At 43.2% G+C, this 81,650-nt stretch carries 76 protein-coding genes, 1 tRNA gene and 1 other RNA gene (1 of these 78 cut by a window edge); 46 read left to right on the forward strand and 32 right to left on the reverse strand.

The window, feature by feature from the left end; all coding sequences use genetic code 11:
* The 4 genes in view from D6V41_RS12245 to D6V41_RS12260 are tightly spaced (at most 2 nt apart) and all read right to left on the reverse strand, a layout consistent with a single transcriptional unit that may run on beyond the window.
* Positions 1-67: the beginning of a UbiH/UbiF/VisC/COQ6 family ubiquinone biosynthesis hydroxylase gene (locus D6V41_RS12245; RefSeq protein WP_136251809.1), read on the reverse strand. Its footprint begins 1,259 nt before the window's first position; the window shows 67 of its 1,326 coding nt (coding positions 1-67); it begins with the start codon at positions 65-67; the stop codon falls past the left edge of the window.
* Complete coding sequence (ubiH, locus tag D6V41_RS12250; RefSeq protein WP_136251810.1) at positions 64-1,287, reverse strand: 2-octaprenyl-6-methoxyphenyl hydroxylase; 1,224 nt, start codon at positions 1,285-1,287, stop codon at positions 64-66. Before ubiH ends, D6V41_RS12245 begins: the two co-directional genes overlap by 4 nt.
* A 2-nt stretch (positions 1,288-1,289) precedes the next feature.
* Positions 1,290-2,675 (reverse strand): Xaa-Pro aminopeptidase, encoded by a 1,386-nt coding sequence (gene pepP, locus D6V41_RS12255; RefSeq protein WP_136251811.1) that lies wholly within the window; start codon positions 2,673-2,675, stop codon positions 1,290-1,292.
* Complete coding sequence (locus D6V41_RS12260) at positions 2,672-3,241, reverse strand: UPF0149 family protein (protein ID WP_136251898.1); 570 nt, start codon at positions 3,239-3,241, stop codon at positions 2,672-2,674. Before D6V41_RS12260 ends, pepP begins: the two co-directional genes overlap by 4 nt.
* A gap of 182 nt (positions 3,242-3,423) precedes the next feature.
* On the opposite strand from D6V41_RS12260, the gene ssrS reads away from it, so the two are divergent.
* From ssrS to serA, 6 genes are all read left to right on the forward strand, one after another.
* Positions 3,424-3,607: non-coding RNA, 6S RNA (ssrS, locus tag D6V41_RS12265), on the forward strand.
* A gap of 69 nt (positions 3,608-3,676) precedes the next feature.
* Positions 3,677-4,627: a ribokinase gene (locus D6V41_RS12270; protein ID WP_136251812.1), complete on the forward strand. Its 951-nt coding sequence runs from the start codon at positions 3,677-3,679 to the stop codon at positions 4,625-4,627.
* A 66-nt stretch (positions 4,628-4,693) separates the two neighbouring features.
* Complete coding sequence (locus D6V41_RS12275; RefSeq protein WP_136251813.1) at positions 4,694-5,650, forward strand: nucleoside hydrolase; 957 nt, start codon at positions 4,694-4,696, stop codon at positions 5,648-5,650.
* A 144-nt stretch (positions 5,651-5,794) separates the two neighbouring features.
* Complete coding sequence (locus tag D6V41_RS12280; protein ID WP_136251814.1) at positions 5,795-6,388, forward strand: 5-formyltetrahydrofolate cyclo-ligase; 594 nt, start codon at positions 5,795-5,797, stop codon at positions 6,386-6,388.
* An 83-nt stretch (positions 6,389-6,471) separates the two neighbouring features.
* Positions 6,472-7,125, forward strand: a complete 654-nt coding sequence (gene rpiA, locus D6V41_RS12285) for a ribose-5-phosphate isomerase RpiA (protein WP_136251815.1) — start codon at positions 6,472-6,474, stop codon at positions 7,123-7,125.
* Positions 7,126-7,351: 226 nt separating this feature from the next.
* A complete protein-coding gene (serA, locus tag D6V41_RS12290; RefSeq protein WP_136251816.1) occupies positions 7,352-8,584 on the forward strand; it encodes a phosphoglycerate dehydrogenase in 1,233 nt (410 codons plus the stop codon).
* A gap of 82 nt (positions 8,585-8,666) precedes the next feature.
* Here serA and D6V41_RS12295 read toward each other — a convergent pair whose 3' ends face one another.
* The 4 genes from D6V41_RS12295 to D6V41_RS12310 form a co-directional block, all read right to left on the reverse strand.
* A complete protein-coding gene (locus D6V41_RS12295; RefSeq protein ID WP_241664532.1) occupies positions 8,667-9,428 on the reverse strand; it encodes a DUF481 domain-containing protein in 762 nt (253 codons plus the stop codon).
* 103 nt (positions 9,429-9,531) lie between these two features.
* The gene (locus D6V41_RS12300) at positions 9,532-10,350 is read right to left on the reverse strand and encodes a DUF481 domain-containing protein (protein WP_168711023.1); all 819 of its coding nucleotides are present in this window, start codon (positions 10,348-10,350) and stop codon (positions 9,532-9,534) included.
* Between the two features lie 130 nt (positions 10,351-10,480).
* Positions 10,481-11,302: an HDOD domain-containing protein gene (locus tag D6V41_RS12305; protein ID WP_136251818.1), complete on the reverse strand. Its 822-nt coding sequence runs from the start codon at positions 11,300-11,302 to the stop codon at positions 10,481-10,483.
* Positions 11,303-11,470: 168 nt separating this feature from the next.
* Positions 11,471-11,713, reverse strand: a complete 243-nt coding sequence (locus D6V41_RS12310; protein ID WP_136251819.1) for a DUF1289 domain-containing protein — start codon at positions 11,711-11,713, stop codon at positions 11,471-11,473.
* Positions 11,714-11,892: 179 nt separating this feature from the next.
* On the opposite strand from D6V41_RS12310, the gene D6V41_RS12315 reads away from it, so the two are divergent.
* Positions 11,893-12,228, forward strand: coding sequence for a hypothetical protein (locus D6V41_RS12315; RefSeq protein WP_206663261.1), 336 nt, complete (start codon positions 11,893-11,895; stop codon positions 12,226-12,228).
* 70 nt (positions 12,229-12,298) lie between these two features.
* Here the strand turns inward: D6V41_RS12315 and D6V41_RS12320 are convergent, their stop codons facing one another.
* The gene (locus D6V41_RS12320; RefSeq protein ID WP_136251820.1) at positions 12,299-13,702 is read right to left on the reverse strand and encodes an MBL fold metallo-hydrolase RNA specificity domain-containing protein; all 1,404 of its coding nucleotides are present in this window, start codon (positions 13,700-13,702) and stop codon (positions 12,299-12,301) included.
* A 229-nt stretch (positions 13,703-13,931) separates the two neighbouring features.
* On the opposite strand from D6V41_RS12320, the gene D6V41_RS12325 reads away from it, so the two are divergent.
* Positions 13,932-14,279, forward strand: a complete 348-nt coding sequence (locus D6V41_RS12325; RefSeq protein WP_136251821.1) for a rhodanese-like domain-containing protein — start codon at positions 13,932-13,934, stop codon at positions 14,277-14,279.
* Positions 14,280-14,314: 35 nt separating this feature from the next.
* Here the strand turns inward: D6V41_RS12325 and D6V41_RS12330 are convergent, their stop codons facing one another.
* Positions 14,315-15,031 carry a YebC/PmpR family DNA-binding transcriptional regulator gene (locus D6V41_RS12330; RefSeq protein ID WP_136251822.1) on the reverse strand — a complete coding sequence of 239 codons (717 nt, stop codon included), beginning with the start codon at positions 15,029-15,031 and terminating at the stop codon, positions 14,315-14,317.
* A 116-nt stretch (positions 15,032-15,147) separates the two neighbouring features.
* A complete protein-coding gene (gene zapE / locus D6V41_RS12335) occupies positions 15,148-16,245 on the reverse strand; it encodes a cell division protein ZapE (RefSeq protein WP_136251823.1) in 1,098 nt (365 codons plus the stop codon).
* Between the two features lie 189 nt (positions 16,246-16,434).
* Here zapE and D6V41_RS12340 point away from each other — a divergent pair, with 189 nt between their 5' ends.
* Both D6V41_RS12340 and D6V41_RS12345 read left to right on the forward strand, forming a co-directional pair.
* Positions 16,435-16,878, forward strand: a complete 444-nt coding sequence (locus D6V41_RS12340) for a ZapG family protein (protein WP_136251824.1) — start codon at positions 16,435-16,437, stop codon at positions 16,876-16,878.
* 71 nt (positions 16,879-16,949) lie between these two features.
* The gene (locus D6V41_RS12345; RefSeq protein WP_136251825.1) at positions 16,950-18,308 is read left to right on the forward strand and encodes a DegQ family serine endoprotease; all 1,359 of its coding nucleotides are present in this window, start codon (positions 16,950-16,952) and stop codon (positions 18,306-18,308) included.
* 195 nt (positions 18,309-18,503) lie between these two features.
* Here the strand turns inward: D6V41_RS12345 and D6V41_RS12350 are convergent, their stop codons facing one another.
* Positions 18,504-19,886, reverse strand: a complete 1,383-nt coding sequence (locus D6V41_RS12350; protein ID WP_136251826.1) for an MATE family efflux transporter — start codon at positions 19,884-19,886, stop codon at positions 18,504-18,506.
* A 141-nt stretch (positions 19,887-20,027) separates the two neighbouring features.
* Positions 20,028-20,579, reverse strand: a complete 552-nt coding sequence (locus D6V41_RS12355; RefSeq protein ID WP_136251827.1) for a hypothetical protein — start codon at positions 20,577-20,579, stop codon at positions 20,028-20,030.
* A gap of 267 nt (positions 20,580-20,846) precedes the next feature.
* Between D6V41_RS12355 and D6V41_RS12360 the strand changes: the two genes are divergently transcribed.
* Positions 20,847-21,935 (forward strand): trypsin-like peptidase domain-containing protein, encoded by a 1,089-nt coding sequence (locus D6V41_RS12360; RefSeq protein WP_136251828.1) that lies wholly within the window; start codon positions 20,847-20,849, stop codon positions 21,933-21,935.
* A gap of 41 nt (positions 21,936-21,976) precedes the next feature.
* Here the strand turns inward: D6V41_RS12360 and murA are convergent, their stop codons facing one another.
* The 7 genes from murA to D6V41_RS12395 all read right to left on the reverse strand — a co-directional run bounded on the left by murA (position 21,977) and on the right by D6V41_RS12395 (position 26,832).
* The gene (murA, locus tag D6V41_RS12365; protein WP_136251829.1) at positions 21,977-23,239 is read right to left on the reverse strand and encodes a UDP-N-acetylglucosamine 1-carboxyvinyltransferase; all 1,263 of its coding nucleotides are present in this window, start codon (positions 23,237-23,239) and stop codon (positions 21,977-21,979) included.
* A gap of 54 nt (positions 23,240-23,293) precedes the next feature.
* Complete coding sequence (locus D6V41_RS12370) at positions 23,294-23,545, reverse strand: BolA family protein (RefSeq protein ID WP_136251830.1); 252 nt, start codon at positions 23,543-23,545, stop codon at positions 23,294-23,296.
* Between the two features lie 26 nt (positions 23,546-23,571).
* Entirely contained in the window at positions 23,572-23,886 is a 315-nt protein-coding gene (locus tag D6V41_RS12375; RefSeq protein ID WP_168711024.1) for an STAS domain-containing protein, read from the reverse strand.
* Positions 23,886-24,611, reverse strand: a complete 726-nt coding sequence (locus tag D6V41_RS12380; RefSeq protein ID WP_136251832.1) for an MlaC/ttg2D family ABC transporter substrate-binding protein — start codon at positions 24,609-24,611, stop codon at positions 23,886-23,888. Before D6V41_RS12380 ends, D6V41_RS12375 begins: the two co-directional genes overlap by 1 nt.
* A 94-nt stretch (positions 24,612-24,705) precedes the next feature.
* A complete protein-coding gene (gene mlaD / locus D6V41_RS12385; protein WP_136251833.1) occupies positions 24,706-25,230 on the reverse strand; it encodes an outer membrane lipid asymmetry maintenance protein MlaD in 525 nt (174 codons plus the stop codon).
* 25 nt (positions 25,231-25,255) lie between these two features.
* Positions 25,256-26,032, reverse strand: coding sequence for a lipid asymmetry maintenance ABC transporter permease subunit MlaE (mlaE, locus tag D6V41_RS12390; RefSeq protein WP_136251834.1), 777 nt, complete (start codon positions 26,030-26,032; stop codon positions 25,256-25,258).
* Entirely contained in the window at positions 26,029-26,832 is an 804-nt protein-coding gene (locus D6V41_RS12395; RefSeq protein ID WP_136251835.1) for an ATP-binding cassette domain-containing protein, read from the reverse strand. The genes mlaE and D6V41_RS12395 overlap by 4 nt, the downstream gene beginning before the upstream one ends.
* Positions 26,833-27,450: 618 nt before the next feature.
* On the opposite strand from D6V41_RS12395, the gene D6V41_RS12400 reads away from it, so the two are divergent.
* Genes D6V41_RS12400 through mgtE form a run of 12 tightly spaced genes read left to right on the forward strand, consistent with a single transcriptional unit; the run spans position 27,451 to position 36,725 of the window.
* A complete protein-coding gene (locus D6V41_RS12400; RefSeq protein ID WP_136251836.1) occupies positions 27,451-28,407 on the forward strand; it encodes a calcium/sodium antiporter in 957 nt (318 codons plus the stop codon).
* The gene (locus tag D6V41_RS12405) at positions 28,408-29,367 is read left to right on the forward strand and encodes a KpsF/GutQ family sugar-phosphate isomerase (RefSeq protein ID WP_136251837.1); all 960 of its coding nucleotides are present in this window, start codon (positions 28,408-28,410) and stop codon (positions 29,365-29,367) included.
* Positions 29,367-29,921: a 3-deoxy-manno-octulosonate-8-phosphatase KdsC gene (gene kdsC / locus D6V41_RS12410; protein WP_136251838.1), complete on the forward strand. Its 555-nt coding sequence runs from the start codon at positions 29,367-29,369 to the stop codon at positions 29,919-29,921. The genes D6V41_RS12405 and kdsC overlap by 1 nt, the downstream gene beginning before the upstream one ends.
* On the forward strand, positions 29,918-30,478 hold the full coding sequence (gene lptC, locus D6V41_RS12415; RefSeq protein ID WP_136251839.1) for an LPS export ABC transporter periplasmic protein LptC: 561 nt from the start codon (positions 29,918-29,920) through the stop codon (positions 30,476-30,478). The genes kdsC and lptC overlap by 4 nt, the downstream gene beginning before the upstream one ends.
* Positions 30,447-31,088 (forward strand): lipopolysaccharide transport periplasmic protein LptA, encoded by a 642-nt coding sequence (gene lptA / locus D6V41_RS12420; RefSeq protein ID WP_136251840.1) that lies wholly within the window; start codon positions 30,447-30,449, stop codon positions 31,086-31,088. The genes lptC and lptA overlap by 32 nt, the downstream gene beginning before the upstream one ends.
* Before the next feature lie 2 nt (positions 31,089-31,090).
* On the forward strand, positions 31,091-31,822 hold the full coding sequence (gene lptB, locus D6V41_RS12425) for an LPS export ABC transporter ATP-binding protein (RefSeq protein ID WP_136251841.1): 732 nt from the start codon (positions 31,091-31,093) through the stop codon (positions 31,820-31,822).
* A gap of 47 nt (positions 31,823-31,869) precedes the next feature.
* On the forward strand, positions 31,870-33,393 hold the full coding sequence (locus D6V41_RS12430) for an RNA polymerase factor sigma-54 (protein WP_136251842.1): 1,524 nt from the start codon (positions 31,870-31,872) through the stop codon (positions 33,391-33,393).
* A gap of 23 nt (positions 33,394-33,416) precedes the next feature.
* Entirely contained in the window at positions 33,417-33,704 is a 288-nt protein-coding gene (gene hpf, locus D6V41_RS12435) for a ribosome hibernation promoting factor (RefSeq protein ID WP_136251843.1), read from the forward strand.
* A gap of 18 nt (positions 33,705-33,722) precedes the next feature.
* Positions 33,723-34,166 (forward strand): PTS IIA-like nitrogen regulatory protein PtsN, encoded by a 444-nt coding sequence (ptsN, locus tag D6V41_RS12440; RefSeq protein WP_136251844.1) that lies wholly within the window; start codon positions 33,723-33,725, stop codon positions 34,164-34,166.
* A gap of 53 nt (positions 34,167-34,219) precedes the next feature.
* Complete coding sequence (gene rapZ / locus D6V41_RS12445) at positions 34,220-35,086, forward strand: RNase adapter RapZ (protein WP_136251845.1); 867 nt, start codon at positions 34,220-34,222, stop codon at positions 35,084-35,086.
* The gene (locus D6V41_RS12450) at positions 35,083-35,361 is read left to right on the forward strand and encodes an HPr family phosphocarrier protein (RefSeq protein WP_136251846.1); all 279 of its coding nucleotides are present in this window, start codon (positions 35,083-35,085) and stop codon (positions 35,359-35,361) included. Before rapZ ends, D6V41_RS12450 begins: the two co-directional genes overlap by 4 nt.
* Positions 35,362-35,366: 5 nt before the next feature.
* Complete coding sequence (gene mgtE / locus D6V41_RS12455) at positions 35,367-36,725, forward strand: magnesium transporter (protein ID WP_136251847.1); 1,359 nt, start codon at positions 35,367-35,369, stop codon at positions 36,723-36,725.
* 23 nt (positions 36,726-36,748) lie between these two features.
* On the opposite strand, the gene arcB is transcribed toward mgtE, so the two are convergent.
* Positions 36,749-39,121, reverse strand: coding sequence for an aerobic respiration two-component sensor histidine kinase ArcB (arcB, locus tag D6V41_RS12460; RefSeq protein WP_136251848.1), 2,373 nt, complete (start codon positions 39,119-39,121; stop codon positions 36,749-36,751).
* A gap of 617 nt (positions 39,122-39,738) precedes the next feature.
* Here arcB and gltB point away from each other — a divergent pair.
* The 9 genes from gltB (at position 39,739) to D6V41_RS12505 (ending at position 51,840) form a co-directional block, all read left to right on the forward strand.
* Complete coding sequence (gene gltB / locus D6V41_RS12465) at positions 39,739-44,205, forward strand: glutamate synthase large subunit (RefSeq protein WP_136251849.1); 4,467 nt, start codon at positions 39,739-39,741, stop codon at positions 44,203-44,205.
* Between the two features lie 18 nt (positions 44,206-44,223).
* Complete coding sequence (locus tag D6V41_RS12470) at positions 44,224-45,639, forward strand: FAD-dependent oxidoreductase (protein ID WP_136251850.1); 1,416 nt, start codon at positions 44,224-44,226, stop codon at positions 45,637-45,639.
* A gap of 253 nt (positions 45,640-45,892) precedes the next feature.
* On the forward strand, positions 45,893-47,125 hold the full coding sequence (locus tag D6V41_RS12475) for a hypothetical protein (protein WP_136251851.1): 1,233 nt from the start codon (positions 45,893-45,895) through the stop codon (positions 47,123-47,125).
* A gap of 164 nt (positions 47,126-47,289) precedes the next feature.
* Complete coding sequence (locus tag D6V41_RS12480; RefSeq protein ID WP_136251852.1) at positions 47,290-47,892, forward strand: DUF2726 domain-containing protein; 603 nt, start codon at positions 47,290-47,292, stop codon at positions 47,890-47,892.
* Between the two features lie 144 nt (positions 47,893-48,036).
* Entirely contained in the window at positions 48,037-48,729 is a 693-nt protein-coding gene (gene mtnN, locus D6V41_RS12485; protein ID WP_136251853.1) for a 5'-methylthioadenosine/S-adenosylhomocysteine nucleosidase, read from the forward strand.
* Positions 48,730-48,750: 21 nt separating this feature from the next.
* Entirely contained in the window at positions 48,751-49,788 is a 1,038-nt protein-coding gene (locus tag D6V41_RS12490) for a cobalamin biosynthesis protein CobD/CbiB (RefSeq protein WP_168711025.1), read from the forward strand.
* A complete protein-coding gene (locus tag D6V41_RS12495; protein ID WP_168711026.1) occupies positions 49,781-50,650 on the forward strand; it encodes a cobalamin-binding protein in 870 nt (289 codons plus the stop codon). Before D6V41_RS12490 ends, D6V41_RS12495 begins: the two co-directional genes overlap by 8 nt.
* A 321-nt stretch (positions 50,651-50,971) precedes the next feature.
* Positions 50,972-51,412, forward strand: a complete 441-nt coding sequence (locus tag D6V41_RS12500; RefSeq protein ID WP_136251856.1) for a rhodanese-like domain-containing protein — start codon at positions 50,972-50,974, stop codon at positions 51,410-51,412.
* Between the two features lie 5 nt (positions 51,413-51,417).
* Complete coding sequence (locus D6V41_RS12505) at positions 51,418-51,840, forward strand: DUF2721 domain-containing protein (RefSeq protein ID WP_136251901.1); 423 nt, start codon at positions 51,418-51,420, stop codon at positions 51,838-51,840.
* Positions 51,841-51,973: 133 nt separating this feature from the next.
* On the opposite strand, the gene tyrS is transcribed toward D6V41_RS12505, so the two are convergent.
* Positions 51,974-53,173 (reverse strand): tyrosine--tRNA ligase, encoded by a 1,200-nt coding sequence (gene tyrS, locus D6V41_RS12510; RefSeq protein WP_136251857.1) that lies wholly within the window; start codon positions 53,171-53,173, stop codon positions 51,974-51,976.
* A gap of 220 nt (positions 53,174-53,393) precedes the next feature.
* On the opposite strand from tyrS, the gene D6V41_RS12515 reads away from it, so the two are divergent.
* The gene (locus tag D6V41_RS12515) at positions 53,394-54,698 is read left to right on the forward strand and encodes a peptidoglycan DD-metalloendopeptidase family protein (protein WP_136251858.1); all 1,305 of its coding nucleotides are present in this window, start codon (positions 53,394-53,396) and stop codon (positions 54,696-54,698) included.
* Positions 54,699-54,722: 24 nt separating this feature from the next.
* Here D6V41_RS12515 and D6V41_RS12520 read toward each other — a convergent pair whose 3' ends face one another.
* A complete protein-coding gene (locus tag D6V41_RS12520) occupies positions 54,723-55,211 on the reverse strand; it encodes an SRPBCC family protein (protein WP_136251859.1) in 489 nt (162 codons plus the stop codon).
* Between the two features lie 162 nt (positions 55,212-55,373).
* Here D6V41_RS12520 and D6V41_RS12525 point away from each other — a divergent pair, with 162 nt between their 5' ends.
* Complete coding sequence (locus D6V41_RS12525) at positions 55,374-56,345, forward strand: D-2-hydroxyacid dehydrogenase (protein WP_136251860.1); 972 nt, start codon at positions 55,374-55,376, stop codon at positions 56,343-56,345.
* 23 nt (positions 56,346-56,368) lie between these two features.
* On the opposite strand, the gene D6V41_RS12530 is transcribed toward D6V41_RS12525, so the two are convergent.
* Positions 56,369-57,478, reverse strand: a complete 1,110-nt coding sequence (locus D6V41_RS12530; RefSeq protein WP_136251861.1) for an HD domain-containing phosphohydrolase — start codon at positions 57,476-57,478, stop codon at positions 56,369-56,371.
* A gap of 136 nt (positions 57,479-57,614) precedes the next feature.
* Here D6V41_RS12530 and D6V41_RS12535 point away from each other — a divergent pair, with 136 nt between their 5' ends.
* The gene (locus D6V41_RS12535; protein WP_136251862.1) at positions 57,615-58,349 is read left to right on the forward strand and encodes a 1-acylglycerol-3-phosphate O-acyltransferase; all 735 of its coding nucleotides are present in this window, start codon (positions 57,615-57,617) and stop codon (positions 58,347-58,349) included.
* Positions 58,346-58,723 carry a ribonuclease E inhibitor RraB gene (rraB, locus tag D6V41_RS12540; protein ID WP_136251863.1) on the forward strand — a complete coding sequence of 126 codons (378 nt, stop codon included), beginning with the start codon at positions 58,346-58,348 and terminating at the stop codon, positions 58,721-58,723. Before D6V41_RS12535 ends, rraB begins: the two co-directional genes overlap by 4 nt.
* On the opposite strand, the gene D6V41_RS12545 is transcribed toward rraB, so the two are convergent.
* The gene (locus D6V41_RS12545; RefSeq protein ID WP_136251864.1) at positions 58,720-61,206 is read right to left on the reverse strand and encodes a hypothetical protein; all 2,487 of its coding nucleotides are present in this window, start codon (positions 61,204-61,206) and stop codon (positions 58,720-58,722) included. The genes rraB and D6V41_RS12545 overlap by 4 nt on opposite strands.
* A 429-nt stretch (positions 61,207-61,635) precedes the next feature.
* On the opposite strand from D6V41_RS12545, the gene D6V41_RS12550 reads away from it, so the two are divergent.
* Together D6V41_RS12550 and D6V41_RS12555 are read left to right on the forward strand one after the other, a co-directional pair.
* Entirely contained in the window at positions 61,636-62,556 is a 921-nt protein-coding gene (locus D6V41_RS12550; RefSeq protein WP_136251865.1) for a PKD domain-containing protein, read from the forward strand.
* Positions 62,557-62,559: 3 nt separating this feature from the next.
* A complete protein-coding gene (locus D6V41_RS12555) occupies positions 62,560-62,799 on the forward strand; it encodes a hypothetical protein (RefSeq protein ID WP_136251866.1) in 240 nt (79 codons plus the stop codon).
* 38 nt (positions 62,800-62,837) lie between these two features.
* On the opposite strand, the gene D6V41_RS12560 is transcribed toward D6V41_RS12555, so the two are convergent.
* From D6V41_RS12560 to pepA, 3 genes are all read right to left on the reverse strand, one after another.
* Entirely contained in the window at positions 62,838-65,609 is a 2,772-nt protein-coding gene (locus D6V41_RS12560) for a valine--tRNA ligase (RefSeq protein ID WP_136251867.1), read from the reverse strand.
* 113 nt (positions 65,610-65,722) lie between these two features.
* The gene (locus tag D6V41_RS12565) at positions 65,723-66,172 is read right to left on the reverse strand and encodes a DNA polymerase III subunit chi (RefSeq protein ID WP_136251868.1); all 450 of its coding nucleotides are present in this window, start codon (positions 66,170-66,172) and stop codon (positions 65,723-65,725) included.
* Positions 66,173-66,202: 30 nt separating this feature from the next.
* The gene (pepA, locus tag D6V41_RS12570) at positions 66,203-67,708 is read right to left on the reverse strand and encodes a leucyl aminopeptidase (protein WP_136251869.1); all 1,506 of its coding nucleotides are present in this window, start codon (positions 67,706-67,708) and stop codon (positions 66,203-66,205) included.
* Positions 67,709-67,949: 241 nt separating this feature from the next.
* On the opposite strand from pepA, the gene lptF reads away from it, so the two are divergent.
* Positions 67,950-69,074, forward strand: a complete 1,125-nt coding sequence (lptF, locus tag D6V41_RS12575; RefSeq protein ID WP_136251870.1) for an LPS export ABC transporter permease LptF — start codon at positions 67,950-67,952, stop codon at positions 69,072-69,074.
* Complete coding sequence (lptG, locus tag D6V41_RS12580) at positions 69,058-70,122, forward strand: LPS export ABC transporter permease LptG (RefSeq protein ID WP_136251871.1); 1,065 nt, start codon at positions 69,058-69,060, stop codon at positions 70,120-70,122. The genes lptF and lptG overlap by 17 nt, the downstream gene beginning before the upstream one ends.
* Before the next feature lie 16 nt (positions 70,123-70,138).
* Here lptG and D6V41_RS12585 read toward each other — a convergent pair whose 3' ends face one another.
* The gene (locus D6V41_RS12585) at positions 70,139-70,636 is read right to left on the reverse strand and encodes an RDD family protein (protein ID WP_136251872.1); all 498 of its coding nucleotides are present in this window, start codon (positions 70,634-70,636) and stop codon (positions 70,139-70,141) included.
* A 244-nt stretch (positions 70,637-70,880) separates the two neighbouring features.
* Here D6V41_RS12585 and D6V41_RS12590 point away from each other — a divergent pair.
* A tRNA-Leu gene (locus tag D6V41_RS12590) sits at positions 70,881-70,967 on the forward strand.
* Positions 70,968-71,002: 35 nt separating this feature from the next.
* Here the strand turns inward: D6V41_RS12590 and D6V41_RS12595 are convergent.
* The gene (locus tag D6V41_RS12595) at positions 71,003-71,809 is read right to left on the reverse strand and encodes a DUF2797 domain-containing protein (RefSeq protein WP_136251873.1); all 807 of its coding nucleotides are present in this window, start codon (positions 71,807-71,809) and stop codon (positions 71,003-71,005) included.
* A 303-nt stretch (positions 71,810-72,112) separates the two neighbouring features.
* Between D6V41_RS12595 and D6V41_RS12600 the strand changes: the two genes are divergently transcribed.
* The 5 genes from D6V41_RS12600 to D6V41_RS12620 all read left to right on the forward strand — a co-directional run bounded on the left by D6V41_RS12600 (position 72,113) and on the right by D6V41_RS12620 (position 78,587).
* Positions 72,113-72,316 carry a hypothetical protein gene (locus D6V41_RS12600; RefSeq protein WP_136251874.1) on the forward strand — a complete coding sequence of 68 codons (204 nt, stop codon included), beginning with the start codon at positions 72,113-72,115 and terminating at the stop codon, positions 72,314-72,316.
* A gap of 148 nt (positions 72,317-72,464) precedes the next feature.
* Positions 72,465-73,520, forward strand: a complete 1,056-nt coding sequence (locus D6V41_RS12605; RefSeq protein WP_136251875.1) for a LacI family DNA-binding transcriptional regulator — start codon at positions 72,465-72,467, stop codon at positions 73,518-73,520.
* Between the two features lie 101 nt (positions 73,521-73,621).
* Positions 73,622-75,229 (forward strand): alpha-glucosidase family protein, encoded by a 1,608-nt coding sequence (locus tag D6V41_RS12610; protein ID WP_136251876.1) that lies wholly within the window; start codon positions 73,622-73,624, stop codon positions 75,227-75,229.
* 153 nt (positions 75,230-75,382) lie between these two features.
* Positions 75,383-76,948 carry a sodium:solute symporter gene (locus D6V41_RS12615; RefSeq protein ID WP_136251877.1) on the forward strand — a complete coding sequence of 522 codons (1,566 nt, stop codon included), beginning with the start codon at positions 75,383-75,385 and terminating at the stop codon, positions 76,946-76,948.
* A 19-nt stretch (positions 76,949-76,967) separates the two neighbouring features.
* Positions 76,968-78,587 (forward strand): glycerol-3-phosphate dehydrogenase/oxidase, encoded by a 1,620-nt coding sequence (locus tag D6V41_RS12620; protein WP_136251878.1) that lies wholly within the window; start codon positions 76,968-76,970, stop codon positions 78,585-78,587.
* Between the two features lie 18 nt (positions 78,588-78,605).
* Here the strand turns inward: D6V41_RS12620 and D6V41_RS12625 are convergent, their stop codons facing one another.
* Both D6V41_RS12625 and D6V41_RS12630 read right to left on the reverse strand, forming a co-directional pair.
* Entirely contained in the window at positions 78,606-80,387 is a 1,782-nt protein-coding gene (locus tag D6V41_RS12625; RefSeq protein WP_136251879.1) for a GGDEF domain-containing protein, read from the reverse strand.
* Positions 80,388-80,498: 111 nt separating this feature from the next.
* Positions 80,499-81,515, reverse strand: coding sequence for a DNA topoisomerase IB (locus D6V41_RS12630; protein ID WP_136251880.1), 1,017 nt, complete (start codon positions 81,513-81,515; stop codon positions 80,499-80,501).
* Between the last annotated feature and the right edge of the window lie 135 nt (positions 81,516-81,650).

An 81,650-nucleotide genomic window follows, 5' to 3' on the forward strand; every position in this document is an offset into this window, starting at 1 on the left:
TATCGACCTGTCTGATTAGGCCGCGTTTTTTGCTTGTTCCTGCCCGTTTATTTACTTGTGTTGTCATCTTAGCCCCATGGCCCTTTGCGCAAATTTTGTTTTTATTGGTCCTAGCGTATTCATTAGCGCCAGTGCTTTATTTCGTCCCAGTACCAAAGGTAAATAGTGATTGGAAAATCCGCGTACCAGCGCATCGGTCGCATTGATCACTTCCCGTTTGTCTGCTTGGCGCATTTTGCGATAGTTTGCCAAGCGTTCATAGGCACCGGCGTCATCGTCTCGATGGGCCTTCGAGAGCAACATCGCTAAATCATGAATATCGCGTAAACCCAGATTAAACCCTTGCCCTGCGATAGGGTGCAGGCTTTGCGCCGCATTGCCCACACACACTACTCGATGACTCACAAAATCTTCCGCTCTTTTAAGAATTAATGGATAGGAATAGCGGGTTGTGCACGCGGTAAATTTCCCGAGTCGCGTACCAAATAAATTTCCCAGCTCGCCTAAAAACTGTCTATCGTCTAACGCTAAGATATGCTCTGCTTTATCTGCTGACGTTGTCCAGACAAGCGACATCAGCTTGCCACGCTCTGAGGCGCTTAAGCCATCATCACTCATTGGCAATAGCGCGATGGGACCATATTTGCTAAATCTTTCAAATGCACGATCTTGATGAGGCAATTGTACACTGACATTGCTAATCACCGCGCTTTGTCCGTAATCATCACCAAGCATGGGTATACCGAGCATTTCACGTGTGCTAGACGATGCGCCTTCGGCAACGACCAACAATTTTGCCTGGAGTCTGCGTTTGTCGGTGACTATGCTAACAGCATGTTGCGTTCGCGATATAGACTCAATTTTCTCTGGGGTGAAGTAGGGTATTTTCTGCGCTTGTAATTGCGCATAAAGTGATAAGCCCAAAGACTCTAAACGAATCACTTTGCCAAGCGCGTCTACCTTTTCGTCCTCTGCATTTAAGCTTACCTGGGCGAGGTGCTTTCTGTCTGACACATGAATATGCTTGATATCACCTGAGGCCAGAGCATCGATGTCAAAGTGCCAGGCTCGCAAAATCTGGATGGAGCGCTGCGCAAGGGCAATGACGCGCGCATCAAAACTTGGATGTAAGTCAGATTCACTGGGTGGATGACGCTCAATAACGGCTACCGAATAAGGCGTGAGACGACTGATCGCAAGCGCGGCAGCACAACCGGAAACGCCGCCACCGGCAATTAAAATGTCATAGCTTTCAGGCGCTTGAGTATCTGTCTCAGCTTTAGCCATTCCTATATCCTATCTTTAGGTCCCCTAACCTGCATTTTTTGCAATTGTGCGGACTTATCGTCAAGCGCGCTTCCCACGAGCGCCTCAATTTCGTCAATGGTTTTAGGTACCCCATTTGTCATAATTTCTATGCCATTTTCAGTAATGATAACGTCGTCTTCAATCCGAATGCCGATGCCGCGAAACTGCTTTGGCGCATCACTGTCTGCACTAATATACAAGCCAGGTTCTACCGTTATCACCACCCCTGGCTCAAGGGGAATATCCATATTTTTGTGTTTATAGCGGCCAACGTCGTGCACATCAAGACCTAAATAATGCCCTAATCCGTGCATGAAATAAGGTCGCCATGCTTCCTGCTCAATGAGTTCGTTGACCTTGCCATTTAAAATTTTTAAATCAACTAGCCCCGTCACGATGATTTTAACAGCAGCTTGCATCGCCTCGCCAATAGTGGCGCCAGGTTTAAGTACAGCTAAAGCAGCTAGCTGAGCATCTAATACAAGCTGATAAAGACTGCGCTGAGGCGGCGTAAATTGCCCATTTGCAGGAAAGGTTCGCGTAATATCACCTGCGTAAGATTGAAATTCAGCGCCTGCGTCAATTAAAATCAAATCACCATCTTGAATTTGGCTCTCGTTTTGAGTGTAGTGCAATATACAGGCATTCTCACCACTACCAACAATGGTGCCATAAGCAGGTGAGCGTGCGCCCTGCATCAAAAATTCGTGGTGCAATTCTGCCTCTAGCTGATACTCATACATATCAGGACGGGTGACTGACATCGCGCGTTTGTGGGCATCTGCAGAAATTTGCGCCGCCTTTCGCATCAGCTCAAGTTCACTTTCCGATTTTATTCGACGCATGTCGTGAAGCATGGGCGCCACATCAATAATACTTCGCGGTGCCACCATCGACTGTTTTGGAGCATTTTTGCATCGGGCAAGCGCTTTTTGTACAGCGGAATCAACATGAGGATATTTATCTAGCGTATAATAAAGGTGTTCGTGTCCGTTAATCAGTTCGGGCAAAAGTTCATCAAGCGTATCAATGCTATGAGCTTGATCGATTCCCAACGCTTTTGGTGCTGCCTCAACACCTAATCGTCTTCCATGCCATACTTCAGCGTGCGGATCTTTCGGTAACACAAACATCAAAGTCGCTGATGCTTCGGTTTCGTTAAGTTCCAACTGATTCGACAGGATTAAAAGCGCATCTGGCTCATTAAAGCCGGTCAAATACCAAAAGTCGCTGTCTTGTCGAAAAGGATATTCAGTGTCATTACTGCGCGTTTGTAAGCTGGCAGCGGGCACGATAATAATACTTGATGCATCACACTGCGATAATAAAGACTTACGTCGTGCTTGAAATTCAGATTTTGTGATCAATGGATTACCGGAGACTGTTGTTTGCTATCGAGCAAAGATTTGCCCAATTCGTTAAAACATAACATGGCGCTGATGCGCACATATTCAACGACTTCAAATAAGGCTTGCTCAGATTCTTCGTCATCGTTCATTTGCTCGTCCATTCTGGCGATTTGCGCAAAATCTTCCAAGGCTTCTTTAACATCGTCAGAGCACTTGCTTAAATCTGCTTGATAAAGCCCAAAGCCCAGCATGAAACCCTGTACCCAATGCGTGAGCGCTTGTCCACGTTCATTAATAGGTGAAGCATCATCAGGCAATAAAAGGCGAAGTGAAAAATCAGCCTCTATAAATTGCTGACAAATCTGGTTGTAAACATCCGTAAGCGCTTGCACAACTTCTTGAGGCAAGGCTTCGCCCTGGTTTATGGTCTCACTAAGGGCTTCCAGCCAGCTTTGATCATCGATATTCATGCCACCAGCAAGCATACCGCAAAGAATGCCGTGAACCTCCGCGCCGTCTACAACGATTTTATGCTGATTTAATGTATTTGAGAATGCTTCATAAGAAACTTGTGGATTAGACACATCATCTACCTGTTGTTGAATCTGTTGTAATCGTAGCAAAGGGACTGCTTAAATGAAATGAAAACGGCGCTTTTAAGTCATTAAGCTTTGCGTTACCATGTGCTGCTCAGTTGCCGGTCAGGTAGATTACCTGACAAAAGCTGATGCGCTGATTAACCGTAGGTTAGTTGGCAATAAAACAACGCTTCCTGAGATGTTTGCCAGTATGCTTCATGTTCCTGGCCGATGCTATAAACCCAGGGGGTTGCCTCTGCTACTATTGTGTAAGCTCGGCTTGTACCGAGAAACCTACGGTAGCGATAATACCTCCACCGTGTCCATTTCGGCGCACGGACGAAAAGCATACAGCGGCATTTTGGGAGGCTCCCAATATTCAATCCAATTGCCAGTAATCAACATTGCGCGTAAATCGCACTGAATTAGCATGGAATAAGCATGGCTGTTTATAATTTTGGCTCTATAAATATCGACCACGTGTACAAAGTGCCCCATTTTGTCACGCCGGGCGAAACCCTCTCTTCAACTCATTATGAAAAAATTCTTGGCGGTAAGGGCGCAAACCAATCCGTAGCTTGTGCAAAAGCAGGACTTACGACCTTTCACGTAGGCAGCATTCACCAAAACGACGAAGCAATGCTTGAAGTCATGCAGCGTGCAAACGTTGATTTATCCCTGGTAAATAGACAATCGCAGACTGCATCCGGGCATGCCATTATTCAGGTAAATAAAGAAGGCGAAAACGCCATCTTCCTTTATGGCGGTGCGAACCATTTACTGAGCCAAGAACGGATCGAAAGCATACTGGATAAGGCGAAAAAAGATGATTGGGTCTTATTGCAGAACGAAACAAACTGCGTACAGGATATTATTGATATTGCCTACGATAAAGGTATCAACATAGCGTTTAACCCCGCGCCAATGACCGACAACATTGCCAATATAGATTTAAGTAAGCTTAGCTTGCTAATCGTCAACGAAGTCGAAGCTATGCAGCTGAGTCAAACAGACAACATAGAAGCGGCAAAAGACGTACTTAAAGACCTAAGCGAAAAAACACAGGTGGTGTTAACGCTTGGCAAGCAGGGCGCGATATTTTTAAGTTCAAGTGCAGCCTCTAATGCGCAGATACAGGTATCGGCATTTAAGGTCGAAGCCGTCGATACAACTGCAGCAGGCGATACGTTTATTGGCTTTTTCCTGGCGCAATATATCGCTTATTTATCGGCCACGGCCGATGATGCAAATAAAGACACTTTTGCAGTGAAACCAATAGAGAATGCCCTTAAGCACGCCTGTGCGGCCTCAGCAATTAGCGTAACGCGAAATGGCGCCGCACCCTCTGTTCCCAGTATGGAAGAAGTGCAAGATTTTCTAAGTAAAACTTAATCTTTCTCTTAATTTCTAGATTTTCTTATTTTTCTTAAAACCAATGACCAAGCGAATTCAACACACATGACGCAAACAACACACAAAATCATTTTGGACACTGATCCGGGTATCGACGATGCTATGGCAATATTTTTTGCCTTCCAGGCAAGTGAAATTGACGTTTTAGGCTTAACCACGGTTTTTGGAAATGTGCCAGCCGACATGGCGGCAAAAAATGGCTTGAGCTTGGTTGAACTTGCTAATTTGGATATTCCCGTTTGCAAAGGTGCAGCGATGCCCCACGTTGGGCCAGAGTCGAGCTACGCCCACTTTGTTCATGGCGATGACGGCTTTGGCAATATTAACCATCCTGCTCCCAAAGGCGAGCTAGACCCTCGCTCTAGCGCCCAATTTATTGTGGAAATGGCGCGCAAGCATCCCGGTGAAATCACCCTTGTGGCGGTTGGGCCCTTGAGCAACCTTGCCCTCGCCTTAAAACTAGAGCCCGAGTTACCTGCATTAATCAAAGCCGTCAATATCATGGGCGGCTCTGCGTTTGCACCAGGGAACGTCACCCCGGTCGCAGAAGCAAATATCTGGAACGACGCACATGCTGCAGATATTGTGTTTAGTGCCTCATGGCCAATCAATATGTTTGGACTCGACGTGACCTATGATCTGCCCTTCCCACCTGATTTTACCGCAAGTCTTGCTGCACGAAATCCTGTATTAGGCGGGTTTGTGCAAAAAGCCGCTGAATTTTACACGACTTTTTATTCTCAGGGGCGTGACGATAAGGTTTGCTATTTTCATGATGCCTTTCCGCTTGCATACATGATTGATCCTAGCTTGTTTGAAATGACGGAAGGACAATTGCGGGTCGGCACCGATCCGCTACATAAAGGACAAACGAGTTTTGCTCCGCTTGGTAGCACAAGCAGCGAGCTATGGTTGAATCAACCGATTATTAAAGTGGCAACAAAAGTGGATCATCCTCGTTTAACTAAACTGTTTATCGATACGTATGCTATTAAGCGCTGAAGGCTCACGTTATTGAACGCTGACAGCTTATGCTAAAACAAGCTGAAGGCTGAGAGCCAAAGTTTATAGATAAAAGCAATATATTTGAGAGTACTTACCGTGGAGCCAAGTGCCGCAAGATATAGAAATAAGCTAAGAAACACAATGAGGCAAACTTTTCGTGAGAGACGCAGAGCCTTGTCAACAGCGCAGCAAAAAGAAGCGGCGCTGACATTGGTTGAACAATTCAAACAACATGAATTGTTTGCAAATGCTCAGCATATTGCGATTTATTTAACGAATGATGGCGAACTGGACACGCAGGCGCTCATTCAGTATTTTTGGGAGCGTGAGATTGCAGTTTATCTTCCCGTGTTGCACCCCTTTAGTGACGGTCATCTTTTATTTTTGCGCTACACGCCCGACTCTGCCATGCGTCCAAATGCCTATGGCATTCTAGAGCCTCAGCTTGACTGTCGACAAATCTGCCCTTTACGTGACCTGGATGTATTGTTTACACCGCTTGTCGCTTTTGATGAAGGGGGAAATCGCTTGGGGATGGGCGGGGGTTTTTACGATAGAACACTCGCCTTTTCTGCTATTACAAAAAGCGAAAGTGGCGATGTAAAGCGCCCAATCATAGTGGGATTAGCGCACGATATTCAAAAATGTTTGAGCTTGCCTACGCAAGCCTGGGATATTCCACTACCCTATATACTAACGCCAACTAAACTTTATCAGTTTACTGATCACAAATAGACATGTCACAAGCTAAACAGGCAAATTACTTTTGATCAAGATATGACGTTTTTATCGCACAGCATAAATTTTAAGGAACAAAAATGAACCAAGATGATAAAAAAAAGGCGGTTGCGCAAGCTGCACTTAATTATGTTAAAGAAGGTGCGATTATTGGCGTAGGCAGCGGCTCAACTGTGAACTACTTTATTGATGCTCTAGCGTCAAAAAAGGATGACATCAAAGGTGCGGTTTCCAGCTCAGAAGCTTCTACCGAACGCTTAAAATCACACGGCATCGAGGTATTTGATTTAAATGATGTAGGCAGCTTTGATATTTATGTTGATGGGGCCGATGAAATCACTGAACACAAACACATGATCAAAGGCGGTGGCGCAGCGCTTACACGTGAAAAGATTGTTGCCGCTGTTGGCAAAACATTTGTGTGCATCATCGATGACAGTAAATTAGTGCCGATACTCGGTGAATTCCCTCTTCCCGTTGAAGTTATCCCGCTTGCTCGCTCCTATGTTGCAAGAGAGTTAGTAAAGCTAGGAGGCGATCCTGAGTATCGCCAGGGCGTGATCACTGATAACGGAAATGTGATATTGGACGTGCATAATTTAAAAATTATGAATCCTGTTGAACTAGAGCGTGATATTAATCAGATTGCAGGGGTAGTAACCAATGGTATTTTTGCCAGAAGAGGCGCTGATATTGTGCTAATCGCGAGCGATACGGGCGTAAGCACCTTATAAAATCCTGATGGCATGTACCAAGCAAGCTGACAGAAGCTTATTTAGTTGAAATAACAACTATTTATTCATTTAAAGCTCGTACATTTTCCGCATTTTGCGCTTTGCTCCGTGCAAAAAGTTTGCTATTGTCCACGTCTTAAATAGACGTCTAGATGTCTTTAAAACACTAAGCATTATTGTTTTAAATTTTTTAACCTTTTTCAGGATATGAGAGTAAGCGTGCATCATGAGTAAAAAGTCACTAGCTAAAGACAAAATTAAAATCCTTTTATTAGAAGGTTTGCACAACAGTGCGCTGGAAACTTTCGAAAATGCAGGCTACACCAACATTGAATCACTTAAAACCTCATTACCTGAGGAAGAATTAATCGAAAAAATTAAAGATGCCCATTTTGTTGGCATCCGTTCTCGTACTCAACTAAGCGAAGAAGTCATTGAGCAAGCAAGCAAACTCGTTGCAGTAGGATGCTTTTGTATCGGCACCAATCAGGTTGATTTGCGCGCTACGCTTGTGCGCGGCATTCCCGTTTTTAACGCGCCTTTTTCAAATACCCGCTCTGTTGCGGAATTAGTTCTTGGACAAATCATATTACTGCTTAGAGGGATCCCGCGTAAAAATGCGAAAGCTCACAGAGGCGAGTGGGAAAAAAGCGCATTGGATTCATACGAAGCCCGAGGAAAAACGCTGGGAATTATCGGTTACGGTCATATCGGGACGCAGCTTAGTATTTTGGCAGAGCATTTAGGGATGCGGGTACAGTTTTACGATATCGAAGACAAGCTTGTGCTAGGCAATTCCATGCAGGTGAAATCGCTCAAAACGTTGCTTAACACTTCTGATGTGGTCAGTTTACACGTTCCCGAAACCAGTCATACGCAGAATATGATTGGCAAAGAAGAACTTAGCCAAATGAAAGATGGTGCCATACTCATAAATGCAGCGAGAGGCACGGTAATTGATATCGACGCCCTCTGTCATGCGCTAGACTCCGGTAAACTAAATGGCGCAGCCATCGACGTATTTCCTATTGAGCCCAAATCGAACTCCGAAGAATTCAATTCACCGCTGAGAAAGTATGATAATGTCATTTTGACGCCTCATGTAGGCGGAAGTACGCAAGAAGCTCAGCAAAATATTGGGATTGAAGTTGCCGGTAAACTGATTAAATATTCTGACAACGGCTCTACCTTATCGGCAGTTAATTTCCCGGAGGTGTCCTTGCCGGAGCACGTGAATCGCTCTCGCCTATTGCATATTCATAAAAACCGCCCGGGCGTGCTCACGCAAATCAACCAAACCTTTGCAAACAAAGGGATTAACATTGCAGCGCAGTATCTGCAAACAAGTGAAGATATTGGCTACGTAGTGGTAGATGTTGAAGCAGAGGATGCCAGTGAAGCTTTTGAGCATTTGACGCAAATTGAAGGAACGATTAAAACGCGCGTTCTTCATTGGTAGTCGACTATCTGTGAAATTGAAAAAGGCGAGATTGCCTTAATCTCGCCTTTTTTGTGTCATTGGATGGAGCCGGAATTACACCTTAGAAGAAGCTATAAACTAAGGTAGCGGCTGTTTCTGTGTCCAATTTTTCAATCCCGGGACCAACATCGGTATTGTGGTCAAACTTCAAAGAAATCTTCAACGACAAGCCGCCAGCAATCTGAGCGATAAGCGCTGATTCTGCACGAGATTTCGTGTTGTCTGAGCCAACTTCAGTTGAAAAAGTTTGCGTAAAGCGAGAAGTGTCAGATATGTTCCACCGATAAGAGAATGCACCCCTTACAATGGCTCCGTTGAAACTTTCACCGTCTTGGGCTTCAGCAAATGAATAACCCGGACCGATACTGTATTCAAACGAAGTATCTTCGTTATCCCACATCACTTGGTTCCAACCGGCAGCAAGTGTGCCTTGATACTTAAAGTTACTGAATCGGTCATCTTCATAGGAAGCAAAACCGAATAGTCGGTGATTAGGATTTTCTAATTTGTAGTTACCCTGAGCAGAAGCAAACCATTTTTGAGCGGTGGTTCGATCTAACTCTTCACCGGTGTCAGTTTCAACCGTATCACTTTTATATAATCCTTCGATTAAATAGGCGTTGCTCCAGCGTTCCAACTCGTGTGTAGCTGATAGGCCAGCTGAAACAGAGGTAGTTTCTGTATTACCTGTGGTGACGATAAATCCAAATTCGCCATCCATAGTAAAGGGTTTTGTCTCTTCTTCTTGCGCAAAAGCGAAAGAAGTTGCCAGGCCCAATAAACTAGTGCCTAGTAGCATTTTAGAGAGGAGTTTTGTTTTCATAGCGCGTCCATATTTTTGTAAGATTTGAGATAGCTACCACAGAATTAGGCTGAACACCTGATAGCTCGGGGCGTATGGTATACAATTTAATCAAACAAACCAATTAAAAAAACTGGTAAACCATAGAAATACTGGTCTGTGTTGTGAGATTTTCGATGTTTTGTGCAACATTTTCATCAAAGGCGACTTCAAAACTTAACTTCATCGCCAATCGCTCGTAAATTTGAGCACTGATTGATGTGTTTGAACGAGCTCGGCTTGCTACTTCCCCCATCTCAGCGCTGATAGACTGACGAAAGCGTGATTCATTTTCAAATTCGTATGAAAAATTAGCCGTTGCTCGGATGATCATTTCCTCAATATTGAGATCCGTCGACTCTTGCTCTGACTTTGTGTAGCCCGGGCCAATACTGTATCGAAAATTAGTATGCTCTTCTTGCCACAGCACTTGACTCCAACCTACAACGCCCGTGATTTGGTCGCGAAGTTTAAGAAATTGATTATCGTCGTACTCAGCATAAATGAAGAGGCGTTTTTGCGGGTCGCGAAGTTTATAGTCAAGCTGTGAATATAAGTGGAATCGATTCGTTTCAAGATCTTCTATTTCGTCGTCATCTAATTTGGTAGTTCGGCTTAAGACTTGTAAAAAGTACGTGTTGCTCCAGTCCTCGAGTTCGTGGTTTGCCTCCAGAGCAAGCTTCACCATACTCGTTTCAGTGTTCCCGGTGGTTGCCAAAATGCCTACTTCACCATCCAGTTCAAAAGACGGAATATCTTCTTCCATTTCGTCCTCTGAATATTCAAGATCGGTATTTAATAAACGCAGCAAATTACGTTTTGCACTTGGATTACTAAAAAAATCAGACGCTTTTTGTTGGGAAATAGCATCAAAATCGGCATCAGCAAATGCAGATACCGACATGAACAGGCATGTAGCTAGGACACATTTTTTCATTTAGCGCAAACAAGTTTGATTGAAGTAAAGTTCGCGCGTTTTAAGTCGTTTTATTAGGGTTTGTTGATCCCATTATATAAGCAACGACCAATTATTGTTATTTTAAAACTGCTGCTATCTTTTGTGACTCTGCCAACGCGAACGCTAAAATAATATCATAATCATCTTCAGATAATCCAATTGCATCTGCAACCTTGGCTTCCACCATCTCATGTTCAAACATTTCGCTACCAAGTTCTAAAAAAGACATGGCTTGCGCGATATAAAGCACATTCGCCTCAAAGCTTTGACTTGTGACGTCTTCATAATCGAGTTGTTTTAAGGGCAAATACAAAGCTTCAGGTAAACGCCACGTTTCGAGAATCAAACCACTGCACTGTGAGAACGTAAAGCCGAAAACATCCTTTTGGGCAGCTAGCGGAAGCTTATGGCGTTTGATTTCGGTGTATATGGCGTATTTTTCGGGTAAACGCGTCGCACAAACAAGCTCACTTAAATTTTGCAAAATGCCTAAAACAAAATATCGCTCGCTGCCGCGAATTTGTTTTTGCTGCACAATAGATTTGGCAATGAGCCCATTAAGCACCGCTTTATTCCAGAAATGGTCAAAGTTGATTTGCGAACATTCAAAAGATTTAAAGGCCAAGTTAGCGGTTTCTGCGATTGAAATATTGTAGGCAGCTTCTCCTCCAATAATACTCAAAGCCTTTGGCACACTGGAAACCTGGGAAGGGAATCGAAATAGAGCACTGTTGGCCAGTTTCAGTACCTTCGCGCTAAGTGACGGATCTAGAGACATCACTTTTGCCATATCTTCTACATCAGATTTAGGGTCATCCAGAACACTTCTCAGGCGCACACAAGTATTGGGTAAGGTAAAAGATTTTGATGCAAACTTAACAATGGGCGCTAGCGACATTTTGGATTCTCAACATGGGTAAAACACGTGCGGATGATAGTTGATTTTGCGGTGCGCGAGGGTCGTAGAATCTATACCTTACGTATGATAGTTATACCTAACACCGCTAGACATAAGCAACAGAAAACGGAAGTAGTTGAAACTTAGAAACAATTGATGAAAGCAGGATCAGAATAAGTTGCCCTGGTTAAAATGCGTATTCTGCTTATCTTCTTTATTTTGTCGCGTTAGATAAGCGCGCTTTCGTCTTGTACAAGCTTGAACAATGATTCGTTTAGTCGCATCGTCTACAGAATGCCAGTGCATCCGTTCCTCTCGACTTCTAAAACAACCTATGCAATATCCACGAGGCCCCGCCTCGCATACGCCGATGCAAGGGCTGGGAATATCGAAAAACTCAAGCTGCTGCATATCGTTTTATTTGTCGCTGGTACATTGGAAAAGGGATGAAAGTATAACGGTAAGCACATCACTCCACACTATGGCAATTTGTACAGTATTTGTTCACTGAATTTCACTGCCTCTGGACAGTCTTTTTTGCCAAACGATTTCGTTAAGCTTGTGACTGCATACTTCAAGGAGGAAGCAAGTTGCAGATCACGCATTATTTTTTGAAAAAGCTCAACGAAGATGAAGATTATTCCAAACTCTCAATAGAATGGATAAACGAGGTCTATCGCTGCCCACAATTTAGAGTCAGGCAAAGTAACGGTCGAATTGCGCTATACGGTAAAATAAATCAGGGAAATGTCCCTTCAAAAATTGATCAGGAAACGACTTCTGACACAGTGATATACACAAACAAACAGTCTAAGTATTTACGGGTTGAGTTACTAAAAGATGGCAAAACCGTCAGAGATGCCTTTTTTGACTCTCGATTTCATCCCAGTCAACTAAAAGCGCTTGAATTCAAGCGCTTTAGCTAGCTTAAGTTGCGAGTTGCTAGATGCTATTTACATAAGCACGGCGCGCGTATTTTAGCAGCAAGCAAGCTTGTCAAAACGCAATTGATTGACCTAAGGTTGGAATGATGCTCGATATCTGTTTTTGTTCCCACAATACGTAGGACAAGCGGTCGAGTGCTTCCGGATCGCCATGAACTAAAAGTACCTGCGGCGTTGGCTTGAAATGACTAACCCACTCCACGAGTTCTCTTTGTCCGGCATGGGCAGAAAAGCCGCCTAAGGTCTCGATTTGCGCTTTTACCGCGAAGGTATCATTGAAAATCTTGATTGATTTTTTTCCATCTACCAACAATCTGCCAAGGGTGCCTTTGGCCTGGAAGCCACAAAAAATGACGGTGTTGCGACTGTCCCAAATACGATTTTTAAAATGATGCCGGATCCTTCCCCCAGTGCACATTCCGCTTCCAGCGATAATGAGCGCGCCTTTTTTTATATTGTTTACCGCCATGGAATTTTCCGGCGTGATTGATAAAAACAGACTGGGAATAAAATCTTTGATAATCGAACTTGCATCAGGCGTAGCATGTTCAATGTCTTTTTCATCGAGAGAAGAAAACCAGCGATCGTAAATCTTTGTGACTTCTATCGCCATTGGGCTATCTAGCACTACCTGCCAGTTTTTCAACACGCCCTCCCGATGCAGTTGTCCTAAATAGAACAGAATTTCTTGCGTTCGACCCACTGCAAACGCAGGGATCATTATGTTCCCACCTCGCGCTTCTGTTTCGGCAATAATCTCTCTTAACTGCTGAACGGTGTCCTCAATCGGTCGATGATTGCGGTCTCCATAGGTTCCCTCCATCAATAAAATGTCGGCCTTTTCCAGAAAACTCGGATCTTTCATGAGAACCGCATTTTTATTGCCTAAATCGCCTGTGAAGACGATTGTCTTTTGACGATTTTTTTCGGTAAATGTGATTTCTACAATTGCTGAGCCAAGGATGTGACCGGCATCGTGGAAAGTACAATAAGCATCTTCAGATAAATTAAATTGAGTGAGATAGTCTTTGCTTACGCAACGGGAAAGCGCTTCATGCACGTCATTTTCACTATATTCCGGCTCAAGTGGTTTTTTGCCTTTGCGCAGGCGCTTGCGGTTTTCGCGCTCTAAGTCACTTAAATAAATATTAACTGCATCAAGCAGCATAATTTCCAATAGATCAGCAGTGGCATCTGCGCAGAAAATCGGGCCACAAAACCCTGCTTTAACAAGCTTAGGTAGCAAACCACTATGGTCTAAATGAGCATGCGACAGCACAACGGCATCAATATCTCGAGGATTAAATGCGAAATGCTCTTTTCCAAGGCGTTTAATAGAACTTGAACCTTGATGCATGCCGCAGTCCAATAGCACCTTTCCCAAGGCGGGTGTTTCAATTAAGTGACAGGAACCTGTCACCTCCTGCGCTGCACCTAAACATCTGATTGTTGCCATATTCGCTTATCTCCTCATAATTCCCAATTGCATTATTTCAAGTTGCATCAATCCAAGTTGATACTGCGCTGATGAACCTTTCTCTTCAAGCGCTATTGCTTGCATTGTTTGATTCACGTCAAACTTCAAATGGTTTTTTGGTAGCATAGGGAACTGCTGAAATTCAAAGTGTTCAAATAACGCGTTTGCTTTATGTTAGACCACTTATAACAGACCAAAAGGAGTCATTATGTTAAGAGCTATTCCCGATTTAATAAGCGAAGTCAAAGCAAAGATAAGGTGCATAAGCGCTGAAGAAGCCGCAAAGGAACGAGAAAACAATAAAGGATTATTAATTGATGTGCGCGAGCCTGCTGAACATTCCGCCAAGCCAGCCAATGGTGCGATTAACATTCCCAGAGGGCTGTTGGAAATGAAACTAATGGAAATCGAAAAAGACCCAGATAAACCTATCTATTTGCATTGTGCGTCGTCTGCAAGAGCGGCATTATCAGCAGAGCAGCTCGCAAGGGTAGGCTATACCAACGTGAGTGTTATTACCTGTAGCGTTGAGGAAATACAAAAAGCGTGCAGCTGAGGTTGCGCGCTTTTTGTTTTAGCCTTACGTTTTATCTAGACATTGGCATTGTGATAAACGTTTTGCACATCGTCACAATCTTCAAGCATGTCCATAAACTTTTCAAACATGGGCATGTCGTCTTCGCTAATATCTTTTGTTTCTTGCGGAACCCAAGAGATTTCTTCTACCTCAAATTCGATGCCGTCAAAGGCTTCCTGAAGCGCAGTTTTTGCTTTAAAAAATTCCGTATGAGGCACATAAACGCTTACTTGCCCTTCATCGACTTCCACATCGTGAACATCAACATCCGCTTCCATTAACGCTTCAAGTACTGGTTCATCGTCATCCCCTGCAAATACAAAAATAGCCAGATGGTCAAACATAAATGCAGCTGAATTTTGTGTTCCAAGTTTACTGTCGGTTTTTGTAAAGCAATTGCGAACATCCGTAATCGTTCGGTTCACGTTGTCTGTTAAACAATCTACTATTACCATGCAGCCACCCGGACCAAAGCCTTCATAGCGTGCAGGTGAAAAATCCTCCCCTGCTCCACCGGCGGCCTTGTCGATGGCCTTATCAATGACATGGGCGGGTACTTGGTCTTTTTTGGCCTTATCAATTAATCGACGAAGCGAGAGATTTGCATCTGGGTCTGTGCCACCGTTTTTAGCGCAAACGTATATTTCTTTGCCGTATTTGGAATATACCTTCGTTTTTTGCGCCGCTGTTTTTGCCATGGCGACTTTACGTACTTCAAACTTTCTTCCCATAATGTGCTCTTATTATGTTGTGTGATATGTATATGTATTGCTTATATGCGCATTTTACGTGCAAATACAGGCGCGTAAAACCCTGTTTTCCGATTGTTTTAAAAAACGGATTATTCTTAGGCTAAATGTGCCTGAGCCAAATATTTGCGAGACTGCATTTCTTGCAAACGACTCAGGCAACGTTGAAATTCAAAATTCAAGCGGCCCTTGCCATAAAGTTTTTCAAGCGGCACTTCAGACGACATGATCAGTTTTACTTTGCGCTCATAAAATTCATCAACCATGGCAATAAAGCGCCGCGCAATGTCATCTACCCGTTCATCCATTTGCTCAACATTCGCAAGCAGCACTGAATTATATTCTTTACTGATTTCAATATAATCAGATTGGCTTCTGGGCCCGTCGCAAAGCGCTCTGAATTCAAACATGATAACACTTTCTGCCTTTCGCATAGCGGGAATATTGCGCCCTTCAATCTCAACAAAGGTATTGTCCTCGCCTTTTTCTGCCGCGAGTAAATCAAAGTACTTATTGAGATTACGCTGGGCATCATCATCAAGTGGATAGTGATAGATTTCAGCACGCTCGAGCGTTCTTAAGCGATAGTCATTCCCGCTATCCACATTAATTACACGCGTATTTTCGTTAATCAAATCAATGGCAGGAACAAAGCGAGCTCGCTGCAAACCGTTTTTATATAGCTCATCCGGTACAATATTAGAGGTCGCCACCAAAACAATGCCATGAGCAAACAATTCCTGTAGCAATGTGCCCAGTATCATGGCATCCGTGATATCCGAAACAAAAAACTCATCAAAACAAATAATGCGCGTCTCTTTTGCGATTTTTTTTGCGATGATTTTTAAAGGATCTGATTGTTTATCAAGTAATTTGAGCTCTTTGTGCACTCGTTGCATAAAGCGATGAAAATGCACGCGCATTTTATCTTCAAAGGGTAGGCAATCATAAAAGGTATCAACCAGATACGTTTTGCCACGACCAACACCGCCGTAAAAATAAATGCCCTGGATACCGGGCTTTTTCAGACCTTTACCAAAGGTTTGCGCCAGTTTTACGCGCCATGTCGTCTTTTTTTGCGTTTGCGTTAACTCATCATAGAGACGCTGCAACTCTTTCACCGCATTTTCTTGTGCAAGATCATACTGAAACTCAATTAAGGTCAGATCTTCCTGATACTTTTCCCAGGGGGTCATAACAATGAAACTACTCTATGGCTCGCAATTTAAATTAGGGCGGGATTATACAAGTTTCGACAAATAATGCGCAATTTGTTGATTAAAGACTTGCGAAAGTTCGACTAATGTTCAATGATCTCCTCATACACCTGCAAAGCTCAGCACGTAAACAACAAATTGAAATAAAGAGCAGAACCGGAGAGTAAAATGGACATTGTGAGCATTATCATTGGTCTGGTCATTGGCTTAGCCATTGGTTTTATTGTGGCGTGGCAATGGCAAAGTGCACAGGCCAAAAAGAAAAGTCTCAATCTTACTCGCTCAGAGAGAGAGCTCAAAACAATGCTAGCCCAGCAAGCTCAGCATCATATTGAAGCAAGCCGGGAATCTATTGAAGCCATGCAGCTTCGCCTTGAGCAACTTTCGGCAAATATCCAGCAATATGAGTCATCTTTACAGGTTGGAACCGAAGAAACAGATAAAGTCAGCTTTTTTGGTGAACATGCTGGCATGTTTCTACGTAATAGTACCAAAGACAAAGCATCAAACGATGCATCCAATGTAAGCGATGCACCGCCGCGTGACTTTGCCAATAACGGCTCAGGATTGTTCGTTGGAAGCGTAATTAAAAACGAATCGGCAAATAAATAACTTGTAATCTGAACTATTGCCCTTAGATCCGAGTCATTAACAGGTACTTGGATTTAGGAGTAAAAAGTTACATGAAGCAATTGATACGCCGCACTTTTGTCGGCATCACCGCCGCTCTCTTTGTCGTTACCGCAGTCAGTCAAGCACAAGCAGGAATCCCCTTTTTCTCGGACGATGAAATGCCGTCCCTTGCGCCGATGCTTGAAGAGACTACACCTGCCATTGTCAGTATTGCCGTTGAAGGTACGCAAACATCTCGTCAGCAAGTACCCGAAATGTTTAGATATTTCTTTGGTAACCCTGAGCAGACACCAAGAGAACGCCCTTTTAGAGGTTTAGGCTCAGGGGTAATTATCGACGCTGAAAAAGGTTATGTTGTGACCAACAATCATGTGGTTGATAACGCCGATAAAATTCTTGTGAAATTAACAGATGGCCGCGAATTTGAAGCAGAGAAGCTTGGTTCTGACGCGCAGAGCGATATTGCTTTGCTTAAAATTGATCCTGAAAACCTTACCGATGTGAAATTAGCCGATTCTGACAAACTTAGAGTCGGTGATTTTGTTGTTGCTATTGGTAATCCTTTTGGCTTAAGCCAAACCGTAACCTCTGGCATTGTCAGTGCTTTGGGTCGTTCTGGCCTAAACATTGGCGGCTACGAGGACTTTATTCAAACCGACGCGGCAATTAACCGAGGCAACTCAGGTGGCGCTCTGGTTAACTTGCGTGGTGAATTAGTCGGTATCAACACGGCTATTTTTGGTCCTAATGGTGGAAACGTCGGTATCGGCTTTGCAATCCCGAGCAATATGATGAAAAGCCTGGTCGACCAAATCGTTGAATTTGGCGAGGTCCGTCGAGGACTGTTAGGGATTTATGGAAACGATGTAGATGCTGGTTTAGCTGAGGCAATGAATTCACCCGCAAATAAAGGTGCCTTTGTTAACGAAGTAAACGAAGATTCTGCTGCTGATAAAGCGGGTATTCAATCAGGTGACATAATCACTGCTATCAACGGAAATTCTTTAAATAGCTTCAACGAATTGCGTGCCAAAGTGGCGAGTTTGGGCGCAGGTGCTAAAGTGACTCTGACCATTATCCGCAATGGTAAAAAACAGGATGTTGAAGTTACATTAGATGCCGCAGAAGCTATGCAGGCCCAAGCCGAAGAAATGCATCCAGCGCTTGAAGGTGCAACGTTTGTAACTGGAGAAGACAGAGCAGGCAATGCAGCAGTTGAGGTAACGGAAGTTATCGAAAATTCACCTGCGGCAAGGATCGGTTTGCGCACAGGAGACGTTGTGGTCGGCGTAAATCGTAAACGTATTTCAAGCGTGAGCTCTATGGCTGAAAGTATTGAAGAAGCAAATGGTGTCATTGCGCTAAACGTACAGCGTGGTAACAGCAACCTGTTTGTGATAATTCGTTAACGATAGGGATGTAGTCATTTCAATGCGTTGATTATATTAAAACGTCGAGAGCCGCCACTTTAATGGCGGCTTTTTTATAATGAGGAAATGGATTTATGCTGTGTTGCTTAAAACATGTGATGGTTAACGACAGCGCTTACATTGTTTATCACTGAAACAAAATTAAAGCCAATTTGTAGCAAAAGCATAGCAAAATTATACAATGTCTTCTGAAAAAAGCTGCGGAACACAGTCTTCTTTCTTTGCTTTGTTTAACCACCAAAGACAAAAGCTGGCAACAATGACGCCAGCAAGCAGATTTGACGCCGCAATTGCGTAATAAATCGCCTGGCTATCAAAATATAAACTGGCAAAAAAGCTCAAGGGAACGTAAAGCATGGCGGTACGAATAAGATAGTATGCAAGTCCAGTTACCGAATGCCCTAAAGAATTAAATGCGGCTGACGACACAATCACAATCCCGTAGCCAAACAAACTCAAGGTGACGACTGATAGGTAACGGTAGGCTTCTTCTCCCACCTTTTCTGATGAAGCAAGCGCATTTGCTATAGGCAAGGCTGCAAAATAAAAGATCACAGCAAGCAACAGCGCCCAGACAAAGCAAATCAAATAACATTTTTTAAGTGCTTCCAACACTCTCCCTCTGTTACCTGCCCCCCAATTCTGTCCGGCAATTGGGCCTATTGCAGCAGACAGCGCCAGCATGGGAATGCACGCAAAGGACTCGATACGTGTTGCCACGCCAAAAGCGGCTACAGTAGCGTCACCGTAAGAGGCTAAAATCGAAGTCACCACTGCAATGCCAATGGGATTAACAACGCTTCCCGCGCCTGCGGGCAAGGCAATCTTTAGCACCTCTTTTATAGATGCCATCAGCTCCTGAATAGGCGGCAGCGCGATTACAATAAGCTGCTCGCGAAAATACGCTAAATAAAGGGCGAAAATAAAGGTTAAAATTCGAGCCACTAAGGTTCCGTAAGCCGCCCCTTCAATACCCAGAGATGGAATAGGGCCATAACCGAAAATCAAAAGTGGTGTAGCGGCAACGTTAACCACCGCTGCTCCTATCATGATCAAACTTGGCCAAAAGGCATCTCCTACTGAGCGGATCACTGCGTTAGCAACCATCGGGATAACCAAAAATGGCATCGAAATGTACCAAATTTGCATGTAACGCGTGAGAAGTTGCAGTACTTCACCTTTTGCGCCTAATAAGCCGAATAAAGGCTCAATACTGAAAAAGCCTGCCAGAGATATTACTAAAACGATAAGCGTTGCCAGAATTAAACTGTCTGTTGAACGGCGTTTGGCTGTGCTTCTATCTTTTGCGCCAACGCTACGAGATACAACTGACGCCGCTCCTGCCCCCAGCCCGCTTGCTAAACTTGCGATTGCCATGGTGACCGGAAAGGTAAATGAAAGCGCTGCAAGCTCGTTTGTGCCTAATTTACCAACAAAATACGTATCGACAATTGAGACAGAAAATACAGCAACGATCCCCGCCACCATGGGCAGGGTTAGATTGGCGATTGATTGATAAATTGATCCTTGCGTTAAATCCCTATCGCTTTTTGCCATGTGAAAAGCATTCTCATATTTTTTATAGAACTAATGCATAGTCTGGCGAGCTTTTTTATGATCACAAAAACAAAATTCAATAAAACTAAAATCAAAAAAAGCGGGCAAATTGCCCGCTAGAAATTTAGTGGCTTATTAAGATTAGCCTTTGTGCTCTAAAGAAGAGGGGTGAAGGACAATGCGTACTACGCCTTCGTCATCTTTAACAAAGCCCCATGTTTTATCCACAGAAGTTACACCGTCTTTATTGGTGAAATGCACTTTACCAATGGTTGAAGCACTGTCACCCGCAATAAACACCGCGTTATTTTCAACTTCGCACTTGGTCCAGCCCATTAAAGCGAAACCTTTGTCGTTAGGGAAATTGTCATCACCGCCTACAAAATAAGATAAAGCACCTTCGCTGGTAGGACGGAATGTTTGAGGAACAACAGTTAAGGTAGGTTTAAACAGTACCGCACCCATTTGGTAACCATAAGCGGCGTCAATGATGTCTTTTGCCAATGCCTTGGCAGCATCGTGTCCCTTTTCTTGATTTGTGCTGCTGATTTCTAGCAAAGCGTTACACCAACCTTGCTGAGCATTCAAAACTTCTTGCTCGCTCAAACCTTGATTAACAACCTTGACATCGGCCACTGCGCTTAACGATAACGAAGCCGCGCCAAGTAATACTGCCAAACTTTTTAGTTTCATATTGTTTCCTTATAACATAACGAGAGTGATAAAATCGAAATGTTATACGGTAACGATTTAACTTAGGGACAAAAATAATTGCTCGATTTTATTTTATTAATAAATAAGAAAAAGCAGATGAAACATATTGCATGTAGAGCCTGTTTATCTGTGACCAATATTTGGATTAGGCCTACAATTGCCGAGAACACAATCTATAAACAAAAATAAACACCTGCTAATGAAATTTGCTATGATCAAAACTTAAGCTGTAAACGTTTGGAAAGCATGACCTTATTTAGTCGAATTTTAATTGCCGTTTTAAAACCCGTAATGCTTGGCATTGTGGTTGCTGCCATTTTGCTCGCCTTTTTTCCGGAATTCCGGCAAGGTGCGGGTTTGGATTTAAACATTTTCAAAAATAGCCAAACGATACCGCCTCGAATGAGCTATTACGACGCGCTTGAAAGAAGTGCGCCTGCCGTAGTCAATATTTACAGTATTAGTCTGGAAAACGACAATCGAATATTTCGAAGCCGTCGAACTTACGAACGCACATCGCTAGGTTCTGGCGTCATTATGAGTGACGATGGCTATCTGCTGACTTGTTATCATGTTATACAAAATGCCGACAGCATCTACGTAACCTTGCAAGACAGTCGTTTGCTGCAGGCCCAATTAGTGGGTTTTGATGAAATTACCGATTTGGCTGTATTGCGTGTTTTTGCTGAAGATCTCCATGTCATCCCGCAAATGGAAAACCCTGATTTGCGAGTGGGCGATGTTGTGATGGCAATAGGCAACCCTCTAGACCTTGGTCAAACCATTACATCAGGTATCGTTAGTCGTGCCGGCTTAAGCACGTTTTCTACATTCTTTGATTTTATTCAAACCGACGCTGTGCTTAATCAGGGAAATTCTGGCGGAGCTTTGGTTGACAGCAACGGTTATCTTGTAGGGATCACCAACGCTAACTTTAAAACTATTGACGAGCGACGCAGAGTCACAAGTGTTGATGGTGTTAATTTTGCTGTACCTTATGAATTAGCAAGACGGGTTATGGACGAAATTATACTTAACGGTAAAGTTACCCGAGGACAGTTGGGGTTTACCGGCGGTGAGCTAAGAGACAACCCCGGAATAGTAGTTGATTCAGTTAGCACGAATAGTCCTGCCGCGGCAGCGGGACTACAAGTCAACGACATTTTATTAGAAATCAATGGAACCGAAGTGAATAGCGCGGCAAAAACGCGAGACTTGATTGCTGAAACTAAGCCCGGCTCAGAAATGACCTTGGTCGTGAGCCGAGATGGTGAAATTATTGAAATGACAGTGGTCGTTGGTGAACTTTTGCCGCAAATGATCGCGCGCGGCTAACACCGCACGCCACTAGGTAGTTTCTTTTTTTAAATTGTTGCTTAACCGTGAACCCGTTCGATATTAGCGCCTAGCCCACCAAGCTTTTCTTCAATGCGCTCATATCCTCTATCTAAGTGATAAATACGGTTTACCGTTGTTGCCCCTTCTGCAACAAGTCCTGCGATTACTAAACTTGCGGATGCTCGCAAATCAGTCGCCATTACCTGAGCGCCTTTTAATTTAGAGCCGCCAGAGGTCACCGCATTATTCCCTTCTAAATCAATTTTTGCTCCCATGCGCTGGAGTTCAGGAACATGCATGAAGCGATTTTCAAAAATGGTTTCGGTTATCACACCAGCCCCTTCAGCTAAGGCATTTAAGGTAACAAACTGAGCCTGCATGTCAGTAGGAAAACCAGGATGTGGCATGGTTTTAAGTGATACGGCTTTTGGTTGCTTGCCTTGCATGTCAAGCTCTATCCAGTCATCCCCCGTTGTAATCGTCGCGCCTGCTTGTTCCAATTTACTTAGCACTGCATCAAGCGTATGTGGCGCAGCTTTCTCACAACGAATACTGCCTCTAGATATCGCCGCTGCGACCAAAAATGTGCCTGTCTCAATTCTGTCTGGCAAAATGCTGTATTCACAACCATGCAAGCTTTCAACACCTTCAATGGTAATATTATCTGAACCTGCTCCCGACACCTTTGCGCCCATCGCGTTTAAACAATTGGCTAAATCGACAATTTCAGGCTCCCTGGCGGCGTTTTCAATAACGGTGGTGCCGTCTGCAAGTGCCGCTGCCATCATAAGGTTTTCAGTGGCTCCAACGCTCACAATATCCATAAAGATACGCGCACCTTTCAAGCGACCATTTACCGATGCCCTGATATACCCTTCTTCAACATCAATCTTCGCGCCCATTTTTTCCAATCCGCTTAAATGCAGATTGACCGGACGCGCACCAATGGCACAACCACCCGGGAGAGAAACGTTTGCCCTGCCGTGTTTGGCTAAAAGAGGACCCAAAACCAGGATAGAGGCTCGCATGGTGCGAACAAGCTCATAAGATGCGGTGATGCTATTTAAGCGACTAGCGTCGATTTCTACGGTGTTTTGTGCCGTTTGATTCGTAGATGCGCCAAAGTCCTTAAGCAGTAACAAGGTCGTATTGATATCGCGTAAGTTGGGCACATTTGTATATGTGCAGGCAGAGTCTGCTAACAAACTAGATATTAAAACGGGAAGCGCCGCGTTTTTTGCACCTGATATGACAACCTTGCCCTTCAATGGCGGGCTTTTTTTGATGACCAATTTATCCACGATATTAATACCTAATCTTTGCTTTGCTTATACAACTTTCGCTGTCAGCTATTTTTATTGATTGAAAAGCTTTTCTCGCTGCCACTGTGCGTTTGAGAACGTTTTAACAGAAAGTGCGTGAATAGTGCCATCGGCAATCTGTTTGGACAAGGGGGAAGAAATCATTTGTTGGCGTTTGACGCGAGACATTGTCTCAAACTGATCGTCAACAGCAATAACTTGATAATGGGTGCCTTCGCTTTTAACGAATACTTGCTCTATACCGGTCGCTTGTTTTACTAAATCTGCGACTTCTTCATTTGTCATGTAGTGCCTCTTTTTGCTGGTTTGAGTTATTCACTGGTACTAAGCAAAGCCTCGGCGTTGCTTAACTTAGCTAAATCAGATAATTTTTGAGGGATGTGTAAAAAGCATACCCTAACATCGCGTTTATTGAAATCACGTACCGCGTTTATCAACCAAGCCAATCCTGCGGTATCGACACGCTCTACCTGATTCAGGCTGATATCCACTTTTTTCGCTTTGTCAATTGTTGTGCAGTCTTTATTGCTCAACATAGCAATCAGGTTCTGAGAAAGCGTATCAAGTGTTAACTCACCCTTCAGTTTTATCAGCGCCTGATCCTTATCAGAAAAACTCAACTGCACTATTCGTCTTCCTCGTCGTCTTCCTCATCACTAACCTCGGGAGCGGGTGCTTCACCATCGCTTAACTTAATAGGCTGATTGATGCTTTCTCTCATATTTGCAATGACTGCTTGTATTCCGTCTTTTCGAAGCATACCTTCAAATTCGCTTTGCTTGGAAGAAAGCAGAGAAATGCCCTCCGCAATCATGTCGTATGCCTGCCACTCGCCGCTCTTGCGATCTTTACGTACTTTAAAAGCAACTTTGATATCCGGTCGGTTTCCGTCTTTGATAGTGGCTCTCACAGTTACATCGGTGCGATCTTCGTAGTCAAAAGCGGGTTCAAACTCCACCACTTGGTCATCATAATACCCCATTGCTACGGCGTAACTTGTGATCAAATACTGTCTGAACACCGATACAAACTCCAGTAAATCCTTCTTCTCGGTTGTTCTTGCATACTTGCCAAGCACTTTGAATGCACTAAAGCGGTAATCGATATAAGGAAGTAACTCTTCTTCCATGATAGTGCGCAAAATCTCAGGGTCCTGCTTGATGTTTTCCTGCTCAGCTTTGATCCTGTCGAAGGTTTTAGAAGCCACTTCTTGTACCATCATATAAGGGTCAGTCATGTCTACACTATCTGACTTTTGCTGCGCCGTTGCGTTAGACAACCCGGTGGCAACGATGAGCAATGCAGCACACAGGCTGGTAAAGCCTTTATGTAATTTGGACCAATATGTCATATTTTGTACTCTGTTACCTAAACTTATCATTCTATATATTCTCTTAAACAAAATTAGTGGCTTTCAACACACAAGTGTTTTTTTGTCGCTACCTTTAGTCGCTACCTTGGTTAAACAAAAATTGACCAATCAAATCCTCTAATACAAGCGCGGATTTGGTATCGAATATTTCTTCGCCCTCAGTTAAATACGGGCAGTTTTCATATGGTGCTGATTGGCAAACACCATCTTCCTCAATCATTTCCAAATCTTCCGGAAAAATAAAACCCGGTTGCAAACCAATGAACTGTTCGCCTAACAAACCAGAAGTCAAAATTGAAAGACTGCTGGTATCAGGAAAAGTCTGCTCATATTCTGACGATATTTCCAATTCGACCATGGGAACCAGATCTTGTTCATTCAGATATATACGAGATACTCGCCCCACTACCACGCCGCCGACTTTTACTGAAGAACGGGGCTTTAATCCGCCGATGTTATCAAAGCGAGCCGTTAGCTTATAAGTCTCTCCACCACCTGCCATGCCCTGATTGGCCACTCTCAAAGCAAGCAGTAATGCAGCGCCAATTGCCAAGGCGACAAAAATTCCTACCCACAATTCTGTTCGTTTGCTAATCATTCATAATCCTAATAAATAAACGCACTTAGCTAATACCAAACATAAGCGCAGTTAACACAAAATCTAGTCCCAAAATAGATAAGGATGAGAAAACGACTGTTTGAGTCGTTGCCTTACTGATACCTTCGGAAGTTGGAATACAGGAATATCCCTTGTACAGCGCAATCCAGACGACGACTAGCGCAAATACTATACTCTTGATAACACCATTGACGACGTCTTTATTCCATTCAACAGTCGACTGCATGATTGACCAGTAACTTCCTGAATCAACGCCAAGCCAGTCCACGCCAACAACATGCCCGCCTAAAATACCGACCGCTGAAAATATCAAAGCTAGCATTGGCATACTGATCACGCCTGCCCAAAAACGAGGCGAAATTACGCGTCTTAAGGGATCAACCGCCATCATTTCGAGTGAACTTAGTTGCTCTGTAGCCTTCATTAGTCCAATCTCAGCAGTTAGCGCGCTTCCTGCACGACCGGCAAACAACAATGCCGTGACAACAGGACCTAACTCTCGCAGTATGGATAATGCGACCATTGGCCCTAAACTTCCCTCAGCGCCATAGTTTACCAAGATGGTATAACCTTGAAGTGCCATAACCATGCCGATAAAAAGTCCCGACACCATGATTATCAGCAGCGACTGAACGCCAACGACGTACATTTGCTCAATGGTTAATTTGATATTTTTCCATTTCGGGAACGCGAAAAGTGCTCCAAAAAGCATAATACTGGACGCGCCGACTGAGGACACTTTTTGAAGCGTTGAACGACCCAAGTCATGCAAAAAACTCATGCTTTTGCTCCAATCAGACTGTCGCTGATATTGTCTGCCGGAAAATGGAAAGGAACAGGGCCATCTGCATTGCCATTTAAAAACTGCTGGACGAGTTCAGATTCTGAGTCTTTAATTTGCTCAGGTGTGCCTTCCCCAATGATTTTTTTATTTGCCAGAATATAAACATAATCGGCAATAGTGAGTACCTCACTGACATCATGCGTGACTACAATTGAGGTGACGTTCAGCGCTTTACTTAAGGATTTAATCAGTTCGACTAAAACGCCCATCGAAATCGGATCCTGTCCGGCAAAAGGTTCGTCATACATTATTAAATCTGGATCTAATGCAATTGCGCGAGCCAGTGCAGCGCGCCGCGCCATACCACCAGATAATTCACTTGGCTGCAAATGCGCAGCACCGCGAAGCCCTACCGCTTCAAGCTTTAACATGACCACGGTGCGAATAATGTCTTCGTCAAGTTTGGTATGTTCGCGCAACGGAAACGCGACGTTGTCAAAAACAGACATGTTAGTAAATAAAGCCCCGCTTTGGAAAAGCATGCTCATTTTGCGTCTTAATTCGTAAAGTCTATTGCGAGAGACACCGTGCACGTCTTCTCCCTGAAAAATGACAGAGCCTTTGTCTGGTGTCAGTTGCCCGCCGATGAGCTTAAGAAGTGTCGTTTTTCCGATCCCGCTTGGCCCCATGATGGCAGTAATTTTACCGGTTTTTACTTCAAGAGAAATACCGTCATAAATCACCCGCTCAGCACGGCTAAAAGTCATGTTTTTTACGCTTACTATATGTTCAGACATCTTTTTGCTTACGATACAAACCAACCGGCCAGGCCTGGATAGTTTGAGCGCCTTATTTCCTTTTTATTTCTATCTCGTTCCAATACCCAAGAACATTACGTAGTGATCATTAAATTTTAGTCATTCACAGTGCGGGAGATATGACAATGATTCGGCGAGATAGTTAGAGCGTGTTTACCTTTGTTCATTAATTGTGTTGGGGTCTAAAATTGGCGAGAACAAGGCATTACTAATGAAGTTTGGTGATTCCAAACGAATTAGGAATAACGCAGTTATCGCCAATTTTAGGCCCAACCCGCAGGGCAGTGGCCATTTACTTGCTATACTGCCCAAAAATCCGCTTATTTGGAAGCACCAAACTGCGCAAATTTTTGATTGTCTAGCAAGTAAATGGCCTACTGCACAATTAATAAACAAAGGTAAACACGCTCTAATTAGCTTCCAGAAGTAATGATATTTTAGCCTTTTTCAAGTCAATCTGCCGTATAAAAATGCACTATTTTATCTAATTTGTTGTTATAGCTTATTTCTATGAACATAATTGTGGGTTATTACATCTAAAATGTTACAATTTGCGACACGTATTTGGTATGTCGCTCATATAATTAGAAGAAACCTGTGGTAATACATTTTATAATCTTTATTGTTGGTCTTGTAATTTTAAGCTGGAGTGCTGATCGTTTTGTCTACGGCGCATCAGCGCTGGCAAAAAACATCGGTGTTTCGCCCATGATGATTGGTCTCACAATCGTCGCAATGGGTTCATCTGCGCCTGAAATAGTGGTGGCTGCAACGGCATCGATAAACGGTAATGTGGATACCGCCGTAGGTAATGCAATTGGTTCGAATATTACCAATATCGCATTAGTGCTGGGTTTAACAGCATTATTCAAACCCCTGATGGTCTCTTCAATTACGCTTAAGCGCGAATTACCCGTCTTGCTGGTTATTTCTCTGTTAGCGGTTTATTTTATTGACGATAGCTATTTATCTCGGATTGAAGGGATTGTACTTATTACACTCTTTATTCTGGTTATTGCGGGAATGGCAGTGCTTTCATTCAAAGTTGAGAAAAACGACCCCTTAATCGCAGAGACAGAAACTGAAATACCAAAGGGTGTAACCACTTCCGTTGCCGTATTTTGGGTAGTTGTTGGCTTGATACTTTTACCCTTAAGTGCCAATTTTTTAGTAGACGCTGCGGTGGAAATAGCGCGCTATTTTGGAATAAGTGAACTGGTAATAGGCCTGACCATAATTGCAATAGGTACGTCGCTACCCGAACTGGCAGCAAGCATAGCAGGAGTAATGAAAGGAGAGGATGACCTTGCGCTTGGCAATATCATTGGCTCAAACATTTTTAACCTGTTAGCTGTGTTGGCCATGCCAGGACTTATTGCACCAGGATTGCTTGATGAAAACGCGGCCAGTCGGGATGCGATGGTGATGCTTGGCCTTACAGTGCTATTGTTTGTATTTTGTTTTAATATTAGAGGCGCAAGTAAGCTAACTCGCATAGAAGGCGGCGTTTTTGTGCTGGCCTTTATCGCTTATCAAATTTGGTTATTCAGTTAAATGACGTATTTAGAGTCCGCAAGGCGCACCTTCGAATTACAAATTAATTCACTTCGCCAATTAAGTGATAAACTTGACGTTAGCTTTTCTCGTGCTTGCGACTTGCTGCTTGGTTGCAAGGGTAAAGTTGTTGTATCTGGCATGGGAAAGTCTGGACACATCGGAAATAAAATAGCAGCCACTTTAGCCAGTACAGGCACACCCGCTTTTTTTATGCATCCCGGAGAAGCCAATCATGGTGATTTTGGCATGCTCAGTAAAGATGACGTACTTATTGCCATTTCAAACTCTGGTGAAACAAGTGAGCTGTTAAATTTGCTTCCTGCCGTTAAACGTCTTGGTTTACCGATTATCGCGATTACAAACAATCAGCAAAGCAGTCTGACTCGTTTCGCTAACGAAAGTCTCTTTTTACATGTGGAAAAAGAAGCGTGTTCACTTGGCCTTGCCCCCACTACCAGTACAACCGCTACCCTTGTTTTAGGGGATGCATTGGCAATATCGCTTTTAGAAGCGAAAGGCTTTACTGCAGAAGATTTTGCCTTCTCACATCCCGGTGGCGCCCTTGGTAAGCGACTGCTTTTGAAGGTCGAAGATGTGATGGTCACCGGCAATGATGTGCCTTTGATTGCCTCTTCTGCAACACTTGGAGAAACTTTACTGGAGATGTCATCTAAGGGCTTGGGTATTACCGCTGTTACCACAAATGACAAAGTTGTAGGAATATACACAGACGGGGATTTAAGGCGCACCTTTGACAAGCAAATTGATTTACACACCACTTGCGTTAAAGAAGTAATGACCAAAAATGGAATTACTATAGATGCTGACAGCCTTGCAATAGACGCACTGAATTTAATGCAAGAGAAACGAATAAATGCGCTGATAGTTACCGATGCCAACGAGCGGGCGATAGGGGCAATCAACATGCATATGTTGTTGCGCGCCGGGGTGATTTGATGGCAACAGTAAATACGCTTTATGGACCAATTGATGAAGACATCTTGGGCGCTTGTGCATCTTTGAAATTACTCGTACTGGATGTGGACGGCGTGCTTTCTGACGGTGCGATTTACATGGGCAACAATGGAGAAGAACTTAAAGCTTTTAACGTCAAAGATGGTTACGGAATTAAGGCCGTTGCCAAGTGCGGTGTAGACATTGCGGTGATTACCGGTCGGCGTTCAAAAATTGTAGAAGACCGCATGTCAGCATTAAACGCTAAATTTATTGTACAGGGCGAAGAAGATAAATATCATGCGCTCATCGACATTATGAAATCACTGAATATAAGCAGTGAACAGGTTGCCAGTATTGGTGATGATATGCCTGATATGGGCTTGTATAAATTAAGTCACTTGAAAGTTGCGGTAGCAGACGCCCACCCCTTTATTAAACAGCATGCTAACGTGCAGTTAACTCTTAATGGCGGACAAGGTGCTGTAAGAGAGTTTTGTGATTTGATTTTACAGGCAAAAGGCTTACTGGATATGACGCATGGGGCGAGCTTATGAACCGAATCGGTTACAGCGTCGCGTTTATTTTTACCGTGGTTTTTCTTCTATACTTGCCTATTTTGCTCGATGACGATGTCGATACCGAAATAAGCGAAGATGACAGTCCATTGATTCCGAACTATCAGGCAGTCAATTTAAATAGTAAACTCTTTGATAAGTCGGGCAAGCTCAGTCATCAGGTAGCCGCAGCAAAAATGGAGCACTACGATGAGCTCGGTTTTGCTGTTTTCGAAAAGCCTGTGTATACGCTATATATGGATGACGGAGAGCCCTGGCGAATAACGGCTGATGAAGGCACGCTTTATAACAACAATCGCATTCAGTTAGAGAAAAACGTAAAAATAGTGAATCTTCGCACAAGTGAATTTGTCAAAGAAATTACTACCGAATTCATTGAAATCAATTTGCAAGAAAAAACGCTAAAATCTGATCAAATTGTTAATATTAGCGGAATAGACTACCGAGTGCAGAGTATCGGTCTTTACGGCGATTTAGTCACACAACAATATGAGTTAAGAGAGCATGTTCAAACCAAGTTTTATCCAAATCGCTAGCAGCCTTATTCTCTCGTGCTGTATTGGTGCATCTGTGGCACAAAGTACCGATGAGCGCTCTCAGGAAACCGAGGCGCTGCCGATTGATGCGTCTAACAGCACAATCAGTACCGACTTTCAGTTGCCCGTATCTTTGGATTCACGCACACAAAATCTCGATGGGAAAAATAAAACATCAATCTTTATTGACAATGTCATTATTCGACAAGGAAGTTTAGAGCTTCTCGCTGACCGAGTGGAAGTCGATGCAGGAGGAGGCCCTGGAAAGGAAATTATAATGGCAAGCGGCCAGCCAGCAAGTTATAAACAGCGCAAAGACGATGGCACAATGGTTGAAGCCAGAGCGAACGAAATTACTTATTTAGTCGAACCACGAACGATCTCATTAAAAGGCAATGCACTGATTATGCAAAACGAGGTGCAGGTGACAGGTGACTCCATTGTGTTTGACATGACAAAGGAGCAAATTCTCGCTTCAACAGACGATAACAGCGAGCAATCAGTGCGAACTGTTATCAGCCCGGGGGCGTTTGAAAACAAAGATGAAGATAAGAGAGACGACGGCAGTCCTCAGGAAAACGATGATCAGCAAAATAATGATGAGAATTAGCCGTGACCAGTAGTAAGCTTATTGCCAAGCATTTAGCAAAATCCTATAAATCAAGGCAAGTTGTGCGTGATGTAAGCATAGAAGTCGCTACAGGACAGATAGTAGGATTATTAGGCCCTAACGGAGCCGGCAAAACGACCACTTTTTATATGATTGTGGGATTGGTAGCGCTTGATAAAGGCGAAATCTTAATTGACCAGCTCGATATCTCAATACAACCGATGCACGAACGAGCGCGTCAAGGGATTGGCTACTTACCTCAAGAAGCTTCAATATTTCGTAAATTAACGGTATACGAAAACCTGATTGCCATTTTGCAAACCCGAAAAGAACTGAGTAAAGCCCAGCAAGAGCAGCAGGCAGATGAATTGCTAGATGACTTTAATATTAATCATATAAGAAATAATTTGGGCATGAGTCTGTCCGGGGGAGAGCGTCGCAGAGTTGAGATAGCGAGGGCCTTAGCTGCAAATCCGAAATTTATTTTACTCGATGAACCCTTTGCAGGTGTTGACCCTATCTCTGTTAATGATATAAAGAAGATCATATACCAATTGAAAGAACGCGGTATAGGTGTATTAATCACCGATCATAATGTAAAAGAAACGCTTGATGTATGTGAGCTTGCCTATATTGTGAGCCACGGAGAGCTAATAGCATCAGGTAGTTCTGATGAAATTTTAGCCAATCAAACCGTTCGAGATGTTTATCTAGGTGAACAGTTTGCCCTCTAGGTTTATTATCGGCGTATAAAAGAGCGAATCGTAACCAAAGGAAGTGAATGAAACCCTCGTTACAACTGAAGTTTAGCCAACAGCTTACTATGACCCCGCAATTGCAGCAGGCGATCAAACTGTTGCAGCTTTCTACGCTCGATTTACAACAGGAAATTCAAGAAGCTTTAGAGTCTAATCCCTTGTTAGAGATGGCCGAACCCGATTATTCAGACGGCAAAGACAGCGATCAAAAGTCTGATTCTGACAAAAATGACAGAGATGACCAAAGCGCTCAGCTAAATGGAGCCGAATCTGGCTCAAATAATGACAATGAATTATCTGGCTCCGATAATATGGACAGCCATGACGCGCTTGAGAAAGGCGATCTGCCCGATGATTTACCTTTAGACAGTTCCTGGGAAGAATACTTAGGGTCAAGCTCTGCTCCAATACGTATGATTGGCACTAATCCCGATGATGATTATGTCTTTCAGGGCGAAACCTCAGAAACTATTCAAGATCATCTAATGTGGCAGGTTGAATTAACGCATTTTTCTGAATTAGACCGCTCCATTGCAATTGCGATAATTGATTCGATAGACGAATCAGGCTACCTGACTACCAGTTGTGAAGACATATTAGATAGCCTGGATGATGAAGAAGTTGAATTGGATGAAGTGGAGTGCGTGCTAAAACGCGTGCAAATGCTCGACCCCGTTGGGGCCGGCGCGCGCAGTGTTCAAGAGTGCTTACTCATTCAACTCAAACAATTTGATGCCAACACGACCTGGTTAGAAGAAGCGAAAGCGCTTATTCAGGAACATTCTGATCTGTTAAGTAGCAAAGATTATCGAACGCTCATGCGTAAGACCAAGCTCAAAGAAGAACAGCTCAGAGAAGTCATGCGCCTACTTCAAACCTTGAATCCGAGGCCGGGAAGCGCCATATCATCCAGAGAACCCGAATACGTAATTCCTGACGTCAACGTATACAAGAAAAATGGCGTTTGGACCGTCGAGCTGAATAATGATGCTCTGCCTGCGCTTTCTGTTAACGAGACCTACGCAAAAATAGGAAAAACCTCCAAGAATCCGAACGATTCACAATTTATAAAGTCTCATTTACAAGAAGCGAAATGGTTTATTAAAAGCCTGGAAAGTCGCAATGAGACCTTGCTTAAAGTGTCGCACTGTATTGTTTCAAAGCAGCGAGAGTTTTTCGAAAAAGGGCCTGAAAAAATGGTGCCTATGGTGCTCAATGACGTGGCCGAAATGGTGGATATGCACGAGTCTACTATTTCGCGGGTAACCACCCAGAAATATATGCACACTCCACGTGGGATCTTTGAACTTAAGTATTTCTTTTCAAGTCATGTGGCAACAGAGTCAGGTGAAAATTGCTCGTCTACCGCCATTAGAGCATTGATAAAGAAAATGGTGGCGGCTGAACCAGCAAACAAACCACTAAGTGATAGCAAGATTGCGCAATTGCTCGCTGAGCAAGGTATTCAGGTTGCAAGGCGAACGATTGCAAAATACAGGGAATCGTTAAACATTCCCCCTTCCAATCAAAGAAAGAGTCTAATTTAGACGCAACAAGAGGACCTAGCATTATGCAAATTAACCTAACCGGTCATCATGTGGATATTACTGATTCATTGCGTAATTATGTGGACACCAAGTTTGAAAAACTTGAGCGCCACTTTGATCATATCACCAATGTGCATGTAATCTTGAATGTTGAAAAATTGAACCAGAAAGCGGAGGCCACGGTCCATTTAAACGGTGGCGAAATATTCGCCAACGCTGAGCATACAGATATGTACGCGGCGATTGACTCACTTATTGATAAACTTGACCGACAGGTTATCAAGCATAAAGAAAAGCTTAGACGTCACTAATTTTAAATAACACTCTATATGATCATATCAGACATCATATCGCTCGACCGAACGCAATGTTCGGTCGATTGCCATAGTAAAAAGCGCATTTTCGAAATCATTAGCGAGATTGCGATCAAACAAAATCCTCAACTGGATCAAAACGAAGTGCTGAGCAGCCTGCTGAATCGCGAAAAAATGGGAAGTACAGGTATTGGTAACGGTATCGCCATTCCTCACGGCAGAATAGAAGGTTTGAGCCAAATTGCAGCCATTATTGTAACAAGCGACGAGCCCATCGAATTTGACGCGATTGACAACAAGCCTGTTGATATATTTTTCGCGATTTTAGTACCCAATGAAGAGGCAGAAACACATCTTAAAGCGCTAGCAGGGATCGCGAGGAAGTTAAGCGACAAAGAGATTGTAAAAGCAATACGAAACGCAGAAAATAAAAATCAAATCGTCGCAGCGCTTGCTTAAATCTTTAGCATCGCTAACATAAAACCTGATATCTATTCAGACAGGAGCTAGGGATGAAGTTGTTGATCATAAGTGGTCGATCTGGATCTGGTAAATCTATTGCTCTGCGCTCTTTGGAAGATCTTGGTTATTACTGTGTTGATAATATCCCGGTTAATCTGCTCCCTACCCTCACTCATACCTTGGCAGACGAGCACGAACTCGTCGCTGTCAGTATTGACGTGCGCAACATGCCCAAAGCAGAAAAGGAAGTGGCTGAAATACTCGATTACCTGCCGGAATTTTGGGATATCACCATCATCTATATTGATGCCAGTGACGATGTACTTATCAAGCGTTATAGCGAAACGCGGCGTTTACATCCCCTATTTAAAAAATCACATTCTCTGACCGACGCAATCAATGCCGAACGAGAAATTCTGATACCTGTTGCCGAAAAAGCTGATCTGACTATTAATACCGATAGTTTGTCAGTGCATGATTTAGCTGAACTTATCAGAGAACGGGTGTTAGGGAAAAAAAGCACAGACCTTGTCATACTGTTTGAATCCTTTGGCTTCAAATACGGCATACCCAAAGACGCAGATTATGTTTTCGACGTAAGGTTTTTACCCAACCCACATTGGGACCCGGACTTGCGTCCTCTGACAGGTTTAGATGGACCGGTCGAAGTCTTTTTATCCGGACAGCCCCTGGTAATGAAGTTTATTTGGCAAGTGCAGAATCTCATCACGACCTGGCTTCCTCACCTGGAGCGAAACAATCGAAGTTATGTAACTATCGCCATTGGCTGCACTGGCGGACAACACCGCAGCGTTTTTGTCGCCAATTCTCTTGCAGAAGCCTTTAAGGCAACGCATGGAGATGTTCAGGTAAAGCATCGTGAGCTTAAAAAAATTAAAGGTGAGACAAACGGATGACAAAACGTATAAAGCAATCACTCACCATTATTAATAAATTGGGCTTGCATGCGAGAGCCGCAACAAAACTGGTGCAGTTAGCAAACACATTCGAAGCCGATATTTTACTCACTCAGGGAGAAAACACCGCGCCTGCCAACAGCGTGCTAGCGCTTATGATGCTTGAAAGCGGACAGGGCAAAACTATCGAAGTTACCTGTGAAGGGAAAGACGCTGAATCTGCCATGAGCGCCGTAAAGGAACTCGTTCAAAACAAATTTGATGAAGAAGAATAAGCCGCATGTCGGAAACTGCTGATCTAAGTAATACTCAGGCCAGATTGGAATCAATCAGTCGCTCGTTAAATGCAGGCGCATTTGTTCGTGTGCGACGCCTTTTGCTGGATTTGCCTGCCTCTGATGTGGCCTTGCTGCTGGAATCGTCTCCTGTTAAAACCCGTGACGAGTTATGGCGTCTATTGGATGCCGATTTTCACGGTGATGTGCTGGAGGAGCTCTCTGAGGACGTTCGAAACGGGATCATCACTAAAATGGTACCGTCCAATGTCGTTGATGCGCTTGAGGATATGGATACCGACGACTTGGCAGAAACGCTAAGCTCGTTACCGGAAGACGTATTACAAAGCATCTTAAAGTCGATGGATGCGCAAGACAGGCTCAGGGCTGAAAAAGCGCTTTCTTACGGAGAAGAAACAGCCGGTTTTATCATGAATACCGACACCATTACGCTTCGTCCAGACGTAAGCATAGATGTCGTGTTGCGCTATCTGCGCTTAAAAACCGAATTGCCTGAAAACACCGATACTTTATACGTGGTCAACCGACAAGACATTTTGATTGGTACCGTTTCTTTATCAAGCTTGCTTACCTCAAATCCAGATGTATCGGTAGAAGAAATCATGGATGATGAACCTGAAACACTGACAGCCGATATGCCGGATGATGAAGTAGCAAGTATGTTTGAGCGTTATAACTGGCTTTCGGCTCCTGTAGTAGATGACGAACGAAAGCTGGTAGGTCGTATTACAATCGATGACGTAGTCGATATTATTCGTGAAGACGCTGAGCACAGTATGATGAGTATGGCGGGTCTTGATGATGAAGAGGATACCTTTGCACCGGTAGGCCAAAGTACAAAACGCCGTTCGGTATGGCTAGGCGTCAATCTAGTCACGGCGCTATTGGCCGCAGCCGTGAGTGATATGTTTGAAAACACCTTAAGTCAGTTAGCGGTGTTGGCTATTCTGAATACGATTGTGCCAAGCATGGGCGGCGTGGCGGGTAATCAAACCCTAACGCTGGTGATACGCGGGATGGCACTTGGCCACGTTACTGGCAGCAACTCGCTTTGGTTAGTTAGAAAAGAGCTAGCCATTGGCTTTTTAAATGGTCTGATATGGGCAGTTTTGATTGCGGGAGTGATCGCGCTTTGGAAACAAGACTATATGTTGGGCGCTGTCATTGCCTTTGCCATGATGATGAATATGCTAGCAGCGGGACTTGCCGGGGCTACCTTACCCATTATTATGAAGCGCCTGAAAATCGACCCCGCTTTAGCTGGAAGTGTTATCCTGACCACCATTACGGATGTTGTTGGTATTTTCGCGTTTTTAGGCACTGCCACTCTGTTTTTATTGTAAATCAGCGCTTGGTAATCTGCGTACTAGTCATCAATTTCGTTTTCTCGCAACCACTGCTCTAGGGCTGGAACATCTTGTTCTAGCGCCATGTCCAGTTGCTCCATCCAGTCATGCACGTTTTCCCACCACGCGGGATGATCGCCCTGTTGGATCTGGTTTGCAGTACTCTGTACTCGTGATAAACCAACGGAGCCTGCAGCACCTTTTATCTTATGCGCTTGCGAGCAGACCTCGTCCTTATCTTGGGCTGCTAATGCTACCTTCATCACTTCCATATACTCGGGAATTTTCTCCTGAAAAACGCCCAAACTGGCTCTTACCATATCATCGCCGATGGTTTCTATCAGAGTTTGAAGTAATTCAGCATCCAGCACTTTTGGCGCTTCTTTTTCAATTCGTACTTTTGATTCGCCGTCATCACTTTTCGATTGAGTAATTGTTACTGCTTCGCTGTCTTCATGAGCAAAAAGCTCGTTAAACACCTGTATCATGCGGCTTTTCTTGACAGGTTTAGCAATGATGTCGTCCATACCGTTTTGCAGGTATTCTTCCCGCTTTTTGATTACGTTTGCCGTTAAGGCAACAATGGGTGTTTGTAAAACCAAATCCTCTTCCAATAAGGTTCTTGCCACGTCAAAACCGGTCATATCGGGTAACTGAATATCGAGCAGAATAAGGTCGTAGGTATTTGCTCTTACCATGTCGATGGCATCTTTACCGTTCATGGCAACACTAACCTTTTGTCCAAGCTTTTCAAGCAGGGCTTTTGCAACCATGACGTTAAGCTCAATATCTTCAACCAAAAGGATATTCAAGCCAGTCACCTTCAGCTCTTCCATTACAGCACGCTCTTCGGAGACTGTTACCGGCAAGGTGATTTCAAAGCACGTTCCTTTATTTAATTCACTATTGACTTCGATTCGACCACCCATTTTGTCGACCATTTGCTTACAAATCGCCAGTCCAATACCAGTGCCTGTTGCAGATTGGAAATCCTCTCGCTGCACCTGATAGTACATGGCAAAAATCTTATTGAGTTCTTTTTTAGGAATGCCAATGCCTGTGTCTTGAATTGTAAAATGGATATCAGCTGTGGTTTTACTGGTGTTTGTTGCAGATATGGTAAGTGAAACTGAGCCTTTGGGGGTAAATTTCACCGCGTTAAATAACATGTTCCATAAAACCTGCCTTAGACGCGTGCCGTCTGCCTCAAACGCGACTGGTACCGGGTCAATAATTTTATGATGAAAATCGAGTTGTTTGTCTTCTGCCAGCAAGCGAATAATGCTGGCAATTTCATTAACAAAGGCCTTGGTCGATACCGTTTTTAACTGGATCTCGACTTTATCGCGATCTAACTTATCTAAATCAATAATGTCATTGAAAATGTTACCCAAGGTTATTGCACTGGCATAAATTGTACTAACCCATTCAAATTGTTCTTTCGATAGCTGCGTGTCTCGCAACATACGACTTAAGCCCACAATACCGTTTAAAGGCGTTCGTAATTCATGCGATATCGTAGCAATAAACTTCGTTTTATCTTTACTGGCTTGTTCGATTTGCATTTGCGCCTGACGGCGTTCGGTCATATCTCTTCCAAATGCGAGTAAGCCGAGCCTGTGGCCGTCGTTATCGTAAAAGGGCACTTTTTGCATTTCGTAATATCGTTTGCGACCATCTGCAAACCGAAGCCAAAGCTCTTCTGTAATAGACGCATTACGCTCTAATACTTCATGATCAGAGGCGGCGACTTGTCTGGCTAGCTCTTCATCGTAAACTTCATGAGGCGTAAGCCCCAAAAGCTCTTGCTCTGTTTTCCCCGTCAGTTCTTCAGCCACCTTATTACAGCCAGCGAACTTTCCCTCTTCATTACGATAATAAATCAAATCTGGCGAGGCATCGATAATCGAACGAGTCAGGGTAGAAAGTCTTCTGGCCTGCATCTCTTGCTCTGACTTTTCTTTTATTTGCCGCTCCAGTTCAGAAAACATTTTTTCACGCTCTAACTGGGCGTTTTTACGTTGCTCAATTTCATAATTAAGCTGACGGATGTTGTTTTGTAGCTCACGATTTAAGATGACATCATGACGGCGCAACCGCTCGAGCTGCGAAACCGCCTCTTCCAGGTTGATGCGTGAATGCTCCAACTGTTTCACAAGCTCACTGAAAAAATATAAGACCCAGGGCGCGCTGATTAACGTTAGTACAATTGCACTAATAAAATCGTCAATCTCTATATCACTGCCCATACTTGCTCTGATAATGTATGAACCAAGCAAGGTAAACAGTAAAGTGAATACAACAAACAAAATGCTTACTTTTAAGGTGCCGCATTTGTCGACAAATTGCGCGAACTTAATCGCCCAAGATTCAGGAGGAGTCTTTAATTGCATGAGAAGGGCAAACATCTTCGAAATAATTTACCTGCATGCTACCAAGATTTCTGCATTCAAGGTAGTGTCAATATTTTTGAGGCCTTGAATGCGATCCTGACCTGGTCCGAAAACGAGAAAGCTGTTTTAATATGAATATTTTTGCAGAAAAACAAGCATAATTATTCTTTATGCCTAATCAGCCTGTTATCAATATGACAAATGAGTAAAGTTGTAACTGCAACTAATATTTACAAATTTGTAACCTTGTATTGCTAAGTGTACAGCCCAAACCCGAATTTGGAATAAAAATAAAAATGTTTTAAATCATGACGTTAAATAATATTGATTTGATGAATGCTATTATTGTCGTCAGTGATAATTGATTTCTTCGGGTTAAATAGGTATTTTCTCTAGCCCGCTTAGTGGATTGCATAAAAATTCGATACGAATACGTATCCTCATACCGCAAACTAACGACAAAATAAAAAGAATAAAAAATAATAAGCAAGCGAGCAAGTTTGCATAACAAGATGTTTGCGCGTTAAATCGCACTGCGTTAATTCGCACAACGAGCCGCGCCGGTGAAGGTAGTTTGCTATTTGCAAAGCCTTTCAAAATGCGTGAAGGAGTGTTTTATGGGTTTGTATAACATAACCGATTCAAAAGATAACTGTGGATTTGGGCTAATTGCACATATCCAGGGAGAGGCGAGTCACAGCCTCGTAAGAACCGCGATCCATGGCCTGGATCGTATGCAGCACAGAGGCGGTGTTGCATCAGATGGAAAAACCGGTGACGGTTGCGGTCTGTTGTTACAAAAACCCGACGTCTTTTTCAAAAAAGTCGCGAAAACGCATAATTGGACACTTAATAATAATTATGCAGTTGGGATGGTCTTTTTAAATCAGGATCCTGTTTTGGCATCAACTGCACGAGATGTACTTAACGCCGAACTTGAAAAAGAAATGCTTACGGTTGTTGGCTGGCGCGAAGTCCCAGTCGACCACTCAGTGCTTGGCGACTTGGCCAAAACCGGGGTACCGCAAATCGAACAGATTTTTGTGAACGCCCCCAGCGGTTGGTCACCACCAGACCTTGAGCGTCGTTTATACGTCGCCAGACGCCGTGCTGAGAAGCAACTTATGCAAGACGAAGCATTCTATGTTGCCTGCTTGTCTACCTTTGTAACGATTTACAAAGGCTTAGTGATGCCTCGTGATTTGCCTGCGTTTTATCTGGATTTAGCAGATGAAGACCTGGCCTCTTCCATATGTGTATTCCACCAGCGATTTTCGACCAACACGCTGCCTAAATGGCCTTTGGCTCAACCCTTCCGCTTCTTGGCGCACAATGGCGAAATCAATACCATCAAAGGAAACCGCGACTGGGCAATTGCTCGCACAAGCAAGTTTGCCACGCCGCTCATACCGGATTTACGTGATGCCGCTCCTTTTGTGAACGTAAGCGGTTCAGATTCAAGTTCTTTAGATAACATGTTGGAGCTATTTTTAGCCGGCGGCATGGATTTATTTAGAGCCATGCGCTTGCTCGTTCCACCTGCTTATCAAAACAATAAAACCATGGATCCAAATTTGCGTGCATTTTATGAATTCAACTCAATGCACATGGAACCTTGGGATGGTCCTGCGGGTATCGTTATGACAAACGGGCGCCATGTTGCCTGTAACCTTGATAGAAATGGTCTTCGACCCGCCCGATATGTCATCACAAAAGACAAACTAATTACGTTGGCGTCTGAAATCGGTATTTGGGATTATCAGCAAGAAGATGTTGTTGAAAAAGGTCGCGTTGGGCCCGGCGAAATGCTGGCGGTAGACACCCACACCGGAAAAATCTGGCGCTCAAATGAAATTGATGAAGAGCTTAAAGCTCGTCATCCTTATGCACAGTGGCTGACTTCACACATTAAACGGCTGGCGCCTATTGAACATGTTGACGCATCTGAAATAGGTAAACGCGTTTTCACCAACGATGAAATGGCAACCTATCATAAGTTGTTTAATTACAGCTATGAAGAGATGCAGCAAGTTATAAAGGTACTTGCAAAAGATGGGCAAGAAGCAGTTGGCTCAATGGGTGATGATACGCCAATGGCCGTTATGTCTTCTAAGCAGCGTACCCTTTATGACTACTTCAGACAGCAATTTGCGCAGGTAACCAACCCACCCATTGATTCATTGCGCGAAAACCACGTCATGTCGCTGGCAACCTGTATTGGTCGTGAGCAAAACGTGTTTAACGAAACCAGCGGCTATGCACATCGCGTTTTGTTTGATTCGCCGATATTAGTGTATACCGATTTAAAACAGCTTAAAGAATACGATTCAAAGTTCTATCACAACGTAAAAATTGACATTAACTATGCGCTTGAGGAAGGTTTACAAGCTGCGATCACGCGAATATGCGATGAAGCGGTTCGGGTCGTAAGAGAAGAGAATGCCGCTTTTATAATATTAAGCGATAGAAAAATAAGCAAAGATAAACTGCCTATTCCGGCGGCAATGGCAGTGGGTGCAGTTCAGCGGCGTCTGATAGATGAGCAGTTACGTTGCGATGCGAATATAGTCGTTGAAACCGCTTCCGCTCGTGATCCGCATCATTTTGCCGTCTTAATCGGTTTGGGCGCAACGGCGATTTATCCATTTTTGGCCTACGAAACCATTGAGCAGATGGTACAGCAAAATGATTTGGATATTTCGCCGATGGATGCCATTTTGAATTATCGCAAAGGCATCAATAAAGGCCTCTACAAAATAATGTCTAAAATGGGCATCAGTACTGTTGCAAGCTATCGTAGCTCGAAGCTTTTTGAAGCAATCGGTATTAATGAAGATGTCATTGAACTATGCTTTAAGGGTGTGCCAAGTCGTATCAAAGGTGCTAGCTTTGAAGACTTCGAACAGGATTTGGTAAATTTATCTCGCATCGCGTGGTTAAAGCGCAAGACAATCAGTCATGGTGGATTGCTTAAGTTTGTCCATGGCGGCGAATATCATGCTTATAACCCCGATGTAGTAAGTAGCTTACAAAAAGCCGTAGTAAGCGGAAACTACAGTGACTATCAAGTGTTTGCGAAACTTGTCAATGAGCGAAACCCCAGTCATTTGCGAGATTTAATGCATTTGAATTCATCGCTTGAGCCAGTAGAGATTGAGCAGGTAGAAGCCGCTGAAAAGCTATTCCCGCGTTTTGATACAGCAGCCATGTCAATTGGTGCACTAAGCCCTGAAGCGCATGAAGCGCTTGCTATTGCCATGAATAGATTGGGTGGTCAATCTAACTCTGGTGAAGGTGGTGAAGATCCTAAACGCTTTAACACTGAAAAAAATTCGAAAATCAAGCAAGTTGCCTCAGGGCGCTTTGGTGTGACCCCACACTATCTGATTAACGCAAATGTTATACAGATCAAAGTAGCGCAAGGCGCAAAACCCGGTGAAGGTGGTCAACTTCCCGGTGACAAGGTAAATAAATATATTGCTGAGCTTCGTTTTTCAGTACCTGGCGTAACGCTTATCTCCCCGCCTCCACACCATGATATTTACTCAATTGAAGACTTGGCGCAGTTGATTTTTGATCTTAAACAAGTCAACCCTTCTGCGCTTATTTCAGTTAAGTTGGTTTCAGAACCCGGTGTTGGGACCATTGCAACCGGTGTTGCAAAGGCTTATGCAGATCTTATTACTATTTCAGGTTACGATGGCGGCACTGGCGCTAGCCCCTTAACCTCAGTTAAATATGCTGGCAGCCCCTTTGAATTAGGTCTTGCCGAAACGCAACAGGCCTTGGTGGAAAATGGACTGAGACACAAAGTTCGTGTTCAAACCGATGGTGGTCTGAAAACCGGTCTAGATGTCGTCAAAGCCGGCATTCTTGGCGCTGAAAGCTTTGGCTTTGGCACGGGTCCAATGGTTGCCTTAGGGTGCAAGTACTTACGTATTTGCCATTTGAATAATTGCGCGACCGGAGTTGCCACGCAAGATGCCAAGCTGCGTGAAAATTACTTCATTGGACTGCCAGAAATGGTAATGAACTACTTTAAATTTGTCGCACAGGAAGTGCGAGAAATTATGGCAAGTTTAGGGATCACGCAATTTCAGGATCTAGTAGGACGAACCGAATTGCTTACCTTGCTTGAAGGGCAAACTGCTAAGCAGTCTAAACTTGATTTATCCCCTTTGCTTGAAAAGCCAAAGGCCGGTACACACACCAAACTATTTTGCTCAGAAACAACAAACATTCCGATTGATCGGGGAGAACTGAACAAGCAGCTTTTTGCTGACGCTGAAGACGCCGTATTAAACCAGACGCCGATGCACTTAAAATATCATGTGCGTAATACTGATCGTTCAGTAGGCGCGACCTTATCTGGTTTTATCGCCAAGCACTATGGCAATTCAGGCGTGGACGATAGTCCAATCAAGGTAACGCTCACAGGCACGATAGGACAAAGTTTTGGTGTATGGAACGCAGGCGGCCTTGAAATGCGTCTTATCGGCGATGCTAATGATTACGTGGGTAAAGGTATGACGGGTGGTAAACTGGTCATCCATCCACCTGCAAGAGTAAGTTTTGATGTGCACAGCAGCGCGATTATGGGTAACACCTGTTTATATGGTGCAACCGGCGGTAAACTGTATGCAGCAGGACGTGCTGGCGAACGATTCGCCGTTCGAAATTCAGGCGCAATTGCCGTAGTTGAAGGCACTGGCGACAATGGCTGCGAGTATATGACAGGCGGTATTGTTGCGGTTTTAGGGAGCATTGGGGTTAACTTTGGCGCAGGTATGACAGGCGGATTTGCTTATCTTTATGATGAATTTGATGACATTGATCAGCGCGTGAATCATGAGTTAGTTGATATTCAGGGTATTGAAGACAAAGTTATATTGTCTGAACATCTTAGAGGCCTAATCAACGAACATTATGAAGAAACCGGTAGCGCCCATTCCCTGCATTTGCTAACGAACTTTGCAGATGAGATGAAGAAATTTAGACTGGTTAAGCCGAAAACCAGCGATGTGAAAAATTTACTTGGTCACATTAGCCGCTCAAGCGCTGAGCTGCGAATTCAGGCTCAATAAGCCAGGAGTTGTAAGTAAATGGCAAAAAATGTATATCAATTTGTAGACGTTGCGCGTATTGATCCGCCCAAAAAGCCAATCATTATGCGCACCGAAGAATTTGGCGAAATTTACCAGCCAATGACTAGTTCTCAGGCTGCCGGTCAGGCAGACCGTTGTTTGGACTGCGGTAATCCCTATTGCGAGTGGAAGTGCCCTGTGCACAACTACATTCCGCAGTGGCTTGCGCTTGCTAACGAGGGCAAAATTCTCGAGGCGGCTGAACTTTCGCACAAAACCAATAGTTTGCCTGAGGTCTGCGGTCGCGTTTGTCCGCAAGACAGGCTTTGTGAGGGCGCTTGTACTCTAAATGACGATTTTGGTGCGGTCACTATTGGCAGTATTGAAAAGTACATTACCGACACGGCATTTAAAATGGGTTGGCGGCCCGATATGTCAGGTGTGGAATGGACAGATAAAAAAGTGGCTGTTGTTGGCGCTGGCCCTGCCGGGCTGGCATGTGCAGATATTTTAGTAAGAAATGGCGTTAAGCCCATTGTGTTTGATAAGTACGAAGAAATAGGCGGCTTGCTAACCTTTGGTATTCCATCGTTTAAATTAGAAAAAGAAGTGATTCAGCTTCGTCGTCAAATTTTTACCGAGATGGGAGTGGAGTTTAAACTTAACGTAGAGATAGGTAAGGATATGCCTTTTCAACAACTGATGGATGACTATGACGCCGTGTTTTTGGGCATGGGAACCTACAAAGCTATGCAGGGCGGGTTCGCAAATGAAAAAGCCGAAGGGGTATACGAGGCGCTTCCGTTTTTAATTGCAAATACCAATCGCGTAATGGGCATCGAAAAGCGTCCTGAAGACTTTATTGATATGCGTGGCAAACGCGTTGTAGTGCTCGGTGGCGGAGACACAACCATGGACTGTGTGCGCACATCGATTCGCCAAGGCGCAGCTTCAGTAACCTGCGCCTATCGTCGAGATGAAGAAAGCATGCCTGGCTCTCGCAGAGAAGTAGTAAATGCCAGAGAAGAGGGCGTTGAGTTTCAGTTTAACATGCAGCCTATTGATATTGCCGTTGACGAAAATGGAAAAGCAGTTGGCGTGCGCATGGTTCGAACCGAAATGGGTGAGCCCGATGAGGCCGGCCGAAGACGTCCCGTTGAAGTGCCAGGCTCAGCTCATGTATTAGAAGCTGATGCAGTAATTATTGCCTTTGGATTTTCTCCAAGTCCTGCGCCGTGGTTTGGTGAATATGGCATCATGCTGGATGAAAGAGGTCGTGTTAGAGCACCGTCAGCTGGTACTTATCCTTTTCAAACGTCCAATCCTAAGATCTTCTCAGGGGGAGATATGGTGAGAGGTTCAGATCTTGTGGTCACAGCCATAGACGAGGGACGAAAGGCCGCTGAAGGGATCCTTGATTATCTGGAGATATAAACAAAACATTTATTTGATGCGTATTGCTAAAATGCGCATTCAATCCTTTTTACGTGTTCAAAAGCGCCCTACCTAATGGCGCTTTTTTTATGTTAATCAATACCTAAGAAGCATATCCTACACGCTAAAACGTCCGTTTTGCCTTGTCGCCTGAATTTCTACTGGTTAATCTATAAACGCTGCCGATAACAAGGCATAAAATTATGTTTTGCCATGTTGGGCACCTACAGAAAGTGCAGGAAGAGGTTTATCAATGAAATATTTATCTATGTTTGTCGAGGCTTGCAAACACCTTCTTATCATAGCGGTTTTGCTTTTTTTAGCCAAAGCACAAGCTTCGGACAATTCACGAAACTTACTTGCGGAAATTGATGAACAATTAGCCACCGTCCGCACCGCCCAATTATTTGCTGTGGATGCATCTACTACTGTAGAAGAATACCGTGAAAGCGTTTTGAACACCCTTCCAGCTGCACCTGATTATTCCGCGTCGGACTTACAAAGCATTGAAAGCGTTTACCAAGAAGAGGTTTACTATGATGAAGTAATTAGTTCAATCGCAAGCGATGATAGCTCCGCTATAGATGAGCTTAAGCCGGCAGTAGAAGAGGAGTTTGCTCTCTTTGAAGCGAAGCTGGACGCAGCATCGTCTGATGAAACAGAATTGAATCTTGCAACAACAGTAAACGAAAAAACAAGCGAAGAATCCACGCTACCTAGTGATGCAGAAGATTACGGTTTTGAAAACACCGTATTCCTACTGGCTCAAGTCGACATGAGTGAAGGCGCAAACGAGAGCTTGGAGATACTTGAAACTGATACCGCTGACAGCCTCTCCGAAGAAATCGTTGAAGCAGTGGAAGAAATAGAAGCACTTGAAGAAGTAGCAGCACTTGAAGAAGTAGCAACAGTTGAAGAAGTAGCAGCCGTTGAAGAAGTAGACGCAATTGAAGAAGTACAAGCAGTTGAAGAAGTAGCAGCAGTTGAAGAAGTAGCAGCAGTTGAAGAAGTAGCAGCAGTTGAAGAAATAGAAGCAGTTGAAGAAGTAGCAGCAGTTGAAGAAGTAGCAGCAGTTGAAGAAGTAGCAGCAGTTGAAGAAGTAGCAGCAGTTGAAGAAGTAGAAGCACTTGAAGAAGTAGCAGCAGTTGAAGAAGCCGCAGTTCCTGTAAACAACACAGTTGAAACCGCTCAAAGCATCACAGAAAAAGCAGAGAATTGTCCAGGTGATTTTTTCGGCGTCCAAATTCCGACGAACGGCAAACTCTGTCAGATTTTTGCCGCCGACTTACCGGCAAGTATGGTAATGCACGTACCAGAAGCCCCGATGAATGTTGTCAACTTTTATCAGGCTAGCGCAAAATATGGTCCATCAAAAGAAACGCATTCTCGCTATATGATTCAGAGCCCGAATAAAAACGTCACAATTATCGTATCGCCCGACGGCTCGGGTACTCAGGTTGATATTCTCGTAAAGCAAGCGCCTTAACAGGCGCTTATTTTATAAAGACAAATTCAACATAAAACACCATTTCAAGACGTGTCAAAGAATTTACGCCCGCGTGATTTTTCTGGCACAGCCTTTGCTAAATCCTCATTAGTTAACGACCATGTCGCAAGATTGGCGGCAGCGATTTTACTAATGGAGATATCATGGAAATTGCAATTATTTTATTAGCGGTATTGATTTGTGTTTCTGTGCTTGCAATGAAACTCAACGATACAAAGATGGTTTTCCCATTTGCGCTTAAAAAGCAACTGTTTACGGCGGCTGAGCGTCAATTTTTAACGCTGATTGAACAGGCGACCGGAAATGAGTTTCGTGTACTTTGTCGCGTCAAATTAATTGATTTGCTTGCTTTGCGCAGTAACACCGATAAAAAAATTGCAAATAGTGCTTTATTAAGAGCAGGCGCTAAGCAAGTCGATTTTGTACTATGCGAGCGAAAGGATATGACGCCCGTTATGGCAATTGATTTAGTTTACGGCTCTGGAAAAGATGGTCATAACACCCAAAGAGACTTTTTTGTAAGCGGTGCACTAGACACAGCATCCATCCCTCACGTGCGAATTAAAGCCAAAGCAGGATATAGTGTAAATGACATCCGAGAGTGTATTGAAGCAAAGCTTATTCCGCTTCGCAGACGTCAGGGCAAAATTCCCTTCACAGCAGCGGTACAAGAACAGCCCAGTATATTAAACAACAAAAAGCGCCCTACTCGACCTCTCAGCCCTTCTCGAAAAGTTGCAGCCTAATTGTTCCAGCCCAATTAACATTCACTGAATTAAGCGCAACGATTTTATCGGGAAATGACTTCTTGTATTCTTTAACTGAGCGATTATCATTCGCTCAGTTTTATTATATCTACTTGTTAAATACACGCTACATAAGGACACGCTATGAATATCGCCATCATTGGAGCGATGGAAGAAGAAATCACCTTACTTAAAAGTAAACTTGATGCACTGGAAACATTAAATGTCTCTCACCTGGAAGTATTTTCAGGCAGCCTGGATGGCCATCAAATTTATTTAGTGCAAAGCGGGATTGGAAAAGTTGCTTCTGCTATGGCAACGACCTTATTAATTCATCAGTTTTCGCCCGACTTGGTGATAAATACAGGCTCAGCGGGAGGTTTTGATCCTGAACTTAATATTGGTGACATTGTGATAGCCGATGCGCTTATGTATCACGATGTGGATGTTAGCCATTTTGGCTACGATAAAGGGCAAGTCCCTGCCATGCCAAAACAGTACGTAGCAGACAGTAAAGCAAGTAGTCTGGCTTTTGAGGCTGCACAATCTCTTGATGGCATTCAGGTAAAAACGGGCTTAATTTGCAGTGGCGACAGTTTTATTGGCAGTGACGAAGCTGCCAACCAAATTAAGCAAGATTTTCCAGATATGAAAGCGGTAGAGATGGAAGGTGCTTCAATTGCGCAAACCTGCCACATGATGAACACACCTTGTGTAGTCATTCGTTCCTTATCAGACATTGCTGGTAAAACGTCTACCGTTTCGTTTGAAACGTATTTGGAAACTGCCGCTAAGCACTCTGCCATGCTTGTGCTTGGTGTAATTGAAAAGCTCTAACCCTTGGATATAGGGAGTGCGGTGTTTAATTGGTCGCTTAACGCAGATAGCGGCCTGTATGCCTGGTCGCTTATTTTCAGCGCTTGGCTACTTGAGCGCTTGCTTCCCATTTCAAGTGCCATTGACCCTATCGCGTTTTTTCGTTTTGTATGCACACGAATGGCGATTAAAGTACTTCCTGCTGAAAAGCAAAGCCAACAACATTACATTTCAGGTGTTTTAGCAATCGTTGTGCTGGTGATACCCATTGGACTTATTGTTTACTTGATATCCCAGTTTGCCTCCTATCAATGGTTGTTTAATCTCATCGTGCTTTATCTGGCTTTACAATTGAGCGGACAACTTCATTTAGTTAAGAAAATCGCAGATGCTGTCAAACGAAACAAGAAACAACTCGCCAGAGATTTATTAAGTACCCAAGTACTGCGAGATACAAGTGCCCTTTCAATGGTCGGCATAAGTAAGGCAAGTATTGAAATGATCAGCTTGAGAATAAGCTTTCAACATGCCACCACATTGGCATTGGCGTTGTTACTTTCACCGCTTTTTGCGCTCTGTTATAGACTCTGTTACGAAGCAGCACAAACATGGAATGTTAAGCTTAATCGATATGCGCGCTTTGGTTATTTCAGCAGTCGACTTTGTTTTGTTTTGCAATGGCTACCTACTCGATTTTACGCATTATTGCTGGTTCTGATTAATTTCCCTGCCAATGGATTAAATGCCTTAAAAGCATGTTTTACCAGGCAAAGCCTATTAAGCTGTAACGCAAATATTATCTATGCTGCGGTGAGCGGAGTATTAAACACGCATGTGAGTGGCGCAATACGCTATGAACAATCATTAAATCAAGAGAAAAATCAGAATGTTAACCATCAAACAAAATCGAATCAGGATCAGATTTCAGAAACGATTACCGTAAGACGACATAAATACTTTGGACGCGATGAGCCAGCAGCTTCAGATATTTTTCGAATAGTAAACGCTCACAATAGAACTATGCTTGTATATCTTATGTTTTTGCTATTTATCAGCTTTGCGGTGAATGCAAATGTGTAAGCGATGGGTATTTTTTAGCATTTTAATTTGCTGCTTTGTAGCATCTGCGCTCGAAGCGCCAGAGGACCTGAAGCCGCAGAAAGAGCCGCAAAAAGAGCTGCACAAAGAAATAAAAAATCAACAAAAACGCATTGTTTCACTCTCTCCTCATTTAACTGAACTTACATTTTACTTAGGTTTTGATGCACAATTAGTCGGTGTCAGTGATTTTAGTGATTACCCTCTTTCTGCTAAGTCTTTACCGCGTGTCGCGAGCTATCAGGGCGCCAATATAGCCGAGATATTGAGGCTTGATGCGACTCATGTGCTAGCCTGGGATGGCGGCAATAAAGCGACTGACATCGCTAAATTGCAAAGCAATCAAATTCCCGTCTTCTTGTCGAAGGTGACATCTACTGATGATTTGTTGCAGGATATTGAGCGCCTTGGAGCGTTTTTGGGCGATACATCAGGAGTAAAGAGACAAGTAAAGCGGTTACAGGACAAGATTGAATCGATAAAAGCGCGATACATTTCTTCAAATAAGTCTGTATTTTATTATCTTAATCAGCAGCCTCTCGTCGCACTTGGAAATGACCCATGGTTAAATGATTTACTGAGGCTTTGCGGATTGAATAACGTGTTTGCCCATAGCCCGTCAGCCTACCCTCAAGTGTCTCTTGAACAGGTCATCAGGCACGCGCCAGAGCTGATTATTGTTGCCAACAAACAAGATCAGGAAGACTTTCGAGCCTTTTGGAGCGAACATCACAAGGTTTTAGATGCCCGTTTTATTCAAATCAATCCCGACAAAATGCATCGATTTACACCGCGTGCAATTGATGAACTTGATTCTCTATGTCAGCAAGCCTATACAGACTAGGGTCTGTTGATCTTTGCTGTTTGATTTTGCAGCAGTTTGTGCGTTATTTAGACGAAGAAGTGTAATTGAAGTGTAGTCATCTACATGAAACTGCGCTGATGAATTATAAATAGTGCACAGGCGCTGCCCGAAGGGTTCACTCTATGTGCTCCCTGCTCTTTGTTACATGCTCTTGATGCAGAATGACTGCACCTGCGAACATGTGCCGCGATCGGAAAGCACATAGAGTGAACAAAATTCATACAGCAAAGATCAATAGACCCTAGACATTTCAGCCTAAAGTGACGTATAAACTACTCTCATATTCAAGAGGAAAAACCAATGGCAAACTCAAAGACAAAAATTAAACATGCAAAACGATATTTTTACGCGCTTGTTTGCGCCTTCAGTTGCATTTTTAGCGCCGGTGCCTACAGTAAAGATTTTACTCAATTAAGCCAGGAAGCACTCATTGCGATGCCTGAATCTGTGATGATTGTTGACGTAAGAACGCCTGAAGAATATGCAGAAGGCCATGTTCCGGGCGCAGTGAATATTCCACTTGCCAGCGTAAGCGAAAATCTGGAAAAATTTGGCGCGAAAGAGCAAGAAATTGTCGTTTATTGTCGCTCCGGCCGACGCGCTGGCCAAGCACTGAATATGTTGGCCGACGCCGGCTTTGAAAATCTTTATCATTTAGAAGGCGATATAATGGCTTGGGAAAAGGCGGGCAGAGAAATGGCATATCCGTCTCAACCAGAGAGCAAGGCAGATAGTCAATAATGCCAATGGAGCTTAACTTAGCAACACCGGCCTTATTATTTCCAGCTGTTTCTTTGCTATTGTTGGCGTACACCAATCGCTTCCTGACGCTTGCGACGCTTATTCGAAACTTTGGTAAAAGTCGCGAGCGTTCTACGCTTCTGCAAATACAAAACATGCGAAAACGTATCCAGCTTATTAAGCGAATGCAGGAATACGGTGTGATCAGTTTCTTTTTCTGTGTTTTGTGTATGCTTGCGCTTTATTTAGGCTACCAGCAAGCCGCCGGTTGGGTGTTTGGCGTCTCATTGCTGTGTTTAATGTACTCGCTCATACTATCGGTTATTGAAATCCGAATATCTATTCAAGCGCTTGACGTTCATCTTGATGCGGTAAAAGAAGAAAGAGAGGCATTAGACAAACCAGAGCAAGCGAGCAAATCCGAGTAAGAACGGATTGCTCGCTTTTTTACTTTAAGTCGTGCCGTTACGCGCCGTTACGCGCCATTACATTAAATGTATCGCTCAATAAAATGCACGTGCGCAAATATGAACAAGTAAAGGCAAGTATCGATTTACTTATCTAAACCAGACTAATTTTTGCAAACTTGCGTTTACCCACTTGATACACTGCGCTGGTCTTTTCTGTGATAACCAAACGCGTATCTTCCACTTTTTCTCCATCAATTTTCACTGCGCCTTGCTTGATCATCCGCATCGCATCAGATGTTGAGCTGACTAAATTCGCTTCTTTTAATAAGTTCCCAATCGCAATTCCCTCGTCTGGCAAACTAATTTCAAGCTCGGGCATGTCATCGGGTATGGCATTTTTTTGAAAGCGTTGAATAAAATCTTGATGCGCGCCTTCAGCGGCTGATTCATCGTGGAATCGGGCGATTATTTCTTTTGCGAGCAGAATTTTGACATCTCTTGGATTTTGCCCCGCAGCCACATCCGCTTTTAGCTGTTTAATTTCTTCAAGGGGTCTAAAACTGAGTAGGTCGTAGTAGCGCCACATTAATTCATCAGAAATTGACATGATTTTTCCAAACATATCGTTAGGCGCATCTGTTATTCCAATATAATTATTCAACGATTTTGACATTTTCTGAACGCCATCAAGGCCTTCAAGCAAGGGCATCATCAGCACGGTTTGCTGCGCTTGACCTTGCGACTTCTGTAGCTCTCGTCCCATCAATAGATTAAATCGCTGATCAGTACCACCTAGTTCAACATCAGACTCAAGCGCAACAGAATCCCAACCTTGCACTAAGGGGTACAAAAACTCATGAATGGCAATAGGCTGACCATTTGCATAACGCTTTTTGAAATCATCACGCTCAAGCATTCTGGCAACCGTTTGACTCGCTGCAAGTTTAATCATGCCCGCTGCGCCTAGTTTATTCATCCATTCTGAATTAAAGCGAATGGTGGTTTTTTCCGGATCCAGTATTTTAAATACCTGCTCTTGATAGGTGAGTGCATTTTGGGCAACTTGCTCCTCAGTGAGTGGCTTGCGAGTTACATTTTTGCCGGTAGGATCGCCAATCAGGCCGGTAAAATCACCGATTAAAAAAATTACTTCGTGTCCAAGTTGCTGAAACGTTCTTAGTTTATTAATCAAAACAGTATGGCCAAGATGCAAGTCAGGCGCAGTAGGATCAAAGCCGGCTTTAATTTTTAGCGGTTTTCCGGTTTTTAAACGCTCAATAAGTTCTTCTTCAATTAAAATTTCGTCTGAACCGCGTTTAATTTCCGCGAAAGCTGATTCCCAACTGCCCATATTTTTTATTCCTGTTTTTACTGCAAACGCACTATACTTAAATAAGCATCTTGCCTTAGTTATTGTGATGACTAGAGAAATTACTTGTCGGTGATTTTTTATACAGAATAATTCGTGTAAGCCGATATCATTGATAAGGTGGCAAAGTGAACCTTTTGACTGGAAACGAGACTAAAATCGTTATATTCTGCATTTTGATCGATGGTTATTTTACGAGTGTATGATTCACAATACAATAAAACATCTGCCTAAACCTCATCGTTTTGTTCTAGGCGCAGCCTCTGCTTTGTTAGTCGTCATGTTATTTTGGCCGGCTGACGATGTGAAAGCGTCGCGCACCGTTGAAGTGATGGAATTAATTCCCGGTGTTCAATACGAATTGCCTATGCCAGACTTAAGCTATCTTCAAGAAACGTTAGAAGATGCATTTGAGGGCGAAGAGTATATTGCTCATAAGGTAAAGCGGGGCGACACGCTTGCAAAAATTTTGGCTGAGCATAAGCAAAGCCCACAGGTTACCTATCGAGTAAGTGTGGCGGGCGAGCATGCAAAAAAACTGCGTAAAATCAAGCCAGGCGACACACTCTATCTGCATGTTGATGAGGCTGAGCAGCTTAATTCTTTGCGCTATCCTCTCAGCAATACCGAAACACTTGTTATTCGTGCTAATGAAAATGCGTATGTAAGTGAAGTTGAAACAAAAGAAGTAGAAACCCTTGTTACATTTGCTCAGGGAACAATCACAAGTAGTTTCTGGAATGCCGGTATTGCAGCAGGCCTGACTGATAACAAAATTATGCAGCTAGCAGGTATCTTTGGTTGGGATATCGATTTTGCACAAGAAATCCGCGAAGGCGATTCGTTTAACATGGCTTTTGAAGAGCTTTATGTTGACGGAGAATTTATAGGCAATGGTGATATTGTTGCCGCCGAATTTATAAACCAAGGGGAAACCTTTACCGCAATTCGTTACACCGACGGCAACTACTACACTCCTGAAGGGCGAAGTATGCGTAAGAGTTTTCTGCGTGCGCCGGTGAGCTTTAAGTATGTGAGCTCAAACTTTAATCCCAAGCGCTTTCACCCTGTACAAAAGCGAATAAAGCCTCACCGCGGCGTTGACTACGTAGCCGCAGTTGGAACACCAATTATGGCAGCAGGCGACGGTAAAGTGATCAAATCGGGTTACGACCGTTTTAATGGGCATCACGTGTTCATTCAGCACGGCGAGCGTTACCAAACTAAATACCTGCATTTTAAAAGCAGAAACGTTAAAAAAGGCCAATGGGTAAAACAGGGTGAAGTGATCGGCTATCTTGGCTCATCTGGCATGGTAACGGGCGCCCATCTTCACTATGAATTTTTAGTTGACGGTGTTCACCGCAATCCGAGAACAGTGGAATTACCCAAAGCGCAGCCAATCGATAAAAAAGAGAAGGACAACTTTTTATTGATCGCCGACCAACAAGTCACAATGCTAAACAACAATAAGCGCATTATGCTTGCGATGAATTTTGCTGAATAAGTGTTTTAGTGTCTGCTTTGAAGTTTACGGTTGCAAAAAGCTTTTGTGGTCTCTGACATAATGATGAATGTATGATGGCATGGGCACATCCTGTGTCTTGAGTACCATTGCTAACTTCTCGAAGCAGGCTAACCAACTATATTGCTGCTGCAACATATCCTGCTCTCTATTAAATCCCTTTTGCGACAAGATCACTTTTGTGGTGCCATTCGTTTTTTGAATAAACTGCAGTTCAACCTTTGAAATATCGTTAGTGTCTTCCCATCGCCACGTGTAAGAAAGCGATACGTTTGGCACAATTTTTTGAAAGGTACCCACCACCGTTTGCTGAAATCCATCGTGAGACTGCAATACCAGTTGGTATTGCCCCCCTTCAGCAAAACGGCTGTGATATTGCGAGACGGATAAATTGCCCGGCGCACACCACTTTATGATCATTTCAGGACGACTGAAAGCTTCGTAAACCTTTGATAAATCTGCATTCAAAGTGCCATCAATCGTGAAATCATACATAATAAGTCGTTACCTTAATAAATCACTGGAGAAGTATTTTTATCGGCGAGGGCGGCGATATCTGCATAGGATATTACGTCTTTTTTCTTCTATAATGGGTAAGTAAAACACTACGCATTCATAAAAATAAACACCTAAGCAAACTTGTTATAGGGGACTGCATTGATTCCACTTGCTATTGTCAGCAGAGATTACTCGCGATACCAACAAGCGTTTTTGGCAAGCACATATACAGATAAGGTTGAGCTGATACATGCCGCTAGCCAAGCCAATGATAAGGTTCATAAATACGCAGAAATAATACTAAGCGAGCCAGACATCGCAGCGTCATTTCTGCCCTTCTGCAAAAGCCTGAAATGGCTACAATCGACTTGGGCAGGCAATAATAAATTACAGCGAGTTAAAAAGCGGGATTACGTGCTTACCGGTACCAAAGGCATATTTGGCGCACAGATGCGCGAATATACCATGGCCTACATTTTATATTTTGAACGAGACATTCCCTTTTTTCTGAATACGCAATCAAAACGTCAGTGGAAACAAAAAAGCCCCTCTACACTTGTTGGTAAAACGCTCGGAATTATGGGCTTGGGAAGCATAGGAATTGAGCTGGCAAAGGCGGCCAAAGCATTTGGCATGTCATTAGCGGCTATTACGAATACGCAAACACCCTTAGCAGATGTTGACTATTTTCGTTTAAGTGAACGCAATGAATTTGCGGACTGCTGTGACTTTATCGTCAATTTATTGCCTGAGACTGAAGCCACTAAAGGCATTTGCGATGAAGTATTTTTCAAAGCGATGCGCGCTAACGCGATCTTTATTAATGCCGGACGAGGCACTGTACTTAAAGACGAGCAAGTGTTAGTAAACGCATTAGACAGCAAACAACTGAGTGCTGCAGTGCTTGATGTCTTTAAAGAGGAGCCTCTGCCACCGGATAGTATGCTCTACCAACACGCCAATATCTTTATTACGAACCATACGGCCGCCATGTCCAATCCAGAAGGCGTGTTTGATGTATTTAAGACAAATCTTGACCGGTATATTCGAGCGACATCTGTGCCAACAAATGACGCCAATGCCGTAAAAGAAAAGCTCTTATATGTACATGACTTTACGAGAGGATATTAATTGATGCTTATCGATTTTAGCGTTTATTGATTTAAAAATTTAGCCATACCCTGATTAAAGAGACGTAGCCATTTATTACTCAGTTGCCCTTTATAATGAGTATTAAGCGCAATTACTGCTTCTTTTGCTGATAGCGTATCCCCATTCTCTTGTTCGACGTTAGTCAAATTGTCGTATCGGTCTAAAATGGCGAGCAACTTTGCTCCCTCGCAAATCTTATCACCCGTGATGCCAAGCGGATAACCGCTGCCATCTATATTCTCGTGGTGCTGCATAATGATTTTACGTGCTTCGTCCCAAGCGTTTAAATGCTCAATGAGACGTGTGCTTTTATATACATGTGACCGAAGTAGGTTAGCTTCGAGGTCACTTAGCGCTCCCTGCTTTCTCACAATATGGTTTGGCATAAAGGCCATCCCAAAATCATGCACGTAACACGCTACCGCAAGCTGATCTTCAGGAAGCGGATGGTCTGAAAGCGCATTGATATAAAATGCAAGTATGGCGAGTCGATCTCCCCTTCCTTCTTTGTAGCCGGCCCGCTTTTCAATTGGCCGCATCAATTCACGAAAGAATAATAAATCCCCCTGCTTCTCAGGCGATAAATCTTTAGGGATCCCGGTTTTAGCCAGTTCGATCCTTGAATCGGTATGCGAGAGTTCATCTTCCCGATGCGTTAAGTTGTTGATCGCTTTTTGTAGCAGTAACTCATGTTGCTGGCCATTATTTGCATCAATTTGCTTGATGATGGCAATTGTGGCGTCTAATGCATCCTTGTCATATTCAGCCCTCCCCTTATTGATGCAATCAGATACAAAGGCCGTTACTTTGTCCATTAGCCTGAGGACTAAATCACTCAACAAGCTCGTATATTGAATTTCTCCTTTTCGCAATAGATCCAGAATATCTTCAAGGTACTGTAAAACTTCTATCATGGGCATAAAACCCACCAGTCCCAAATCGCCTTTTATGGTATGCACTGAACGAAAGAGCGCTCGCTGCAGTTCATTGTCTTTTGGCGTTAATTCAAGCTCGATTAGTGTTTGTTCACTTGCTTCATATAGCTCTTGAATTTCTTCACTCAGGTCATTGAGGATATCGGATTCTAATTCTTCTGGAGTGAAAATAGCCATGTAAAGATGCTTGCCTTTGGATAAGATAAAAGTGATTAATACTTATCGACCAGAACAGTAATTAATTTACTGATCGGCTTTGCTCAAAGATAAAACTGCGTATAATCGTGCGCATTGTTCGCGACTTGGAATCACAGTGTTAGGTCTTTTTCGAGCTATCGTTCTATTTTTTTATTTTATCTTCATTAATCTCTTTCTTATTATTGCCTACGTTATTCGGCCCATGCACCGGAACAATGTGCATTTAGGCGGAAAACTCTACAGCACGATGGCGGCTATTTTAGGCGTAAGGCTTGAATTGAGGATAAGCGACAAGATAAGGGATGATGAATCTTACGTGTACATAGCAAATCACCAAAATACCTGGGACTTGGCAACGATTAGCAATGCCGCAATGCCAGGGGTCGTAACCATCGGCAAAAAAAGCCTAAAGTGGATCCCCATTTTTGGCTTAATATATTGGTTATCTGGCAACATCATGATTGACAGAAAAGACTCTGGAAAGGCGCGTAATACCTTGTCACTTGCAGGGCGAAAAGCGCGCAAAAGAGGACTTTCCATATGGATGTTCCCTGAGGGCACGCGAAGCAGAGGAAAGGGAATACTCGCTTTTAAAACCGGTGCATTTCGTCTAGCCTTAGACAACAAACTAAAGGTTGTGCCTGTTTGTGCAAGTGACAATCATCACAGCATTAAATTTAATCGCTGGAATAACGGAAAAGTGATTATAGAAATTATGGATCCAGTAGAACTTGCGCAAGATACGCCACCTAAGCAACTAGCAAAAGAATTTGAAGAAAAAATTAAAGCAAAATTTGTACAGTTAACTGAAGAAGCCAGCGCAGACGCTGCGGCTCAGGAAAGAAAATGAATAACGAAGAACTCGCCTCTTGGTACGAATTTAACCAAGAAACAATACAGGCTCTTATTGAAGATGGCAGCGATATTAGTCAGCCACACATTATTGAGCATCACCTCGCCAGCCAAAATTTCGACGTATTGGAAAAGGCTGCTGTGGACGCTTTTAAAGCTGGATTTGAAGTGACCGACGCTGAAGAGCTTGTTCTGGATGACGGTGGCACAGTATTTTGTTTTGATGCCGTGGTTGAAAAAAAGCTTAATATTGATGAATTTAATAAAGATACCGACAAGCTTTTGCAAATCGCCGAGAAGCACAAAGTGCATTATGACGGCTGGGGAACCTACTACGTCGGCGAAGATGCGATAGAATACGGTGATGATTAATTGCCGACAGGCAATTCTCCGTCTTCTTGCGCTCGCAATTCCTCTGCCCACTGACAATAGATAGCGTATCCGGATAGCTGGGGTCGATAACCCCATCTATTTTCAAATAAAACTTCGAGATCTTCCCCTTCCCCATATAGCTCACAAACCGTCTCAAGCGCCGATAGACGGCATTCTTCTGAGGTTTCTTCTGAAATCCTTTCAGCAAAGTCGTCAATATCGGCATTAAGCTTTTGATCAGCATTAGGGACCAAGCATCTTAGAAAATGCCAGTAATGCTTGGATGTGCTAGCCGTCGCCTCCATCAATATCTTACCGCCGCGGCTTGAGGCGTAAGACCAGGCCTCTGGGTCAAATTTTTCTTCGCCGGTGTAAACATAGCCAGGGTCGTAATCTGCCCACCACGGCCTATCAATATAGACACTGCAACTCGCGTCGTCTGGACATGGAAAAGACTGACGATCTGAGCCTGGTTTTCGCCACAATAGACCCGCTTTATTAACACTCGCCCAATAATTTGAAGGCTGAGTAAAGCCATAGCCTTCGTGAAAGGAGTTTGAAGCCTCGTTATTAAAATAGACGCCATGTATGCTTGCTCCAAAATCCAGGCATTGGCGATAAAATGCATAAAAATTGCTGTTTTTTGACCTATATGAAGCTGGCATACTCGCTTTACATGCATCAATCACCACGGCCGATGGGCTGTTGAATAATACAGTAAGCTTAGGATGAAGTGCTTCAAGTGATTGCAGTATGCTGCTTAATACATCATCGGAAATGAGATCCCAAACAAACGAGCCACCATTTTCATCCCCCAGAATTCCTTCGATGACTGCCTTTACGTAATTTGCTGCAAGCGACATGAGGGCGCTACCACCTTGTTGACTGGAAACGTAGCTTATGCCATCAAAGAAGGATAGATTTGGATCGCGAGTAAGACGCGCATCGGTAAAACGAATCGAAACACTGTCGCTGGATTCAATTTCAAAGCTGTCACTTATTCCGTTAGCAGTTGCATTGCTATCTGCATTATCATCAGTGTCTATTTCAATAATGCCATCGATACGTAAAGGTAGATGCTCAATCCTGATACCACCTAACTCAATGGCTGAAACACTGATACTGGATGAACCATTATAAAAATCGTATGCCGATGCTGAAAAGCTTTGATCGGAAAATGGACTGTAGAGCAAAAAGCCAGGTAAGTTCGCACGTAAACTGAATTTTAAAGATTTGCTTTTCTCTGGCTCTGAAGCATCAAACCAGGTTTTAAAATACCAATCCATTGCATGAATGCGCACCTCCCCATCTTCTCGTGCTTCATCCGTTTTCCAATAGGTACGCGACAAAAATGCATAGCCTTCTTCCAGCATTTCCTGTGCGCTGTAATCCTCTGAATGGCGACTTTGTGTGTCGAGATTACCTATATAAAACGGGAAGGTAAATATCGCATTAGAATAAGCCACTTGTGCATAGTCATTTTGAAAGTTAGCTCCTTTCACTGAATATGTCTGATTGTTTAAGAAACGATACGTGTTGCCATTTTTGCTAAAACTCGCAGCGGTATTACCTACCGGATACTCGCCACATTGGTAATTACTGGTGGCGGGACCCTCTGACTCAAAAGTGGGGTTTCCGCCCACCGGGTTCATATGGTCGCAATTTTGGTAAAACTGCGCTTGCACAACATTTCTTATTTGACGACTAATGCCTTGATAACTCACTCCCGTGGTAATTTTGTGACTTGTCGTTTCCGATGCAATCTTGTGTAGCCAAAACAAAGGAAACCAGCCGGCATGATAAGGCGCTGTTGACCGCTGCACTCTGACAAAAATCTGCTCTCCCACGTAAATCGGTAAATCATCAAACACCGCGACTAATTCATTCGTCTCAGGGTAGCCTACTATATTGTTTGCTAAGAATATTTGATTGGCGGGTAATCGCGCATTAAATACAATGGGAAGGCGACTGCAACACACGTATCTAATTACATAGTTTTGTTCATTCCCTGTAAAATCCAAATCTAGCTCGGCAGCCTGCTGGCCTTGCATTAAATTTTGTGTTGTCGAGTTAGCTTCTCGACGAACGTAGTCGTTTGCAGATGCAGTTGCGCTTTTGAACAAAGCTAGACGCAATGCTTCATCAAAAAGCCCTTTTGTTGCATGAGTTAATGCTTGAGTTTTTGTTCTGCTTGCAGGATTTTCCTGCATGTTGGTGATGCGCTCTTGAACTTTGGGCAAGACGTTTTGATTTAGCCGCTCATTGATGCTTGCGGCCGAAAGCCGAAAAGATGATCTTGTGCCTAAATTTGTCTCAACATGTGTTGTCTCAGCATCTTTTTTCTCAGCATCATGGTGCCCAATATTATTGTTTTGCGTTGTTGCGCATCCGCCGCCGCTCAAGATCATCAGAGCGAAAAGTATTGCAACCAAAATGCATTGCGCGCGATTTAAATGGTCAGTATCAATATGGGCATGCTTCATAAAAGGCGTCCTTTTCTCGTGAAGAAAACATTTGTGTTGAAGACATCTGGCAGGAAATATTGGTTTTGCTACTTTCAATCAAAGCAGCATGGTGACACTAAGTGACATAGAATTATTGAGTGTTAGCACCTATTTTTGTGCAAGCAAATACGCAGTTTTCGTTACTAGATAGTTTGGTGATGGATAAACCATAATTTGCAGTTAGACAATCTAAAGTGCTAAATCATGAACATTCTGAGCAAATGTTGTTATTTTATGCTATGAATTAAAAGTCGACCAAATTCTGAGACACACTTCATGCTTTTTTTAAGCCATAATTGTTTTAGAAAATCCTACTTGCTTGCGTTCGCGCTCATGCTTGCTATGGCAAATTTTGCACAAGCCAAATCAGAGCCTCATCTTTTTATAATTTTTGATTCTTCAGTCTCCATGCAGCATTCACAACCGGTAATTGCAGAAATGTTGCAAGCATTAGACGCTAAGTTGAGTGGCAAAGAAAAAATTACTCAAAATGTGAAGTATCTTAGTTTTCGAGAGAAATTAGTCGGCGAAAAAACAAGCACTTTGGGTTTGATAAGCCAAGAACTTACAAACGCAATTCTGCTTGACTCAACAGAAAATATTTTGCCAGTACTTGAATCCATCGCCAGCACAAATGAATTAAATGACGCTATGGTGCTCGTATTTACCGACGGTCGAAACCTCGAACTAAATAATTCCGATACACAGAACCTGATGGATAACCTTCTTGCCAGACGTTCAGAATTTCACTTTTTTGGGCCAGTAAATGTTTGGTGTGATGAAAAGCAAGCAGTTGCATTTAGCGGTGATTCCCAAATTCTATCAAAGGATGGAACCATGTCAGCTTGCAATGAATTTCAGCAGTCGAATTTCATTAATGATGTTGGGCAGGTCAACGTAGACAAATTATTAAAATTGGCATTGATGACTGGCGGCTTAATCTGGCCGATAGAGAACTTTGCCAGCAAGGGAAGAGACGCGCCAAATGCCATGCAAGACCTAATAGAAGTGACCTCTGATAAATTATCAGAAATACTCCTGTTAAAAGGTGAAAAACTGTTATCCGCAATCATAAACTATCCAAAAAATGCAGTTGTAGGGCAAACCGTCTACTTTGAAATAAAAGATAGTTTTCACGTTCAAGGAGTTGGTGAGGTGACTAGTTGGCGATGGGATTTTGACAACGATGGGCAATTTGAAGATGCCGGCAAATTCGTAAGTACAAGCTTTGATGAGAGCGGAACGTTTGTAATCAGTTTGGAGCTAGCGAATGACGATAATCCTGCGGTTGTTCGTGTGTTGGAATTGCCTGTTAGGGTAAGTGAATAGTGAGTGTTGGGAGATCCCCTCTTTCGAGGGGATGACGATGCTTGTTTGGGAGTTCCCCTCTTTCGAGGGGATGACGATGCTTGTTTGGGCGTTCCCCTCTTTCGAGGGGATGACGATGTTTATTTGGGAGTTCCCCTCTTTCGAGGGGATGACGATGTTTATTTGGGAGTTCCCCTCTTTCGAGGGGATGACGATGTTTATTTGGGAGTTCCCCTCTTTCGAGGGGATGACGATTCGGCTTAGGGATGACGACTTGGTCGAAGGGTGTCGACTTGGTTCCCCTAAAGCGCCTCGATTTGCTGTTGCTGCTCCTGTAATTTCTTTAATTGCATTTGTGCATCTTCAAGTTTTGCTTTTTCCTTATCAATGACTTCGCTCGGAGCTTTGCTCACAAAGTTCTGGTTATTCAATTTTCCCTCTGTGCGAGCGAGTTCTTTTTCGAGTTTTTCTGCCGCTTTCGCCAGTCTTGCCAGCTCTGCTTCTTTATCAATCAGCCCAGCCATTGGGATCAGAATCTCCATTTCGCCAACTAGGGCAGTGGCGCTAGCTGGCGCTGTTGATTCCTCATCAAGTATGTCGATTGACTCGAGCTTGGCCAGCATAAGCAAGTATTCCTGAGTATTGCGTAAACGCGTTTTATCTTGCTCACTGAGGTTGTTTAAAAGCACAGGTAGTCGCTTAGATGGCGCAATGTCCATTTCGCCTCTGATATTGCGAATACCAATAACAAAAGCTTTAACCCACTCTATGTCTGCTTCGGCCTGCTCGTCGATGACACTTGTCTCAAACTGAGGGAAAACATCCACCATAATGCTTGCTGCGTCAGTAAAGTTCGCAGAAAGTGGCTTAACTCGCTGCCAGATTTCGTCGCTAATAAACGGCATGATTGGATGTAAAACACGCATTAACTGCTCAAGCACATTTATGAGCGTGTGGCGCGTGCCGCGCTTTTCCGCATCATTTGCGCTATCGCTATTTAAAATGGGCTTGCTAAGCTCTAAATACCAGTCACAGAACTGATTCCACGTAAATTCGTAAAGCGTCTGAGCGGCCAAATCAAAGCGGTAATCTGCAAGATGACTTTCAAATTGTGCGACGGCGCGCTCAAAACGCGACCATATCCAGCGGTCGAAAGGGCTTAATATTCGCTCTCCACCGGCATTGCCAGTATCAAAATCTTCTGTATTCATAAGAACAAACCGCGTCGCGTTCCAAATTTTATTACAAAAGTTTCGATAACCTTCCACTCGACTCATATCAAAGTTAATGTCTCGGCTGGTCGATGCCATCGCCGCAAAGGTAAAGCGCAGTGCATCTGTACCGTAAGCGTTAATCCCTTCCGGAAATTGTTTGCGAGTTTGTTTGGTGATTTTATCAGCCAGTTGAGGCTGCATCATTCCGGTAGTTCGCTTTTCAATCAGGGCGTCAAGTCCAATGCCATCAATTAGGTCAATGGGGTCGAGTACGTTTCCTTTTGATTTAGACATTTTATCGCCATTCTCATCACGAATGAGACCGGTAATATAAATCTCTTTGAACGGAATTTTGCCAGTGAATTTTTTGGTCATCATGATCATTCTGGCAACCCAAAAGAAAATAATGTCAAAGCCCGTAACCAGCACTGAACTGGGCACAAAAGTCTCTAACTCTGGAGTTTCTTTTGGCCAGCCCATGGTAGCGAAAGGCCATAATGCAGATGAAAACCAGGTATCCAGTACGTCTTCATCTTGCTTAAGTGGCAAATCGTCACTTAAAGCGTACTTTTCTCGAACCTGCTGCTCTGACTTACCAACATAAACTTTGCCATTTTCATCAAACCAGGCCGGAATACGATGCCCCCACCAAAGTTGTCTTGAAATACACCAGTCTTGAATATTATGCATCCACTGAAAGTAGGTTTTATTCCAATTTTCAGGAACAAAGCGAATTTCACCAGATTCAACCGCATCGATGGCAGGTTTTGCCAGACTCTCAACAGCAACATACCATTGATTTGTGAGATAAGGTTCGATAACGACACCGGTTCTATCGCCACGAGGAACTTTTAATTTGTGAGGCTTTATATCAACCAGCAAATCCAAGGCTTTTAAATCTTCAACGATGCGTTCTCTTGCTTCAAATCGATCTAAACCGCGATAAGCTTCTGGTGCATCGTCATTGATTTTAGCGTCATCAGTAAAGACGTTTATCATAGGCAAATTATGACGTTTACCCATATCGTAGTCGTTAAAATCATGAGCGGGAGTTATTTTAACGCAGCCGGTTCCAAATTCAGGGTCAACGTAATCATCTGCAATGATGGGAATTTGTCGCTGAGAAAGCGGAAGAGTAATTGTCTTTCCAATGATGTCCTGATATCGCTCATCCTCTGGATGGACCGCGACAGCCGTATCGCCTAACATTGTTTCAGGCCGCGTTGTGGCTACAACAATTGCCCCTGAACCGTCCGACAAGGGATAGCGCATATGCCACATATGACCATCCTCTTCTTCGTTTACCACTTCCAGATCAGACACTGCTGTAAGTAATACTGGGTCCCAGTTCACCAAGCGTTTTCCACGATAGATTAAACCTTCATCGTATAACTGCACAAAGACCTCTTGCACGGCTTCAGACAAGTTCTCATCCATAGTAAACACTTCCCGCTCCCAGTCGGGTGATGTTCCTAAGCGTCGCATTTGCTGAGTAATATTACCGCCAGATTCCTCTTTCCATTCCCAAATTCGTTCAACGAATTTATCTCGGCCCAGGTCATGACGTGTCTGTCCTTTTGCATTGAGCTGACGCTCAACGACCATTTGTGTGGCAATGCCAGCGTGGTCAGTTCCACACTGCCAGAGAGTGTTGTCACCTTTCATTCTGTGGTAACGAATCAATGCATCCATAATCGTATGCTGAAATGCATGCCCCATGTGCAAACTACCCGTCACATTGGGAGGTGGAAGAAGTATGCAGTAGGGCTCTCCATGACCTGAGGGGCGAAACATACCTTTGTTTTCCCAATGCTGATAGCAAGCTTGTTCGATCTGACTGGGGTTAAATGTTTTTTCCATTAAAAAATCTCGTGTTCATTCTTGACAGAAAACCAGTAAAAACGTTCTCTGTTTCATTAATCTACTCTATTGATGTATCAACCTGTCTTTTAACAGCCTATCGCTTGGCAAACTTAAGTGTCAGCGCGGTTAAACACCATATCGCATCCTGCCTGCTTATATTGCTTATAACGCTCTCGGGCAGCTTCCTTTTCTATCTCAACGCTTGGTACAAAATCGATGATGTGTTGAAAGGCAGCGAATTGCGCAAGAAAGCTAAGCGATAAATTGATAACCAACTTTTTATTTCGAATGGGTGAGGTTTTGATAGCCTCTAACCATGTAATATCAACCGGTGTGCCGTTTGCAGGGCCCTCGCCGCTTAAGTTATGTGCAATAAAATGTTCAGCTGGTTGCTGCCATATAAACTCATCAAGCGCTTCTGCCTGCGCTTTTGTTTCACATAATAGCGTCATGTACTGGCCTTGCTTATAATGAGTGAGAATTAACTCACTCACATGCTCCACAAGTGCTTCTGGACTGTCTTGAGATTGCGAAGGCAGTTCGTAAAATGAAACTCGCATCAGCCACTTTCCTGCTTAATAAAACCGTGATTATTCATCAATAGCGATATTGGCTTTGTTCATTAAATACTGCGATAGCATGGGAACAGGACGGCCTGTTGCGCCTTTTCTCGCGCCACCTACCCAAGCTGTGCCCGCAATGTCCAAATGCGCCCAATTGTATTTTTTTGTAAAGCGAGAGAGAAAACACGCTGCTGTGATAGTTCCCGCAGGTCTGCCGCCAATGTTCGCCATATCTGCGAAAGGGCTTTCAATCTGTTCCTGATATTCATCCCAAAGCGGCAAACGCCAAGCTTTGTCAGCACTTTGCTCCGAAGCATTGATAATTTCGTGAGCAAGGGGATTGTGCGAACTCAATACAGCGGTAGCATGCTTCCCTAACGCAATAACACACGCACCGGTGAGGGTTGCGACATCAATTACCGCCTCAGGCTCGAAGCGTTCGACATACGTGAGTGCATCACATAGCACCAAGCGCCCTTCTGCGTCGGTATTTAGCACTTCTACTGTTTGCCCCGACATTGTCGTTAAAATATCGCCAGGGCGATAGGCATTGGCGTCAGGCATATTTTCGCAACCAGCCAATACACCGATGATATTAAGGGGCAAGTTAAGAGCAGCAACAGTGTGCATCAAACCAAGCACCCCTGCCGCGCCACCCATGTCGTATTTCATCTCATCCATTGCTTCACTTGGCTTTATGGATATACCACCAGAATCAAAGGTAAGTCCTTTACCAACAATGACAATAGGTGCCTGATCTTTTGCAGCACCTTGATGCTTGATGACCGACATAATGGATTCATTTGCGGAGCCGCGCCCTACAGCGAGATAGGAATGCATACCCAACTCCTCCATTTGCGCTTCTCCAATGGTATCAAGCGATAACGTATCGTATTGCGATACAAGCTCAGCAGCTTGTTCATTCAGATATTTCGGGTTGCAAATATTGGGCGGCATATTCGCCACATCTTTCGCAACCTTGACACCTGCGCTGATTGCCTGCGCATGCTCTATAGCGCGTTCACCCAAAGCCAATTCACGACGGGTAGGCACATTAAACACCATCTTGCGCAGTGGTCTGCGTGGCTCACCCTTTTTTGTTTTAAGCTGAAGAAAGGTATATACAGAGTCATTTGCCGCCTCAACTGCCTGACGGACTTTCCAATATGTATCGCGGCCTTTGACGTGCAGTTCGGTTAAAAAGCTAACAGCCTCCATCGACCCTGTTTCATTAAGCGTTTGAATCGTTTTTGCGACGATTTGTTTGTACTGACGTTCGTTCAGCTCTCGCTCTTTACCACAACCTACTAGCAGCACGCGTTCACTGAGGACATTTGGCACATGGTGAAGCAAAAGCATTTGGCCCGCTTTGCCTTCTAAATCTCCTCTGCGAATAAGGTTGCTGATATACCCTTCGCTGATCTCGTCTAGCTGTTCGGCAACAGGCGTTAAGCGCCTCGGTTCAAATACACCTACCACAATACAAGCACTGCGCTGTTTTTCAGGACTACCGCTTTTTACACCAAATTCCATGAGGACCTCATTTTATGCTGATCGCCTATCTATTCTGTCGTTTGCAAGCTAAAACTCAGAGCGAATAATTAAATCGCTAAGAAGGGCCACTTAATGCCTATCAGCTTACGTTTTTTGTATGTTACACTTTATCAAAGATTATCTTGTTAATATACAAAAGTGCAATAAATGACAAGTTTACTTAAATATTGTTGCCTTTCCACCAAAAATGACTATTTCGTGAAAAAAGAAAACGGCCCAAATGCTTATTTTTAAATATCTCCTGCGCGAAACATTTAAATCACAAATCGCCGTATTTTTCATCTTAATGTCTATTTTTATTACGCTTCGCTTTGTGCGCGTTCTGGGAGACGCTACCGACGGCAATGTGCCAGCAGAACTGGTGCTAGGATTTATTACCTTATACAGCCCGGTATTAGCATCTCTTGTATTACCCATCAGCCTGTTTTTAGGTGTTATGCTCGCGCACGGAAGAATGTATGTTGAAAGTGAAATGACTGTACTGCGCGCTTGCGGCGTAAGTGAATGGTATGTCACACGCATTACTCTCATCTTTTCTTTATTTATCGCGGCTATTACAGCGCTGGTCACCCTCTATTTAGCGCCTCTTGCACTGGAAAAAGAGTATCAGCTTAAAGAAGACGCCGCGGCAAATTCTGGCATTGCTGCAGTTGTGCCAGGCCGCTTTCAACAAACTGACGACAACAGGGCCGTTATTTTTGTGCACGATACAGACGGCGAGTCTGAAGCGCTTCAAAAGGTGTTTCTTTCTCAACGTTCTAATAATGAAGAAGATGTACATATTATTTATGCAAAAGAAGGGCGCATCAATGCCAGTGCCTTTGGTGAACAAACGCTTGTTTTATCGAATGGTAAACAGTACAACGGCACTAAACAGGAAACCGATTATCAGATTGTGACTTTCGACGAGTACAGCGTCACGATCACGCCACCAAATCGTGAAAGTGAAAGCAGAAAACTGGTTGCGGTTCCTACGTCAGAGTTATGGGAGATGGACACCATTGAAGCCTCAGCTGAGTTGCAATGGCGGATTGCCATTCCTTTATCCTTACCATTTTTAGTGTTGATTGCAGTTCCCATGAGCGCTGTCGACCCACGACAAGGTCGTTTTGGTAAAATGTTCCCGGCGCTTTTGCTGTATTTAGGCTATTTTTTGTTATTGCTCGCCTCCCGAAGAATTATGGAAGATGGCAAGCTACCGAGCTTTTTGGGTTTATGGTGGGTGCATGTGGTTATGCTGATTGTAGGCATAGGTTTGATTGCCAGAGACAGAAAAACAGGCGCGATTATTCGCCAACTGTTTTTAGGAAACAAAGCGGAGCAAAATAATGTTTCGCCTTCTTGATTTTTATATTGCCCGCACATTATTAAGCACAGTAGCGGTGACATTATCGGTGTTAGTGGGATTGAGTGCGCTGATAAAATTCGTGGAGCAATTACGACGAATCGGGCAAGGTGACTACGACATGACAGTTGCTGCACTTTATGTATTTTTAAGTCTGCCTCGTGAAGTCGAGTTATTTTTACCCATGGCAACGCTTTTAGGTGGTTTAATAGGCATGGGACTCTTAGCACAAAGCAGCGAATTAGTAGTGATGCAGGCATCAGGCCTGAGCCGCACGAATATTACAATGTCGGCCATGAAGTCTGTCGTCATTGTCATTTTACTGATGATGGCCGTGGGGGAATTTATTACCCCTCAAAGTGAAACCAAAGCAAAAGAGCTGCGCACCGAAGCCCTGTCGGGAGGCAGTCTTTTGGCGTCGGGCAGCGTTACATGGGCGAAAGATGGAAATGACTTTGTCAGCATTTCACAAGTGATCGATCAAGACAGCTTGCAAGACATTGAAATATTTAAGTTTGATGATGAACTTAATTTGCGACAAATAATCATGGCAGGCTTTGCTGATTTTAACGGGGAAAACTGGTCGCTTACCAACATCAAACGCATTGAGTTTAACGACACTCAAATCGAAAATGAAGACCTCAAGCAATATATTTGGGAAAGCACGCTAACACCAGATAAGCTTGGCATTGTGGCGGTCAAGCCTGAAGCGCTTTCTATTCGTGGATTAATCGACTATGTGGCCTATTTGGAAAATAATGGTCAGGATCCCGCTCGATATCAATTAGCACTTTGGCGCAAAATTTTTCAGCCATTGTCAGTGGCAGTCATGTTATTGCTAGCGATGTCTTTCATATTCGGCCCTTTAAGAAGTGTCACTATGGGCGCTCGCACAATTATGGGTGTGATCGCTGGCTTTTCTTTCTTTATCAGCAATGAAATTTTTGGTCAGGCAAGCTTGGTGTTTCAACTCACGCCCGTGCTTGGCGCCTTATTACCTTCACTGGTGTTTGCCGCGCTAGCGGCTTACTTATTAAAACGGCAATAATTTATTGGTAGGAAAATCACCAAGCTCTATGGTGATTTTCTTCCTTGCTTAGCACCAGCACCTCAGTTTGTGTGAGCCTGTCTTGCAGCGCTAATTTATTCTTAAAATCAATTAAAACCAATAAGGTTCCCAGTCCACACAGAGAACTTATTAATCGTATAAAAAGACGCTTGTAACCCACTTCATCGTTTTCGCGAAGATTAAAAATACGGATGCGCCAGGCACGCATTCCAAGCGTTTGACCTCCGTGTTTCCAAAACCATAAAAAGAATACGCTTACCCAGATCAGCACCCATATTTGGACAATTAAAGTATAAATAACGCTTTGTTGAATAAATTCATTAAAATGCTCAAATCCTTGATTGGGGATAATTCCTTGCGCAAAAAGGGCGGTCAATACACCTATAATTACCAGCGCAGACAGCATACCAATCGCCACAGCAATAAGGCCATCGTAGACCATGGCTGCCAAGCGTCTAAAAAATCCAGCGCGTTTTTTTACATCTTCAGACATTTCAAGAATACCAGGAAAGTTTAAGCAAAATTATTACGGATCTGTTGATTAGATCGTTTTAGAATATCGAGGTTTAATGCCAATTCAAAATCATTAAGAGTTAAGTTTAGCATTAAAATCTCCCCCTTAGAAAAGCAATGGCGTATAACTTGAGCAATTAACACATCTTGATGTAAATAACACTTGATAGTACAAAACAGATAGCTATAATGCCCAACACTTCGAAAGAAGCCGTCATTTCAAAGCCAGAGTGGCGAAATTGGTAGACGCAGCGGATTCAAAATCCGCCGGTGGCAACACTGTGCCGGTTCAAGTCCGGCCTCTGGTACCAACCCTTTTCGGGTTGTCTGATTCAAACGTTTAACCTCAATAATTTATCGAAAGCTCATAACCTGCATATTTACGCATGTTGATAACGCGATCGTCATTCAAGATCCAATATTGCCCTTTGATACCAAGCAGCTGCCCTTCAAAGTTTGGGGTTTTGTCTAAGTTTATAGACTTGATTTTACTTGGATATTTATTAACCGGATAAGTAATGTCAACAGGCGATGCATCTAAATCTGAAATGGCTTGCAGACCATATTCCTGCTTTAAGGCATCAAGCTCGGGTTTCGCTTTCTCTAGCAGGCTATCTCTAAGCTCGAGTAAATCTACTTCCTGAATATCGCCTTTTAACATGGTTCGCCAGTTGGTTTTATCGCTGATATGTTTTGCTAAAACAATTTCAACCAAGCCACTTAGTTTTCGCTCGCTGACTCTAAAAATCGGCAGTGCTTGCGATGCCCCTTGATCAATCCATCTTGAAGACACGCCATCGCTATCGTGGCGGGTGATCCCTACTTTTGCCGCTCCCGTGTTTGCCAAATAAACAAAATGTGACTGCAAACAGTTTTCCTCTCCCCACTCTGGCTCTCTGCAGGTTCCCTCGTGGTAATGACATAATTCAGGTTTAATTATGCACGAATCACAGCGCGCAAGGCGCATCAAACACGGGTAACAATAGCCTTGATTAAAGCTTTTTTTTGTATCGCGCGCGCAGGCCACACATTGAATTTTACCTGTGTGATTTACCTTAACTGAGCGACCGATTAACGCGTTTACGTCTATAGTTTCGTCGCCTATGGGAAGCAGATATTGCGCTTGATTATTCGGATCTGTAGTGACCCGCATTTTTCTTATTATTCCTGTGTGCACAAGGTCTCTCTTTTACATGATTACGCGAAAGGACGAGAGTCTAACAAACCTTGATTAATTTAGGCATTGTTAGCTTATAAAAATGTCCTCTCCTAAAAATTGAATCAACAAGAGTATGACGAAAATCCTTTTACATGGCTAGAACGATATAACTCTGACCCAGCATCAATATTTTTGATAATTATCAATTTTTTTCGAACAGTTTGATGTCCTTAAAAGGCATTCCCTGATTTTTAATTTGTTAACATCAGGTTACTTTATCGATTAAGAGGTTGTTACATGAAATTAATCGATTCAAAAATTCAATATTTACGGGAAGAAGTCGCATCCCTTGCAGAACATTGCCAGTCTTTAGGCGATGAGAAAACACGACAACTACTTTTAGAAGTGGATGAACTGCTCGAAATTACTCACTCAACATTTTTAGGAAAGGCCTTAAACAACATTACTCATTTAGGCCAGCAAAAAAGTCAAAAACATTAGTTCAATCTCAACTAAGGCTTAGTTATGTGCGTTACATATAACCATAATATGTACAAAGTAGGCACAGGGCTGAATCTGATGTTATAGTAAAAAATATGCTAACTCCCTGTGCTCAAATATCTTTTGAGCCAGTTTATTGACTGCAAATATGACGATAAGACGTGCAAAAAGACTAACGCTTAAAGAAGTCGCTCAACGTATTGGCGTTTCCACGGCGACTATTTCAAACGCTTTTAATCGCCCCTCTCAGCTTTCGCAAGAATTAAGAGAGGATATCCTACAATCTTGTAAAGAGATGGGTTACGCCGGTCCACATGCCGAGAGTCGACAACTACGCACTAGCAAAACTAAAGTCATTGCAGTAATGCTTTCCCATCAACTGAGCTACAGCTTTTCCGACCCCGTTGCGAATAAAGTCCTTCAGGGAATTTCTCAGGTATTTGACGAGCCCGAATACAATATATTGGTTGTACCATCAAGACGGGAGCTAAAGAGTCTCTCGGGTATTGAGTCTTTCGTTGAGGGATTCATCATCTACGGCCCGCCATCTCAAGACCGGCTCAATGAATTGCTGTACCACCGCAAAGCCATTTTGGCCATAGATTTTGAGCTTCAGAAAGGCATATCAATTAATATCAACAACCGAAAAGCCGCAAGAGAATGTGCCGATTTCGCGCTTAATCAGTGCAACGAGAATGTTGCGATATTGGGTTTGCGAATGGCGCATGAAAACACAACAGTAAATTTAAAAAACGCTAGCCTCTTTGACGAACGAAAAAGTATTATGGTGCAGCGACTACTTGGCTATTTAGATGCAGCGCAGGCAAAAAATATTCACATCGATGAAGAGAATATCTGGCATATTCCTGACAATACCCATTTTCTCGCCTATGAAACCGCTCGTTACGTGTTGAAACAGGAAAAGCGACCTCGCTTGTTATTATGCATGAGCGATCGCATTGCTTTAAGCGCAATAAAAGCCGCGCATGATTTAGGAATTCGTGTCCCTGAAGATTTAATGATTACAGGTTTTGATGGGATTGAAGAGGGTAAGCATGGACCAAATACATTAACGACTATAGAACAACCAAGTTTGGAAAAAGGACGTGTAGCAGCCGAGATCTTTTTAGGTCAGCGAGAAGAAAAAGACCTAATCCTTCATGCTCCACTCATAATCGGTAATTCTTGCCCAAAAATTACTTAATTTAAGTAAAAATTAAGTTAAATTAAGTCAGCTTTTAGATTTTTCCATTATGAAATTTGAGTAAAATCAGCGTTCAAATTAATCTAAGAAGTAGGTTTTAAATGTCAGATTGGTGGAAAGGCGCGGTTATTTATCAAATTTATCCTCGAAGCTTCAAAGATTCTTCGAATAACGGCGTTGGAGATTTACCCGGTATCACTGAAAAGCTCGAATATGTTCAGTCCTTGGGCGTAGATGCGATCTGGATATCCCCGTTTTTCAAGTCTCCTATGCACGATTTTGGGTATGACATTTCAGACTATCGCGCGGTTGACCCGTTATTTGGCGATTTAGATGATTTTAAATCTCTTCTCGACAAAGCGCATTCTCTTGGTCTTAAGGTAATTATCGACCAGGTTCTGAGTCACTGTTCGATTGAACATGACTGGTTTCAGCAGAGCAGACAGAATAAGTCTAACGCAAAAGCAGATTGGTTTGTTTGGGCTGACCCATCGGAAAATGGTGGACCACCAAATAATTGGCTGTCTTTTTTCGGAGGCAGTGCTTGGACTTATGATGATGCAAGAGGCCAGTATTACCTGCATAACTTCTTGAGTAACCAGCCTGATTTAAATTTTCATAATCCTGATGTTCAGCAGGCGCAGCTGGATAATTTAAAGTTCTGGTTGGACTTGGGCGTAGATGGCTTTCGATTAGATGTAGCCAACTTTTATTTTCACGACAAGGCATTGCGGGATAACCCTGTTTTTCCTGAAGGTGAACGCAGTACCGTGGGTGTTACTGATTCAAACCCGTATTCTCGCCAAGCGCATATTTACTCAATCACCCAAGCGGAAAACATTGAATTTATTAAAAAAATGCGGGCTTTGATGGACCTGTATCCGGGTACCACGACCATGGGTGAAATTAATGGCGAACACTCGCTGGAAATTATGGCTGAGTACACCCAAGGCGACGATCGTATGCACATGGCCTATACCTTCGATTTGCTTGGTGAGGACTGCACGAAAAACGCAATTGAATCCATCGCTGAAGAATTTAATCAAACGCTTAAAGATGGCTGGGCGTGTTGGGCATTGTGCAATCATGACGTTAAGCGCGTTGTGTCAAGATGGGGAGGTGACAACCCGTCTGCTGACTTCGCATTGGCAGCCAGTGCCATGCTGTTAAGTTTAAAAGGTAGCGTTTGCATGTATCAGGGCGAAGAATTGGGACTGCCGGAAGGTGATGTTGCATATGAAGATATTCAAGATCCTTACGGCAAGCCTTTCTGGCCGGAATATAAAGGACGAGATGGCTGCAGAACGCCGATGGTTTGGGACAGTACAGCGGATTTTGCCGGATTTTCTACAAGTAAGCCTTGGTTACCTGTCGATAAGCTTCAGACTCAAATGGCTGTTGATTTACAAAGCAATCACGACAACAGTACGTTAAACAAAACTCGCCGATTAATTAAATGGCGTAACCAGCAACCTGCTTTGCGGCAAGGTGAATTTACTCTGCTGGACTTACCTGGTGTACTTGCATGGTTGCGAACCTCCGAAGAACAGCAGGTGCTTGTGGTCATTAATCTATCGTCCGAGACGCATGAACTGACTTTGCCTTTTGCCCATGTCGCTAAAATGGGTCTGGAAGAGTTCTCATACACGCTTAACGAAAATCAATTGCAACTTCCACCCTACCAGGCATTTTTTGCAGATGTGGAATAAGAAATAAGTAAATATTAAGTTAATAATTTTGGTCGCGTTTCATCAATGTGCAAAAACTTCGGTTATGATGAGATGCCACAAAAAATAAGTCAGCCTTAAGGATTGACTGTAAACAATAAAAATAATGAGGACTACCTCGCATCGGAGTATGTTATGGGCACCATCAGCACTATTGATTTATTAGTCATTGCCGCTTATTTCTTGATCGTTTTAGTTATTGGTATTTGGGTAGGTTTAAAAACCAAGACAGGCGAAGATCTGTTTTTAGGTGGAAGGACACTTACTTGGGGAGTAATTGGTGCATCTTTGTTCGCATCCAATATTTCAAGTACGACTTTAATCGGTTTAACTGGGGCTGCATACACAACCGGTATCGCTAACTCAAACTACGAATGGTTGTCCGGCTTACCTCTGATCATTATGGCCGCGATTTTCATTCCGATATACTTGCGCGCAAAAATTACGACTGTTCCGGAATACTTGGAGCTACGCTACGATCACCGCTCGCGCAAAATCTTTTCGACCGTCACGATAGTAACGAGCGTTTTAGTTGATATGGCTGGTGGACTTTATGCAGGAGCGGTCGTTTTGCAAGTCTTTTTCCCTGAACTGCCGCTCTCGTATACATGTGTGGGCTTAGCCCTAATTGCAGGTTTTTACACGGCATTCGGTGGATTGAAAGCGGTTGCTTATACTGACACCTTGCAGGCAATTATCTTACTTTTAGGCTGTTCAATATTAACGTACATGCTGTTTGAACGGCTTGATTTCTCTTGGGATATGCTGCGAAGCTCAGTTCCTGATCAGCATTTATCGGTAATTCGCCCTAGTGATGACCCAACGCTGCCTTGGCTAGGTACACTTGTGGGCGTGCCACTTCTTGGATTCTGGTACTGGGTAACCAATCAGTACGTTACGCAACGAGTACTTGCTGCAAAAAATGTTCAACACGCGCGCTGGGGAGCGATGCTAGGTGGTTTCTTAAAAATACTTCCACTATTTATCATGGTATTGCCAGGCGCTATGGCCATTAGCATTATTCCCGGGATCGAAAATGGCGATATGGTCTTTCCAACACTGATTGCTGAGGTGTTACCCGTTGGGGTAGTAGGTATTGTGCTTGCAGGACTCATTTCTGCAATTATGTCCAGCGTCGATTCTACGCTTAACTCAGCCTCTACTTTGGTGGTTGTCGATTTTGTAAAGCCCGCAAGGCCAGGAATAGATGGAAGACAGGTCGCGAAAATCGGTCGAATTACCACTATTATTATCATGATAATCGCAGCCGTTTGGGCTCCTCAAATCGCTAATTTTGGCGGTTTATGGTTATACCTTCAACAAATGTTCGCGATCATTGTACCGCCAATCGCGACGCTATTTTTGGTGGGTGTTTTCTATAAGCGCGCAACTCCTAGCGCTGCCTTTTGGACATTGATTTTGGGTTTTGCCTTTGGAGTAGGATTATTCTTGGCACGTCAAAATCAGGTCATCGATCTTCATTTTGCGGTCGGAGTTGGCGTAATGTTTGTTGTATGTACCGTAATATTTGTGCTCATTTCAATATTTGGTCCGCAAGATCTTAATAAAGACGTATCAGAACTTGTGTTTGACAAGTCATTGATTGCCGAACAAAAGGGTACCAGTCTTATTGCTGACTACCGCCTTCATTCCGTTTTATTGCTTGCTGCAATGCTATGGGTACTATTTACTTTTTGGTAGAGAGGAGAAGTCATAACGTATGTTATTGCGACAAACTAACATCAAAAAATTGGCTGAACAACAATTTGACGTTCTGATTGTTGGAGCCGGTATTAACGGTGCCGTTGCAGCCGCAGCTCTGACTCGCAAAGGTGCGAAAGTCGCTTTAATTGATAAAGGCGACTTCGCAGGACATACCTCTTCAAACTCTTCAAATTTGGCTTGGGGCGGCATCAAATATTTAGAAAATCATGAGTATTTACTGGTGAATAAGCTGTGTAAAAGCCGAAATCACCTCATGCGAAGCTATCCATCAACGGTTAAAGAAATTCGCTTTTTAACAACCTTACAGAAAGGGTTTCGTTTCCCTGCCTGGTTTGTATTTATGGGGACCTTGCTATATTGGGTAATGGGGCGATTTTTTACTCAAAAGCCAAGCTTTTTGACCGCAGATAAAATCAAACAAACAGAGCCGGTTATTAACGTAAGTAATTCGCAGGGCGGCTTCGAGTATTCAGATGCATTCCTTTACGATAACGATGCTCGTTTTGTCTTTAATTTTGTTCGAAGCGCCATGGATAACGGCGCTATCGTCGCCAACTATCTTGGTGCGAAACAAAGCAAGCAAATCGACGGTATATGGTATACCGATGCTTACGATACGCAAAGTGAGCATCAATTTACAATCAAATCCAAGGCCATCATAAACGCATGCGGCCCTATGGTTGACCTCTTTAATAAAGAGAACCATCAGCAGACCGAGCATTCACATTTATTTTCTAAAGGCGTTCACCTTATTGTAAACAAGCTGACGAAAGTCGATAAAGTACTTGCGTTTTTTGCCTCAGACGGTCGATTATTTTTTGTTATCCCGATGGGACAAAAAACCTGTATTGGCACAACCGACAACCAAGTCAAAAACCCTCATACCAGCGTGACCGATGAAGATAGAAAATTTATTCTAGATAACGTCAATGCACTGCTTGACTTGGAGCGCCCATTGACTGAAGCAGATGTTATTTCTGAACGTTGCGGCGTGCGTCCTCTTGCGGTCAAAGGGGGCAAAGGCGAAGCAGACTGGGTACAACTGTCTCGCAAGCATGCGATTGATGTAAATTATGCAGAGAGTTATATGAGCATCTTCGGCGGCAAGCTTACCGACTGCATCAATGTGGGAGAAGAGGTTTGTGAGTATATCGAAAAAATGGGTATTCACTTATCTGATAGAGATAAAATCTGGTATGGAGAGTCTCCCGACGCAGTTAAAGCAGAATTTGAATATCGCGCAAAATTGCTGAAACTTGATGATATGACTCCAGAGTACTCGTCTGAGAAACTGACAACCAGACTATGGCGTCGCTATGATATACATGCATTGCAAATATTGGATGAAATTCAAAGAGACCCTAGCCAGGCTGAGCAGTTAATGAAAAATGCAGAATACCTGAGGGCTGAACTTCACTATGCTGCAAGGCGTGAGATGATCACTAAACTGGAAGATTTTCTGCGACGACGCTCAAAAATTGAGATGGTCTTGCGCAAAGAAGAAATTATTGATACGCCGGGAATTGTCGAAGCTTGCGAGATCCTTTTCGGGGAAAATGCCTACGAGAAAAAGCAGGAATATATTGAGCAAGCTCGCAAGACTCAATCAATCTGAATAAGCACAAGAAAGCTGCTATCGATTAGTCTGTAGACTTAAAGACAGCAGCATATCATCAAGTATATTGCTTAAATCGCTGAAGTTCTCATTATTAATGTAGATACTCATACTGGAACGTATGCTAATATCAGACCCATGTTGATCAGCAATAAATGTTTGCTCTAGCGCTTTCTGTACTCGCTCAAAAAAAGACTTGGCCGATTCCTCTTCTATATCTTTCAAACACAAAATAAACTGCTCAGGCGCTAATCGTCCTAGTATGTCATTATCCCGGGTTACCTGTTTTAGCGTACTAGCAATAGTTTGAAGAACAAAATCCCCTTTTGTTGACCCTACCTGGCGATTGACCTCTCTGAAGTTTCCAAGGTCAAATATGGCTATAGCGTTAGATTTGCCCGGACTGGGAAAATCGACTTTTGCAATTTCAGATATGGCAGTCTTACTATTTAGTAAATTGGTGACAGGGTCAATCGCCATTCGAGCAATATGACGCTTTCTTACCCAATATACTAACGCGACAAAAATCAATAAAAGTAATATAACTCCTGCGAATATAATTTGATTTTTACGCCTTTCGGCCGCCTCAATTTGATTTTCTAAAACGTAAATCTTGCCATAGAGATTCGCAATGCCTAGTACAGTCGAAAAGCCTTCGTAATTCTCTTTTACAACATCCAAAGCTTTAACGCTTTTTTCAAAAGCCTTGGAGGCGGCATCTAGATCACCTAAAGCAAAATATACTCTTACCAAAAATTTCTGAAAATCGTAATTAACGTCTTGCAGGTTTCTACGGGGCAGCTTGTTAAATTCGCTAATAAAGTTTTTCAGACACTCTGTGTCCTCGTTATATAAACACGGTACAGCGCTATACCATGTGTAAAGAAATGTGGTTAAACCACTATTTACTTGCTCGATTGAAGCCTTTAGTTTTGGAAGCGTTTCTACGAGCTCATCTATCTTTTCGGCTCTGTAGTAATAACCAGACAATGCATGGTAATACCAGTAATTTGTAAGATCCGTAGATACATCTTGATTAATTTTGTCAAACTCTTGTATGTAAAAAAACGCTTTCTCATGCTGACCAGTTGCAAGGAGAGAAGTAATCGCACTAATTAAAATAGACAGCTTGTTGCTACTGTTATAAACCTTGGATCCCATTTCATGAGCTTTTATAAATTGATCAGCCGCCATTACATGCTGCCCCATTCTGCCGAAAAACAAGCCAATATGATTATGCACATGGGCTAACAAAGCATAGTTATCACTTCTTGAGTATTTTTCAACGATACTAAAGAATGCAGCCAGCTTTTCTGCATCGCTCGAATATCCACTTTGCGGACAATAGGTAATTAAACTCAGTTCTGCAGATACTTCAATATCCTCAAAGCGTCCCTTAGCTAATTGGTATGCCTCAGAATAATAATCACATCGTTCATCTTGTTCCTGGACATCGTAAGTAAAGCCGAGTTGATAAACGGCGTATGCATAAAACCTATCTGATTTGTCAATAGAGTCATTCTCTAACAACGAATAGAGTGTATTTTGTGCTTGCGAAAATTGACCGTTACAGTTTTGATAGTGAGTTTCGATAGTCTTAAGCTTAAAGCGCTCTTCGGCCGTTACAGAATCATTTTCAAGTAAAGCTTGCACCTGGCCGCGGTATTCTGGTTGAGGGCAATCGTAGGTGAGTGTTTGTACATCGGTAAGCAAGGTTTTAACGTCAGCTACTGCACTCTTTGAAAAGCCTGCAATAAGTACAAACAATGAAATAAATGGGATTGCTATCGGTAAGTTCAAGTTGTTACCTTACTCTTTTTTTAAAACTAGTTTCAATTCAAAATTCTATAGAGAGAATGTTATCACTGAACGGAAAATTAACAAATGAAAAGCGAATGTTAATGTCAGTTTTTAACTCTGAGCATTGGCGAGTCTTTCAAACACAAACCTTTCAGCGTCGTCCATAAAACCGTCATCTGCCTGAGTTTGAGGCAATTCAGATAGGGACAAGTCAAGATTATCATCATATGCCTGCTTCAACGCTTCTAAAATGGATGGATGAATATAATATAACTTACAAACAGAAGGTGTGTTTCCGAGATAAGTTGCTACACTCTTTACCAGAGTTGGCACATATTTTTTTCGAGTGTTGCTATTTAGTTCCTTTATAACGCTTTTATGTTTTCTGGCCGCTTCACACGTTCCGTGCCAAGTTCTAAAGTCTTTTGCGGAAAATGCTGAACCCATCGTTCGACGAATATATTCGTTAATATCATCTGAGTCCAAGTCTTTCCATGTACCCTTCTCATAAAAGCGAAATAAGCTATAGCCAGGTAAATCAGCACATGTTTTTATAAGTTTTTCGAGTCTGGCATCGTCAATTTCAATTTGCCGTTCTACTTTATGCTTGCCAGTGAAATGTAATTGAACCTTATTATTTTGTTCTAAAACATGCTTACGTCTTAATGTAGTCAAACCATAAGTATCGTTTTCTTTGACGTACGCTTTATTTCCTACTCGTACTCCCGTCTTGTCTAATAACATAAGAGCGCTGGCGCATGCTTTTTCGTAGTCCCATTTTTCTCTTTTTAAATCGCTATGTATTTGCGCGCGGATAGCCTTTAATTGTTTGGCAAAATCATAAAGCTTAGCAAACTTCTTCTGTTGCTGTTGCAGATGCCAAAGTTCGTGATAAATGTATTGTTTTCTTTTTTTTAAATCATAACCGAATGCTTGAATGTGCGTATTATCTACTTCACTGATTAACACATCTTTCCACATTGGCGGGATAGTTAATTGCTTGATCCGTAATTTGGTTTGTTTGCAACTTATTCGTTGATTCTGGGCATTAAAATAAGAAAACCCGCGTCCGTAAGGTTTTCTTGAGATCGTCATGCGATCAGGCGTCGCCTCAATAAGTTGATCCATTTGTTTTTATAACTCCTTCAGCGCTCGCTTTACCTTATGCTTAAGATGATGCTGCCTGCTTTCAAAGGTTAATATATAGTTTTTACTTCAATATGGCCGAAAGAGATTGAACATTTAGATATGTCTTCATAAACC

Origin of the sequence: Ningiella ruwaisensis, assembly GCF_004798935.1 — a bacterium.
GTDB classification, from domain to species: domain Bacteria; phylum Pseudomonadota; class Gammaproteobacteria; order Enterobacterales; family Alteromonadaceae; genus Glaciecola; species Glaciecola ruwaisensis.

Bases quoted from the DNA above. Each gene is read 5' to 3' on its own strand.
- D6V41_RS12305 (WP_136251818.1), bottom strand. From the start codon at position 11,302: ATGTCGCTAGCGCCCATTGTTAAGTTTGCATCAAAATCTTTTACCTTA.
- rpiA (WP_136251815.1), top strand. From the start codon at position 6,472: ATGAACCAAGATGATAAAAAAAAGGCGGTTGCGCAAGCTGCACTTAAT.
- lptF (WP_136251870.1), top strand. From the start codon at position 67,950: ATGCTTATTTTTAAATATCTCCTGCGCGAAACATTTAAATCACAAATC.
- mlaD (WP_136251833.1), bottom strand. From the start codon at position 25,230: ATGATTAGCAAACGAACAGAATTGTGGGTAGGAATTTTTGTCGCCTTG.
- pepA (WP_136251869.1), bottom strand. From the start codon at position 67,708: ATGGAATTTGGTGTAAAAAGCGGTAGTCCTGAAAAACAGCGCAGTGCT.
- hpf (WP_136251843.1), top strand. From the start codon at position 33,417: ATGCAAATTAACCTAACCGGTCATCATGTGGATATTACTGATTCATTG.
- kdsC (WP_136251838.1), top strand. From the start codon at position 29,367: ATGGCAACAGTAAATACGCTTTATGGACCAATTGATGAAGACATCTTG.
- D6V41_RS12275 (WP_136251813.1), top strand. From the start codon at position 4,694: ATGACGCAAACAACACACAAAATCATTTTGGACACTGATCCGGGTATC.
- D6V41_RS12310 (WP_136251819.1), bottom strand. From the start codon at position 11,713: ATGCAGCAGCTTGAGTTTTTCGATATTCCCAGCCCTTGCATCGGCGTA.
- zapE (WP_136251823.1), bottom strand. From the start codon at position 16,245: ATGACCCCCTGGGAAAAGTATCAGGAAGATCTGACCTTAATTGAGTTT.
- D6V41_RS12470 (WP_136251850.1), top strand. From the start codon at position 44,224: ATGGCAAAAAATGTATATCAATTTGTAGACGTTGCGCGTATTGATCCG.
- D6V41_RS12430 (WP_136251842.1), top strand. From the start codon at position 31,870: ATGAAACCCTCGTTACAACTGAAGTTTAGCCAACAGCTTACTATGACC.
- D6V41_RS12325 (WP_136251821.1), top strand. From the start codon at position 13,932: ATGTTAAGAGCTATTCCCGATTTAATAAGCGAAGTCAAAGCAAAGATA.
- D6V41_RS12355 (WP_136251827.1), bottom strand. From the start codon at position 20,579: ATGAAACTAAAAAGTTTGGCAGTATTACTTGGCGCGGCTTCGTTATCG.
- serA (WP_136251816.1), top strand. From the start codon at position 7,352: ATGAGTAAAAAGTCACTAGCTAAAGACAAAATTAAAATCCTTTTATTA.
- ptsN (WP_136251844.1), top strand. From the start codon at position 33,723: ATGATCATATCAGACATCATATCGCTCGACCGAACGCAATGTTCGGTC.
- D6V41_RS12585 (WP_136251872.1), bottom strand. From the start codon at position 70,636: ATGTCTGAAGATGTAAAAAAACGCGCTGGATTTTTTAGACGCTTGGCA.
- D6V41_RS12370 (WP_136251830.1), bottom strand. From the start codon at position 23,545: ATGACAAATGAAGAAGTCGCAGATTTAGTAAAACAAGCGACCGGTATA.
- lptC (WP_136251839.1), top strand. From the start codon at position 29,918: ATGAACCGAATCGGTTACAGCGTCGCGTTTATTTTTACCGTGGTTTTT.
- D6V41_RS12610 (WP_136251876.1), top strand. From the start codon at position 73,622: ATGTCAGATTGGTGGAAAGGCGCGGTTATTTATCAAATTTATCCTCGA.
- D6V41_RS12475 (WP_136251851.1), top strand. From the start codon at position 45,893: ATGAAATATTTATCTATGTTTGTCGAGGCTTGCAAACACCTTCTTATC.
- gltB (WP_136251849.1), top strand. From the start codon at position 39,739: ATGGGTTTGTATAACATAACCGATTCAAAAGATAACTGTGGATTTGGG.
- D6V41_RS12345 (WP_136251825.1), top strand. From the start codon at position 16,950: ATGAAGCAATTGATACGCCGCACTTTTGTCGGCATCACCGCCGCTCTC.
- D6V41_RS12600 (WP_136251874.1), top strand. From the start codon at position 72,113: ATGAAATTAATCGATTCAAAAATTCAATATTTACGGGAAGAAGTCGCA.
- D6V41_RS12395 (WP_136251835.1), bottom strand. From the start codon at position 26,832: ATGTCTGAACATATAGTAAGCGTAAAAAACATGACTTTTAGCCGTGCT.
- D6V41_RS12545 (WP_136251864.1), bottom strand. From the start codon at position 61,206: ATGAAGCATGCCCATATTGATACTGACCATTTAAATCGCGCGCAATGC.
- D6V41_RS12405 (WP_136251837.1), top strand. From the start codon at position 28,408: ATGACGTATTTAGAGTCCGCAAGGCGCACCTTCGAATTACAAATTAAT.
- D6V41_RS12350 (WP_136251826.1), bottom strand. From the start codon at position 19,886: ATGGCAAAAAGCGATAGGGATTTAACGCAAGGATCAATTTATCAATCA.
- D6V41_RS12295 (WP_241664532.1), bottom strand. From the start codon at position 9,428: ATGAAAACAAAACTCCTCTCTAAAATGCTACTAGGCACTAGTTTATTG.
- ubiH (WP_136251810.1), bottom strand. From the start codon at position 1,287: ATGGCTAAAGCTGAGACAGATACTCAAGCGCCTGAAAGCTATGACATT.
- D6V41_RS12520 (WP_136251859.1), bottom strand. From the start codon at position 55,211: ATGTATGATTTCACGATTGATGGCACTTTGAATGCAGATTTATCAAAG.
- D6V41_RS12615 (WP_136251877.1), top strand. From the start codon at position 75,383: ATGGGCACCATCAGCACTATTGATTTATTAGTCATTGCCGCTTATTTC.
- arcB (WP_136251848.1), bottom strand. From the start codon at position 39,121: ATGCAATTAAAGACTCCTCCTGAATCTTGGGCGATTAAGTTCGCGCAA.
- D6V41_RS12330 (WP_136251822.1), bottom strand. From the start codon at position 15,031: ATGGGAAGAAAGTTTGAAGTACGTAAAGTCGCCATGGCAAAAACAGCG.
- D6V41_RS12300 (WP_168711023.1), bottom strand. From the start codon at position 10,350: ATGTCGGTATCTGCATTTGCTGATGCCGATTTTGATGCTATTTCCCAA.
- D6V41_RS12480 (WP_136251852.1), top strand. From the start codon at position 47,290: ATGGAAATTGCAATTATTTTATTAGCGGTATTGATTTGTGTTTCTGTG.
- D6V41_RS12550 (WP_136251865.1), top strand. From the start codon at position 61,636: ATGCAGCATTCACAACCGGTAATTGCAGAAATGTTGCAAGCATTAGAC.
- lptG (WP_136251871.1), top strand. From the start codon at position 69,058: ATGTTTCGCCTTCTTGATTTTTATATTGCCCGCACATTATTAAGCACA.
- mlaE (WP_136251834.1), bottom strand. From the start codon at position 26,032: ATGAGTTTTTTGCATGACTTGGGTCGTTCAACGCTTCAAAAAGTGTCC.
- D6V41_RS12530 (WP_136251861.1), bottom strand. From the start codon at position 57,478: ATGGCTATTTTCACTCCAGAAGAATTAGAATCCGATATCCTCAATGAC.
- mgtE (WP_136251847.1), top strand. From the start codon at position 35,367: ATGTCGGAAACTGCTGATCTAAGTAATACTCAGGCCAGATTGGAATCA.
- tyrS (WP_136251857.1), bottom strand. From the start codon at position 53,173: ATGGGCAGTTGGGAATCAGCTTTCGCGGAAATTAAACGCGGTTCAGAC.
- D6V41_RS12565 (WP_136251868.1), bottom strand. From the start codon at position 66,172: ATGCGAGTTTCATTTTACGAACTGCCTTCGCAATCTCAAGACAGTCCA.
- D6V41_RS12595 (WP_136251873.1), bottom strand. From the start codon at position 71,809: ATGCGGGTCACTACAGATCCGAATAATCAAGCGCAATATCTGCTTCCC.
- D6V41_RS12495 (WP_168711026.1), top strand. From the start codon at position 49,781: ATGTGTAAGCGATGGGTATTTTTTAGCATTTTAATTTGCTGCTTTGTA.
- D6V41_RS12560 (WP_136251867.1), bottom strand. From the start codon at position 65,609: ATGGAAAAAACATTTAACCCCAGTCAGATCGAACAAGCTTGCTATCAG.
- D6V41_RS12450 (WP_136251846.1), top strand. From the start codon at position 35,083: ATGACAAAACGTATAAAGCAATCACTCACCATTATTAATAAATTGGGC.
- D6V41_RS12360 (WP_136251828.1), top strand. From the start codon at position 20,847: ATGACCTTATTTAGTCGAATTTTAATTGCCGTTTTAAAACCCGTAATG.
- mtnN (WP_136251853.1), top strand. From the start codon at position 48,037: ATGAATATCGCCATCATTGGAGCGATGGAAGAAGAAATCACCTTACTT.
- D6V41_RS12620 (WP_136251878.1), top strand. From the start codon at position 76,968: ATGTTATTGCGACAAACTAACATCAAAAAATTGGCTGAACAACAATTT.
- D6V41_RS12500 (WP_136251856.1), top strand. From the start codon at position 50,972: ATGGCAAACTCAAAGACAAAAATTAAACATGCAAAACGATATTTTTAC.
- D6V41_RS12505 (WP_136251901.1), top strand. From the start codon at position 51,418: ATGGAGCTTAACTTAGCAACACCGGCCTTATTATTTCCAGCTGTTTCT.
- lptA (WP_136251840.1), top strand. From the start codon at position 30,447: ATGTTCAAACCAAGTTTTATCCAAATCGCTAGCAGCCTTATTCTCTCG.
- D6V41_RS12605 (WP_136251875.1), top strand. From the start codon at position 72,465: ATGACGATAAGACGTGCAAAAAGACTAACGCTTAAAGAAGTCGCTCAA.
- D6V41_RS12630 (WP_136251880.1), bottom strand. From the start codon at position 81,515: ATGGATCAACTTATTGAGGCGACGCCTGATCGCATGACGATCTCAAGA.
- D6V41_RS12280 (WP_136251814.1), top strand. From the start codon at position 5,795: ATGAGGCAAACTTTTCGTGAGAGACGCAGAGCCTTGTCAACAGCGCAG.
- rapZ (WP_136251845.1), top strand. From the start codon at position 34,220: ATGAAGTTGTTGATCATAAGTGGTCGATCTGGATCTGGTAAATCTATT.
- D6V41_RS12380 (WP_136251832.1), bottom strand. From the start codon at position 24,611: ATGACATATTGGTCCAAATTACATAAAGGCTTTACCAGCCTGTGTGCT.
- rraB (WP_136251863.1), top strand. From the start codon at position 58,346: ATGAATAACGAAGAACTCGCCTCTTGGTACGAATTTAACCAAGAAACA.
- D6V41_RS12340 (WP_136251824.1), top strand. From the start codon at position 16,435: ATGGACATTGTGAGCATTATCATTGGTCTGGTCATTGGCTTAGCCATT.
- D6V41_RS12515 (WP_136251858.1), top strand. From the start codon at position 53,394: ATGATTCACAATACAATAAAACATCTGCCTAAACCTCATCGTTTTGTT.
- D6V41_RS12270 (WP_136251812.1), top strand. From the start codon at position 3,677: ATGGCTGTTTATAATTTTGGCTCTATAAATATCGACCACGTGTACAAA.
- D6V41_RS12320 (WP_136251820.1), bottom strand. From the start codon at position 13,702: ATGGCAACAATCAGATGTTTAGGTGCAGCGCAGGAGGTGACAGGTTCC.